The 112839-nt window shown below is 67.7% G+C and carries 114 protein-coding genes and 1 tRNA gene (2 of these 115 running past the window's edge); 74 read left to right on the forward strand and 41 right to left on the reverse strand.

Annotation, left to right across the window (positions count from 1 at the left end; genetic code table 11):
- From DX912_RS04025 to DX912_RS04040, 4 genes are all read right to left on the reverse strand, one after another.
- Positions 1-406 carry the 5' portion of a hypothetical protein gene (locus DX912_RS04025; RefSeq protein ID WP_115841192.1) on the reverse strand. It extends 89 nt beyond the left edge of the window, so only the first 406 of its 495 coding nucleotides appear in the window; its start codon is at positions 404-406; its stop codon lies beyond the left edge, outside the window.
- 4 nt (positions 407-410) lie between these two features.
- Positions 411-956, reverse strand: a complete 546-nt coding sequence (locus DX912_RS04030) for a phage holin family protein (RefSeq protein ID WP_115841193.1) — start codon at positions 954-956, stop codon at positions 411-413.
- A 12-nt stretch (positions 957-968) separates the two neighbouring features.
- Positions 969-1307, reverse strand: a complete 339-nt coding sequence (locus DX912_RS04035) for a hypothetical protein (RefSeq protein ID WP_115841483.1) — start codon at positions 1305-1307, stop codon at positions 969-971.
- A 193-nt stretch (positions 1308-1500) separates the two neighbouring features.
- Positions 1501-2934 carry a trypsin-like peptidase domain-containing protein gene (locus DX912_RS04040; RefSeq protein ID WP_115841194.1) on the reverse strand — a complete coding sequence of 478 codons (1434 nt, stop codon included), beginning with the start codon at positions 2932-2934 and terminating at the stop codon, positions 1501-1503.
- Positions 2935-3526: 592 nt separating this feature from the next.
- Between DX912_RS04040 and DX912_RS04045 the strand changes: the two genes are divergently transcribed.
- The 12 genes from DX912_RS04045 to DX912_RS04095 all read left to right on the forward strand — a co-directional run bounded on the left by DX912_RS04045 (position 3527) and on the right by DX912_RS04095 (position 14223).
- Positions 3527-5680 (forward strand): adenosylcobalamin-dependent ribonucleoside-diphosphate reductase, encoded by a 2154-nt coding sequence (locus tag DX912_RS04045; RefSeq protein WP_115841195.1) that lies wholly within the window; start codon positions 3527-3529, stop codon positions 5678-5680.
- Between the two features lie 204 nt (positions 5681-5884).
- Complete coding sequence (locus tag DX912_RS04050) at positions 5885-6496, forward strand: hypothetical protein (RefSeq protein ID WP_115841196.1); 612 nt, start codon at positions 5885-5887, stop codon at positions 6494-6496.
- 94 nt (positions 6497-6590) lie between these two features.
- A complete protein-coding gene (locus tag DX912_RS04055; RefSeq protein WP_115841197.1) occupies positions 6591-7382 on the forward strand; it encodes a TSCPD domain-containing protein in 792 nt (263 codons plus the stop codon).
- Positions 7383-7402: 20 nt separating this feature from the next.
- Complete coding sequence (locus DX912_RS18135) at positions 7403-7852, forward strand: hypothetical protein (RefSeq protein WP_147298559.1); 450 nt, start codon at positions 7403-7405, stop codon at positions 7850-7852.
- On the forward strand, positions 7849-8577 hold the full coding sequence (locus DX912_RS04060; RefSeq protein ID WP_115841198.1) for a hypothetical protein: 729 nt from the start codon (positions 7849-7851) through the stop codon (positions 8575-8577). Before DX912_RS18135 ends, DX912_RS04060 begins: the two co-directional genes overlap by 4 nt.
- A gap of 238 nt (positions 8578-8815) precedes the next feature.
- Positions 8816-9346: a cold shock domain-containing protein gene (locus DX912_RS04065; RefSeq protein ID WP_115841199.1), complete on the forward strand. Its 531-nt coding sequence runs from the start codon at positions 8816-8818 to the stop codon at positions 9344-9346.
- Positions 9347-9362: 16 nt separating this feature from the next.
- Positions 9363-9791: a hypothetical protein gene (locus DX912_RS04070; protein ID WP_115841200.1), complete on the forward strand. Its 429-nt coding sequence runs from the start codon at positions 9363-9365 to the stop codon at positions 9789-9791.
- Positions 9792-10457: 666 nt separating this feature from the next.
- Positions 10458-10727, forward strand: a complete 270-nt coding sequence (locus DX912_RS04075) for an XAC0095 family protein (RefSeq protein ID WP_115841201.1) — start codon at positions 10458-10460, stop codon at positions 10725-10727.
- A gap of 158 nt (positions 10728-10885) precedes the next feature.
- The gene (locus tag DX912_RS04080; RefSeq protein ID WP_115841202.1) at positions 10886-11278 is read left to right on the forward strand and encodes a hypothetical protein; all 393 of its coding nucleotides are present in this window, start codon (positions 10886-10888) and stop codon (positions 11276-11278) included.
- Positions 11279-11808: 530 nt separating this feature from the next.
- A complete protein-coding gene (locus DX912_RS04085) occupies positions 11809-12234 on the forward strand; it encodes a hypothetical protein (protein WP_220340759.1) in 426 nt (141 codons plus the stop codon).
- 110 nt (positions 12235-12344) lie between these two features.
- Positions 12345-12857, forward strand: a complete 513-nt coding sequence (locus tag DX912_RS04090) for an HIT family protein (RefSeq protein WP_115841204.1) — start codon at positions 12345-12347, stop codon at positions 12855-12857.
- Between the two features lie 112 nt (positions 12858-12969).
- Positions 12970-14223 carry a M24 family metallopeptidase gene (locus tag DX912_RS04095; RefSeq protein WP_115841205.1) on the forward strand — a complete coding sequence of 418 codons (1254 nt, stop codon included), beginning with the start codon at positions 12970-12972 and terminating at the stop codon, positions 14221-14223.
- 4 nt (positions 14224-14227) lie between these two features.
- Here the strand turns inward: DX912_RS04095 and DX912_RS04100 are convergent, their stop codons facing one another.
- Positions 14228-14722 carry a lipocalin-like domain-containing protein gene (locus DX912_RS04100; RefSeq protein WP_115841206.1) on the reverse strand — a complete coding sequence of 165 codons (495 nt, stop codon included), beginning with the start codon at positions 14720-14722 and terminating at the stop codon, positions 14228-14230.
- A gap of 104 nt (positions 14723-14826) precedes the next feature.
- Between DX912_RS04100 and DX912_RS04105 the strand changes: the two genes are divergently transcribed.
- The 3 genes from DX912_RS04105 to DX912_RS04115 all read left to right on the forward strand — a co-directional run bounded on the left by DX912_RS04105 (position 14827) and on the right by DX912_RS04115 (position 16490).
- Positions 14827-15672, forward strand: a complete 846-nt coding sequence (locus tag DX912_RS04105) for a LysR family transcriptional regulator (RefSeq protein WP_115841484.1) — start codon at positions 14827-14829, stop codon at positions 15670-15672.
- Between the two features lie 72 nt (positions 15673-15744).
- Positions 15745-16155, forward strand: a complete 411-nt coding sequence (locus tag DX912_RS04110; protein WP_115841207.1) for a hypothetical protein — start codon at positions 15745-15747, stop codon at positions 16153-16155.
- Positions 16152-16490 carry a YnfA family protein gene (locus DX912_RS04115; protein ID WP_115841208.1) on the forward strand — a complete coding sequence of 113 codons (339 nt, stop codon included), beginning with the start codon at positions 16152-16154 and terminating at the stop codon, positions 16488-16490. Before DX912_RS04110 ends, DX912_RS04115 begins: the two co-directional genes overlap by 4 nt.
- A 12-nt stretch (positions 16491-16502) precedes the next feature.
- Here the strand turns inward: DX912_RS04115 and DX912_RS04120 are convergent, their stop codons facing one another.
- Complete coding sequence (locus tag DX912_RS04120) at positions 16503-16781, reverse strand: hypothetical protein (RefSeq protein WP_115841209.1); 279 nt, start codon at positions 16779-16781, stop codon at positions 16503-16505.
- A gap of 172 nt (positions 16782-16953) precedes the next feature.
- On the opposite strand from DX912_RS04120, the gene DX912_RS04125 reads away from it, so the two are divergent.
- Positions 16954-17286 (forward strand): hypothetical protein, encoded by a 333-nt coding sequence (locus tag DX912_RS04125; RefSeq protein WP_115841210.1) that lies wholly within the window; start codon positions 16954-16956, stop codon positions 17284-17286.
- A 3-nt stretch (positions 17287-17289) separates the two neighbouring features.
- Here DX912_RS04125 and DX912_RS04130 read toward each other — a convergent pair whose 3' ends face one another.
- A complete protein-coding gene (locus tag DX912_RS04130) occupies positions 17290-17808 on the reverse strand; it encodes a cupin domain-containing protein (RefSeq protein ID WP_115841211.1) in 519 nt (172 codons plus the stop codon).
- Positions 17809-18036: 228 nt separating this feature from the next.
- Between DX912_RS04130 and DX912_RS04135 the strand changes: the two genes are divergently transcribed.
- The 4 genes from DX912_RS04135 (at position 18037) to xylA (ending at position 22292) form a co-directional block, all read left to right on the forward strand.
- Positions 18037-18879, forward strand: a complete 843-nt coding sequence (locus tag DX912_RS04135) for a peptidoglycan DD-metalloendopeptidase family protein (RefSeq protein ID WP_233433468.1) — start codon at positions 18037-18039, stop codon at positions 18877-18879.
- A 30-nt stretch (positions 18880-18909) separates the two neighbouring features.
- Positions 18910-19080: a hypothetical protein gene (locus tag DX912_RS18310; RefSeq protein WP_181902699.1), complete on the forward strand. Its 171-nt coding sequence runs from the start codon at positions 18910-18912 to the stop codon at positions 19078-19080.
- Between the two features lie 308 nt (positions 19081-19388).
- The gene (gene xylB, locus DX912_RS04140) at positions 19389-20912 is read left to right on the forward strand and encodes a xylulokinase (protein WP_115841213.1); all 1524 of its coding nucleotides are present in this window, start codon (positions 19389-19391) and stop codon (positions 20910-20912) included.
- A gap of 48 nt (positions 20913-20960) precedes the next feature.
- Positions 20961-22292: a xylose isomerase gene (xylA, locus tag DX912_RS04145; RefSeq protein ID WP_115841214.1), complete on the forward strand. Its 1332-nt coding sequence runs from the start codon at positions 20961-20963 to the stop codon at positions 22290-22292.
- 53 nt (positions 22293-22345) lie between these two features.
- Here the strand turns inward: xylA and DX912_RS18315 are convergent, their stop codons facing one another.
- Positions 22346-22639: a hypothetical protein gene (locus tag DX912_RS18315; RefSeq protein ID WP_181902721.1), complete on the reverse strand. Its 294-nt coding sequence runs from the start codon at positions 22637-22639 to the stop codon at positions 22346-22348.
- On the opposite strand from DX912_RS18315, the gene DX912_RS04150 reads away from it, so the two are divergent.
- A complete protein-coding gene (locus DX912_RS04150; RefSeq protein ID WP_115841215.1) occupies positions 22554-23984 on the forward strand; it encodes a sugar porter family MFS transporter in 1431 nt (476 codons plus the stop codon). The two genes, DX912_RS18315 and DX912_RS04150, sit on opposite strands and share 86 nt — an antisense overlap.
- Positions 23985-24059: 75 nt before the next feature.
- Here DX912_RS04150 and DX912_RS04155 read toward each other — a convergent pair whose 3' ends face one another.
- On the reverse strand, positions 24060-25136 hold the full coding sequence (locus DX912_RS04155; RefSeq protein ID WP_233433470.1) for a LacI family DNA-binding transcriptional regulator: 1077 nt from the start codon (positions 25134-25136) through the stop codon (positions 24060-24062).
- Positions 25137-25225: 89 nt separating this feature from the next.
- On the opposite strand from DX912_RS04155, the gene DX912_RS04160 reads away from it, so the two are divergent.
- The 6 genes from DX912_RS04160 to DX912_RS04185 all read left to right on the forward strand — a co-directional run bounded on the left by DX912_RS04160 (position 25226) and on the right by DX912_RS04185 (position 37082).
- Positions 25226-27448, forward strand: coding sequence for an alpha-glucuronidase family glycosyl hydrolase (locus DX912_RS04160; protein ID WP_115841217.1), 2223 nt, complete (start codon positions 25226-25228; stop codon positions 27446-27448).
- 3 nt (positions 27449-27451) lie between these two features.
- A complete protein-coding gene (locus DX912_RS04165; RefSeq protein WP_115841218.1) occupies positions 27452-29455 on the forward strand; it encodes a sialate O-acetylesterase in 2004 nt (667 codons plus the stop codon).
- Positions 29452-30705, forward strand: coding sequence for a D-mannonate dehydratase ManD (gene manD / locus DX912_RS04170; RefSeq protein WP_115841219.1), 1254 nt, complete (start codon positions 29452-29454; stop codon positions 30703-30705). Before DX912_RS04165 ends, manD begins: the two co-directional genes overlap by 4 nt.
- A 166-nt stretch (positions 30706-30871) precedes the next feature.
- The gene (locus tag DX912_RS04175; RefSeq protein WP_115841220.1) at positions 30872-32521 is read left to right on the forward strand and encodes a glycoside hydrolase family 43 protein; all 1650 of its coding nucleotides are present in this window, start codon (positions 30872-30874) and stop codon (positions 32519-32521) included.
- 21 nt (positions 32522-32542) lie between these two features.
- On the forward strand, positions 32543-35311 hold the full coding sequence (locus DX912_RS04180) for a glycoside hydrolase family 3 C-terminal domain-containing protein (protein ID WP_115841485.1): 2769 nt from the start codon (positions 32543-32545) through the stop codon (positions 35309-35311).
- A 304-nt stretch (positions 35312-35615) separates the two neighbouring features.
- Positions 35616-37082, forward strand: coding sequence for a mannitol dehydrogenase family protein (locus tag DX912_RS04185; RefSeq protein WP_115841221.1), 1467 nt, complete (start codon positions 35616-35618; stop codon positions 37080-37082).
- Between the two features lie 111 nt (positions 37083-37193).
- Here the strand turns inward: DX912_RS04185 and DX912_RS04190 are convergent, their stop codons facing one another.
- The 7 genes from DX912_RS04190 to DX912_RS04220 all read right to left on the reverse strand — a co-directional run bounded on the left by DX912_RS04190 (position 37194) and on the right by DX912_RS04220 (position 48899).
- Complete coding sequence (locus DX912_RS04190) at positions 37194-38237, reverse strand: SMP-30/gluconolactonase/LRE family protein (RefSeq protein WP_181902700.1); 1044 nt, start codon at positions 38235-38237, stop codon at positions 37194-37196.
- A gap of 19 nt (positions 38238-38256) precedes the next feature.
- Complete coding sequence (locus DX912_RS04195) at positions 38257-39432, reverse strand: endo-1,4-beta-xylanase (RefSeq protein ID WP_115841222.1); 1176 nt, start codon at positions 39430-39432, stop codon at positions 38257-38259.
- The gene (galB, locus tag DX912_RS04200; protein WP_425477900.1) at positions 39429-42179 is read right to left on the reverse strand and encodes a beta-galactosidase GalB; all 2751 of its coding nucleotides are present in this window, start codon (positions 42177-42179) and stop codon (positions 39429-39431) included. The genes DX912_RS04195 and galB overlap by 4 nt, the downstream gene beginning before the upstream one ends.
- Positions 42176-43591, reverse strand: a complete 1416-nt coding sequence (gene uxaC / locus DX912_RS04205) for a glucuronate isomerase (protein WP_115841223.1) — start codon at positions 43589-43591, stop codon at positions 42176-42178. The genes galB and uxaC overlap by 4 nt, the downstream gene beginning before the upstream one ends.
- Positions 43592-43703: 112 nt before the next feature.
- On the reverse strand, positions 43704-46565 hold the full coding sequence (locus DX912_RS04210) for a glycosyl hydrolase 115 family protein (protein ID WP_115841224.1): 2862 nt from the start codon (positions 46563-46565) through the stop codon (positions 43704-43706).
- Entirely contained in the window at positions 46562-47566 is a 1005-nt protein-coding gene (locus DX912_RS04215; protein ID WP_115841225.1) for an endo-1,4-beta-xylanase, read from the reverse strand. Before DX912_RS04215 ends, DX912_RS04210 begins: the two co-directional genes overlap by 4 nt.
- A gap of 31 nt (positions 47567-47597) precedes the next feature.
- Positions 47598-48899 (reverse strand): MFS transporter, encoded by a 1302-nt coding sequence (locus tag DX912_RS04220; protein WP_115841226.1) that lies wholly within the window; start codon positions 48897-48899, stop codon positions 47598-47600.
- A 447-nt stretch (positions 48900-49346) separates the two neighbouring features.
- Between DX912_RS04220 and DX912_RS04225 the strand changes: the two genes are divergently transcribed.
- From DX912_RS04225 to DX912_RS04260, 8 genes are all read left to right on the forward strand, one after another.
- Complete coding sequence (locus tag DX912_RS04225; protein WP_115841488.1) at positions 49347-52184, forward strand: TonB-dependent receptor; 2838 nt, start codon at positions 49347-49349, stop codon at positions 52182-52184.
- Between the two features lie 119 nt (positions 52185-52303).
- Positions 52304-53785: an MFS transporter gene (locus tag DX912_RS04230; RefSeq protein ID WP_115841227.1), complete on the forward strand. Its 1482-nt coding sequence runs from the start codon at positions 52304-52306 to the stop codon at positions 53783-53785.
- Positions 53786-53799: 14 nt separating this feature from the next.
- On the forward strand, positions 53800-54816 hold the full coding sequence (locus tag DX912_RS04235; RefSeq protein WP_115841228.1) for a glycoside hydrolase family 43 protein: 1017 nt from the start codon (positions 53800-53802) through the stop codon (positions 54814-54816).
- A complete protein-coding gene (locus tag DX912_RS04240; protein ID WP_115841229.1) occupies positions 54806-55621 on the forward strand; it encodes an aldose 1-epimerase in 816 nt (271 codons plus the stop codon). Before DX912_RS04235 ends, DX912_RS04240 begins: the two co-directional genes overlap by 11 nt.
- A 157-nt stretch (positions 55622-55778) precedes the next feature.
- Entirely contained in the window at positions 55779-56633 is an 855-nt protein-coding gene (motA, locus tag DX912_RS04245; protein WP_115841230.1) for a flagellar motor stator protein MotA, read from the forward strand.
- Between the two features lies 1 nt (position 56634).
- Positions 56635-57612: a flagellar motor protein MotB gene (gene motB, locus DX912_RS04250; RefSeq protein ID WP_115841231.1), complete on the forward strand. Its 978-nt coding sequence runs from the start codon at positions 56635-56637 to the stop codon at positions 57610-57612.
- 72 nt (positions 57613-57684) lie between these two features.
- A complete protein-coding gene (locus tag DX912_RS04255) occupies positions 57685-58173 on the forward strand; it encodes a hypothetical protein (RefSeq protein ID WP_115841232.1) in 489 nt (162 codons plus the stop codon).
- A 127-nt stretch (positions 58174-58300) separates the two neighbouring features.
- Positions 58301-58510, forward strand: coding sequence for a dodecin (locus tag DX912_RS04260; RefSeq protein ID WP_115841233.1), 210 nt, complete (start codon positions 58301-58303; stop codon positions 58508-58510).
- A gap of 442 nt (positions 58511-58952) precedes the next feature.
- Here the strand turns inward: DX912_RS04260 and DX912_RS04265 are convergent, their stop codons facing one another.
- Positions 58953-59723: a response regulator transcription factor gene (locus tag DX912_RS04265; protein WP_115841234.1), complete on the reverse strand. Its 771-nt coding sequence runs from the start codon at positions 59721-59723 to the stop codon at positions 58953-58955.
- 161 nt (positions 59724-59884) lie between these two features.
- Here DX912_RS04265 and DX912_RS04270 point away from each other — a divergent pair, with 161 nt between their 5' ends.
- The 9 genes from DX912_RS04270 to DX912_RS18715 all read left to right on the forward strand — a co-directional run bounded on the left by DX912_RS04270 (position 59885) and on the right by DX912_RS18715 (position 66738).
- The gene (locus DX912_RS04270) at positions 59885-60265 is read left to right on the forward strand and encodes a VOC family protein (RefSeq protein WP_115841235.1); all 381 of its coding nucleotides are present in this window, start codon (positions 59885-59887) and stop codon (positions 60263-60265) included.
- Positions 60266-60271: 6 nt separating this feature from the next.
- Positions 60272-61270 carry a ligase-associated DNA damage response exonuclease gene (locus DX912_RS04275; RefSeq protein ID WP_115841236.1) on the forward strand — a complete coding sequence of 333 codons (999 nt, stop codon included), beginning with the start codon at positions 60272-60274 and terminating at the stop codon, positions 61268-61270.
- A complete protein-coding gene (locus tag DX912_RS04280; protein WP_115841237.1) occupies positions 61267-62856 on the forward strand; it encodes an ATP-dependent DNA ligase in 1590 nt (529 codons plus the stop codon). Before DX912_RS04275 ends, DX912_RS04280 begins: the two co-directional genes overlap by 4 nt.
- Before the next feature lie 136 nt (positions 62857-62992).
- Positions 62993-63208, forward strand: coding sequence for a hypothetical protein (locus tag DX912_RS04285; RefSeq protein WP_115841238.1), 216 nt, complete (start codon positions 62993-62995; stop codon positions 63206-63208).
- Between the two features lie 109 nt (positions 63209-63317).
- A complete protein-coding gene (locus tag DX912_RS04290; protein ID WP_115841239.1) occupies positions 63318-63869 on the forward strand; it encodes a lipocalin family protein in 552 nt (183 codons plus the stop codon).
- An 81-nt stretch (positions 63870-63950) separates the two neighbouring features.
- On the forward strand, positions 63951-64367 hold the full coding sequence (locus DX912_RS04295) for a hypothetical protein (RefSeq protein ID WP_115841240.1): 417 nt from the start codon (positions 63951-63953) through the stop codon (positions 64365-64367).
- A gap of 76 nt (positions 64368-64443) precedes the next feature.
- Positions 64444-64857, forward strand: a complete 414-nt coding sequence (locus tag DX912_RS04300; protein WP_115841241.1) for a hypothetical protein — start codon at positions 64444-64446, stop codon at positions 64855-64857.
- A 70-nt stretch (positions 64858-64927) separates the two neighbouring features.
- A complete protein-coding gene (gene gnd, locus DX912_RS04305) occupies positions 64928-65887 on the forward strand; it encodes a phosphogluconate dehydrogenase (NAD(+)-dependent, decarboxylating) (RefSeq protein ID WP_425477901.1) in 960 nt (319 codons plus the stop codon).
- Positions 65884-66738, forward strand: a complete 855-nt coding sequence (locus DX912_RS18715) for an N-acetylmuramoyl-L-alanine amidase (RefSeq protein ID WP_483308166.1) — start codon at positions 65884-65886, stop codon at positions 66736-66738. The genes gnd and DX912_RS18715 overlap by 4 nt, the downstream gene beginning before the upstream one ends.
- A gap of 13 nt (positions 66739-66751) precedes the next feature.
- On the opposite strand, the gene DX912_RS04315 is transcribed toward DX912_RS18715, so the two are convergent.
- The gene (locus DX912_RS04315; protein WP_115841243.1) at positions 66752-68047 is read right to left on the reverse strand and encodes an APC family permease; all 1296 of its coding nucleotides are present in this window, start codon (positions 68045-68047) and stop codon (positions 66752-66754) included.
- Between the two features lie 139 nt (positions 68048-68186).
- Positions 68187-68720, reverse strand: coding sequence for an outer membrane beta-barrel protein (locus tag DX912_RS04320; protein WP_181902701.1), 534 nt, complete (start codon positions 68718-68720; stop codon positions 68187-68189).
- A 353-nt stretch (positions 68721-69073) separates the two neighbouring features.
- Between DX912_RS04320 and DX912_RS04325 the strand changes: the two genes are divergently transcribed.
- On the forward strand, positions 69074-69553 hold the full coding sequence (locus tag DX912_RS04325) for a hypothetical protein (RefSeq protein WP_115841245.1): 480 nt from the start codon (positions 69074-69076) through the stop codon (positions 69551-69553).
- Between the two features lie 294 nt (positions 69554-69847).
- On the forward strand, positions 69848-70612 hold the full coding sequence (fnr, locus tag DX912_RS04330) for a fumarate/nitrate reduction transcriptional regulator Fnr (RefSeq protein ID WP_181902702.1): 765 nt from the start codon (positions 69848-69850) through the stop codon (positions 70610-70612).
- Positions 70613-70620: 8 nt separating this feature from the next.
- Here the strand turns inward: fnr and DX912_RS04335 are convergent, their stop codons facing one another.
- From DX912_RS04335 to DX912_RS04390, 12 genes are all read right to left on the reverse strand, one after another.
- Complete coding sequence (locus DX912_RS04335; protein ID WP_115841247.1) at positions 70621-71364, reverse strand: sulfite exporter TauE/SafE family protein; 744 nt, start codon at positions 71362-71364, stop codon at positions 70621-70623.
- Positions 71354-71554: a cbb3-type cytochrome oxidase assembly protein CcoS gene (gene ccoS, locus DX912_RS04340; RefSeq protein ID WP_115841248.1), complete on the reverse strand. Its 201-nt coding sequence runs from the start codon at positions 71552-71554 to the stop codon at positions 71354-71356. The genes DX912_RS04335 and ccoS overlap by 11 nt, the downstream gene beginning before the upstream one ends.
- Positions 71551-73956 carry a heavy metal translocating P-type ATPase gene (locus DX912_RS04345; protein WP_115841249.1) on the reverse strand — a complete coding sequence of 802 codons (2406 nt, stop codon included), beginning with the start codon at positions 73954-73956 and terminating at the stop codon, positions 71551-71553. The genes ccoS and DX912_RS04345 overlap by 4 nt, the downstream gene beginning before the upstream one ends.
- 2 nt (positions 73957-73958) lie before the next feature.
- Complete coding sequence (locus tag DX912_RS04350; protein ID WP_115841250.1) at positions 73959-74468, reverse strand: FixH family protein; 510 nt, start codon at positions 74466-74468, stop codon at positions 73959-73961.
- Positions 74468-76021 (reverse strand): 4Fe-4S dicluster domain-containing protein, encoded by a 1554-nt coding sequence (locus DX912_RS04355; RefSeq protein WP_115841251.1) that lies wholly within the window; start codon positions 76019-76021, stop codon positions 74468-74470. Before DX912_RS04355 ends, DX912_RS04350 begins: the two co-directional genes overlap by 1 nt.
- A gap of 11 nt (positions 76022-76032) precedes the next feature.
- The gene (locus DX912_RS04360; protein ID WP_115841252.1) at positions 76033-76326 is read right to left on the reverse strand and encodes a hypothetical protein; all 294 of its coding nucleotides are present in this window, start codon (positions 76324-76326) and stop codon (positions 76033-76035) included.
- Between the two features lie 23 nt (positions 76327-76349).
- The gene (gene ccoP, locus DX912_RS04365) at positions 76350-77282 is read right to left on the reverse strand and encodes a cytochrome-c oxidase, cbb3-type subunit III (protein WP_115841253.1); all 933 of its coding nucleotides are present in this window, start codon (positions 77280-77282) and stop codon (positions 76350-76352) included.
- Positions 77279-77419 (reverse strand): cbb3-type cytochrome oxidase subunit 3, encoded by a 141-nt coding sequence (locus tag DX912_RS04370; RefSeq protein ID WP_115841254.1) that lies wholly within the window; start codon positions 77417-77419, stop codon positions 77279-77281. Before DX912_RS04370 ends, ccoP begins: the two co-directional genes overlap by 4 nt.
- Positions 77420-77421: 2 nt before the next feature.
- The gene (gene ccoO / locus DX912_RS04375) at positions 77422-78036 is read right to left on the reverse strand and encodes a cytochrome-c oxidase, cbb3-type subunit II (RefSeq protein ID WP_115841255.1); all 615 of its coding nucleotides are present in this window, start codon (positions 78034-78036) and stop codon (positions 77422-77424) included.
- A 10-nt stretch (positions 78037-78046) separates the two neighbouring features.
- A complete protein-coding gene (ccoN, locus tag DX912_RS04380; RefSeq protein WP_115841490.1) occupies positions 78047-79498 on the reverse strand; it encodes a cytochrome-c oxidase, cbb3-type subunit I in 1452 nt (483 codons plus the stop codon).
- Positions 79499-79673: 175 nt separating this feature from the next.
- Positions 79674-79880 (reverse strand): twin transmembrane helix small protein, encoded by a 207-nt coding sequence (locus DX912_RS04385; protein ID WP_115841256.1) that lies wholly within the window; start codon positions 79878-79880, stop codon positions 79674-79676.
- A 1-nt stretch (position 79881) separates the two neighbouring features.
- Positions 79882-80220 carry a hypothetical protein gene (locus tag DX912_RS04390; RefSeq protein ID WP_115841257.1) on the reverse strand — a complete coding sequence of 113 codons (339 nt, stop codon included), beginning with the start codon at positions 80218-80220 and terminating at the stop codon, positions 79882-79884.
- 111 nt (positions 80221-80331) lie between these two features.
- Here DX912_RS04390 and DX912_RS04395 point away from each other — a divergent pair, with 111 nt between their 5' ends.
- Positions 80332-81735, forward strand: a complete 1404-nt coding sequence (locus tag DX912_RS04395; RefSeq protein ID WP_115841258.1) for an aminotransferase-like domain-containing protein — start codon at positions 80332-80334, stop codon at positions 81733-81735.
- A gap of 88 nt (positions 81736-81823) precedes the next feature.
- On the opposite strand, the gene hemN is transcribed toward DX912_RS04395, so the two are convergent.
- Complete coding sequence (hemN, locus tag DX912_RS04400) at positions 81824-83218, reverse strand: oxygen-independent coproporphyrinogen III oxidase (protein WP_115841259.1); 1395 nt, start codon at positions 83216-83218, stop codon at positions 81824-81826.
- A gap of 155 nt (positions 83219-83373) precedes the next feature.
- On the opposite strand from hemN, the gene DX912_RS04405 reads away from it, so the two are divergent.
- The gene (locus DX912_RS04405) at positions 83374-84165 is read left to right on the forward strand and encodes a lytic transglycosylase domain-containing protein (protein ID WP_115841260.1); all 792 of its coding nucleotides are present in this window, start codon (positions 83374-83376) and stop codon (positions 84163-84165) included.
- Positions 84166-84168: 3 nt separating this feature from the next.
- On the opposite strand, the gene DX912_RS04410 is transcribed toward DX912_RS04405, so the two are convergent.
- Positions 84169-84666, reverse strand: a complete 498-nt coding sequence (locus DX912_RS04410) for a hypothetical protein (RefSeq protein WP_115841491.1) — start codon at positions 84664-84666, stop codon at positions 84169-84171.
- Positions 84667-84808: 142 nt separating this feature from the next.
- Here DX912_RS04410 and DX912_RS04415 point away from each other — a divergent pair, with 142 nt between their 5' ends.
- The 12 genes from DX912_RS04415 (at position 84809) to DX912_RS04470 (ending at position 93818) form a co-directional block, all read left to right on the forward strand.
- On the forward strand, positions 84809-85327 hold the full coding sequence (locus DX912_RS04415) for a hypothetical protein (RefSeq protein WP_147298560.1): 519 nt from the start codon (positions 84809-84811) through the stop codon (positions 85325-85327).
- A gap of 2 nt (positions 85328-85329) precedes the next feature.
- Positions 85330-85518, forward strand: coding sequence for a CPXCG motif-containing cysteine-rich protein (locus DX912_RS04420; protein WP_115841262.1), 189 nt, complete (start codon positions 85330-85332; stop codon positions 85516-85518).
- A 303-nt stretch (positions 85519-85821) separates the two neighbouring features.
- Positions 85822-86196 carry an EF-hand domain-containing protein gene (locus DX912_RS04425; protein ID WP_115841263.1) on the forward strand — a complete coding sequence of 125 codons (375 nt, stop codon included), beginning with the start codon at positions 85822-85824 and terminating at the stop codon, positions 86194-86196.
- 188 nt (positions 86197-86384) lie between these two features.
- Positions 86385-87101: an HAD family hydrolase gene (locus DX912_RS04430; protein WP_115841264.1), complete on the forward strand. Its 717-nt coding sequence runs from the start codon at positions 86385-86387 to the stop codon at positions 87099-87101.
- Between the two features lie 123 nt (positions 87102-87224).
- Positions 87225-87725 carry a hypothetical protein gene (locus DX912_RS04435; RefSeq protein ID WP_115841265.1) on the forward strand — a complete coding sequence of 167 codons (501 nt, stop codon included), beginning with the start codon at positions 87225-87227 and terminating at the stop codon, positions 87723-87725.
- Between the two features lie 65 nt (positions 87726-87790).
- Positions 87791-88507 (forward strand): hypothetical protein, encoded by a 717-nt coding sequence (locus tag DX912_RS04440; protein ID WP_147298561.1) that lies wholly within the window; start codon positions 87791-87793, stop codon positions 88505-88507.
- Between the two features lie 79 nt (positions 88508-88586).
- Positions 88587-89072 carry a GNAT family N-acetyltransferase gene (locus DX912_RS04445; RefSeq protein WP_181902703.1) on the forward strand — a complete coding sequence of 162 codons (486 nt, stop codon included), beginning with the start codon at positions 88587-88589 and terminating at the stop codon, positions 89070-89072.
- Positions 89073-89110: 38 nt separating this feature from the next.
- Positions 89111-90121 carry a tRNA dihydrouridine(20/20a) synthase DusA gene (dusA, locus tag DX912_RS04450; protein WP_115841268.1) on the forward strand — a complete coding sequence of 337 codons (1011 nt, stop codon included), beginning with the start codon at positions 89111-89113 and terminating at the stop codon, positions 90119-90121.
- Positions 90118-91029, forward strand: coding sequence for an arginine deiminase-related protein (locus DX912_RS04455; protein ID WP_115841269.1), 912 nt, complete (start codon positions 90118-90120; stop codon positions 91027-91029). Before dusA ends, DX912_RS04455 begins: the two co-directional genes overlap by 4 nt.
- 154 nt (positions 91030-91183) lie before the next feature.
- A complete protein-coding gene (locus DX912_RS04460; protein ID WP_325050558.1) occupies positions 91184-91528 on the forward strand; it encodes a hypothetical protein in 345 nt (114 codons plus the stop codon).
- A gap of 64 nt (positions 91529-91592) precedes the next feature.
- On the forward strand, positions 91593-92276 hold the full coding sequence (locus DX912_RS04465) for a response regulator transcription factor (RefSeq protein WP_115841270.1): 684 nt from the start codon (positions 91593-91595) through the stop codon (positions 92274-92276).
- A 120-nt stretch (positions 92277-92396) separates the two neighbouring features.
- Positions 92397-93818, forward strand: coding sequence for an ATP-binding protein (locus DX912_RS04470; RefSeq protein ID WP_115841271.1), 1422 nt, complete (start codon positions 92397-92399; stop codon positions 93816-93818).
- A 12-nt stretch (positions 93819-93830) separates the two neighbouring features.
- On the opposite strand, the gene DX912_RS04475 is transcribed toward DX912_RS04470, so the two are convergent.
- Together DX912_RS04475 and DX912_RS04480 are read right to left on the reverse strand one after the other, a co-directional pair.
- On the reverse strand, positions 93831-94580 hold the full coding sequence (locus tag DX912_RS04475) for a M90 family metallopeptidase (RefSeq protein ID WP_425477904.1): 750 nt from the start codon (positions 94578-94580) through the stop codon (positions 93831-93833).
- A 21-nt stretch (positions 94581-94601) separates the two neighbouring features.
- On the reverse strand, positions 94602-94868 hold the full coding sequence (locus tag DX912_RS04480; protein ID WP_115841272.1) for a hypothetical protein: 267 nt from the start codon (positions 94866-94868) through the stop codon (positions 94602-94604).
- 415 nt (positions 94869-95283) lie between these two features.
- Here DX912_RS04480 and birA point away from each other — a divergent pair, with 415 nt between their 5' ends.
- The 13 genes from birA to DX912_RS04545 all read left to right on the forward strand — a co-directional run bounded on the left by birA (position 95284) and on the right by DX912_RS04545 (position 104239).
- On the forward strand, positions 95284-96273 hold the full coding sequence (gene birA, locus DX912_RS04485) for a bifunctional biotin--[acetyl-CoA-carboxylase] ligase/biotin operon repressor BirA (RefSeq protein ID WP_115841273.1): 990 nt from the start codon (positions 95284-95286) through the stop codon (positions 96271-96273).
- A complete protein-coding gene (locus tag DX912_RS04490) occupies positions 96270-97010 on the forward strand; it encodes a type III pantothenate kinase (protein WP_115841274.1) in 741 nt (246 codons plus the stop codon). The genes birA and DX912_RS04490 overlap by 4 nt, the downstream gene beginning before the upstream one ends.
- A gap of 9 nt (positions 97011-97019) precedes the next feature.
- Positions 97020-97754: an SPOR domain-containing protein gene (locus DX912_RS04495; protein WP_115841275.1), complete on the forward strand. Its 735-nt coding sequence runs from the start codon at positions 97020-97022 to the stop codon at positions 97752-97754.
- 50 nt (positions 97755-97804) lie between these two features.
- Positions 97805-97880: transfer RNA gene (locus DX912_RS04500), tRNA-Thr, on the forward strand.
- A 17-nt stretch (positions 97881-97897) separates the two neighbouring features.
- A complete protein-coding gene (gene rocF, locus DX912_RS04505) occupies positions 97898-98821 on the forward strand; it encodes an arginase (RefSeq protein WP_115841276.1) in 924 nt (307 codons plus the stop codon).
- Positions 98822-98924: 103 nt separating this feature from the next.
- Positions 98925-99059 (forward strand): entericidin A/B family lipoprotein, encoded by a 135-nt coding sequence (locus DX912_RS04510; protein ID WP_115841277.1) that lies wholly within the window; start codon positions 98925-98927, stop codon positions 99057-99059.
- 183 nt (positions 99060-99242) lie between these two features.
- Positions 99243-99374 carry an entericidin A/B family lipoprotein gene (locus DX912_RS04515; RefSeq protein WP_115841278.1) on the forward strand — a complete coding sequence of 44 codons (132 nt, stop codon included), beginning with the start codon at positions 99243-99245 and terminating at the stop codon, positions 99372-99374.
- Positions 99375-99565: 191 nt separating this feature from the next.
- A complete protein-coding gene (locus tag DX912_RS04520; protein WP_115841279.1) occupies positions 99566-99718 on the forward strand; it encodes an entericidin A/B family lipoprotein in 153 nt (50 codons plus the stop codon).
- Between the two features lie 210 nt (positions 99719-99928).
- Complete coding sequence (locus tag DX912_RS04525; protein WP_115841280.1) at positions 99929-100129, forward strand: CsbD family protein; 201 nt, start codon at positions 99929-99931, stop codon at positions 100127-100129.
- A gap of 220 nt (positions 100130-100349) precedes the next feature.
- Positions 100350-101666: a tryptophan--tRNA ligase gene (locus tag DX912_RS04530; protein WP_115841281.1), complete on the forward strand. Its 1317-nt coding sequence runs from the start codon at positions 100350-100352 to the stop codon at positions 101664-101666.
- Positions 101663-101974: a hypothetical protein gene (locus tag DX912_RS04535; RefSeq protein ID WP_115841282.1), complete on the forward strand. Its 312-nt coding sequence runs from the start codon at positions 101663-101665 to the stop codon at positions 101972-101974. Before DX912_RS04530 ends, DX912_RS04535 begins: the two co-directional genes overlap by 4 nt.
- 91 nt (positions 101975-102065) lie before the next feature.
- A complete protein-coding gene (locus DX912_RS04540) occupies positions 102066-103043 on the forward strand; it encodes an MBL fold metallo-hydrolase (protein ID WP_115841283.1) in 978 nt (325 codons plus the stop codon).
- A 92-nt stretch (positions 103044-103135) separates the two neighbouring features.
- The gene (locus DX912_RS04545) at positions 103136-104239 is read left to right on the forward strand and encodes a GGDEF domain-containing protein (protein WP_115841284.1); all 1104 of its coding nucleotides are present in this window, start codon (positions 103136-103138) and stop codon (positions 104237-104239) included.
- A 112-nt stretch (positions 104240-104351) separates the two neighbouring features.
- On the opposite strand, the gene DX912_RS04550 is transcribed toward DX912_RS04545, so the two are convergent.
- The 6 genes from DX912_RS04550 to DX912_RS04575 all read right to left on the reverse strand — a co-directional run bounded on the left by DX912_RS04550 (position 104352) and on the right by DX912_RS04575 (position 112444).
- Positions 104352-104738 (reverse strand): VOC family protein, encoded by a 387-nt coding sequence (locus tag DX912_RS04550; protein ID WP_115841285.1) that lies wholly within the window; start codon positions 104736-104738, stop codon positions 104352-104354.
- 122 nt (positions 104739-104860) lie between these two features.
- On the reverse strand, positions 104861-106282 hold the full coding sequence (locus DX912_RS04555) for a dihydrolipoamide acetyltransferase family protein (RefSeq protein ID WP_115841286.1): 1422 nt from the start codon (positions 106280-106282) through the stop codon (positions 104861-104863).
- A 95-nt stretch (positions 106283-106377) separates the two neighbouring features.
- The gene (locus DX912_RS04560; protein WP_115841287.1) at positions 106378-106740 is read right to left on the reverse strand and encodes an SH3 domain-containing protein; all 363 of its coding nucleotides are present in this window, start codon (positions 106738-106740) and stop codon (positions 106378-106380) included.
- Between the two features lie 3 nt (positions 106741-106743).
- Positions 106744-107775, reverse strand: a complete 1032-nt coding sequence (locus DX912_RS04565; protein WP_115841288.1) for an alpha-ketoacid dehydrogenase subunit beta — start codon at positions 107773-107775, stop codon at positions 106744-106746.
- The gene (gene pdhA / locus DX912_RS04570; RefSeq protein ID WP_115841289.1) at positions 107775-108845 is read right to left on the reverse strand and encodes a pyruvate dehydrogenase (acetyl-transferring) E1 component subunit alpha; all 1071 of its coding nucleotides are present in this window, start codon (positions 108843-108845) and stop codon (positions 107775-107777) included. Before pdhA ends, DX912_RS04565 begins: the two co-directional genes overlap by 1 nt.
- 341 nt (positions 108846-109186) lie before the next feature.
- A complete protein-coding gene (locus tag DX912_RS04575) occupies positions 109187-112444 on the reverse strand; it encodes a lamin tail domain-containing protein (RefSeq protein WP_181902704.1) in 3258 nt (1085 codons plus the stop codon).
- Positions 112445-112653: 209 nt separating this feature from the next.
- Here DX912_RS04575 and DX912_RS04580 point away from each other — a divergent pair, with 209 nt between their 5' ends.
- Positions 112654-112839, forward strand: partial view of a tryptophan 2,3-dioxygenase gene (locus tag DX912_RS04580; protein WP_115841291.1) — the beginning only. Its footprint extends 699 nt past the window's final position; the window shows 186 of its 885 coding nt (coding positions 1-186); its start codon is at positions 112654-112656; its stop codon lies beyond the right edge, outside the window.

A 112839-nucleotide genomic window follows, 5' to 3' on the forward strand; every position in this document is an offset into this window, starting at 1 on the left:
CGTCGGCGACCGCATCGGGATGCACGCTCGCGACCGGCGTAGCCACGGGCTGCACCACCACGTCAGGCGTTGCGGCCTCTTCGGCGACCTGTTCCTTCGCTTCGGTCGCCTCGTCCGCCGCGACCTTCGCGCTGCTGCCGGCGAACAGGCTCGCCGCCATCGAGACGATCTGCATCAGCCCGCCGCTCTTGGCGACGGCGCGCATCGGTTCGGCTCGGCCGACGATGAAGCCTGCGGCGAGCCCCGCGATCACGATCCGCCACGGCGTCCACGCCGCCACCCAGGAGGCCTTGAGGTGGCGAACGTCGGCGATGGCTTCGCGCTCGCGCGCCTCCACCACGTCCTCGCACTGGTGGACCTTGGCGATGAGCTGCTTGAACGTCGGCTTTTTCTGCTTGAGGGCCATGGCGTCAGGGCGGAGTGATGTCGATGCCGTTGTTCTGTTTCTTCGCCGCGTCGCCGTTTTCGCGCAGTTCCTGCGCGACGGTGCGCGCGGATTCGGGCGAATCGGCGGTGGGCATCAGGTCGGCCAGTTCGCCGATGCCCAGCCGCGCCAGCTGCCGGCGCGTGGCCTGCATGCGCGTGTGGTCGAAGTAATGCATCGCGCGCAGGCCGGCGTAGGCGGTGACGACGAGACTGAGGCCGGCGGCGATCAGCATCGACATCAGCCACGACAGACCGAAGTTACGAAGCAGCGTGACCAGCGTGGCCATGAGGAACAGCCACGCCGATGCCCCGAAGACGACCGCGACGCCGGCAAATGCGAGCGCGCGTCCCATCGCGCTGCGTGCCAGCGACAGATCGGCCGCCATCAGCGAGCGCAGGGCGCGCGCCGAATCGGCGGCCGCGCCCAGGCTGGCCTTGGCGGTGTTGCCGATGTCGCGCAGCGACTCGGCGAGGTCCGGCGGTGGCTGGTCCGCCGGGTCGTGGTCGTAGCGCTCGTCCCCTTCGCTCACGTCAGCGCGCGCTTACTTGTCGCCGCTGCGGCCGAGCTTCGCGAGGATCCATCCCGCAGCGAAGGCGACGCCGAACGAAGCCAGCGGACGCTCGCGGATGAGCTCGGCGGCGCTGTCGACCAGGTCGCGGCCCTTGTCCATCAGCGCGTCCATCTGCTCGCGCGCGGCGCCACCGGCGTTCTCCGCAGCGGCGAGGCCGGCGAGCGCGCCATCGGCGAGGTCCGCCTTGACGTTCGCCTTGCCCACGCGCAGTTCCTCGCCCGCAGCGCTCGCCGCACCGCGCAGCGCGGAGCCGGCATCGCTGGCGGCCTGCTTCACGTGGCCGCCGGCCTGCGACAGGTTGCTGCGCACGCCATCGGTGTAGTTCGACGCCGTGCCGCTGCCGGCGTTGGTGCCGAGGCCGGAGCCAGTGCCCGTGCCGGTGTTGATGGCGCTGCCGCCGGGATTGGTCGGATCGGTGGGGGTATTCATCGAGCGGCTCCTGTATGTCGGAAGGACGTTCTGCTGAAAGACGTGGATCGAAGGCACTGCGCGGTGCGCGGCGTCACTGCATCAGCAGGTCGGCCCGGCGGTTGCCGCGAAGAATGCGCAGGACCAACTGTGCAGGACGCTGCGTGAAGCTCGCGCGGAAGCCCGGCAGATCCTCGAAGTTGCCCGCGTTGGACGCGATCACCACGTCGTCCTTGCGAAGCCCGTTGGCTTCGGCGCGGCTGCCGCGTGCCACCGAATCCACCATCACGCCCGAAAGACCCGCCTGGCGCAGGCGCTCGGGCAGGTCGGCGAAACTCGCACCGGTGAGACGCGGGTCCAGCTCGGTTCCCACGTACGAACGCGGCTGCTCACGCAGCGTTGTCGTCAGCGTCAACGGTTTGCCATCGCGACGCACGTCCAGCGCGATGCGGCTTCCCACCGACTGCAGGCCCTCGAAGTTGCGCAGCGCGTCGCGATCGTCGATGCGCTCGCCGTTCGCGGCGAGGATCACGTCGCCGACCTTGACGCCCGCCGCCGCCGCGGCGCCGCCGGAGAACACCTGCGTCACCACCGCGCCGCGCGCTTCGGGCAGTCCCAGCGCCTGCGCGAGGCGCGCATCGACGTCCTGCGATTCCAGCCCCATCGTGCCGCGGATCACCACGCCGTTGTTGGCGATCAGCTGGCCCATGATGTTGCGCGCCAGGCTGGTGGGGATTGCGAAGCCCAAGCCGATGTTGCCCGCCATCGAGCCGCGGGGGTTGAAGCTGGCGGTATTGATGCCGACGAGCTCGCCGTTGAGGTTCACCAGCGCGCCGCCGGAATTGCCGGGATTGATCGAGGCGTCGGTCTGGATGAAGTTCTGGAAACCCAGCCCGCGCAGGCCGCTGCGGCCCACCGCGGACACGATGCCGGACGTCACCGTCTGGCCGATGCCGAACGGATTGCCCACCGCCACCACGAAATCGCCCACGCGCAGCGCGCTGGAATCGGCCAGCGGCAGCGCCGTCAGGCCCTGCGCGGGAATGCGCATCAGCGCCACGTCGGTGTCGGGGTCGGATCCGACGAAATCGGCCTTCAGCGTCCGGCCGTCGGCGAGCGTCACCGACACTTCGTCGGCGCCTTCGATCACGTGGTGGTTGGTCAGCACGAAGCCCTGCTTCGCATCGACGATGACGCCCGAGCCGAGCGACTCGTTGATGCGCTCCTGGGTGAGCTCCGGGAACATCCGGCGGAACATCGGGTCGCTGCCGAACGGGCTCACGTTCACCCGCTGCTTGGTGTGCACGCTGACCACGGCCGGCGTCACCTTCGCCAGCATCGGCGCGAGCGAAGGCAGCGGCTGTCCGCCGACCACGGCCGGCAGGGTGGCGACGGTCGGCGTCGCGGCGACGGCGGACGCGGGCGCCGCCTGCGCCGGCGCTTCCAGGCCGTCGCGGATGGCGGTGGCGGCGAAGCCGCCGAAGGCGGCGGCGAGGGACAGGGTCAACAGGGTCGGCAGCGGGCGCATCGCGTCGGTCGCAGGCAAGGGTGAATGGGGTGTGCGCGGGGCCGATGCGGTGCGGCGAATCTCGCTTCGCCGTGCGCGCCAGGCCCCGCCGCGGAGGCGTTCAGTTTCACTGAACCGCATTAAATACGCGATGAAGTTTTTCGCCCGCGCGGCCGGTCGGCAGGGCGTTGCGTTGCCTCCTCGTGCACGTTCCCGCCGGCTTCGGCAAGCGCGTCGATGAAGGCGTTTGACCGCCATCACAGCTGTGTGACTGCCATCAAAAAACCGTTGACACATCCCGGGGGCGGGGGTAGCTTGAGTCCTCGCCTTCGCCCACTACATCTAGTGGTCACGATGTCGACGGAAACCCAAACTTGGGGTTTTCGGCTTGGTTTTGCTGACTACCGGCACCTTCGGGGGAGGGTCCGTGGCGGAGCAGGATGAGCGAAGGAATCCAGAAAAACCCATGCCGTCGCGACCGCTGAAAACGCGGTCGTGGGCATAGCCGTCGGCGGACGTCGTACACGACGCCGATGGTGCGGCAGCCAACATAAGAATCCACGGCGGCAAGGTTTCAGGGCCCGAACCGCCATTGAAAGGAGACAGGACAGGCATGAGCACAGTGCGCCTCGAGGCGGTCAAGACAGCCGCGGCCGAGCGGGAAATCCCGATGCAGCCCGCCTCCCAGGACATCTGGGACAAGAAGTACCGGCTGAAGACCAAGAACGGCACCGCGGTGGACGCCGACATCGACGCCACCTACCAGCGCGTCGCCAAGGCGCTGGCCGAAGCCGAGCCGTCCGCCGAGAAGCAGCAGTACTGGAACGAGCGTTTCGTCTGGGCGCTGCGCCGCGGGGCCATTCCCGCCGGCCGCATCACGTCCAACGCGGGCGCGCTCGAGCACAAGCCCGCCACCTCGACCATCAACTGCACCGTGTCCGGCACCATCGAGGATTCGATGGACGGCATCCTGGAGAAGGTGCATGAAGCCGGCCTCACGCTGAAGGCAGGCTGCGGCATCGGCTACGAGTTCTCGACGCTGCGTCCGCGCGGCGCGTTCGTCGCCGGCGCCGGCGCGTATACGTCGGGCCCGATGTCCTTCATGGATATCTACGACAAGATGTGCTTCACCGTGTCCTCCGCCGGCGGTCGCCGCGGCGCGCAGATGGGCACGTTCGACGTGTCGCATCCGGACGTGAAGGACTTCATCCGCGCCAAGCGCGAGGACGGTCGCCTTCGCCAGTTCAACCTGTCGCTGCTGATCACCGACGGCTTCATGCAGGCGGTGGAGAACGACGCCGAATGGCCGCTGGTGTTCCCGGTGAACATCAAGGAAAAGGGCGACCTCGACGTCAACGACGCCAACCAGGTCGTCTGGCGCGAATGGCCGACGCATCGCAACTACATCGTGCGCGACGACGGCCTGGTGGCCTGCAAGATCTACGGCCACATCCGTGCGCGCCACCTGTGGGACATGATCATGGTCTCGACGTACGACTACGCCGAGCCGGGTTTCATCCTCATCGACCGCGTCAACGAGATGAACAACAACTGGTGGTGCGAGAACATCCGCGCCACCAATCCGTGCGGCGAGCAGCCGCTGCCGGCGTACGGCGCGTGCCTGCTGGGCTCGGTCAACCTGACCAAGTTCGTGCGCGACCCGTTCACCGACAAGGCCTCCTTCGACTGGGAGGAATACAAGGAAGTCGTGCGCGTGTTCACCCGCATGCTCGACAACGTGGTCGAAGTAAACGGCCTGCCGCTGCCGCAGCAGCGTGACGAGATCATGCGCAAGCGCCGCCACGGCATGGGCTTCCTGGGCCTTGGCAGCACGGTGACCATGCTGCGCATGAAGTACGGTTCGAAGGAATCGTGCGAGTTCACCGAGCGCATCGCCCAGGAAATGGCCGTGGCCGGCTGGGAGATGGGCCTGGCGCTGGCGAAGGAAAAGGGCGCCGCGCCGATCATGGAAGAGCGCTTCGAAGTCACCGCCGAGATGCTGCGCAAGCGTCCGGAGATGAAGAAGGACGGCTGGAAGGTCGGCCAGGAGATCCCGGGCCGCGTCCTGCACGCCAAGTACAGCCGCTACATGCAGCGCATCGCCACCGTCGCGCCGGAACTGGTCGACGAACTGGCCGAGACCGGCGCGCGCTTCACGCACCACAGCTCCATCGCGCCGACCGGCACGATCTCGCTGTCGCTGGCCAACAACGCGTCCAACGGCATCGAGCCGTCGTTCGCGCACCACTACAGCCGCAACGTGATCCGCGAAGGCAAGAAGTCGAAGGAGAAGGTCGACGTCTATTCGTACGAACTGCTCGCCTACCGCGAGCTGGTGAACGCGAAGGCGATGCCGTTCTCCGAAGAGCCCGAAGCGCAGCTGCCTGACTACTTCATCGCCGCCGACGACATCACGCCGAAGGAACACGTCGACGTGCAGGCCGCCGCGCAGAAGTGGGTGGACAGCTCGATCTCCAAGACCGCGAACGTGCCCACGGACTACCCGTACGAGCAGTTCAAGGACATCTACCGCTACGCGCACCAGCAGGGCCTCAAGGGCTGCACCACCTTCCGCTTCAACCCGGCCGCCTTCCAGGGCGTGCTGGTGAAGGAAGCCGACCTCGAGAACACCACCTACCGCTTCGAACTGGAAGACGGCAGCGTGCTCGAAGTGAAGGGCAACGAGCAGATCGAATACGACGGCGAAATGCACACCGCCGCCAACCTGTTCGACGCGCTCAAGGAAGGCTATTACGGCAAGTTCTAAAACCTGCGTCCTCCCCGCGAAAGCGGGGATCCAGCGACGTTGCTTCCGCAGCGTCGCCGCAGGAAGGCAGACCGGAACCGCATTCATCCTCCGGCCCGCCATCGCGTTAGAGTCGCTTCGCAACACCGCGTTTCCAGCAGTTTTTTGCAAGGCCCCGGTTACCGCAACGCCTTACGAATGAGACGCCCGTCAGGAGGGCATTACATGAGCAATGGCAACGGAGTGACGGCGACCCTGTCGCAGGCCGCCGACAACGTGAAAGAGACCGTGACCACCTTCAGCAGCGCCGTCATGCAGCGCGCCGATGAAGCCGTGGAAGCCGCGCGCAAGAACGTGCGCAAGGCGACCAAGGCGGCGAAGAAGGCCGTCGGCAGCGCGAAGAAGAAGCTCGAGAAGGCCTCCGCCGACGCGAAGAAGGAAGCCGCCAACCTCCGCCGCGAAGCGACCGCGGCGCGCAAGAAGGCGGCCAAGAAGGTCAAGGCTGCACGCAAGGCGGGCAAGACCGACGTCGCCAAGGCCAAGGGCACCGCCAAGCGCGATGTCGCCGCTGCCAAGCGCAAGGTCGCCAAGAAGACGACCAAGGCGAAGAAGGCCTTGGCCGCCACGCGTGGCAAGACCGCCGCGAAGAAGGCCACGAAGAAGGCCGCAACGAAGAAGGCCGCGACCAAGCGCACCACCACGCGTGGCGCCGCGACCCGCAAGGCCGTGACGAAATCCGCCGCATCGACGGCGAAGAAGGCGCCGGCCCGCAAGGCCAGCGCGAAGAAGGCAGTCAAGCGACCCGCCAAGAAGGTTGCTAAGAAAGCTGCCACGTAACAGCAAGCCCCGATTGGTGGCCGCGCCCGCGCGGCGCGGCCACCGCATTAACACCGAAAACCAGATCAGCAACACCGCACCAGGAGCGGGTCACATGGCCGTCAAGATCGACAAGAAAATCAAGGGCTACAGCGTCGTCACCCCGGAAGACAAGGCAGCCGCGGCGAACAAGCCTGCCGCCGCGCCGGTCGCCGAGCTGCCCACGGCCGATGTCATCCAGATGCACGAGCGCATCGAGCGCCCGGAAATCCTGGTGGGCTCCACCTACAAGATCAAATCGCCGCTGTTCGAGCACGCGCTGTACGTAACCATCAACGACATCGTGCTCAACGCCGGTACCGAACACGAGCTGCGCCGTCCCTTCGAGATCTTCATCAACTCGAAGAACATGGACCACTTCCAGTGGATCGTCGCACTCACCCGCATCATGTCGGCCGTGTTCCGCAAGGGCGGCGACGTCACCTTCCTGGTCGACGAAATGAAGGCCGTGTTCGACCCGCGCGGCGGCTACTGGAAGCCGGGCGGCGTCTACATGCCCTCGCTGGTGGCCGAACTCGGCGCGATCGTCGAGGACCACCTCAAGTCGATCGGCCTGATCCACGACCCCGAAATGAGCGACGCCCAGCGCGCGCTGATCGCCGAGAAGCGCGCCGCCTACGCGCAGCTCTCAAAAAAAAACAGTGAAGTAAGCGGAAGCTCCGCCGGCGACCTGTTCCCCGACCCGCGCGTCTCCGACGAACCGCGCGTCGAAGACGTGGAAGTCACCGGCGAAGGCGCCGCCTTCCCGCCGTCGGCGACGATGTGCCACAAGTGCTCGACGAAGGCGGTCGTGATCATGGACGGCTGCGCGACTTGTTTGAACTGCGGTTACTCGAAATGCGGCTAGACCAAGGATGACCAAACGTCATGAACGCCAGCACGAAAGTAAAGTTCGGGGATGCCGAGTTCTCGGCTGAGGGAAGCCAAGAATGGGTGGCTGACCAATTAGACAAGTTCCTTTCCCACCTTCCTAGGCGGATTGAGCCAGCACATGGTGAAGCGGCTGCGCCGAGCCGCTCTAGTGGCGGTGGTGAAGCTGATGCCGGACAACGCGCGCTAGGTGCCTTCCTACGCGAAAAAAGCGCTACGGAAAGCCAGTCCAAGAAGTTCTTGGCCACAGCAGTCTGGCTTCATGCGAAGGGGAGGGGGCGTCTCAAGACGGGCGACGTCACGAATGCTCTTCGCGAGAACAACCAATCACGTCTTGGAAACGCATCGCAGTGTTTGGCTGGAAACATCACCCAAGGATATTGCGAGCGCGATGGCGACCAGTTTTTCGTGACCGACGACGGTGTCGCATCTCTTAACGCTTCATGAGTTCGCTGCAGGAATTTGCGCGTGAGGCTGATCTGGCCGCTCAGTCCGAGGTGGAGCGGGTTCGTAGGCTTACCTACTTCCTGAGCACTACTTCCCAGCAATCAGAAGTACAGTTCGCCGCCGTCATGGCAGCGCTCGGCACCCTACATTTGCCTCAGCCCAATGCATCACGTCTTCGAGGCAAGCTCACGCTCGCGAATGGTTTTGTCAAGGCGTCCGCGGTCGGCTACGTCAAGCTGCACTTCAAGAAGCTCCGAGAATACGAGGACCTTTATCCTGGCTTGAAGGAGCCTGATGGCATCAAGTACAAGGTTGGGACGGTCGACGGACGGTATGTGTCACGCTCTAGGATCGAAGAGCTCGCGGAGATTAATAGTGCAAGCTTCGACCTACAAAAGCTTGTCGCGCTACTGAAAGAGCTGAACATCTGCGCTGTGGCTGACTGCTATTTTTCGGTGGCCATGTTGGTGCGGTCTATTCTTGATCACGTTCCGCCGATTTTCGGACAAAGGACGTTCAACGAGGTCGCAAACAACGCTGCGGGCACGAAGTCCTTTAAGGACTCCATGAAGCACCTAAACGAGGGAGCGCGAAAGATCGCCGACGCGCATTTGCATATCCCGATTCGCTCTCATGAAGTTCTACCTAACGAGCGTCAGGTAGATTTTTCGCAAAGTCTCGATGTCCTGCTTGCAGAGATTGTTCGTCTCTTGCGTCAACGATAGCCGGCAAGCCGACGCGTACTCGCCCGTTACACAGCGCGTGACGTCATTGACACGCATCTCCGGCGCGGCCTTCGGCATTGCCCGCCTCAGCAAGTAGGGCGCAACAACGTTGCGCCGAAGTAACGCATGAGTAGGCGCATTGTCCGATGCGCCTACGCGCTCGTATCGATGCTCAAGTTCTAGCAGCGATAGGCGAAAACGCGCCGGGCATGTCTCCAACGAGGCGAAAGGGATTTCGATGCGCAAGCACGGCACGCTGGAATCGTGGAACGACGAGCGCGGCTTTGGCTTCATCGCTCCGGCGCAAGCGGGCGAGAAGATCTTCGTCCACATATCGGCATTCCCGCGTGATGGTCAGCGGCCGCGCGTCGGCGAGCTGATCTCGTTCGAAATCGAGACCGGGCCCGAAGGGAAATCACGGGCGACGCGTGTCATGCGACCGGGCGCGCGGCCGCGTAATCGCGAGCTTGCCGAGCGTCCAAAGCGGCCCGCTCGCGCTCTCTCGGTGATCCTTTCGATGCTCTCCCTCGGCGTGATTGGCGCTTACGCGTACGGACGATGGAGCAGCTCCGCGGCACCGGAATCCGCCGCAGCTGTCCCGATATCGACCCAGCCGCTATCGGCACCGGCCTTCCATTGCGACGGACGCACCACGTGCTCGCAGATGACCTCGTGCGCTGAAGCCAAATACTTCCTCCAGCATTGCCCGCACACCACCATGGATGGCAACCACGACGGCGTGCCGTGCGAGCAGCAGTGGTGCCAGTGAGCCGGCGGGCGCAGGCATGGACGAACTGATCACCACGCTCGTCACCGTCGCCTTCATGGCCGTCGCCCTGTTTGCGGCGCGGGCCCATAGTCGAAAGGCGAGGGACGAGGTGATGCGCAGCTTCAACGCGCAGGCGTTCGACACGCCCGTTGGGCGCGTCACGGGCGAAGCCCTGAAGGTCGTCAAGATCAGCAGGCAGCCGATGCAGCTCCGGGGTGACGACCTCTCCACGCTGGGGCAACAAGACCAGCCCTCCGATGCCTTCCTCTACTGCGTCGGGCCCGGCCCGTCGTACTTCGTTGCCATCGCGATCGCGCAGACCGGGATCGGCGCGGTGTCGGTGAAGTGGGTCGTCCGGCCGCTCACCGAGGAACGCATGCGAGGCGCGCTGGTGGGCGATCGCAAGGCGACTGCGCTGGCGTTCGGTCGCGCGACCGAGGCGTAGTCGTCGTCCCCTGTGGCGGCTCCCTCAAGCCGCGTCAGTGCCGGAGGCCGGCGCGCGAGTGATGAACACTGGAACGCGAGGCAAATTGGCTGGCGCGCCAGTGTTTGGGACTGGCGTTCGAGGCTCGGGAACTCGCGCGCCAGTAAATTTGCCTCGTGCGCCAGTGTCGGAGCCTGGCGCGCCAGGCAAAAACACTGGCGCGTCAGGCTCGAAGACTCGCGCGCCAGGCAAAATCACTCGTGCGCCACGTTCAAAGACTGGCGCACGAGTCTTTGGAACTGGCGCGTCACGCTTCAGCACTGGGCGCTGCGCCACGGCTCGACGTCCGGCTGTACAGGTTGCGTGCCCATCCCGCGCATCACGAATGTGAGACGCCGCTACCGTTCGCGACTTCGTCGCATTGATCGCGCTCTACGCGAGGAAGAACACTCGCCGCCGGAGCCTGAGAACTCCGTACGAAGCGGTAACCCACCTCCGTCAAGGTGGGTTTTTGTGCCCAGAACAGCGCGGGCGCAAACTCGACGCAGTCGCTCTGCGTCGGGAGGGCGGCAGCCATACAACACCCGAAAGGGAAAAGCTGTACGGCCGTTCTTCGTACGGTTTCTTAGCCTCCCGACACCCCTGCGGCATTCCGCCGCAGGGGCACCGCAGTCAAAGGAGCGACTCATGCCAACGAAGTCCCGTCCGGCGCCGGCCCGGACCCTCTGCTACGTCATCAGCGACCCCGCGCGCGACATCGTGTCGCGCACCCGCGACCAGCTGTCGCTACTCGCCCGCCTCACCGCCGCCCGCGTCCGCCACGACGACGCGGAACTCGAAATGCCCCAGCCCACGCTCTTCCACGTCCTGCAGACCCTGTGCAACGACCTGGATCACGCACTGCGCGACATGAAACTCCGCTGGCCGACCGGCGAGTCACCGCCGGAGCGGACGTAATCCGGCTATGCCGCGCACCGGCCTGCAGACGGTGCGCCGGCCAACATGCGGCGCAGACGTCGGCACGGAAGCCTGCGGATGCTAACGTCCGCTTTCGACCCAAAGCGGACATTGGCGTCGGACCAAACTGGTCATCTAATCAATGGTGGGCGTCAGGCATGAGCATCGTGGATGAGATTGGGCGGCGTCTCGGCGTTCTAGCTTCACGCGCCGCACAGGATCGGTACATGGTGAATGCGACGTCAGATCAATACCTCCTCCCGGTAGAGGCCATCAATGATGCGCAGGACGTGATCCGCGCACTCAGTGGTTCCGGTCCCATCTCTGCGCTTGAGGGTATGGAGTCAAAAGCCAGGGAAGCAGTGCAGAAGTTTGCGCTTGCTTGGCGGTCAGAAGAGAACCAGATTGACGCCATGCTCGAGCTGCCGTGGGATGAATTGGTCCTGCGCAATCAGCACTGGCACGCGCTTCGGGGAGCCGCACAGCTGTGCCTCGTCGAGATTGGGTTTGATCTGGCTCAGTGGGAGCGAGACGAAAGCTATGTGGCTTGAAACCTCGATCAAGCGGAATCAAACCTCCTCATCGCACGGCCCATGAATGTCCGCTTCTGGCCGATAGCGGACGTTCGACCGGGACGCCCGGCAGCCGGGCTGCTAATGTCCGCTTTCGACCCGAAGCGGACATCGGGCCGAAGTCCTGGGAGCTGCGCCATGGAAGATGGTGAAGTACTTACGAATTCGTTTCACGTTGAATTCGACGAGGCCACAAACTCATTCCTGATCTACACCATCCATGAGGGAGACAAGGCAAGGTGGCCGATCAGAATTTCGCTCTCAACGCTTATGTCTATGGAACGGCTTGAAGCGGAGGCCTTTCTTGGCTCACGCCTACTTCTCCTAGTGCCAAGCGCTCGGCGAGCCATTTACGATGCCTAGCGTTCTGCGCCGCATGTCCGCTTCTGGCCGATAGCGGACATCGGCCCCGCGGGCGCACGGCCGATGATAATCTCCACCTACGACTCGAAGCGGACATGCTCTTTCGGCTTCTGCTTCCCGCTATCCTCGAATATCCCGGGAAGATCATGGCCAGATTTTTCGCTCTTGAACCGGAAGTCGCCGGCGGCTGGGGCGATGACACCGAGGTCGACGTCACGGTTCACCCGCCTGTAGTGAAGTCACTTCACTACGCCTTCAACGGGTGGCTCGGTGACGAACTACTGGAATCGTTTCCGATCTTTCTGGTGTCGGAAGCGCTCGGCCACGCAATGAATGTGGCGAGCCTCACCGGATTCGTGTTGGCGCCCGTAAAGGTAAGCCTTACCGAGGAGTACCTGGAGATGCAGCCGGAAGTCGAGCTGCCGCCGTTCGTTTGGCTCCAGGTGACGGGCGTCGCTGGCGAGTCCGACATCGGCCTTTCGCCGAAACATCTGCTAGTGGCTTCCGAGCGCGCGATGGATGTCCTGAGAGCCCATGCCGTGAATCACTGCACCGTTGCGGCATGGCAATGATCGACCTGAGTGCGGTCCAGGACGCCGGCAGAGCTAGCGAGCTAATGTCCGCTCCTGGCCGATAGCGGCCCCTCGACCCTCACCCATCTCGACTCCACCGGAGACACCAGATGATCGAGCTCCCCGTCCGAGACCCATGCGACCTGTGCGAAGTGGCGGGGCGCGAAGACCGGTGGGCGATCATCGAGGAAGGCGAGCACACGCTGACGGTCATCAACCCGTGGCAGTTCGAAGTGGGGCAGTGCTGCGTCATCACGCGTCGGCACGTCGCGACGTTGCTGGATCTCTCGGCCGAGGAATGCGCGACGGTGCTGGGCGCGGCGAAGCGGGTCGCGGAGGCGCTCGTCCGGAGTTACCGGCCGCTTGGCATCCTCACGTTCCAGAACAACGGGGTGTACAGCGGACAGGAAACCCCGCACTTCCACTTCCACGTCGTGCCGCGGCAGAACGGCAGCGACTGGGGGATCGGTCCGCCGCAACTGGCGACGTTCGATGGCGCCGGACGCAAGGCAGGCACTGCGCATGATCCGAGCGGCGATGCGCGACGTCGCGAACGCGTCCAGGTATCGGCCGCCCAACTTGCCGCCACCGCGGCCCTCATCCGATCGAACCTGCCGAACTGACGGCGGCGAACCTGCTGGTCTGTCCGCGGCGAGGACTGCCTAACGCCGCACCGCTTCGCCTCGCCACCCGCGGCATACTTGCGAACATCGCCCAGCACCCACCGGAGGCTTCATGCGTCGTCGCGATTTCCTCAGTGCCGCGGTCGCCTCCTGCGGCGCGCTCATGCTTCCCGCCGGGTTGGCGCTGGCGGCGCCGGCGGGCGTGGCCGGCCTGACGTCGCTCACGGTCGGCACGAAGCCGATCCCGCCCGAAGAGCGCATCGCGCGCATCGCCAAGCTGCAGCGGCTGATGGTCGAGCAGGAGATCGGCGCGCTGATCGTCGAGTCGGGTTCGAGCCTGGATTACTTCACCGGCGTGCAGTGGCATCGCTCCGAACGCACGACGGCCGCGGTGATTCCGGCGCGTGGCGACGTTGTCATCGTGACGCCGGCGTTCGAGGAACCGTCGATTCGCGAGACGCTGGCCGTCAGCGGCGACGTGCGTCCATGGAACGAACACGAAAGCCCGTTCGACCTCATCGTCGGCGCGCTGCGCGACCGCGGGGTGAAATCGGGTGCGATCGCCTTCGAATCCACCACGCGCTTGTTCATCGTCGATGGCGTGCGCGAGGCGAGCGCCGGCGCTTACCGTATCGTGTCGGGCGACGCGCTGGTGAAGGCCGTGCGGCTCATCAAGTCGCCGGCCGAACTCGCGCTGATGCAGGCGGCCAACAACGTCACGCTCGCGGCGCTGCGCTACGTGCACGACAACGTGCGCATCGGCATGCGGCCGGAGGAGCTCGGCGCGATGATCGATGCCGCCACCGCGGCGCTCGGCGGCGAGCCGGGCTTCGCGCTCGTGCTGCTCAACGAGGCCAGTGCGTATCCGCACGGTTCCAAGCAACCGCAGACCGTGCGCGAGGGCTCGGTCATCCTGATGGACGTGGGCTGCACGGTGCACGGCTACCAGTCGGACATTTCGCGCACGTGGGTGATGGGCAAGCCGACGGCGAAGCAGCGCAAGGTCTGGGACACCGTCAAGCGCGGGCAGGAACTCGCCCTCGCCACCGCGAAGCCGGGCGTCCCGGTGGGCGCGATCGACGACGCCGTGCGCGCCATGTACGAAAAGGAAGGCTGGGGCCCCGGCTATCGCCTGCCGGGCCTGTCGCACCGCACCGGCCACGGCATCGGCCTGGACGGCCACGAGCCGCCGTACCTCGTGCACGGCGACGCCACGCCGCTCGCGCCCGGCATGTGCTTCTCCGACGAGCCGGGCGTCTATATCCCCGGCGAATTCGGCATCCGCATGGAAGACTGCTGGTACATGACCGAAACGGGGCCGAAGCTGTTCACGCAGTTGGCGAAGTCGATCGACGATCCGATCTGACGACTCAGTCGACGCGCCGCCACACCGACACGGGCACGCTGCCGTCCGGGCGCGGCGGCACCTTGTAGCGCAGCTCGGCGCCGTCGAGCGTGTATTCGCGTTTCTGCGTCGTGCCTTCCCAGTTCGGGAAGGACGAACCCTCGATCGAGAAAACGAGCAGCCCGGCCGATGGGTCGATCGAAATCGCGCCGTAATGCGTGCTGCTGCCCATCACGGCCGAGCGCATTTCGTCGACGCCGCCTTCGGCCTTGTTGTCGGTGGCGAAGCGCGCGCGCTCTGACTTGAAGATCTGCAGCGAATAGCGCCCCTGCGCGTCGACGATGAGCCTGCCTTTGGGCTTCTCGCCGTAATCGCGCGCGGTGGTGCCGTCCGGCAGGAGCTTGTCTGCGGCGACCAGTGTCCAGGTGCCTTGCAGCGGGAAGGCGAGCGGCGCCGGATGCGCATCGCGCGCAGCCAGTCCCGCGAGCATGGCGACGAGTGCGCCGGTGAGCAGTTTCATGACGATGTGACCTCGTGGTCGGGAGCGAACCCCCACGATCCTAGGCCGCTTGATGGATTCGAAAAATCCATCTAGAACGATATCTGCCATTACGGAATCGAATGATGCCCACCAAGGCGATGGACGTGGATGCCGTGCGTGCGTTTCTGCTGGCGGCCGACCTGCAGAGCTTCACGCGTGCGGCCGAAGTGCTGGACACCACGCAGTCCGCCGTGAGCCTCAAGCTGCGCAAGCTGGAGGAACAGCTTGGGCGTCGCCTGCTGGAACGCACGCCGCGCCACGTGCGCCTGTCGGCCGAAGGTGTGGCGTTCCTCGGCATGGCGCGCGAACTGGTGAACTCGCACGATCGCGCCGCCGCCGCGTTCAACACCGAACAGCGGCGACTGGCGATCGGCATCAACCAGCAGCTGGTCGGAAGCGAACTTCCGTCCCTGCTCAAGCGCATGCGCGATCACGATCCGAACCTGCAGGTCGAAATGCGCATCGGCGGCACGCAGGAGCTGATGCGCAGCCAGGCGCAGGGCGAACTCGATGCCGTGCTCGTGCTGCGCCCCGACGATCGCGGCAAGCGGGGCAGGGTGGTGTTCGCCGAGCCGTTCGCATGGTTCGCGGCGGTCGGCTGGGAGCCGCGCGCCGGACAGCCGTTGCCGCTGGCGACGCAGGGCGAATCGTGCCGCGTCCGCACGCAGGCCGTGCGCGCGCTCGATCGCGCCGGCATCGAATGGCGCGAAGTCTTCGTCGGGAAAGGCGCCGCGATCCTCGGCGCCGCTGCGGTCGCCGGGCTCGCGGTGGCGCTGCTGGCACGACGCGCCGCGCCGGCGGGGACGGTCGATGTCGGCGGCGTGCTGTCGCTGCCGTCGATCCGCGCGCAGGACGTGATGCTCTACACCAACCTCAGCGACCGCCGCACGCGCGAGGCGCTTCGCGTGCTGACGCTGGCGTTCCAGTGAGCGCCTTTCCCGCGGGGCCGGTCGCCGGGTAATCTCGCGAACACCTCAGCCAGCGCCGGGTGGCGGATCGACATGGAGTTCAATCCCTACCTTCCGCCGCGTGCGTCGGTCGATGGTCCGCCGCCCGTCAGCGCCAGGCTCGGCCGGCTGTACCGCGCGGTGAACAACGTCTATGCAGCCGTACTGATCGTCGCCACTGCCCTCCTGATCACGACTGGCCCTATCCCGCTGGATCGCCGGACCGCCAGCGTCGCGCTGTACTTCGGTGCCCCGGTTGCCTGCTACTTCGTGCTGCGATGGGCCACACCGGTCGTCGCGCGAAGGTGGCTCGCCGGTTACGGCGCGTACGCGGTGTATCTGACAGGCGTCTTCGTGTGGAACATGAGCTCATCCAATCCGGACGTGGGCATCGGCGCGCTGATACTGGGGATCAACCTGATCGCGCTGCTGGCGGCCCTCGTGCAGGTGTCGAGGTTCCGATGATCCGCACCACCGCCGTCTACATCGCCGCCGCCTTCGCCGAGATCGCCGGCTGCTTCGGTTTCTGGGCGTGGTTGCGCCTGGGGAAGACCGCTTGGCTGGTGCCTCTCGCGATGCTGTCGCTGGCGACGTTCGCGTGGCTGCTCACGCTGGTCGAAAGCAGCGCGGCGGGCCGTGCGTACGCGGCCTATGGCGGCGTCTACATCGCCGCGTCGCTGCTCTGGCTGTGGCAGGTGGAAGGCGTGAAGCCGGATCGCTGGGACGTCATCGGCAGCGTCGTGTGCCTGATCGGCGCGGCGATCATCGTGTTCGCGCCGCGTGCGCCCGCCGTCGCGTGATGCACGCGGCCGCTATTCGGCCGCGATCAGGTCCACCCACGTGATCCAGTCGTCGGTGCGCGAGTGGAACGGCTCGACGAGCGTACGCGCGCTGTCCACGGGCAGGCCGTTCTCGAAGCCCGCATCGGCCAGGCGCTGCTCGAGCTCGGCGGCGATGCGCTGGAACGCATCCTTCAGCTGGGCGCGATTGGGATGCGTGACGATCATCGCGCGCAGCAGGCATTCCATCGCCAGGATCTGCGCCGAATGCAGCACGACGGCGCTTTCCAGTGCTGTGATCTGTTTCTTCACGAGGTCTCCTCGGTCGTCGCGACGAACGTAGCGTTCTCGATGTGAATGGATCGCGAGAGAAACGATGCATTCGTGAAACGTGGAAGAGGTCGTCGCGTGCGTCGTTCATCGCTCACCGCGACATGACGCGCGTGCGGGTATCGCTTGCACGCCAATAGCGAATGCCTGCGCCATGCCCGTCCTGATCACGCCCGACCAGCGCTACATCGTCGTCCGCGGTCGCCTGTGGCGCGCGGCGAATCCGTCGCTCGAGCCCGCCGAACGCGATGCGCTGACGCGGCGCCTGATGAACGCGCGCCGCGAGGTCGCCGCTGCACGCCGCGTTGGCGACGATGAACGCCTGGCGCGGGCGCGCGGCGAGGTGGACGCGGCGAAGGTCGCGCTCGGTGAGCGCGGCGCGGTCTGGTGGACCGATGGCGCGCCGGATCTCAACCGCAAGCTGGTGAAGAACACGCCGTACGCGAAGTGGTTCGACGGCGTCGCCCAACCCGCTGCGGTGCGATGACGCTCAGGGCTCGTCTTCCCACGCCGTGGCCGAGTCGAACAGCGTCGGCTTAAGCGGCGTGTCGTCGGCGAACTTCAGGTTCAGGCGCGGCATGTCTTCGGCGGGGTCGAAGGCCGTCGTCGGGGACGATGCCGGCACCACCAGCGGCTTGCCTTTCTCGACGACGTACGTCGCCAGCTCCGCGCTGCGGCCGCTGCTGACGTTCACGACCTCGTGGTTCACGCCGTACGGGATGAACAACACGTCGCCCTGCTTCAATGTCACCGGCGCGCGGCCCTCCAGGCGGTATTCGAGCGCGCCTTCGGTCACGTAGATGATTTCCTCGCCGTGATGGTGATGGTTGGCGGCGACGACGCCGGGATCGAGCGCGACCAGCACCTGCACGACTTCTCGGCCGGGGACGGACAGTGTTTCGCGTTGCAGGTCGGTGCGGTGCACGCCCGACGCCTGCGCCTGCGCGAGGACGGGCAGGGCGGCGAGCGTGGCGAGCAGTGCGGCGGCGATGGGGCGGGACGGCTTCATGGCGGCTTCCTCGTGGGGGTGTGGCCATTCGAACGCCGTGGCGTATCGGCACTGTGTCGGCGCCCGCGGCCATTTGTATCGGCGTGTACGACGCGGGCTTCCCTGCCGATTCGCGACGTCGCCGCAACGCGAACATTGCGCGTACCGCGCCGCGCGACGGCTGGATAACCTCGCCGCCCCGCTCACGGGCGCCTCCGCGCCGGCATGGGCTTCTCCGGGCAGGTCGCCGTGCGTCGTTCCGCAATCCTCGTGGTGTCTTCGGGCGCATTCCTCTGCGCGTGCACGCCGGCGACGGTGAAGGTGTGGCCATCGTCGGGCTCGGCGATGTCGTCGAACGATGGCGCGTACGTGGTGCAGGCCGGCGATTCGCTGTACGGCATCGCCTCGCGCAACGGCGTGCGCGCGGTCGACCTGGCGCAGGCGAACGGCATCGCCGAGCCGTTCGTGATCCATCCGGGGGATCGATTGCGCCTGCCTTCGGCGACCTACTCGAATGCGCCGGCCGTGCGCGCGCCTTCCGTGCAGGCGGTGCGGACGGAACCGTTGCCGGAAGCCGGGCCCGTGACGAAACCCGTTTCGAAATCGACTGCACCGAACAACGTCGCGAAGACGACGGCATCGGCGGGGACGACTTCCACGGCGACGACATCGAAAGTGGCCGCGGCCAGCGCAGTCACGACAAAACCCACCAGCGCGGCGGCGACAAGCTGGCGATGGCCCGCCAGCGGCACGGTCGTCAACGCACCCGCGCGCAGCGATGCGACGCCGTACGCGCTCGACATCGCCGGCGCCGCCGGAAGTCCCGTGCGCGCGGCCGCGGCCGGCAAAGTCCTGTACTCGGGCGAGGGTTCGCCGGGTTACGAGCAGCTGATCGTGATCGAACACGCCGGCGGCTGGGTGTCGAGCTACGCGCACAACCGCAAGCGGCTGGTCGGCGAAGGACAGAGCGTCGCCGCCGGTGCGCAGATCGCGGAGATGGGCCACGTCGGCGCGGGCCGCGACATGGTGCATTTCGAACTCCGGCGCGGCGGGCAGCTCGTCGATCCGCGCACCGTCCTTCCCCCGCGCTGACATGGCGCATCAACCGAAAGGAACGATCCGATGGGCCTGACGCCCCCGAGTTTCCCGATGTTCTTCCTCGCCACGCTCGCCGGTGGCGCCGGACTGGCCGCGCGCCTGGGTTTCCTGGGCCTGCCGATGCCGTTCGCCTTCGTGCTGGTCGCGGTGGCTTTCGTGCTGCTGTGGATCGCCTGCGTTTTCCGCGGTTTGTGAGCCGCCATTGGTAGCGCTACCGGCGCAAGTCACGCCGGTGCGCTGCCCGCGCCGCCGGGGAGGGCGGTGACGGGGCAGACGACGAGCCGTCGCTGAACGGGGCGGCCGTCACACCTTTGCGGCTGGGCCGAATCGTTGCCGCGCAAGGCTTTCCGCAGTGCAGCAAGGCTTTTTTCTCATCGCTGTTAGAGTGCATCCCACCTACGGGATCCCTGCTTCAAGTCCATGCCACAGCTGGTCGTCGTTTCCAGTGCGGTTTTCTCCTGCCGCAAAATTGTTAGCGCTAACTTTTCTGGAGCCGGACGCGCATGAGCGCAGCAGCACCGCTGTTCATCGGTCTCGACGTCGGCACGCAGAGCGTCAAGCTCGTCGCGTACGACCCCGCCTCGCGCCGCATCGTCGCCACGCACGGCCAGCCGCTGGAGCTGATCGCCGGTAACGACGGCAGCCGCGAACAGCACGCGCAGTGGTGGATCGACGCCATTGCCGCCTGTTTCGGCAAACTCGATCCCGCCCAGCGCGCCGCCGTCGCCGCGATCGGCGTGTCCGGCCAGCAGCATGGCTTCGTGCCGCTGGATGCGGACGGCAACGTGCTCGCGCCGGCCAAGCTCTGGAACGACACCAGCACCAGCGGCGAGTGCGACGAGATCATGTCGGCCGCCGGCGGCGAGGCGAACTGCGTGACGCTGGCGGGCAATCCGATCCTCGCCGGCTACACCGCCTCGAAGCTGCCGTGGACGCGCAAGCATCGTCCCGAGGTCTACGCGAAGCTCGCGACGATCCTGCTGCCGCACGACTACGTGAACTTCTGGCTCACCGGCCAGCGCTGGATGGAATACGGCGATGCGTCGGGCACGGGCTGGCTCGACGTGCGCACGCGCACCTGGTCGCGCGAGATGCTCGCGGCGACCGACGCCGACACGAACCTGGCCGATTTCCTGCCGCCGCTGGTGCAGGCCGACGCGAGCTTCGCCATCGCCCCGGGCATCGCCGACCAGCTCGGCCTGCCGCGCGACGTGATCGTCGCGGCCGGTGGTGGCGACAACATGATGGCCGCCATCGGCACCGGCAACGTCGCGCCGGGCGTGCTGACGATGAGCCTGGGCACGTCGGGCACGCTGTTCGCGTGTTCGGACACGCCGGTCGTCGACGAGAACGCCGGCTGGGCCGCGTTCTGTTCGTCCACCGGCGGCTGGTTGCCGCTGATCTGCACGATGAACACCACCGTCGCCACCGAGAACGTGGCCAAGCTGTTCGGCTTTTCCAGCCGCGATGGCGAATCGGTGCTGGAAGGCACGAAGCCCGGCGCCGACGGCCTGGTGATGCTGCCGTTCTTCAACGGCGAGCGCACGCCGAACCTGCCCGACGCACGCGCGAGCCTGCACGGCATGGACATGGGCAACCTCACGCGCGGCAACGTCTATCGCGCCGCGATGGAAGGCGCGACCTACGCGCTGCGCAACGGCTTCGATGCGCTGCGTGCGGCCGGCATGAGCTTCGATTGGATCCGCCTCACCGGCGGCGGCAGCCACAGCGCGACGTGGCGGCAGATGGTCGCCGACGTGTTCGACCTGCCCGTGCAGGTGCCCGAACAGGCCGAAGGCGCGGCGTTCGGCGGCGCGTTGCAGGCGCTGTGGGCGTTCGAACGCGCCAACGGCCGCGATACGACAATCGCCGCCATCGCGCGCGACCACGTGCGCGTGGACGCCTCCACCGCGGCGCGCCCGAATCCCGACGCCGTCGCCGCGTATGCCACGCACTACCAGAGCTTCCTGACCTTCCTCGATTCGGCGCAAAGGCTTTATGCGCCGCATCCCGACCCCGCGCGCTGACCTCACTCACGCCGCGCACCCCTCCACCGACCAAAGCGACTCCCGAACATGAGCAACCATTTCATCGGCGCCAAGGAATATTTCCCCGGCATTGGCCGCATCCCGTTCGAGGGACGCGATTCCGACAACCCGCTGGCCTTCAAGGTCTATGACGCCAAGAAGAAGATCGGCGGCAAGACCATGGAAGAGCACCTGAAGTTCGCCGTCTGCTACTGGCACACCTTCACCAACGCCGGCCACGATCCGTTCGGCCCGGGCACGCGCAAATTCCCGTGGGAAGGCGCGACGCCCATGCAGACGGCCGAGAACAAGGTCGATGCCGCGTTCGAATTCATCACCAAGCTCGGCGTGCCGTACTACTGCTTCCACGACGTCGACCTGGCGCCGGATGCGGAGGACATCGGCGAGTACGAGAAGAACCTCAAGCACATGGTCGCGCTCGCCAAGCAGCGCCAGAACGACACCGGCGTGAAGCTGCTGTGGGGCACGGCGAACCTGTTCTCGCACCCGCGCTACATGAACGGTGCCTCGACCAACCCGGACTTCAACGTCGTCGCGCGCGCCGCGGTGCAGGTGAAGGCCGCGCTGGACGCCACCGTCGAGCTCGGCGGCGAGCACTACGTGTTCTGGGGCGGCCGCGAAGGCTACGCGAGCCTGGTCAACACCAACATGAAGCGCGAGGTCGAACACTTTGCCCGCTTCCTGACGATGGCGCGCGACTACGGCCGCAGCATCGGCTTCAAGGGCTACTACCTCATCGAGCCCAAGCCGATGGAGCCGATGAAGCACCAGTACGACTTCGACAGCGCCACCGTCGCCGGCTTCCTGCGCGAGCACGGCCTGCACAAGGACTTCAAGCTCAACATCGAGGCCAACCACGCCACGCTGTCTGGCCACACCTTCGAGCACGACCTGCAGGTGGCGTCCGACCACGACCTGCTCGGCAGCATCGACGCGAACCGCGGCAACGCGCAGAACGGCTGGGATACCGACCAGTTCCCGACCGATCTGTACGACACCGTCGGCGCGATGATGGTCGTGCTGCGCCAGGGCGGCCTGGTGGGCGGCCTGAACTTCGACGCCAAGGCGCGCCGCGAGTCGACCGACATGGAAGACCTGTTCATCGCGCACGTCGGCGGCATGGACGCATTCGCACGCGGCCTGGAAGTGGCGCACGCGCTGCTGAACGATTCGCCGTGGGAAACCTGGCGCAAGGAGCGTTACGCCAGCTTCGACGGCGGCGCGGGCCAGGACTTCGAACGCGGCAAGCTCGGCCTGGCCGACCTGCGCGAGCTGGCCGTGAAGAACGGCGAGCCCAGGCAGATCAGCGGCAAGCAGGAGCGCTACGAGAACCTGCTCAACCAGTACCTGCTGCGTTAACGGGGATTTGCGGATTCGGGAACCCGGGACCTGTCATTCGTCCCGGGTAAGCGTTACAAAGCCGTCATTCCCGCCACGGCGGGAATGCATGCGCCGGATGCATCACCGCTGCGCGACAGCGTGACGCATGCGAAAGGTGGTACGGCTCCAGACAAGGTGCAGCGCGTGAGGGGAAGCCCGCGTTCGTGCCGGTCGAGCGTCGATGCGTGACGGTTCCATCTTCCCGAACCCAAACCCGACTCCTTCAGACGAGATACGCGAATGAACAGCGCCACGCTCGAAGGTTCCAGATCCGCAAGCGCGGAAAACACCCGTTTCATCGTTCTTGTCAGTTGCGTGGCCACCATCGGTGGCTTCCTGTTCGGTTTCGACAGTGGCGTGATCAACGGCACCGTCGACGGCCTGCAGCAGGCGTTCCAGTCGACCAAGGCCGGCCTCGGCTTCGAAGTCGCCTCGATGCTGCTGGGCTGCGCGATCGGCGCCTTCTTCGCCGGCCGTCTCGCCGACCGCTGGGGACGCCGTTCGGTGCTCATCATTTCTGCCGTGCTGTTCCTGATTTCGGCGCTGGGTTCCGGCGCAGCCACGAGTTCGGTAATGTTCGTCATCGCGCGCGTGATCGGCGGCTTCGCCGTCGGCGCGGCCAGCGTGATGTCGCCGGCGTACATCGCCGAAGTGGCGTCCGCGCGCTATCGCGGGCGCCTGGCGACGGTGCAGCAGATCGCGATCATCGGCGGCCTGTTCTGCGCGTTCCTCAGCAACTTCCTGCTGGCCAAGACGGCCGGCGCATCCACGCAGCCGTTGTGGCTCGGCCACGAGGCGTGGCGCTGGATGTTCTGGATGATGGCGTTCCCGTCGGCGTTGTTCCTGGTGCTGCTGCTCACCATTCCGGAAAGCCCGCGCTACCTCGTGGTGAAGAAGCGCAAGGACGACGCGCTCGCCGTGCTCACCAAGCTCTATGGCGCCGGTGAAGCGCAGACCAAGCTTGCCGAGATCGATGCCTCGCTGTCGGTCGACCACCATCGCCCGCAGCTGTCGGACCTGATCAACAAGACCACCGGCAAGATCCGCCCGATCGTGTGGATCGGCATTGGCCTTGCGACCTTCCAGCAGCTGGTCGGCATCAACGTCGTGTTCTATTACGGCGCGGTGCTGTGGCAGGCGGTCGGCTTCTCCGAAAGCGACGCGCTGCTGATCAACGTGCTGTCCGGCGCGCTCAGCATCGGCGCATGCCTGGTGACGGTGCTGCTGATCGACAGGATCGGCCGCAAGCCGCTGCTGTGGATCGGCTCGGTCGGCATGGCGATATCGCTGGCGCTGATGACCTTCGCCTTCGCCACCGCGTCGCTCGACGCCGCCGGCAAGCTGGTGCTGTCCGACGGCATGGGCACGCTGGCGCTGATCGCGGCGAACGTCTACGTGATCTTCTTCAACGCCTCGTGGGGCCCGGTGATGTGGGTCATGCTCGGCGAGATGTTCCCGAACCAGATCCGCGGCTCGGGCCTGGCCGTGGCCGGCGCCGCGCAGTGGACCAGCAACTTCGCCATCACCGTGACCTTCCCGATCCTGCTGGCCGGCATCGGGCTGGCCGGCGCCTACGGCATCTACACCGTGGCGGCGATCGTGTCGGTGTTCTTTGTCCTGAAGTACGTCTACGAGACCAAGGGCAAGGAACTGGAGCAGATGGAAGGCTGACCGATGGCGCGCCCGGACGGCTCCCTTCGGAGGAGCTTCAATCGGAGGGTTCGGGCGCGCTTTCTTCCGTCGCTGCTATGCGTTCGTCGTGGCGCTGGCCGGCGAGGGCGGCGCCACCGAATCGCGCCTGCACAGCTGGTGCGCGACGACGTGGTCGACCACCACGCGCGTGGACTTGTCCTTGCGACGAATGCCGCGCAGCAGGATGTCGATGGCCGAATCGGCCATCGAGGCGATGGGCTGGTGGATCGTGGTGAGTTCCGGCCACACGGTCGTCGCGGCGGACGTATCGTCGAAACCGACCACCGACAGATCGCGCGGCACGTCGAGTCCGCGGCGATGCGCCACCGACACCACGGCGGCGGCCATGTCGTCGTTGCTGGCGAAGATCGCCGTCGGCGGCTTCTTGTGCGCGAGCAGTTTCTCGGCCGCTTCCAGGCCCGAGCGGTACGTGAAGTAACCCTGCTGCACGAGCGCGCTGTCGATCTCGAGCCCGGCCTGCGCGAACGCCGCCTGGAAACCTTCGTAACGACGCGCACTTGCCGTCTGGTTCGGATGGCCCTTGATGTAGCCGATGCGCGTGTGGCCGAGCGAGATCAGATGCGCGGTGATTTCCTCGCTCGCGCGGAAGTCGTCGATGCGTACGCAGGAGATTTCCTGGCTGAAGCGGCCCGACGCGATCGCGACCACCGGCACGCCGGCCGACAGGAATTCCGACACCACCGCCTTCGACTCGCACAGCGGCGGCGGCAGGATCACGCCGGCGACGGACTTGCTCATTTCGCGCGCGGCCGCGCGCTGCGCGTCGGCGTTGTAGGTGTCCCAGCTTTCGATCATCAGCTGCGCCGCGGTGCGCGCCGCGCCGCGCAGCGCGCCGACCAGCAGCTCGCGAAGGTACGCGGAGCTGGGGTTGGTGTAGATCATCGCCACGCGCGTGTGCTGCGCGGCAGCGAGCGAACTGGCGGCGAGGTTGGGCGTGTAGCCCAGTTCCTTCACCGCGCGCATCACGCGTTCGCGGGTGCTGTCACGAACCTTGCCCTGGCCGTTGACCACGCGCGAGACGGTCATCGGCGAGACGCTCGCCAGCACCGCCACTTCATCGATGGTCACGGCGGCGCCCTTGCGTCGCAGCGACTTCTTCGGCTTCTCCAACGTTCGTTCCTTCTGTCGGCCTGCGGTCGCACCGTGCGGCGAACGCCTTGTCTTTCGTTCAACCAGGATTGCGCATGAGAGCTTTGCACATGGTACGGGCATCCCGCACGCCCGGCGACAGCGTACACGCCGCCCGGCAGCAGACCGGTTTCCTCGCCCTTGCCTTGCTCCTGCTCGCAGCCCTGCTGCTCCCGCGCCCGGCGCTGGCCGAGGACGGCTACGACCTGTGGCTGCGCTATCGGCCGATTCCCGAATCCGAGGCCGCGCCGTATCGCGCCCGCATCGCGCAGCTGGTCGCGCCGGCCACCACGCCGAGCCAGCAGGCCACGCGTGACGAACTGGTGCGCGGCCTGGGCGGTCTGCTCGGCACGCCGCCGCCGCTCGCCGATGCGGCCGGCGTGGAAGGCGCGCTGATCGTCGGCACGCCCGCCTCGTCGAAACAGATCGCACGCTTGGGTCTGGCGACGAAGGACCTCGGCCGCGAGGGCTATCGCATCCGCAGTGTCGAGATCGACGGCCGCGACGCGACGGTGATCGCCGCCAACACCGATGCCGGCGCGATGCACGGCGCCTTCCATTTCCTGCGCCTGCTGCAGACGCGCCAGCCGATGGCATCGCTCGACATCCGCGAAGCCCCGCGCACGCAGCTGCGCATGCTCAACCACTGGGACAACCTCACGCGCCACGTCGAACGCGGCTATGCCGGCGAATCGATCTGGGACTGGCACAAGCTCCCCGACTACCTCAGTCCGCGCTACACCGACTACGCGCGCGCCAACGCGTCCATCGGCATCAACGCCACGGTGCTCAACAACGTCAACGCGAGCGCGCAGCAGCTCACGCCGATGTACATCGAGAAGGCCGCGGCGCTGGCGAACGTGTTCCGCCCCTACGGCATCCGCGTATTCCTGAGCGCGCGTTTCAGCGCACCGGTGGAGATCGGCGGTTTGAAGACGGCCGATCCGCTCGACCCGCAGGTGCGCGCGTGGTGGAAGGCGAAGGCCGACGACATCTACAAGGCGATTCCCGACTTCGGCGGCTTCCTGGTGAAGGCCAATTCCGAAGGCCAGCCCGGTCCGCAGGATTACGGCCGCACGCACGCCGACGGCGCGAACATGATGGCCGACGCGGTGAAGCCGCACGGCGGCATCGTGATCTGGCGCGCGTTCGTGTACTCGCACGAGACGCCCGACGATCGCGCCAAGCAGGCGTACAACGAATTCGTTCCGCTCGACGGCAAGTTCCGCGGCAACGTGATGGTGCAGGTGAAGAACGGCGCCATCGACTTCCAGCCGCGCGAGCCGTTCCATCCGCTGTTCGGCGCGATGCCGAAGACGCCGCTGATGATGGAATTCCAGATCACCAAGGAATACCTCGGCTTCGCGACGCATCTGGCGTACCTCGGCCCGATGTTCGAGGAAACGCTGCGCGCCGACACCTACGCGCGCGGCAAGGGCTCGACGGTGGCAAAGGTCATCGACGGCGAGCTGCATCGCGGCACGCTGTTCAAGAGCGGCCTCACCGGCATGGCGGGCGTCGCCAATATCGGCAGCGATCGCAACTGGAGCGGCTCGCACTTCGACCAGGCCAACTGGTACGTGTTCGGCCGCCTTGCATGGAATCCCGAGCTGTCCTCGCGCGATATCGCCGAGGAGTGGACGCGCATGACCTTCTCCAACGACGCCGCCGTCGTCCAGCCCATCGTCGCGATGATGATGGGCTCGCGAGAAGCCGTCGTGGACTACATGACGCCGCTCGGCCTGCATCACCTGATGGGCCGCAGCCATCACTACGGGCCGGGTCCGTGGGTCGAAGGCGGCCCGCGCGCGGACTGGACCAGCGTGTATTACCACCGCGCGACGAAGGACGGCATCGGCTTCGATCGCACCACGCGCGGCTCCGATGCGGTGTCGCAATACGCGAAGCCCGTCGCCGCGCAGTTCGACGATCCGGCGAAAACGCCGGAAGAGTTCCTGCTTTGGTTCCACCATCTGCCCTGGGATTACACGACGAAGTCGGGCCGTACGCTGTGGGATGAACTCGTCGTGCATTACTCGCGCGGCGTCGATGCCGTCGCGGACATGCGCAGGACCTGGGACGGGCTGTCGGGAAAGATCGACCCGGAGCGCCACGCGCAGGTCGCGACGTTCCTGTCGATCCAGCAGAAGGAAGCGCAGTGGTGGCGCGACGCCAGCATCGCGTACTTCCAGACGTTCTCGCAGCGGCCGCTGCCCGAAGGCTACGCGCCGCCGGCGCATCCGCTGGACTACTACGAGTCGCTCGAATTTCCGTTCGCCCCGGGGAATGGCTGAACCATGCTGACCTGCACGCCTCGCATCCGAAATCTCTCGCGCGCGCTGCTCGGCGCCGCCGCGCTGTCTGCTGCCTTCATCGCGAACGCCGCCGACGGCACGCTGCTGCACACGATGTTCCAGGACCATGCCGTACTCCAGCGCGAGCAGCCGATCCGCGTCTTCGGCCGCGCGAACGCCGGCGAGCAGGTGAAGCTCAGCTTCGCCGGCAAGCGCGCCACAGCGCGTGCCGATGGCGACGGCAACTGGAGCACGACGCTGCCGGCGATGAAGGCCGGTGGCCCCTACACGCTCGTCGCGACAGCGGGCAGCACGACGCAGAACGTCGCCGACGTGATGGTTGGCGACGTGTGGCTGTGTTCCGGGCAGTCGAACATGGAGCTGCAGGTGTGGCGTGCGCTCGACGCGCGCGCGGAGATCGCCGGCGCGAACAACGACCGCATCCGCCTGCTCACCGTGCCGCAGAACGGCGCGGTCACGCCGCAGGCGACCTTCGCCACGCCGGTGAAGTGGACGACCACGACGCCTGACACCATCCGCGATTTCTCCGCCGCCTGTTACTACTTCGCGCGCGAACTGCAGAAGACCGTCGACGTGCCGATGGGGCTGGTCAACGCGGCATGGGGCGGTTCGCGCATCCAAGCCTGGACCAGCGGCGACGCGTTGCGCGCGACGAAGCTCTACGACGCCGAACTCGATGTGCTCGCGCAGTACGCGAACGACGAGGCCGGCGGCCTCGCGAGCTGGGGCGACGTGTGGGCGCGCTGGTGGAATGCGCGCGCCGACGCCAAGCCCGGCGACGAACCGTGGCGCCGCGATTTCACGCCGGGCAAGGACTGGCGCACCGCACCGCGCGAGCTCGGCGCATGGGAGCGCTGGGGCGTGCCGGAACTGGCCGCGTTCGACGGCATGCTGTGGTATCGCACGACGGTCAAGCTCACCGCACAGCAGGCCGCGCAGGGCGCGACGCTCGCGCTCGCACCCGCCGATGAAGTCGACATGACGTGGGTCAACGGCGTCGCCGTCGGCAGCACCTACGGCGCCGGCAGCGGTCGCGAGTACGCGCTGCCGAGCGGACTGCTGAAGGAAGGCGAGAACGTCGTCGTCGTCAACGTGCTCGATACGTACCGCGAAGGCGGCTTGTCGGGCCCGGCGTCGGCGAATGCATTGCGTTTCAAGGATGGCTCCACCGTCGTCCTGTCGAATCCGTGGAAGTACCGCAAGGTCGACGGAAACGACACGCCGCCGCGCGCGCCGTGGCAGACGGCCGCGGGGCTTTCCACGCTCTACAACGGCATGATCGCGCCGCTGGGCCGCTACAACGTGCGCGGCATGCTCTGGTACCAGGGCGAGTCGAACACGTTCGAAGGCGCGCGCTATCGCGACCTGCTGCGCACGCTGCGCGAGGACTGGCGTTCGCGCTTCGGCGCGAAAACGCCGCTGCTGATCGTGCAGTTGGCGAACTACGGCATGCCGAAGGCGCAGCCGGCCGAGAGTGGCTGGGCCGAACTGCGCGAATCGCAACGCCAGGTCGCCAACGATGATGCAAACAGCGGGCTCGCCGTCGCCATCGATATCGGCGACCACTACGACATCCATCCGTCGAACAAGCAGGAACTCGGCCGGCGCCTCGCGCGCGTCGCGCGCCATGTCGTGTACGGCGAGGCGCTGCCGCCGTCCGGCCCCGTGCCGCGCTCGGCGCGCCGCGTTGCCGACGGCGTCGTCGTGACCTTCGCCGACAACACCGGCGAACTCGTCGGCATCGGCGCGAACGGCCCCATCGGCTTCGAGCTGTGCGGCGCGCAGAAGGACAGCTGCCGCTACGCCGACGCGAAGGCATCCGGCAACACCGTTACCTTGCGCGCGCCGAACGCGCACGAGGCCACGCGCGTCCGCTACTGCTGGGCCGACGGCCCGACCTGCACGCTCTTCGACGGCGCGAACCTTCCCGCCGGTCCCTTCGAACTCGCCCTTCCCACCGCCTCCACCGACGATCACGCACGATGAACACCGCAACTATCGAAACCCGCCACGGCTCCACGCGCGATCGCGAGATCGTCGACGCGAAGGTCATCGTGACCTGCCCGGGCCGCAACTTCGTCACGCTCAAGATCACCACGCGTTCGGGCCTTACCGGCCTGGGCGATGCCACGCTCAACGGTCGCGAACTCGCGGTCGCTTCGTACCTCACCGACCACGTCGTGCCGAACCTCATCGGCCGCGACGCCGGCCGCATCGAGGACATGTGGCAGTTCCTGCATCGCGGCGCGTACTGGCGCCGCGGCCCCGTCACGATGACCGCCATCGCCGCGGTGGACGTCGCGCTGTGGGACATCCTCGGCAAGATGGCCGGCCTGCCGCTGTACCAGCTGCTCGGCGGCCGCTCGCGCGAAGGCGCGCTGGTGTACGGCCACGCGAACGGTCGCGACATCGAGGAAGCGACCGACGAAGTCGGCAAGTACATCGAGAAAGGCTTCCTCGCCGTGCGCGCGCAATGCGGCGTGCCGGGCGTGAAGAAGGCGTACGGCATCTCCGTCGGCGGCAAGCCGTACGAACCGGCCGAAAGCGAACTACCGGCGGAAACCGTCTGGAACACGCCGAAGTACCTCAACATCGTGCCGAAGCTGTTCGAGCGCCTGCGCGCCGACCACGGTCCCGACGTCGAACTGCTGCACGACGTGCACCATCGCCTGACGCCCATCGAAGCGGCGCGACTGGCGCGCGACCTCGAACCGTTCCGCCTGTTCTGGCTGGAAGACGCGACGCCCGCGGAAAACCAGAAGGGCTTCGAACTGATCCGCAAGCATTCGGTCACCGCGCTCGCGGTGGGCGAGGTGTTCAACTCGATCTGGGACTGCAAGCACCTCATCGAGAACCAGCTGATCGACTACATCCGCACCACCATCGTGCACGGCGGCGGCATCACGCACGTGCGCCGCATCGCCGACTTCGCCGCGCTGCACGCGGTGCGGACCGGCTTCCATGGCGCGACGGATCTTTCGCCGGTGTGCATGGGCGCCGCGCTGCACTTCGACACGTGGGTGCCGAACTTCGGCATCCAGGAGTGGATGTTCCATTCGGATGAAACCAACGAGGTCTTCCCGCATGACTACGTCTTCCGCAACGGACGCCTGCACGTCGGCGACACCCCTGGCCACGGCGTCGACATCGACGAGAAGCTTGCCGCCAGATTCCCCTATGCGCCCAAGCAGCTGCCGATCGCGCGGCTGGAAGATGGCGCGATGTGGGATTGGTGATGGCATGAACACCTGCCGCCGCATCCTCGCGAAGCTGTCATCCCCGCGCAGGCGGGGATCCAACGTTGCTCGCGTCACGGCCTTCGAAGGACGGAGTGTCGTCGGACAGTTGGGTTCCCGCCTCCGCGGGAACGACAGCTCGGGACGTGGCGGCGGCACGGCATGGATGGTGGCGCTGCTGCTGGCCCTCGCCGGGGCGAGCAGCGCCCACGCCGCCGAACCCGTCCTCTTCGACTGGTTCGAATACAAAGGCCATGACGCACCGTTCGATGCGCCGCTGAAGCCCGGGCAGTACCGCAACCCGATCCTCGCCGGCTTCTATCCCGACCCGAGCATCGTGCGCGCGAACGACCGCTATTACCTGGTCAATTCGACGTTCACGTACTTTCCCGGCATCCCGGTGTTCGAAAGCCGCGACCTCGTGCACTGGACGCAGGTCGGCAACGTGATCGACCGGCCGACGCAGCTCGACTTCGACGGACTGAACATGTCGCGCGGCGTGTTCGCGCCGACCATCGAGTACCACGACGGCACGTTCTACGTGCTCAACACGTCGGTGGACGCAGGCGGAAACTTCATCGCGACGGCGAAGAACCCCGCCGGCCCGTGGTCCGATCCGATCTGGCTCAAGACCATCGACGGCATCGACCCGTCGCTGTTTTTCGACGGGGACAAGGTCTACCTCATCAACAACGACGCGCCCGAAGGCAAGCCGCTGTACGAAGGCCATCGCGCGATCTGGATGCAGCAGCTCGACGCGAAGACGCTGCAGCCGTTCGGCCCGCGCAAGGTGCTGATCAACGGCGGCATGGACCTGTCGCAGAAGCCGATCTGGATCGAAGGCCCGCACATCTACAAGCGCGACGGCTGGTACTACCTTGTCTGCGCCGAGGGCGGCACCAGCCTGCAGCACTCGCAGGTGGTGGCGCGAAGTCGCGACATCTGGGGCCCGTATACGCCGTACGAACACAATCCCATCCTGACGCAGCGCGACCTCCCCGAAGATCGTGTCGATGCGATCGGCAACGCGGGCCACGCCGACCTCGTGGAAGCCACCGACGGCACGTGGTGGGCGGTGTTCCTCGCCAGTCGCATGTACGACCGCGTGCACTACAACACCGGGCGCGAGACCTTCCTGCTGCCGGTGGAGTGGAAGGATGGCTGGCCGACGATCCTCGCCCACGGCAAGCGCATTCCGCAGGTCGCCGATGGTCCGTCGTTCATGCAGCGGGGCGCGACGCAGGCGCCGCTGAGCGGCAATTTCACCTGGCGCGACGATTTCGACAAACCGGCGCTCGACACGACGTGGCTGTTCGCGCGCGTGCCGAAGACGCAGTGGGCCGACCTGCGCACGCACGCGGGCAAGCTGGCGATCGCGCCGGGCGAAGGGCTCGACACGCTGCGCAATCCGACCTTCCTCGCGCGGCGGCAGCAGCATCTTTCGTTCGAGGCGAGTACCGCGATGACGGTGCCGGCCGACACCGGTACCGAAGCGGGCATCGCCGCGTTCCAGAACGAGAGCTACTGGTACTCAATTGGCGCGCAACGCGTCGGCAACGGCGTGACGCTGACGCTGCGCAAGCGGCAGAAGGACGCGACCGAAACGCTCGCGACCGCCACGCTGCCGGCGGGCACGAAGGCGCTGAAGCTGAAGATCGAAGGCGATGCGGGCGACTACGCGTTCGGCTACGACGCGGGCCAGGGCTGGAAGTGGTTGAAGCAGGACGTGGACGGCACGGTGCTCAGCACCGATGTCGCGGGTGGCTTCATCGGAGTGACGGTGGGGCCGTATGCACATGACACGCAAGGCCACTGAGGGGTGATCGGAATGGACGTCATGAACTTCGCGATTGATCCGCGGACCGGTTCGCGTAGCGCCCGCGAAAGCGGTAACCCGGCGACTTCCACTCCGCGGCGCGTCCGATCCGGGCGCCGTGTACTGGCAGCAGCCCTGCTGCTCGCGGCATGCGCGCAGGCCTTCTGCGTGCAGGCGGCGGGGCAGGCGAAGGCCGACACCACCGACCGCCCCTGGCTCGACACCAGTCGCAGCTTCGAACAGCGCGCCGCCGACCTCGTCTCGCGCATGACGCTGGACGAGAAGGCCGCGCAGATGCAGAACGCCGCACCGGCGATCCATCGCCTCGGCGTGCCGGCGTACGACTGGTGGAACGAAGCGCTGCACGGCGTCGCGCGCGCGGGCGGCGCGACGGTGTTTCCGCAGGCCATCGGCATGGCGGCGACGTTCGACGTGCCGCTGATGGCGCAGATCAGCGACGCCATCAGCGACGAAGCGCGCGCCAAGCACCACGAGTTCGCGCGCCAGAACCAGCGCGGGCGCTACCAGGGCCTCACGTTCTGGTCGCCGAACATCAACATCTTCCGCGATCCCCGCTGGGGCCGTGGGCAGGAAACCTACGGCGAGGATCCGTACCTGACCTCGCGCATGGGCGTGACGTTCGTGAGGGGCCTGCAGGGCGACGACCCGAAATACCGCAAGCTCGACGCCACCGCCAAGCATTTCGCCGTGCACAGCGGCCCGGAAGCCGATCGCCACACCTTCGACGCGAAACCCACTGAGCGCGATCTTCGCGAGACCTACCTGCCCGCATTCGAAGCGCTGGTGAAGGAAGGCGACGTCGATGCGGTGATGGGCGCGTACAACCGCGTCTACGGCGAATCGGCGAGCGCCAGCAAGTTCCTGCTGCAGGACATCCTGCGTGGCGAGTGGGGCTTCAAGGGTTACGTCGTGTCCGATTGCTGGGCGATCGTCGACATCTGGAAGAATCACAAGATCGTGGCGACGCCGGAGGAAGCCGCGGCGCTCGCGGTGAAGAACGGCACGCAGCTCGACTGCGGCGACACGTACCTGCCATCGCTGCCCGTCGCGGTGCGCAAGGGCCTGATTCCCGAAGCCGAGGTCGATGCCGCGCTCACGAAGCTTTACACCGCGCGCATGCGGCTGGGCATGTTCGATCCGCCGTCGCAGGTGCGCTGGGCAGGCATTCCGTATTCGGTGAACCAGTCGCCCGAGCACGACGCGCTCTCGCGCAAGGTCGCGCAGGAATCGATCGTGCTGCTGAAGAACGACGGCGTGCTGCCGCTGTCGCGCGAGGTGAAGCGCATCGCCGTGGTTGGCCCGACCGCTGACGACACGATGGCGTTGCTCGGCAACTACTACGGCACGCCGAAGGCGCCGGTGACCATCCTGCAGGGCATCCGCGAAGCCGCGCCGAACGCGACGATCGTGCATGCGCGCGGCGTCGACCTGGTGGAAGGCCGCGACGATCCAGCGGCCAATCCGCTGATCGAACCGCAGTACCTGCGCCCCGAAGCCGGTTCGACCGAACGCGGCCTGCGCGGCGAGTATTTCCGCAATCGCGAATTGAAGGGCAAGCCGACGCTGGTGCGCGTGGACCCGCAGATTGGCTTCCGCTGGGATCGCGGCTCGCCGACCGACAACCTGATGGCGCGCGGCGAGGCGCAGGGCGGCCAGGACGTGCCGGCCGACGATTTCAGCATCCGCTGGAGCGGCCAGCTGCTTCCGCCGGTGTCGGGCACGTATCAGCTCGAAGCGGCCGGCAATGATGGCGTGCGTCTGTACATCGACGACAAGCTCGTCATCGACCATTGGCAGAACACCGATCGCCTGCATGCCGAACACGCCGACGTGCAGCTTGAAGCCGGACGTGCGTACGCCATTCGCCTGGAGTATTACGAGCGCGAACGCGACGCCGGCGTGCGTCTGGCGTGGCGCATGCCGGGCGCGAAGCCGCCGTTCGAGGAAGCGGTGCAGGCCGCGCGCGATTCGGACGTCGTCATCTTCGTCGGCGGTTTGACCGGCGACGTGGAAGGCGAGGAGATGACGGTCAACTACCCGGGTTTCGCCGGCGGCGACCGCACCGACATCCAGTTGCCGGCGACGCAGCGCAAGCTGCTCGAAGCGCTGCACGCCACGGGCAAGCCGGTCGTGATGGTGTTGACCGCGGGCTCGGCGATCGCGGTGGACTGGGCGAAGCAGAACCTGCCGGCGATCGTGATGGCGTGGTATCCCGGCCAGCGCGGCGGCAATGCGGTCGCCGGCGTGCTGTTCGGCGACGCGAATCCCGCCGGTCGCCTGCCCGTCACCTTCTACAAGGCCGACGAGAAGCTGCCCCCGTTCGACGACTACGCGATGCGCAATCGCACGTACCGCTACTTCACCGGCGAGCCGCTGTACCCGTTCGGCCATGGACTGTCGTACACAACGTTCGCGTACTCGGGCCTCAAGCTCGACCGCGCGAGCGCGACGGCCATGCAGCCGGTGAAGGCGACGGTGCAGGTGAAGAACACCGGCAAGCGCGCGGGTGACGAGGTGGTGCAGCTCTACCTGCATCCGCTCGATCCCAAGCGCGAGCGGGCGTCGAAGGAACTGCGCGGCTTCCAGCGCGTGCACCTGCAGCCGGGCGAATCGCGCGAGGTGAGCTTCACGATCACGCCCGCGAACGACCTGCGCACCTGGGACGAAACGCGCGACGCGTACTCGGTCGATCCGGGGAAGTATGAAGTGCAGGTGGGTGCGTCGAGCTCGGACGTGCGGGTGAGGAAGACGTTGAGCGTGACGAAGTAGACGACCTGATGATCTGACCGGATGAGCAGCTGGAGGATGCCTTGCGGTCATCCGCTGTTCTGCCGTCATCCCCGCGGAGGCGGGGATCCATCGACCCGACACGGTTCCGTTTTTCGGAAGGCGTGATGCGTCGGATGGATGGATCCCCGCCTTCGCGGGGATGACAGCTGAAGGGCGAAAGCAGGACAGCAGCAACGCACCAGCAAACGCGACAGAAGACACATAAGCAAACGCACAAGCACACGCACAAGCACACGCACAAGCACACGCACACGCACAAGCACACGCAACGAACCGCCACTCCATGACCGAACAAGCTGCCAAGCGCCTCGACACCGAGGCGCTGCACCACCTTCCCGCATACATCCAGCGTCCGGCCTACGATCGCGCCGATACGCGCATCGGCATCGTCCACCTCGGCGTCGGCGCCTTCCATCGCGCGCATCAGGCGGTCTACATCGAAGATGCGCTCGCGCTCGATCCGGATTGGGCCATCAGCGGCGTGTCGCTCAACAGCCGGGACGTGCGCGACGCGCTGGCGCCGCAGGACGGGCTCTACACGCTGGCGTTGCTCGGCGAGACGCCGCAGCTGCGCGTGATCGGCGCGCTTCGCGAAGTGCTCGCTGCGCGCGACGAAGGTGCCCGCGTGCTCGACCGTCTCGCGGACGCGGACGTTCGCCTCGTCACGCTGACGATCACCGAGAAGGGCTACTGCCTGTCGGCGGGCGAACTCGACTTCGCGCATCCGGACATCGCCCACGACGTGCTGTATCCGACCACGCCGGTCAGCGCGATCGGTTACCTCGTCGAAGGCCTGCGCCGCCGCAAGGAGCAGCGCCTGCCGCCGTTCACCGTGCTCAGCTGCGACAACCTGCCCGACAACGGCGGCAAGCTGCGTCGTGCCGTCGTCGCGTTCGCGCAGCGGCTCGATCACGACCTCGCCTGCTGGATCGCCGAGAACGGCGCGTTTCCGCGCTCGATGGTCGACAGCATCACGCCGGCGACCGACGACGCGCTTCGTGCGCGCGTCGCAGACGAACTCGGCTTCGTCGACGCATGGCCGGTGCAGCGCGAGGCGTACACGCAGTGGGTGGTCGAAGACGCGTTCTGCAACGGGCGGCCGCCGCTGGAGCGCGTCGGCGTGGCGATGAGCAACGACATCGCCGGCTACGACCGCGCGAAGCTGCGCCTGCTCAACGCGCCGCATTCGGCGCTCGCGTACCTGGGTTCGCTGATGGGCATCGAGACGGTCGCGCAGGCCATGGCGACGCCGGAACTCGCGCGCTTCGTCGAACGCCTGATGCGCGAGGCGATCGTGCCGAACGTCGCGGCGCCGCAGGGGTTCGATGCCCCGCGTTACGTCGAGGCGATCCTGGCGAGGTTCCGCAATCCGGCGATCCAGCATCGCTTGTCGCAGATCGCGTGGGACGGTTCGCAGAAGATTCCGGTGCGGCTGCTCGGCACGATCGGCGATGCGCTCGCGGCGGGCCGTCCCATCGACGTGCTGTGCCTGCCGGTCGCGGGGTGGCTGCAGTTCGTGCGCCGCCAGGCACGCAACGGCGTCTCGCTGGTGGATCCAATGAACGACGTGCTCTCGCAGATCGGCCGGCGCACGACGGGCGACGCCACGCACGACGTCGATGCATTCCTTGCCCTCGACGCCGTGTTCGGCTCGCTGGCCGGCGACGGGCGCTTCGCCACGGCGTTGCGAGACGCGTATGCGGCGCTGGGCGATGGCTCGCCTGAAGCGGTGAGCGCTGCGTTGGCCTAGTCGGCCATGCGCTTGTGTAGCCCGGGTAAGCGAAGCGCACCCGGGGTAGCGTGCCGTACACTCCCGGGTGCGCTGCGCTTACCCGGGCTACAACGGCGTCGGATCAGGCGCTTATGGCGCGAACCCCAGCCCCGTCGCATTCACGCGAACACGCGCGACGAACGCGTGCGAGGTGAGGAACAGCGTGCGTCCGTCCTCGCCGAAGGCGCAGTTCGACACGCGTGCGCCGGTTTCGATCATGCCCAGCCGCTTGCCCGTCGCGTCCATCACGAGCAGGCCACCCGGCGCGCTCGCGAAGAGATGGCCATCGCTCGACACGCATAGACCATCCGGCGCACCTTCGGCCTTGGCAGCGAGATCCGTCGCGTCGGCCAGCACGCGGCGATCAAGTACGTTGCCGCGTTCGTCGAGGCGATAGGCGATCCACACCGGCTGGTCGCGATCGGAGTTGCCGACGTAGAGCGTGCGCTGGTCGGGCGAGAGCGCCACGCCGTTGGGGAACTTCAACGCGCCGTCGATGAGGTGCACCGAACCATCGGTATCGAGGCGATAGACGCCGTTCACCGGCTGCTCCTTGAGCGGCGATTCGTCGATGCCCTTCAGCCCGTACGGCGGATCGGTGAAGAACACCACGCCGTCGTTGCGACGCGCGATGTCGTTGGGGCTGTTGAAGCGCTTGCCTTCGTACGTCGCCGCGAGCGTGGTCTTCTGCTTCGTCACCGGATCGAAGCGCGCGATCAGCCGCGAGCCCGAATCAGCCAGCAGCACCGTGCCGGATGCTTCGGCTTCCAGCCCGTTCGCGCCGGCTTCGCGCAGGCCTGCCGTATCGGCTCCCGCATAGCCGGACGGCTTGAGGAACACCGACGCGCCGTCGCGCGGCGACCAGCGATGCATGGTGTTTCCGGGCACGTCGTTGAAGAGCAGGTAACCGCCCTTGGCCACCCACGCCGGACCTTCCGACCATTCGAATCCTTCGGCGATCTTCTCGATGCGCGCGTCCTTCGGCACGAGCGCGTGGAAGGCCGGATCGAACGCGACCACGCGGCCGATCGATTTGCCGCCAGGCGCATTCGCGTCCGGCGGCGACGACGCGCAGGCCGAGAGGAACATGCCCGACATCAGGACTGCGGCGATGACACGACTTCCCTTCGACATGGTGGATTCCCCGTGGAGTTCAGCGGCCCGGCGCGCAGGCGTTGCCGCAGGGTACACGCAGGACGGCGTCCAGCGCAGGCCTGGGCTGGCGGTCGCGGTCGAACAGCAGCGGATAGTTGATGCGGCCCGGCACCGGATAGTCGTTCTTCCACGACATCCCGTCGTGCACGCCCCACAGGCTCACGCGGTCGATCACGTCACGCTTGCGATGGAACAGCGCGAACAGCTCGGCGTAGCGATCGCTCAGCTGTTGCTGCACGTCGGGCGGAAGTCCGTCGCGATACGGATCCAGGTAGCGCTTGAACTCCGGCAGCTGGAACTGCGGATGCGCCATCACCGTGCCGATGACCTGGCCTTCGCGCGTAAGCGGCAGCACGTCCACGTCGAGCTCGGTGATCATCACTTTCAGCCCGAGCGCGGCGTAGGCGTCGATCGCCGCTTCGATGTCGGCGAGCGACGGGTAGTTCAGGCCCCAGTGACCCTGCATGCCGATGCCGTCGATGCGCACGCCTTCGGCCTGCAGCTTCTTCACCATGCGAACGATGCCGTCGCGCTTCTCGGGCCGCCACGTGTTGAAGTCGTTGTAGTAAAGCTGCGCGTCCGGCGCGTAGCGATGCGCGAACTGGAACGCGTGCTTCACCAGGTCGTCGCCGTCGCCGACGCTGCGCACCCACGTCGTATCGCGATAGCCGCCATTCTCGTCGATGACTTCGTTGACGACATCCCACGCATCGACGCGCCCCTTGTAGCGCCCGGCCACCTTCTCGATGTAGGCGCGCATGCGCTCGATCTGCGCCTCGCGCGTGTTCGGCTTGCCGTCCGCATCCTTGAAGAACCAGTCCGGCGTCTGGTTGTGCCACACCAGCGTGTGGCCGATCACGTACATGCCGTGCTTGCGGCCGAAGTCGACGAACGCGTCGGCCGCGGCAAAGTCGTACGCGCCGGGCTTCGGATTCACGACTTCCGCCTTCATCACGTTCTCGGCGGTGATCGCGTTGAAGTGCCTGACGGTCAGCGCCTGCGAGGCGGCATCCCGGCCGGACACGATGTCGTCGTTCACCGCGACGCCGAGCTTGAAGTCGTCGGCGTAGGCGGCCTTAAGCGTCGCGGCGGGCTGCTTCGCCATAGCGATGGAAGCGGCCGCAAGCGCGGTCGCGGCAAGAAGCGCCCGCAGGGCGGGGCGTCGTGTCGTCATGGCTGTTCCTGTGCGCGGCTTTCGAGGGTAATGCTCGTGCCCTGCAGCGCATCGCTTTCCGCGCGCAGGGTGATGGTTCCGGTCGAACCCGGCACGGCGCGCACGATCGCGAGCGCCAGGCCACTGAACAGGCGACGTTCGTGCGAACCGAACGCCTCCATGTCGGTCGGGTCGCCGTTGTCGGTGGCGACGATCTCGCCGGGTCCTTCGAGCGTAAAGCGGATGCGGTTGCCCGCGTTCGGCACCGCAATGCCGTTGCGATCGACCACGCGCACGGTGACGAAGGACAGGTCGCGCCCGTCGTTCGCGATCACGCGACGATCCGCCACCGCGTCGATTCGCACCGGCGCATCGGCCGTACGCGTCGACGCGCTCGCCCACGGTTTGCCGTCCTTGTACGCCTGCACGCGGAGCTCGCCGGGCCGGTAAACGACATCGTCCCAGCGCAGCCGGTACTCGAACGGCGCCTTCTTCTTGCGGCCCTGCGACACGCCGTTGACGAACAGCTCCGCTTCGTCGCCCGAGGTGAACACGTGTACCGGCGTGACCTGGCCCTCGCGACCCCACCACGTCCAGTGGGGCAGCAGGTGCGCCATCGGCAGGTCGGGACGCCAGCGCGACTGGTACAGGTAGTAGCGATCCTTCGGGAAACCGGCGAGATCGACGATGCCCGAATACGAACTGCGCGAGTCGTAGTACGGCGTCGGCTCGCCCAGGTAATCGAAGCCGGTCCACACGAACTCGCCCGCGACGAACGGGTGGCGGTCCAGGCTCGCGAACACCTTGTCGGCGCTGGAGCCGAAATCCACCGCGTGCAGCTCGTACGCGCTGACCTGTCGGATTTTCGAATCGCCGCCGCTGCCATTGCGCACTGGCGCGCTCGTCTTGCCCGTCACCGGGAACAGGTACACGCCGCGACTGCTGAGCGCCGACGCGGTTTCGGTGCTGACGATCGCCTTGCCGGGGAACGCCGCATGGAAGGCGTCGTACTGCGGCGGCGTGCGGATGCGATCGGTGCCCTCGAATTCGGGTTCCTGGCGGATGCCTTCGCCCTGGTAATTGAGGCCGATCACATCGAGCTCGCGCGGTAGCGGCATGTCGGGCTTGGCCCAGTTCATCGCGTTGATCGTCGGGCGCGTCGGGTCTTCCTCGCGCACGATCGCATGCAGCTTGCGCGCGATTGCGGCGCCCGCTTCGCCCGTGTACTGCTCGCCGACCTCGTTGCCGACGCCCCACAAAACGACGGATGGATGATTGCGGTCGCGCCGCAGCATCGCGCGCAGGTCGGGTTCATGCCAATCGGGGAAAACAAGGTGGAAGTCGAGCGGCGTCTTCTTGCGTTCCCAGGAATCGAACACCTCGTCGACGACGAGAAAGCCCATGCGATCGGCAAGTTCGAGCAGCTCGGGCGCCGGTGGGTTGTGCGCCATGCGCACGGCGTTGGCGCCCATCTCGCGCAGGATTTCCAGTTGCCGCTGCGCGGCGCGCACGTTGAACGCCGCGCCGAGCGCGCCGAGGTCGTGGTGGTTGTTCACGCCGCGGATCGCGATGCGCTCGCCGTTGACGAAGAGGCCTTCGTTCGCGTCGAAGCGGATCGTGCGGATGCCGAACGGCGTCTCGACGCGGTCGATCCCGCGGCCGCCGCGCGACACGGTCGTGACGGCGACATAGCGGTTCGGTTGCTGCGTCGGCGGCGGACCCCACAGGCGCGGGTTCGCGAGTGTCGTGGAGGCGGCGAGCGTCGCGCTGGAGGTCTTCGGGATGCGCGCGCGACCGTGATCGATGCGCGCCACCGCGCTACCGCGGCGTTCGCCGCTCGCATCGAGTTCGAAGATGTCGGTGCTTGCGGTGACGTCGGCGTCGCGCGGGGAATCGTTGTCGATCGACACCTCCAGCGCGATCGTTGCTGCGTCCTTCGACACCTGCGGCGTGGTGACGCGCGTGCCCCAGTTCGCGACGTGCACCGGATCGGACTTCACCAGCCATACGTTGCGATACAGGCCGGCGCCGGGATACCAGCGCGCCGATTCGGGCGGATTGTCGAGGCGGATCGCGAGCTGGTTCGCTCGGCCGGGCTTCACGTAGGGAGTGAGATCCACGCGCCATCCGTTGTAGCCGTACGGCCAGCCGCCGACGAGCTGGCCGTTGAGCCACACCGTCGCGTATGACATCGCGCCGTCGACGTTGAGGAGGATCGAGCGCCCAGCATCGCGCGTCGGGATGTCGAGCATGCGGCGGTACCACGCGGGGCCCCACGTCTGCAGGCGGCCCATGCCGCCGTACGGCCCGTCCTTGAGGAACGGACCGGCGATGGCCCAGTCGTGCGGCAGCGTGACGCGCTGCCAGCCGCTGTCGTCGAAACCGGCTTGCACGAAGGACACGTCGCCGCCGGGATTGCCTGCCGGGCGCACGTGATGCTTCGCCGGGTCGCGGATCAGCGGATTGGCGGTCGGCAGGATCCACGGCTTGAGCACGCGTGTGCCGTCCGTTGCCGTGACTTTGGCCGCTTCGTCGGGACGCGCATCGGCGTCCTTTCCGTCGGCGCTCTGTGCGACGTCGGGGCGGACGTCGTAATCCAGTCCCGTCGCGCCTGCGGGATCCCCTTTGTGGAAGCGCCAATCGGTGTCGAGGAGGATGCGTTCGCGGAGAGGCGGATCGGGCGACGCCGCATTCGCGCAGAGCGGTGCTGCAAGCGCGAAGCCAAGGCAGAACAGCGCAAGCACGACGCGCGAGCCCGCGACCCTCACAACCGATACGCCTTCTTCGGCAGCCGGTAGGCGAGGTCGATCGCGACGTCCACGGCTTCGTCCTCGTCCATGCGATGTTCCGCGACAAGCTTGCCAAGGAAGGCGCAATCGATGCGGCGCGCCACGTCGTGCCGCGCCGGGATCGACAGGAACGCGCGCGTGTCGTCGTTGAAGCCGATGGTGTTGTAGAACCCGCCGCTGGCGAGCGTCTGCTCGCGGAAACGCCACATGCCCTCGGGCGCATCGTGGAACCACCATGCCGGACCGAGGAACAGCGTGGGGTAGTGGCCCGCGAGCGGCGCGAGTTCGCGGCTGTACGTGCTCTCGTCCAGCGTGAAGAGGATGACGTTCAGGCGCGGGTCGTTGCCGAAGCGGTCCAGCAGCGGCTTCAATGCGTGCACGTACTCGGTGCGCAGCGGGATGTCGGCGCCCTTGTCGCGACCGTAGCGATCGAACAGGCCGGCGTTGTGGTTGCGGAAGCAGCCCGGATGAATCTGCATGACCAGGCCATCGTCCAGGCTCATCGCCGCCATTTCCGTGAGGATCTGCGCGCGGAACAGCTCGGCCTGCGCCGGCGTCGCGCCGCCGCGCACGACCGTGTCGAACAGCTTGCGTGCTTCATCCGGCGGCAGATTCGCCGTCGCCGCAGACGGATGGCCGTGGTCGGTCGACGTCGCGCCCATGCGCTTGAAGAACTCGCGACGCTGGCGATGCGCGCGCAGGTAGCCGTCCCAGGTATAGACGTTCTCGCCGGTGATCTCGCCGAAGCGCTGCAGCGCCGACGGGAACTGCTCGTGCTCGGGATCCACTACCGGATCCGGGCGATACGCGGTGATGACGCGGCCCTTCCAGCCGCTGTCGACGATCGACTGGTGATGCTCCAGCGACTCCAGCGGCGATTCAGTGGTGGCGATGACTTCGATGTTGAAGCGCTCGAACAACGCGCGCGGCGTGAACTGCGCCGTCTGCAACGCCTCTGTGATGCGGTTGTAGTAGGTATCGGCCGTGCTTTCGTCGAGCCGCTGGCGCAGTCCGAACACCTCGTAGAAAACGTGGTTAAGCCACATCGACGACGGCGTGCCGCGGAAAAGGTGAAAGTGGCGCGCGAACACGCGCCACGCCGCGCGCGGATCGACATTCGCGCGCGAGCCGTCCGCACGCGGGATGCCCAGCTCGTCGAGCGACACGCCCTGGCTGTAGAGCATGCGGAAGACGTAGTGATCCGGCACCAGCAGCAGTTCGGTCGCGTTGGCGAAGGGTGCGTTGGTCGCGAACCACGACGGATCGGTATGGCCGTGCGGGCTCACGATCGGCAGCGCCGCCACTTCGCGATACAGGCGGCGCGCGATGTCGCGCGTGGTCGCGTCGCTGGGAAACAGGCGGTCTTCGTGGAGATGGAGGGCGGTGCTCATGATGGACTCGTCTGTTGTGTTCTGAGCTGCGTTGCGTTGGTTTCGTTATTCCCGCGCAGGCGGGAATCCATAAGTGTCGACTGCGTTTACGGCGTTGTGGAGCAAGCTGGCTTCAAAGTTTCGGGCTCTCCACGGGGCCAAGATAGCTCTGCCGCGCTCCGTCCCGTGCGATCTCCACGCGCTGCAGAACCACGCCCGGATCGACGCGCCAGATGCGCAGCGTGCGATTGCCCGCCTTCGCATCGTGGCGCGAGGTGCCGACGTACACACTGTCGCTCACCGCGCGTTCCCAGCCCCTGAAATCCGCATGGCCGGGCGTCGGGTCGCTCTTCACGGTGACGATCTTCGGCGCTTCATCGTCGATGGACACCGCGTAGCGCAGGCCGCCGCGATGCTGGAAATCCAGCGTCGGCGACATGACCACGCGCACGTTGATGACGCCGTCGCGCGACAGATGAATCGGGTATTCGAGCCACGACCCGCGTTCGTCGGTGGTGCCGGCCGGTGCCGTCACCGGGAACGAGGTTACGCCCGACAGCGTGCGGCCCAAGTTGGGAATCGTGCGCCACTGCACGCCGTCACTGGCGACGACGCGTGCATGGTGCTCGGCCTCGATGGCGATTCGACCGTCGCTTTCGACGAAGCCGCGGATCGTGTCGGCATTCGCGCGTTGCTCGATCGGGACATCGATCGATACGCGCGTGCCTTCATCGCCGCGTAGCGTGACGCGTGCAGTGCGTGCGTTCGCGGGAACCGCGTTCCAGTCGATCTCGACACGCAGCGCGAGTTCGTCATCGACCTCACCCGTGGCCGGCGACACGCGCAGCCACGGTTGTGAGGCGGAGGCTTCGAAGCGGAACGGCTTCATGCCACGGTTGAACACCGTGACCTCGCGCGATCGATGGGCGAGGGCATCCAGCGGCGGCAGTGCAGCAGTGGATTTCGTGCCCGGCCACGCCGCCGCGTCGCCTTCGATCGCGACGCCCATCGACGCGGCGGTCTTCGGCGTCACCGTCTCCAGCGTCGGCACGATGTTGCGGTCGGGCTGCTGCCAGCCCGTGTAGCCGATGCGGGGCTGCGACATCATGTGGACCCACTTGCCGCCGGCGATGTCGTGCTCGTAGACACGTGCGAGTTCGGCATCGCGCGCGAACAGCGAGCGCGCGAGCTCGCCCTGCGCGTTCGCCGAGACACGTCCCTGGTTCGCATACAGCCGGTTGCGGCCGGTCGCCACGTACATCGCGGTGAGGTTCGCGCTGGCGGCGATAGGGTATTCGACGAGCTGGTAGTACGCATCCCGATACTGCGGGCCAAGCGCGGCCCCGATCGCGCGCGTGCGCTCGACCAGCGCGTTCCAGTCGGCGTTGATGCGATCGGCCTCGTCGTCGTTCACCAGGCTGAAGGTCTCCGGCGACAGCAGTTCCGGCTTGCGGCGCGCGTTGTACTGCGTGTAGCGCGTGAGCAGTTCGCCGATCTCCCGCGCGTGCTGCGGGCCGAACTGCTCGGCCGCCCAATGCGCGGGATAGCGCGCGAGCTCGTCGATTCCGAGTGCTTCCGGCTTCCACGCGTAGTCGAGGAAGAACGAAATCGGGAACTCCATCGGCTTCAGGTCGCCGACGTTGACGATCCACAGCTGTCGCGCGCCGTACTCGTACGCCAGGTGCATCTGCTCCCACGTGCGCTCGATCTGCGTCGTGTTGAGCCATTTGTAGTTGCGCGGCCCACCGACGTAATCGAAGTGGTAATACACGCCATAGCCACCGCCGCGCGTTTCGCCGGGCTTCGGCAGGCGTCGGAGGTTGCCCCAGTTGTCGTCGGCGAACAGCAGCGTGACGTCGTCCGGAACCTTCATGCCCGCGTCGAAGTAGTCCTGCACTTCCTTGTAGAGCGCCCACACCTGCGGTGTCTGCTCCGGCGGCTTGCCGGTAAGGTCGGCCAGGATGTTGCGCTGGTCGGCGACGATGGTCTGCAGCAGGTCGATGGCGGTGTCTTGCGCCATCGGTTCGTCGCCGTCGCCGCGCATGCCCAGCGTCACCACGCTTTCGTGCGAGCCCATGCGCGCGATGCCGTCGCGCCAGAAGGCGCGCAGGTTGTCGGCATTCTTCGTGTAGTCCCATGCGCCCTGGCCGTGGCGTTTCCACTCCACGTGCGCGCGCATCATCGGTTCGTGGTGGCTGGTGCCGATGACGATGCCGTATTCGTCGGCGAGCTGCGGATTGCGCGGGTCGTCGTCGGCGAACGCGCGGCCCCACATCGCCGGCCACAGGTAATTGCCCTTCAGGCGCAGCACGAGTTCGAACACGCGCTCGTAGAACTGGTGGTTCGGCCCGCCGTAGGTGGCCTTCATCCAGCCGCCGAGCGCGGGATCCTCGTCGTTGAGGAAGATGCCGCGATAGCGCACCTGCGGTGCATCGATGAAGCGACCCGGTGCGATGTAGCGCGTGCTGCGCGCCTGCACCGGCACATCGGCCCACCAGTTCCACGGCGACACGCCGATCCGGCGCGAGACTTCGTACAGGCCGAAGATCGTGCCGCGCTTGTCGGCGCCGGCGACGATCAACGCGCGATCGATGCCGGGCTCGGGACGCTCCACGACCTGCAGCAGGTAGCCTTCCCAGGTGTTCGCGACGCCGCGCGTGTCGAGCGCGTGCTTCGCGACGATGCGATCGATGCGCGGACTGTGGCCGAGCGTGCCGGCGATGATCGCGGTCTTCGTCGTTTTTGGATTCGTGTGCGCACCGGCGACTTTTGCAAGGTCGCCCGCGACGTCGCGCGCCGCACGCAGAACGCCGGGGAAATCCGCGTCGTCGACGATCACGCGCGCGACGCGGCCGTTGTCGACCAGCGCGAGCGCGCCGGCCACCGCGTCGTCGCAAATCGCGGCAGGCTGCGTGCAGTTGTCCGCCGCGCGCGACACGACGGGCGAGAAGGACAGCACGAGCGCCGCGATGGCGGCCGACGCGGACGACCTCATTGCGCGGGCTTCGCCGCCGTGCCGCGCACGTACTCGCGCAGCCACTGCAACGCGGGCCGCTCGCTGCCGTCCTTGCGCACGAGGTAGGCCTTTTCCTTCTGGCGCCACAGGCCCGGGCGGAAACCCCACAGCGTCACGCCCTTCACGGCCGGATGCTCCCAGAACACCGGGAAGATGCGCTGGTAATCCTTCAGCTGCTGCTCGTCGGTCGGGCCGTCGATGTCCAGTTCGGTGACGTAGATCGGCAGGCCGCTTTCGGCGAGCAGGTCGAGGTTCGCCTTGTGCACCGACATCGGCACGTCGGGCGTCGTCGCGAACGCGTGGCCCTGCACGCCGATGCCGTCGAGCAGGTTGTCGCGCCGCAGGATGTCGATGATCTCGCGGTAGCGCTTCGTCGCGTCGGGCTTGTTGGTGATGTTGTAGTCGTTGATGAGCAGCTTGGCATTCGGGAAGTGCTTGCGCGCGAGGCGATAGGACTCGACGATCCAGTCCCAGCCGGTCGCGCCGCTGCCGCCGAGCGCTTCGATGTAGTTGCCGCCGCCCTTGTCGTCCTTGTTCGGCGGATCGTTGAGCGGCTCGTTGACGACTTCGACGTAATCGAGGTCGGGATAACGCTCCGCCACGGCGGCGAACCACTCCTCGATTTCCTCACGCTGTTCGGCGACGGGGAGCTTCTCGATCCACTCCGGCTGCTGGTTGCCCCACACCATCACGTGCATCTGGAAGGGCAGGTGGTGGTCCTTCGCGACGCGGTACGCCTCGTCTAGCCCGCGCCAGTCCATGCGGTCGCGACGTTTTTCGACTTCGCCCCACTTGCCGGCGTTTTCCGGCGTGACCTTGTTCCAGTAGACCGTGAAGTCCTTCGCCTGCGGTTTGCCGTAGGCGCTGCCCAGGAACTTCGCGTTGCCGGCGGCGAGCTGCGTCGGGGCCGCCTGCTGTGCGAACGCGGGCGACAGCGCGGTGGCGAGCAGTGCGAACAGGATCGTGTGGCGGTGTTTCATTCGATTCCCCTGTGGAGATGGAGGCGGCGCGTCACGCGGCCGGCGCGCGTTCGAACGCGGCCGGCTGCAACTTCGGAACGAGCAGGTGCACGACTGCGAGCGCGACCAGGTACGCGCAGCCGGCGATGAGGAAGATGCGCGCGTAGCTGCCGGTGGATTCCAGCTGCGCGCCGGTGAAGACCGACATCAGCATGCCGCCGACCGCGCCGGCGAAACCGCCGATGCCGACCACGGACGCGACCGCGTGGCGCGGGAACATGTCCGAAGGCAGGGTGAACACGTTCGCCGACCAGCCCTGATGGCCGGCCATGGCGAGGCCGATCAGCGCCACGGCGATCCACAGGCTGTCGACCTGCGTGACCAGCACGATCGGCGCCACGCACAGCGCGCAGGTGAGCATCGCGCCCTTGCGCGCGCGGTTCACGTCCCAGCCCATGCGCATGAAGCGCCCCGCGAGCCAGCCGCCGGCGATGCTGCCCACGTCGGCCATCAGGTACACCACGATCATCGGCAGGCCAATCGTGCTGAGCGAGAGCTTGTATTCCGACGCGAGGAACTTGCCGAGCCAGAACAGGAACAGCCACCACACCGGATCGGTGATGAACTTCGCCGCGACGAACGCCCACGCCTGGCGATGACGCAGCAGCTGCAGCCACGGCACCTTCACCGTCGGCTCGGGCGGATCGCTGCGGATGTAGTCGAGTTCGGCCTTCGTCAGCTTCGGCTGGTCGTCGGGCGTGCGATACGTGAGAAGCCATCCGGCGAGCCACGTGGCGCTGAGCACGCCGGTGAACAGGAACGCCGCCTGCCAGCCCCACGTCGCGGCGATGACCGGAACCAGCAGTGGCGCGAGCACCGCGCCGACGTTGGAGCCCGCGTTGAACACGCCGACCGCGAGCGCGCGTTCGCGACGCGGGAACCATTCGGCGACGGTTTTGATGGCCGCGGGAAAGTTGCCGGCTTCGCCCAGCCCCAGCGCGAAACGCGCGGCTGCGAAACCGACGACGCTGCCGGCCAGCGAGTGCGCCATCGCGGCGAGGCTCCATACGCTGATGGCGATGGCGTAACCGATGCGCGTGCCGAAGCGGTCGATGATCGCGCCGGTGCACAGCAGGCCGATCGCGTACGCCGCCTGGAACGAGGTGACGATGTAGCCGTACTCGATCTCGTTCCAACCGATCTCGGTCTGCAGGAACGGCGCGAGCACGCCGAGCACCTGGCGGTCGACGTAGTTGATCGTCGTGGCCGCCAGCAGCATCGCGCAGACGCGCCAGCGGTACTTGCCGACTCTGGCGGTTCGCGTGGCGACCCCTTGGGAGGCGGTGTCATTCATGGAAATGCGCCCGTTCTGCGCGCATGCGGGGAGGGACGTGGGGCATCGGCGCGAGGTCCTCCTGCACGCATGGCAGGTGTGGAATGACGGGGAAAGTGGTAGCGCTATCACCGCCGGGCAGGGAATCGGTGCCCGGCAATACGCGCCACCCCCATATCCAACCTGCTTTCAGGGCGAAACGTCATGCTGCGTTGCGACAAATCCGCGTAGACACGTCCCGGAATTCCATGTCGCACCGCAGCGTGCGGCCGGATAAATGGTAGCGCTACCATCCGGACCACTTGTCCGACCCACTGGAAACCGGGGTCATTGCGTCAAACAGGTTTCTACACAAAACGAGTGCGGCGAATCCTCGAGATCGCCGCGTACCAGAAACGGGAGGGGAGTACGGTGCAGAAGTTCGCAAGAAACACGCTGTCGCGCGCGTTGGGCCTGGCGCTGTTGGGTATGGCCAGCTCGACGGCTTTCGCGCAGCAGCAGGCCGCCACGCCGGCGGCCGACACGCAATCCACGCAGGCGCAGGCCGAGCAAGCGCAATCCACGCAGGACCAGGTGACCGAACTCGACCGCGTCGTCGCGAGCGGTTTTCGCCAGAGCCTGGAGTATTCGACGATGGCCAAGCGCGAGGCCAGCGGCTTCGTCGACGCCATCTACGCCGAGGACATCGGCAAGTTCCCGGACGTCAACATCGCCGAGTCGCTCGCGCGCATCCCGGGCATCCAGCTCAACCGCGACGTCAACGGCGAAGGCCTCAACGTCGCCATCCGCGGCCTGCCCAGCAGCTTCACCAAGACGACCATCAACGGCCAGTCGGTCGCGACGGCGTCGATTGGCCTGGACGCGCAGAACGCGAACCGCGAAGTCGACCTGAACCTGTTCCCGACCGAATTCTTCACGCAGCTGAAGGTGTACAAGTCGCCGACGGCGGCGCTCACCGAAGGCGGCGCGTCCGGCGTGGTCGACATGCGCAACGTGCGCCCGTTCGACAACCCCGAATCGCAGGTCACCTATTCGCTGCAGGCCGACTACAACGACGTCAGCGAGAAGACGAGCCCGCGCGGCACCGTGATCGGCAGCTGGCTCAACGACGACAAGACCTTCGGCGTGCTGGTGGGCGTGACCTCGCAGCGCGGCCACATCGGCGTGGACGGCTACGAGACCGTCGGCTGGACCAATCCGAACCTGACCAATGCGCAGTGCGGCAACGGCGCGGCGAACGGCGGCGGCTTCCCGGCGCTGGGCCAGCCCTGCAACGTCACCGGCGGCAACGGCTGGCGCATTCCGGACAGCATCGCCAGCCGTCCGGGCGAGACCATCGACGCGCAGTGGCTGCGCGACCACAACCCGGGCCTGACCACGCAGCAGATCGGCGAAGCGCTGATCCCGCGCCTTGGCCGTCCGGTGCACATGTCCGGCGATCGCGACCGCGATGCGTTCCTGGGCTCGGTGCAGTGGCGCCCGAACGAGAACCTCGAGGTGTATGCCGACGTGCTGTACACCGAGGCGCACCGCACCAACGACCGCATCGACATCAACCTGATCGGCCGCAACGGCGCGATGGTGCCGACGAACATGCAGCTGGACGCCAACAACGTCGTCACCAGCGCCACGTTCGAGAACGCGCAGTACTTCCTGGAAGCCCGGCCGTACGTCGAAGACGTCAAGTACTGGCAGTTCACGCCGGGCGCGACGTTCTGGTTCGACGAGGACATCAAGCTCGACGTGCAGGCCAGCGTCAGCCGCAGCTGGATGTACCGCGAGTCGCCGACCATCCTGTTCAACTCGCCGGTCACCACCGTGCAGTACACGAACAACGGCGATATCCCGACCGCGCAGAGCGGCCTGGACCTGAACGATCCGAACATCGGCTGGACCTGGACCGGCGGCCGCGTGTGGGCGCAGAACGAGAAGCGCGTGACCGAGACCGGCGGCCTCAACGCCAGCCTGCAGTTCGGCGACGACCGCAACAACGTCACCATGGGCATCGCCTACGACGAGAACTCGCGCACCATCGTCGGCTTCGGCGACACGGGCACGAACTGGCAGCCGTACGCGTTCTCGCAGGTTCCGAGCTCCGCGCTTCCGAACTACCTCAGCCCGGGCCCGGCCGGCTTCGTGACGGTCGACTTCGACCGCTTCATGGCCGACACGAACTACGCCTTCTACCGCGATTCTGCGGCCGAGGCGAACAACGCCAACACCAGCGCCCCGACGGGCGGTTTCGATGAAGCCAACACGGCGGCCTTCATCATGGTCAACGGCGAGTCGGAGATCTGGCACCGCAACCTGCGCTTCAACATGGGCGTGCGTTACGCGATGACCGACCAGGACATCAGCGGCCCGGTCACCATCGGCGGCGTGCGCCAGTGGCAGACGCTGAGCAGCGACTACAACGAATGGCTGCCGTCGTTCAGCGCGGCGTGGGACGTGGCCGAAGACGTGGTGCTGCGCACCTCGGCCTCGCGCACGATGACGCGTCCGAACCCGAGCTCGATGCTGCCGGCGACGACCTTCAGCGACATCTCCGCGCAGGTCGCCACGCAGGGCAACCCGGACCTGACCCCGTACACCTCGACCAACTTCGACATCGGCGGCGAGTGGTACACCGGCGGTGAAGGCTTCGTCGGCCTGACGCTGTTCAACAAGCGCATCAAGGGCTACACCTACCAGGGCGTGGTCACCCGTCCGTTCACCGACCTCGGCATCCCGTTCGAAAGCCTGGTCGATGCGCAGCAGCAGGCGATCAACTCGCGTGGCGGCCCGAGCGTGGCGACGGTCAACGTGCAGCAGCAGGTCAACGCCGACGCCGAGCTGGAGATCAACGGCTGGGAAGCGATCTGGGTGCAGCCGCTGAGCATCGTGCTCGACGGCCTGGGCTTCATGGCCAACTACTCGAAGATCGATATCTCCACCATCGGCAAGGACGCGGCCGCGCTGTCGAGCAACGTCTACGGCCTGTCGCCGAGCCTGTGGAACGCGACCATCTACTGGGAGAACGACGTCGCCCAGGCGCGCCTGTCGTACAACTGGCAGGAAGGCTCCGCCGCCAGCGGTTCCAACCAGCAGGGCATTCCGTTCGCGCAGCTGTACGGCGAGGACCGCGGCCAGCTCGACCTGTCCAGCAGCTACACGCTGGTCAACGTCAAGTCCAAGCCGCAGATCTTCTTCAACGTGACCAACATCCTGGGCGAGGAGCGCCGTTCCTTCTTCGCCTTCGAGAACGCAGTCAACGACATGTACGATTTCGGCACCACGTACACGGTCGGCGTCCGCGGCACGTTCTGATGCGGTAAGCCTCCCCCGCGCCCGCGGGGGAGAGGGGAAAACGCGGCCCGTCCAGTGCAGCGCACCGGGCGGGCCGTGGTGTATATGAAGCGGCGGCACAACGCACACGACAGGTGATCATGAACAGCACTTCCGAACCGTTGTCGGTCACCGAAAAGATCGGCTACAGCCTCGGCGACCTCGCCGCGAACCTCATCTTCCAGACGCTGGTGACGTTCCTGGCGTTCTTCTACACCGACGTGTACCGCATCCCGGCGGCCACGGCGGCCACCATCATCTTCATCGGCGGCATCCTCGGCGCGTTCGTGTTCACGCCGATCGTGGGCATCGCAGCCGACCGCACCAACACGCGCTGGGGCAAGTTCCGCCCGTGGATCCTGTGGACGGCGATTCCCTTCGGCGTGTTCTCGCTGCTGGCCTTCAGCACGCCCGATCTCGCGCCCGGCGCGAAGGTCGCCTACGCGATGGGCACCTACACGCTGCTGGTGATGATCTACGCCGCCAACAACCTGCCGTACTCGGCGCTGAGCGGCGTGCTCACCGGCTCGATGGCGCAGCGCAACAGCCTGTCGGCGTACCGCTTCGTCGCGGTGATGGTCGCGCAGTTCATCATCCAGGCGCTGCTGCTGCCGCTGGTGCTGATCCTCGGCGACGGCGACAAGGTGCGCGGCTTCCACAACACGATGATGCTGTTCGCCATCGTCGGCACGGTGTTCTTCCTGATCACCTTCTTCACCACGAAGGAGCGCATCGTTCCCGCGCCGGAGCAGAAGTCGAGCGTGAAGCAGGACCTGTCGGACCTGGCGCGCAACCGCCCGTGGGTGGTGATGCTGATGCTGACCATCCTGGTGTTCGTGACGCTTGCGCTGAAGGGCGGCATGTACGTGTACTACTTCAAGTACTACCTCAGCGAGCCGCACCTGGCGGGGTTCCTCGACGAAGTCGGCTTCAACGGCTTCATCGCCGAACTCAACTCGGTGCTCACCGGCATGGGCCTGACGGAGTTCCAGTGGCCCAAGGACGCGCCGACGTCCGCGCTGAGCCTGTTCAACGCCGGCGGCATCATCTTCATGATCCTCGGCATCGGCTTCTCGAAGAAGCTCGCCGACCGTTTCGGCAAGCGCGACGTGTTCGGCGGCGCGCTGCTGGTGTCCACGCTGTTCATGCTGGTGTTCCTGCTGTTCCCGCCGCAGGCCACGTGGGTGGTGTTCGGCGCGCAGATCCTGCACGGCTTCTTCTACGGCATCACCATTCCGCTGCTGTGGGCGATGATCGCCGACGTCGCGGACTACTCCGAATGGAAGAACCACCGCCGTGCGACCGCGATCATCTTCTCGGCGATGCTGTGCGGGCTGAAGATCGGTCTGAGCGTCGGCGGCGCATCCGTCGCCGGCATCCTCGCGTACTACGGTTACAACGCCGATGCCGCGATGCAGTCGCCGCAGACCGTCGACGGCATCCGCCTGGCGGTGAGCCTGTACGCATCGATTCCGTTCCTGCTGTGCGTGGTGCTGCTGTTCCTGTACGAGATCAACAAGCCGATGGAATCGCGCATCGAACAGGAACTTACCGCCCGCCGCCTGCAGGCCGCTTCGGCCTGATCCGGAGATTCCCCATGTCCGACCTCTCCCAGAACCAGGACCTCAGCGCCATCGCCGCCAAGGCGATCTCGCAGCCGCTGGTCACGCACATCTACACCGCCGATCCGTCCGCGCACGTGTTCGAAGGCAAGCTGTACGTCTACCCCTCGCACGACATCGACGCCGGTATTCCGTTCGACGATGAAGGCTCGCACTTCGGCATGGAGGACTACCACGTCCTGCGCATGGACTCGCCCGACGGCGAGGCCGTGGACTGCGGCGTCGCGCTGCACGTGCGCGACGTGAAGTGGGCGCAGCGCCAGATGTGGGCGCCGGACGCGGCGACGAAGGACGGCAAGTACTACCTGTATTTCCCGGCCAAGCGCGCCGATGGCGTGTTCCAGATCGGCGTCGCCGTCGGCGATCGTCCGGAAGGTCCGTTCGTTCCGCAGCCCGAGGCCATCGCCGGCAGTTATTCGATCGATCCGGCGGTGTTCACCGACGAAGACGGCGAGAGCTACATGTACTTCGGCGGCCTCTGGGGCGGTCAGCTGCAGAAGTACCGCGACAACGTGCGCGACGAGGCGCACGTCGAACCGGGCGACGACGAGCCCGCGCTCGGCCCGAAGGTCGCGCGCCTGCGCGGCGACATGCTGGAATTCGCAGAGGCGCCGCGCGAGGTCGTGATCCTCGACGAAAACGGTAAACCGCTGAAGGCCGGCGACCACGAGCGCCGTTTCTTCGAGGCGTCGTGGCTGCACCGGTTCGGCGGGAAGTACTACTTCTCGTATTCGACCGGCAACACGCACCTGCTGTGCTACGCGGTCGGCGACAGCCCGTACGGACCGTTCACCTACCAGGGCCCGATCCTGACGCCGGTCGTGGGCTGGACCACGCATCACTCCATCGTCGAGTTCGACGGGCAGTGGTTCCTGTTCTATCACGACAGCATCCTGTCGGGCGGCGTGACGCACCTGCGTTCGATCAAGGTCGCGCCGCTGCAGCACGACGCGAACGGCCGCATCGTCACCATCGACCCGTATGGCGCGTGACGCCGCAACGGCGCGGCTCGAACCGGGCCCGCTGCTGACGCTCTCGCATGGCGCGATGTCGGTCGACGTCGCGCCCCAGGCCGGCGGGCGCATCGCGCAGATCCGCGTCGACGGCATCGATCAACTCGCGGGTTTCAGCGACGACAACGACGCGACGATCGGCTGGGGTTCGTACCCGATGGTGCCGTGGGCGGGGCGCGTGCGTCGCGGCGAATTCGCGTTCGAAGGCGCCTCGCACCGGTTGCCGGCGAACCTCGGCGTGCACGCGATCCACGGCGTCGGCTTCGCGCTGCCGTGGCAGGTCGATTCGCAATCGACGCACCACGTCGAGTTGTCGCTGGCGCTGCCGGCCGACGAGCGCTGGCCGTTTGGCGGCATCGCGCGGCAACGCATCGAGCTCGAAGCACGCGGCCTGCACATGACGCTGTCGGCGACCGCCGGCGAACGCGCGATGCCGGCGGAACTGGGCTGGCATCCGTGGTTCCTCAAGCCCGACCGCATCGAGTTCGCCCCGACCGCGTGGTATCCGCGCGACGACGACGGCATGGCGACGCGTCCGCTCGCGCCGCCGCCACCCGGCCCTTGGGACGACTGCTTCATGAATGACGCGCCGGTCGTCCTGCATCGTGGCGCACAGCGCATCACGCTGACCTCCGACTGCACGCACTGGGTCGTGTTCGACATGCCCGAGCGCACGACGTGCGTGGAGCCGCAGAGCGGCCCGCCGGATGCCTTCAACCTCGAACCGCGCGTGCTCGCGCCGGGGCAGACGCTGGAGCGCTGGTTCCGTTTGTCCTTCGAGTGACCTGAAGCCCCTCTCCCGCACGCGGGAGAGGGGTTGGGGTGAGGGCAGGCGCCCTCACGGCCAAAGCGCCCTCACCGCCACGAGCAGGGGCGCGCGGATATCCCCCTCAAACTTTGCTGCACTGCGCCGTTAACCCAATCGTGTCCTGGGGCGGCTCATGTTCATCATCATCGGTTTCATCGTCGTAATCGGCAGCGTGCTGGGCGGTTTCGTGCTGTCGCACGGCCAGCTGGGCGCGTTGTGGCAGCCCTATGAGTTGCTCATCATCGGCGGCGCCGCGGCCGGCGCGTTCCTCGTCGCCAATCCGCTGAAGGTCGTCAAGGCGTGCCTGGGCGGCATTCCGCGCCTGCTCAAGGGCTCGCACTACAAGAAGTCCGACTACGTCGACATCCTCGCCATGCTCTACGACGTGCTGATGAAAGCGCGCCGCGAAGGCATGATGGCCATCGAGCGCGACGTGGACGAACCGCAGACGAGCGAGCTGTTCCAGAAGTACCCGAAGCTGCTCGCCGACAAGCCGCTGATGGAGTTCACCACCGACTGCCTGCGCCTGATGGTCAGCGGCAACTTCGAGGCGCACGAACTCGAACAGGTGCTCGACATCGAGCTGGAAACGCATTCGAAGGAAGCCGACGAGCCCGCGCACGCGCTGCAGGTGCTGGCCGACTCGCTGCCGGGCTTCGGCATCGTCGCGGCGGTGCTGGGCATCGTGATCACGATGGCGTCCATCGGCGGCGAAGCGTCCGAGATCGGTCACCACGTCGCAGCCGCGCTGGTCGGCACCTTCCTCGGCATCCTGCTGGGTTACGGCTTCGTCGGCCCGCTCGCGGCGGCGATGCACCACCACGCGCAGGAAGAAGCCAAGGCGTTCGAGGTCATCAAGATGGCGCTGGTGTCGAGCGTGCGCGGCTACGCGCCGAGCGTGGCGGTGGAATTCGCGCGCAAGCTGCTGTTCTCCGACATGCGCCCGGCCTTCGCCGATTTGGACGCGCACCTGCGCGGCAAGCGCTGACATGGCCGCCAACCGCGAACGGCCGGTCATCATCCTCCGGCCGATCAAGCGCGTGGCCGGCGGGCATCACGGCGGCGCGTGGAAGGTCGCCTACGCGGACTTCGTGACCGCGATGATGGCGTTCTTCCTGGTGATGTGGATCGTCGGCATCACCGACAAGCAGCAGCGCGCCGCGATTTCCGAATACTTCAAGAACCCCAGCGCCGTGGTCGGCAAATCGCTCAAGCCTGCGCCGGGCGCGAACGGCCCCGGCGGCGCCGCGGACCGCCTGATCCCCACCACGAGCGCGGTCGCCGTCGCAGGCGGGCATGGCGCCGAGTTCGGCGCACGCGAGCCGATGAAGCTCTCGCCGCAGCAGGCCCGGGACATCGCGCGCGAGGAAGAAAAGCGCCGGCTCGACGCGCTCAAGCGGACGCTGGAAGAGGCGGTCGAACGCAGCCAGGCGTTGGCGCCGTTCAAGGACCAGCTGTTGATCGACCTCACGCCGGAAGGCCTGCGCATCCAGATCGTCGACAAGCAGAACCGGCCGATGTTCGACAACGCGAGTGCGCGCCTGAAGGACTACGCGCACGCGCTGCTCGGCGAGATGGGCGGCCTGCTCAACGATGCCCACCACCGCATCGCGCTCAGCGGCCACACCGACGAGGTGCCGTACCACTCGGCGGGCGGCTACGGGAACTGGGAACTGTCCGCCGAACGCGCTAACGCCGCGCGCCGCGCGCTGGTCGAAGGCGGGCTGGAAGAAGACCGCATCTCGCGCGTGGTCGGACTGGCGGCGTCGGTGCCGTTCGACAAGCGCGATCCGCGCTCGCCGTTGAACCGTCGCATCAGCATCGTCGTGCAGAACCCGGAAGCCGACGTCATGACGCCGGCCGACAGCCTGCCCGGCAGCGGCGCACCGGCGCCGGGCGCGCTGCCGGAAGTGGGGCCGAACCGCGTCGCAGGCGCGCCGGACGAATCGGACCACGGGCACGGCTGACGTCCCGGTTTGCACTGGACGGTGCCTCGCCTTGCCGGTACGGTCGGCAGACTTTCGACCGGGGAACAGGGAATGCTCAGGTACTTCGCAAGGCAGGCCGTCTTTACGCTGGCGCTGGCGATCTCCGCCGCCGTGCCGGCCGCGGCCAACGAAATCCATCCGAACATGGATGCTACGGCGATCCTCGACCAGCAGCGGCAGCTCCGCGTCGAGGTGGAACAGCGCAGCGGCCGGTACAAGGACATGCCCGCCACCGAGCGCGCCACGCTGCTGCGCGAGCAGGACAAGGTCTTCACCTTGCTGCGAGACCGCAGCGCGATCACGGAGCTGCCCGAGGCCGATCGCATCGTCGTGTTCAACTCGCTCGAATCGATCTCCGCCATCGTCAACCGCGCGCCGGAAGAGAAGCTCGTGTGCGAGCGCACGCGCAAGATCGGAAGCAACCGCACCGAGACCGTCTGCATGACCGCCGCCGAACGCCGCGCGCGTCGCGAAGCCGACGCCAAGGCGCTGGGCGATCGCAACGCCGCCTGCCTGAAAGGCGGCGCGGATTGCCTCTAGCGCGTTCGTCGACGACCGGCGCGCATCACGGGCGTGGGGGCGGGCAGGGACTATGATCGGGCGGCGCGCGCCACGCGCGCTGCAGGCATCCGCGTAGTCCGTCCGAACCCCCACCCGGAGAGCGACCATGAGCGAACACGTCTACAAGCACCTCGAACTGACCGGCTCGTCGAAGACGAGCACCGACGATGCGATCCGCCGCGCGATCGAGCGCGCGTCGGAGACGGTGCGCAACATCAAGTGGTTCTGCGTGCAGGACGTCCGCGGCCACGTCGAGGACGGCAAGGTCGCCCACTGGCAGGTGACGATCAAGGTGGGGTTCACGCTGGAGGAGTGAGGGGCGCGCTTGGGCTTCTGTTGCCCTGATGGGCCGCGGCCGTCATCCCGGCGAAAGCCGGGATCCAGGCCCGCAGCGCAGGGGCACTCCGTCGCCGGTGAACCATCTCACCGTCATTCCAGCGAAAGCTGGAATCCATGTGGATTAGCGCGAGCAGGGGTTGAGGTTCTCGAACAGGCATCGAGGATCCGTCGCGATGGGAAGCAATGCGCAGCGCTGTACGGACCCGGTCGTTCGCCCGTATCGCTTCGTTACCCCTCACCCCAACCCCTCTCCCGGTGGGAGAGGGGCTAAACCGTCATTCCGGCGAAAGCTGGAATCCATGTGGATTCGCGCGAGCAGGGTCGAGGTTCTCGAACAGGCTTCGCGGGTGCGAGCGTTGATGCTCTGCCGACCCTCACCCCAACCCCTCTCCCGGTCGGAGAGGGGCTAAAGCACGCACTCAGTGCGCGCTGACCGCCGCCTCGGCATAACGCGGCGTCGCCGCCAGCGCCGGTGCACTGTCACGCACGGTCTTCGAGCCGGACAGGTCGGCGACCTTGTAGCCGGCGGTCTGCATCGTGTGCAGCAGCGGGTTGTCGAAGGGACGGTCGATCGTCTTGCGCAGGTTGTAGAGGTGGCTGCGCAGCGTGTCGGAGTCGGGCGATTCGCCCTTCCAGATCTCGCGCTCGATTTCCTGGCGCGACACCACGCGCGGCGATTCGCGCATGAGGATGCTCAGCAGCTGGAAGCCCGTCGGCGACAGGTGCAGTTCCATGCCGTCGCGGTGGACGGTCATCGCTTCCGGATCCAGCACCAGGTCGGCCACGCGCAGGACGCCGCCGCCCATCGCCTTGCGGCCGCGGCGGATGAGCACGGCGATGCGCGCCTCCAGTTCCTGGATCGCAAAGGGCTTGGTCAGGTAATCGTCGGCGCCGGCTTCAAGGCCGGTGACCTTGTCGTCGAGCGTGTCGCGCGCGGTGAGCATCAGCACCGGCGTCGAACGACGCTGCTCGGCGCGGATGCGACGGCACACGTCCAGCCCGTCCAGGCGCGGCAGCGTGCGGTCGAGGATGATCGCGTCGTAGGTGTTTTCCGCGGTGAGTCGCAGTGCGTCGGCGCCGTCGCGCGCGAAGTCGACTTCATAGCCGCGCGCTTCGAGGAATTCACCGACCATCTCTGCGATCGCCATGTGATCCTCGACGATGAGGATGAGTCCGCCGGCCGCCTTCATGGTGTCTCCTTAAGGAATGTGGGAACGCTGTGCGTGAAGGCTGCGAATCCGGTCGTGAAATTGATGTGAGCGGTAACGCGATCGCGACGCGGCGGGCGGGTGAATGCGACTTCGTGCACGGTTCACCGCTCGCTGATCGCCCCGCCGATACAGTCCCGCGCATGCATCGCAGCCGCCTGGGACAGATCATCATCGACTGCAGCGGCGACCTGGAGCGCGCCGCGGCGTTCTGGGCGGCGGCGCTCGGCCATCGCGCTTCCACGCTGTCGGATCCGCAGGACGCGCATTACCGGCAGCTCGACGTCGAAACCGACCAGCCGCGCATCCTGCTGCAACGCGTCGAGCATCCCAGCCGCGTTCATCTGGACATCGAAACCGACGACGTCGAGGCCGAAGTCCGCCGCCTGGAAGCGCTCGGCGCGCGTCGCATCGCGCAGGTGCGCACCTGGTGGGTGATGGAGGCGCCGACCGGCCACCGCTTCTGCGTCCTGCCGCCGCAGCGGCCGGATTTTGCCGAGCGTGGCGGCTTGCGGGGCCATTGAGCAGCGATGCCGCAGGCAAGCGATCTCATCCAGCTGCGACCCGAAGGGCTGTACTGCCCCGCCGGCGATTTCCACATCGATCCCTGGCTGCCAGTGTCGCGCGCGGTGATCACGCACGGCCACGGCGACCACGCGCGCGAGGGCATGGGCGAGTACCACTGCACGCCGGGCACGGCGCCGATCCTGCGCTGGCGGCTCGGCGATCAGCGGATCGTCGAGCACGCGCACGGCGAGCCGTTCGACATGAACGGGGCGCGCGTGTCGCTGCATCCGGCGGGCCACGTGCTGGGCTCGGCGCAGGTCCGTGTGGAGGTCGATGGCGAGGTCTGGGTCGCGTCGGGCGACTACAAGCGCCAGCCCGATCCGACCTGCGCGCCGTTCGAAGTCGTGCCGTGCGACGCATTCATCACCGAGGCGACCTTCGCGCTGCCGGTCTACCGCTGGCCGGACACGCGCGACGCCGTCGCGGAGATCGTGCAATGGCGCCGCACCTGCGAGGCGCGCGGCGAAACGGCCGTGCTGTTCTGCTACGCGCTGGGAAAGGCGCAGCGCGTGCTGGCCGAACTGGCGGCCTTCGACGAGCCGCCGCCGCTGCTCCACGGCGCCATCGCCGCGGGCGTGGAGGTGTATCGCGCGGCGGGCATCGCGATGGCGGCGACGGAACTGGTCTCCGAACAGGGAGCGCGTGCCGACCACGCGGGGCGCCTCGTGCTTGCGCCGCCGTCTGCGGCGGGAAGTCCGTGGCTGCGACGGTTCCGTCGCGCGCAGCAGGGGTTCGCGTCGGGCTGGATGCGCCTTCGCGGCAATCGTCGTCGTCGTAATTACGACCGCGGCTTCGTGATTTCCGATCACGCTGACTGGCCCGACCTGCTGCGCACGATCGAACAGACCGGCGCGCGTCGCGTGTTCGCCACGCACGGCACGACGGACGCGCTGGTGCGCACGCTGTGCGAGCAGGGCGTCGATGCGAAGACGCTGCGGACCAGCTTCGGCGACGACGCATGAAGCGCTTCGCCGATCTCTATCGCGAACTGGACCAGAGCACCGCGACCAGCGACAAGCGGGCGGCGTTGATCGCCTATTTCCGCGACGCGCCGCCGGCCGATGCGGCGTGGGCGCTGTGGCTGCTGTCGGGCGGCAAGCTGTCGCGCATCGCCAACACGCGCGAGCTGCACGAGTGGATCGTCGCGGAGAGCGGCCTGCCGTCGTGGCTGGTCGAGGAAAGCCACGGACACGTTGGCGACCTGGCCGAAACGCTGGCGCTGCTGCTCGACGATCCTGACGAGGCCGCGCCCGAGCGCACGCTGTCGCAGTGGATCGAACTGCACCTGCTGCCCGTTGCGAACCAGGCGCCTGAGTTGCGCCACGCCGCGGTCGTCGAAGGCTGGCGCACGCTGCCGACCGACCAGCGCCTGCTGTTCAACAAGCTGCTCACCGGCGCGCTACGCGTGGGCGTCTCGCAGCGGCTGGTGCAGCAGGCGCTCGCCGAACTGTCGGGGCTCGACATCGCGCTGATCGCCCAGCGCATGCTCGGCGCGTGGACGCCGACACCGCAGTTCCTCGAGGACCTGCTGTCGGCGGGCGTGCTGGAAAGCGACCGCCGCCAGCCGTATCCGTTTTTCCTCGCCTCGCCGCTGGAAGTCGAACCCGACGCGCTCGGGCCCGTCGACGACTGGTTGCTGGAGTGGAAGTGGGACGGCATCCGCCTGCAGCTGATCCGGCGCGAACGCGAGATCGCGCTGTGGTCGCGCGGCGAGGAGCGGCTGGACGGGCGCTTCCCCGAGATCGAGGCGGCCGCGACGCGCCTGCCCGACGACGCGGTGATCGACGGCGAACTGCTGGGCTGGCGCGAAGGCGACCGCCCGCTGCCGTTCACCGCGTTGCAGACACGCATCCAGCGCCGCAAGCCCGGTGCGAAGACGCTGAGCGACACGCCCGCGCGCGTGCTCGCCTACGACCTGCTCGAACTGCACGGCGAAGACCTGCGCGAACGCCCGCTGCACGAGCGGCGCGCGCTGCTCGACGAGCTGCTGTCGCGCTTCGACAGTCGCGTGATCGTCGCCTCGCCGCGCGTGGAAGCACGCGACTGGAGCGAGGCCGCAATACTTCGCGAAAGCGCGCGCGAACGCGGCGTCGAAGGGCTGATGCTCAAGCGGCTCGATTCGCCCTATCGCACCGGGCGCCGGCGCGGCGACTGGTGGAAGTGGAAGATCGATCCGCTCACCATCGATGCGGTGCTGCTGTACGCGCAGCCGGGATCGGGGCGTCGCAGCACGCTGTTCACCGACTACACCTTCGGCCTGTGGGACGGCGATGCGCTGGTGCCGGTGGCGAAGGCATATTCGGGCCTGAGCGACGAGGAAATCCTCACGCTGGACCGCTGGATCCGCGCGAACACGATCGAGCGCTTCGGCCCCGTGCGTGCGGTCACGCCGCAGCACGTGTTCGAGCTCGGATTCGAAGCGGTGAACGTGAGCACGCGGCACAAGTCGGGCATCGCCGTGCGTTTCCCGCGCATCCTGCGCTGGCGCCACGACAAGCCGGCGCCGGAAGCGGACCGGCTCGACACCTTGCGTGCGCTGGCACGCTGAAAGCGCATTTCCATCGGGAAATCCGGCGTTTTCCGAGCCTTGAATCCCATTCAAGAAAGCGTTCCGAAATGCTCGCTTTTTCGGTCGTAGGCGCAGGCGCAGCATGGTCGCACCCCGAAAGACATGGAGTCGCGACATGAACCTCTTCACCGGTTTGCTGTTCAACCAGGGCCATATCCATGACCCCGAGCTGGCGCTGTCGCTGGCCGGCGTCGAAACCGACACGACGCAGGACGAAGCGCGCAGGCGTGAACGCGATGCAAGGCTCGAGCGTCGCCGTCGTCGCGCGAGCTTCCACAACCACGCCGTCTCCTCGGTGTGCGGCACCACGGCGCTGTCGCCGTTCCGTTGAGCTCGCGGTCGAAGCCGGGCGCTGAAGCGCGCGTGAAGCGCGCTTCACCGCTCACGTAAAAACGACGTTGTCGCGGCGAATCTGCAGGTCCGACCAACGAGGGCCTGCCATGCCGCGTTTCGCGCACCTGATGGTGTCGTCCATCGCCGTTCTCGTCGCGCTGTCGATGCCGGCGCGTGCGCAGGAACAGGTGAACGTGCCCGTGGAACAGCTCGACCTGCAGCGCTATGCGGGCCAATGGCACGAGATCGCGCACCTGCCGATGTTCTGGCAGCGCGATTGCGTCGGCGACATCACCGCGACCTACACGCCCAACCCCGACGGCACCGTCGGGGTGCGCAATGCGTGCCGCGTCAAGGACGGCACGACCGATGTGTCCGAGGGCGTGGCCCGCCCCGTCGACGGCAAGCCCGGCGCACTGGAAGTGCGCTTCGCGCCGGAATGGCTGGCGTGGCTGCCGATGACCTGGGCCGATTACTGGGTGGTCGATCTCGACCCCGAATACCAGTGGGCCATCGTCGGCGGGCCCGAGCGCGAGAACCTCTGGATCCTGTCCCGTCAGCCGGAGATGAACCGCGCGCTGTTCGAGCGGCTGAAGGCGTCGGCCGCGATGAAGGGTTACAACCTGCGCGAGCTGAAGGTGATGGCGCCGCTGCGCTGAGCGGCCCGCCGATCGCATCGCCGCGCCGCCGGCGACGCGATCGGCCTAGAATGCGCGGCTAGAACGCGATCGCGAGCCCTCATGTCACGCAATTCCAAGGCCAAGCGCGACGCGCGCAAGAAGAAGGAACCGAGCCGGCCGATCCGCCGCCTCGGGGATGCGCTGCAGCCGCATGCGCAGCTCCTGGATTCGGACGACACCGCGATCGGCGGCGTGGGCTGGCGCGATGGCGAATGGCTGCTGGTGCTCGGCAGCCAGGTCGCCGCGCGCAGCGACAGCGCCGCGATGGCGCTGGCGATGCTGCGCCACGTGGTCGCCGTGCAGGAACGCAATGGCCGTGAGCTGCGCCTGGAGGCTTCCGCGCCGCTGTTGAACGCCGCCGGCCGCGAAGCCGCCGCGCTCGGTCGGACACTGGAGGAACACCTGGCCGCGCTGGAGCAGGAACGCGTCGAGCGCGAGCCGCTCGCGCCGGTCGTCACACCGTCCCTGCCGCACTGACGCCGAGGCGGCCGGGCTGGCCGCCATCCCGCATGCGCCGCGTTGGTCCGGTCACCGGAGCCGGAGGATCGACGCCATGCGCCACTCATGCCTCGCCATCGCGCTCGCGTGCGTCGCCGCGCAATCGGTATTCGCGCAGGACCTGCGCCCGGAGTCGCTGAAACTCTACGGCGGTACGTACTCGCCCGACTGCGGCAACGCCGCGGCGCCGCGCGTGCGCATCGCGGCCGACGGGCTGGAAATCGCCAGCGGTGCGCGCACGCTGCGCACGCGCGCGACGATGGACTCGTACACCAGCTTCGGCGCCGCGCCGACCTCGCCGGTGCCGGAGGGCTATCGCGTCGAGTTCCTCGGCGACGACTTTTCGCTGTACGTCTTCGAGGACGCGAAGGGGCTGCACGTGCCGCTGCGCGATTACGTGCCCACAGCCGAGCCCATCGTCGGCGCGAAGGGCATGGGCCTGCGGTACGGGCGCTGCGACGCGCGCTGACGGCGCGACGTTCACGCGTTCTTAGCATTGGCGAGGCGATGTGCCCGCCGGGGATGAACTGCGCGCGCGCATGCGCCATCCTTGTCGCCATCGCGGCGAAAGCCGCCTCGCATCGGAGTCGCGGATGGAACTGGGCATGATCGGATTGGGCCGCATGGGCGCGAACATGGCGCAGCGGCTCGTGCAACGCGGGCATCGCGTGGTCGGCTTCGATCCCGGCGCGCAGGCGCGCGAACGCGCGGCGCAGGGCGGCATCGAGCCGGTGGAATCGCTCGCCGACATGATCGAACGCCTGCCCGCACCGCGCGTGGTGTGGATGATGGTGCCGGCGGGCGATCCGGTGGATCGCACCATCGCCGACCTGCTGCCGCAGCTGGCGCGTGGCGACACGATCATCGACGGCGGAAATTCGTTCTACAAGGACACGGTGCGTCGCGGAACGATGCTCGCCGAACACGGCATCGCCTACGTCGACAGCGGCACCAGCGGCGGCGTGTGGGGGTTGAGCGAGGGCTACAGCCTGATGGTCGGCGGCGATGAAGCGGTCGTTGATCGCCTGCGTCCGATCTTCGAGGCGCTTGCGCCTGCAGCCGATCGCGGCTGGGGCCGCGTCGGCCCGACGGGCGCGGGCCATTTCACCAAGATGGTCCACAACGGCATCGAGTACGGAATGATGCAGGCCTACGCCGAAGGCTTCGCGATCATGCAGAAGCGCGCGGATTTCGCGCTGGACCTGGGGCAGATCGCGCAGATATGGCGACACGGCAGCGTCGTGCGTTCGTGGCTGCTGGACCTGAGCGCGAACGCGCTGGAAGAAAACCCGACCATGGCCGGCATCGCGCCGTACGTATCCGATTCGGGCGAAGGCCGCTGGACGGTGGCCGAGGCGATCGAACTGGATGTGTCGGCGCCGGTGATCACGCTGTCGCTGCTCGAACGCCTGCGTTCGCGCGAGGACGATTCCTTCGCCGACAAGCTGCTCGCCGCGATGCGCGCGCAGTTCGGCGGGCACGCGATCCGCAAGGAGTGAGCTTGCCCGACGTCCTGCGCATGAAACCGCATCGCATCGCGCCTGTCCTCGTCGCGCTGGCATTGGCCGCATGCGCGGCGTCGCCACCGCCGAAGCCACAACCGCTGCCGACGCCGCAGCCTCTGCCACCGCCCAAGCCGCTGCACAATCCGCTCGCCCAGTGGCGACCTTCGCCGAACCACGATCCACGCAATGCGGTGATGATCGTGCTGCACCAGACGGAGATGGAAAGCGCGGAAGCGGCGCTGCTCACGCTGCAGACGCGGAACCTGGGTGGTCGCGTCAGCGCGCATTACCTGATCGGCGACAATGGCGTGCTGTACCAGCTGGTCGACGAGACGGAACGCGCCTGGCACGCGGGCGCATCGCGCTGGGGAGGCGTGAGCGACCTCAATTCCGCGTCCATCGGCATCGAGATCGACAACGACGGCGTGGAGCCCTTCACCGAGGCGCAGATCGCCACACTGCTGCGATTGCTCGGCGACATTACCTGGCGGCTCGATATCCCTAAGCACCTGGTGATCGGCCATGGCGACATCGCGCCGGCGCGCAAGCGCGACCCCAGCGCGTTGTTCCCCTGGAAGCGCCTGGCCGACGCCGGGTATGGCCTGTGGCCGCGCGCGCCGCTGGCGCCGCCTCCGCCGGGCTTCGATGCATGGGCGGCGATGCGGCTGGTGGGGTACGACCTGCGTGATCCGGAAGCGGCGGTGCGCGCGTTCCATCGCCACTATCGCGGCAACGAGGCGTCGCAGTGGCTGCCGGGCGATGCGGAGATCCTGTTCGATCTGCAGAAGCAGTTGATGGACATGCCGGAGCCCGCAGTCGTTCCGATAACGACACCGTCATCATGACGGCGAAGGCGATTCACCTCCGCCGGAACGCGTAGACCACCGCGCCGATTACCAGCGCGATAGCCGCGGCGATGAGGTTCGCCACCTGCGCGCTCGCCAGCAGCGCGAGGCTGAGCACGATCGCCGCGATCGGGATCAACGGCCCGCCGGGCAGTCGCAGTGCGCCTTCGCGATCGCCGTGTTTGTGCCGCAGCACGAGCACCGATCCCGCGGTGCCGAGGTAGGTGCACAGTCGCGACACCACCGACAACAGCGCCAGCTGCACGAACGATCCCGACAGCGCCAGCGCGAGCGACACCGCGCCGATCAGCACGATCGAAACGGCCGGCGTGCGGAAGCGCGGATGGATCGCGCCGAGCCAGCGCGGCCCGTAGCCGTCCTGCGACAACGCCAGCAGGTAACGCGGCGCCATCAGCACCGTGTTGCTGCTGGTGCCCAGGATCGAGATGCTCGCGCCGACCGTCATCACCAGCGCGAGCCCTTCGCCAGAGAAGCGCGAAGCGGCTTCGGCAAGCGGCGTCGACGAATGCGCGAGATCCGGCAGCGTTCCCAGCGCGACCCACTGCACGCTGACGTACACGAACGTCACCGTGGCGATCATCGTCAGCAACGCGAAGGGCACGTCACGGCGCGGATTGCGGTATTCGCCCGCGGCGGCGGGCAGGTTCTCAAAGCCGGCGTAGGCGAACAGCAGCAACAGCGCCGCCTCGGCGAGTGGGCGCGCGGTGAGCGGTGCGGTGGACGATGCGGCGAGCGAGGTGTCGACGAAGAAGACGCCGATCGCGACGAACAACGCGAGCGGCACGAGCTTTCCGATCGCGAGCAACACGCCCGCGTTCGCGGCCGCGCGCACGCCGACGACGTTGATCGCCACCAGCAACGCGATCGAGCCGCTCACGATCGACACGCGCGCCCAGCCGGCGTCGGCGGCGGGCCAGAAATGCGTGACCGCTTCGGCCAGGCCGTTGGCGAGCGCGGCGGCGGTGGCCACGCGCGTGAGCAGCAGCATCCAGCCGACTTCGAAGCCGATGAAGGGACCGAACGCTTCGCGCGCGTAGAGATAACCGCCGCCGGGTGCATCGAAATAGCTCGCCGCCTGCGCGTAGCACAGCACCAGTAGGCTCACGGCGAGCCCCGCGAGCAGCACCGCCCACAGGCTCGCCGGCCCGAGCAGCGCCGCGGCTGCGGCCGGCAGCAGGTAGATGCCGCTGCCGACGACGTCGTTGATCGACAGGCCGACGATCTGCCATCGGCTCACGGCGCGCAGCGTTCCGGGCGTGGTGCGTGGATCCGTGGGCGTGCTGTCCAACGCGGTGTTTCCCCGTGGTCGGCTGGCGCCCAGAGTGCCCGTCGCATCGGCGCACCGCCAGCTGCAGCGCGTCACAAACGCGAAAGGCCGCCGGTTCGCACCGGCGGCCTTCGCGGTTCGTGCTGTCAGCGCGTTCGACTCAGAAGTCGTAACGCAGCTGGATCTGCGCCAGGTCCAGGTCGGTGTCCTCGACCTCGAAGCGGCTGTATTCGCCGCGCAGCGCGACGTTGTCGGTGAAGCGGTACTGCACGCCCACGCCGTAGGTCGGATCGGTGCCGTTGTCGTCCGTGTTGCCGACGATGGACGGGATCGCGCGGTCCAGGTCCCAGCGCTGCACGCCGGCCTTGCCGTAGATCGAGAAGTGGTCGGTGACCGGAACGGTGCCGACGGCGGTCAGGTAGACCGAGCTGGCTTCCAGCGGCGTGCCGGTGCCGCGAGGCTCGAGCTTGCCGAAGTCGGCGTAGCCGCCTTCAAGCCCGAAATAGCGGTTGAACTGGTAGCCGCCGAAGACCGAGTACGCGGTGTCCTCGTCGTCGTACGCGCCTTCGTCCACATAGGACTGGCCGACACCCGCGCCGGCGTAGAAGCCCTTGTCGGCGGCCTGCGCGCCGAAGGCGGCGGCGCTGGCGATGACGGCGACCAGGGCGGTGGAGAGCACTTTGTTCTTCTTCATTGCGAATCGACTCCTGCATGCGCGCCGCCATCGGGGGGGGGAGCGGCGCTTCATCGCGACGGGTCCTGGCGGAATGCCTGGGCGGCCATCGCTGCACGAAGGAGATGGGCGTTGCGTGCGCGGAACAAAGGCCGGACTTCGGGGAAACACTGTCCCGTGACTGGAACTGTTCGCGCGAACGTGGGGGTGTTTGCGCAATCGGGCGGGATGGTCATGGTGCGCGATGCGACACGCCACCGCGGCTAGGATCGGGTGCGCCGGGCCGGAATCCGCCCGCGTGGGGAAATTCCTCCTTCCTCCAACGTGCGCCGCAACGTCGGCGCGCGCTCATCCCACTGCAATGGAGTCATGCGATGAACATCAAGGGCCTGCTGCTTGCCGCAGCGTTGTCGATTCCCCTTCTGGCGATGGCGAGCGAGGCCTTCGACGTGCAGGAGGTGATCGTCAAGCAGGAACGCCTGCGCCGCGCGGTCGACAGTGGCGCCGCAGGTTTCAGCGAAGTGCCTTCCGCAAAAAAGCAGGAAGTGCTGCAGCGGCAGGACGAGCTGCTCGCCCTCATCCGCGGCCGCAGCTATGCCGAACTGTCCGAAGCCGAGCGCACGCAGGCGAACGAGCAGATCACGTGGCTCGACAGGACCGCGACGCAGGTCGCGGACGAACGCCTGGTGTGCGAGCGCACGAAGGTCGCCGGAACCAATCGCGTCACGCGCGTATGCATGACGGCTCGCCGCAAGCGCGAAGCGTTGGAAGCGGCGCAGAAGTCCATGACGGGGCCGAAGATCTCGCCGCAGTACGATCTGACGACGCCGGGTGGTCGCCCGCCCGGCGGCTGATCGCCAACGCGATCACACTCCGCGCACCTCGAACAGAAAACGCACGCGGTGGGGTTAAGTCCGCGTGCACGAGGCGATCGGGGGCACGCGCACGTTCACGCATCGGCGCGCACAGTAGCGCGGCGAATCGGCTCGGGCCGGATCGCGAGGCCCCGCAGAGGGCCGGGTACTTCGGGCGTGTGGCGCGAAAGGCGGCTGCGGCCGCCTTTCGCTTTCCTGGAGGCCTGCCATGGACAATTCGCCCCGCGGTTCCAACCGGCGGCTGCACTGCGCCGCATGCGACAATGGCACACGATGAACAGTCCCCTGGATCTTGCGCACCTTCGCCGCAGCTGTTCGCAATGCTCGCTCCAGCAGCTCTGCCTGCCGGCCGGCATCAGCGGGCCTGAACTCGATCGCCTGGACGACATCGTCCGCCGCCGCCGCACCATCTCGCGCGGCGAACGCCTGTTCCGCATCGGCGACTCGCTGGCTTCGGTCTACGTCGCCCGCGACGGCGCGTTCAAGACGGTCACGCTGAGCGAGGACGGCGACGAGCAGGTGCTCGGCTTCCACCTGCCGGGTGAACTCATCGGACTCGACGCGCTCGGCGGCGGTTCGCATCGCTGCGAAGCGGTGGCGCTGGGCGATGCGAACGTGTGCGAAGTACCGTTCGACCAGCTCACCGAAGTCGCGGCGCAATTGCCGGGCTTGCAGCAGCAGCTGCTGCGCGTCATCGGCCACAGCCTCAATCGCGACCACGACCACATGGGCATGCTGGTGCGGCGCCAGGCGAACGAACGCATCGCGCTGTTCCTGCATGGCCTGGGCGAACGTTTCCGCCAGATTGGCCAGTCGGCGACGCAGTTCAGGCTGCCGATGAGCCGCGAGGACGTTGCGCGTTACCTCGGCCTTGCGCTGGAAACGGTGAGCCGCGGCTTCACGCGGTTGCAGGAGGACGGCGTGATCGACGTGCATGGGCGTCGCGTGGACATCGTCGACCTCGAGGAACTCACGCGACTGGCCCACGGCGCGGAAGACCAAACTCCGCGCGCACGCCGCACGCGCAACGCGACGTAATCGACCCCTCACGCCGATGGCGTGACGCATCCCAGCGCGGACAACACCGCGTGCAGTTCCGGCACCTGCATCAGCCACGGGGCCGACAGCGTCAGCAGTCCCGCGACCATCACCAATCCCGCGCCCGCATTGCGCCAGCGCGTCTGCAACCAGCGGCCAAGGCGCGCGCCGCTCCACGTCAGTGGCAGCATCACCGGCAACGTGCCGACGCCGAAGGCGAGCATCGTCAGCGCGCCGTGCAGTGCGCTCGCCTGCAGCCACGCGGCGGCGAGCAGCGTGGTGCTCAGCCCGCACGGCAGCCAGCCCCACAACATCGCCAGGCCAATGCGCTTGGCGCGCGAATCCGCCGGCAGCATCCGCTGCTGCAGCGGGCGCAACCACGCCCACATGCGCGCACCTGCGCCGCCCAGCGCCGAGAAACGCCCGCGTCGATCGAACAGACGCAGCGCGACGGCGATCAACACCAGTCCGACGAGCATGCGAAGCGCGGTCGCCAGCCCGTCCATCCGCGCGACACCGACGATGCCGTGGCCGAGGCCACCGGCGATCGCACCGGCGATGACGTAGCCGCCGATGCGCGCGAGGTTCGCTTCGAGCGCCGGTGCGATCGAGCGTCGAACCGTCGTGGCTCCAGCGCGCTGCGCGCTCACGGAAAAGCCCGTCGCAATGCCGCCGCACATCGCCGCGCAGTGCGCGCCGCCCAGCAAGCCGCTGAGCGATGCCGCGCCGAGCGTCAGCCAGTCAATCGGCATGCTGATCGACCTCAGTGGATTCGCTCGCCGGATCGCGAACCGGCGCCGGCAGCGGGTCCTCGCGAAGGATGTCGATGGCCGGCGTGTCGAGGTCGTCGAACTGTCCGCGGCGCACCGCCCAGACGAACGAAGCGAGCGCGATGCCCAGCAGCACCAGGCTGATCGGCACGAGCAGCAGCAGGATGTTCATGCGGCTCTCCTTTCGTTGCGTTGGCCGCGGCTCAGCCGCAGCGCGTTCAGCGTGACCAGCAGCGACGAGCCTGCCATGCCGAGCGCCGCGATCCACGGCGTCACGTGTCCCGTCGCAGCCAGCGGAATCGCCAGCACGTTGTAGCCCAGCGCCCACGCGAGGTTCTGCCGGATGATGCGCTGCGTGCGCCGCGCCAGCGCGATCGCCTGCGGCACGCGCAGCAGCGACGGGCTGGTCACGACGAAATCAGCCGCGCGCTGCGCGAGGGCGGCGCCTTCGGCCATCGCGAGCGAGACATCGGCGCCGGCGAGGACGGGCGCGTCGTTGATCCCATCGCCAACCATCGCGACGACGTCGCCGCGCGCCTGCGCCTCGCGCACGCGGGCGAGTTTTTGCTCGGGCGATTGCCGCGCCAGGACGTCGTCGATGCCGACCTGTCGTGCGAAGCTCGCGACCGCCTCGGTGGCATCGCCGCTGCACAGTTCCACCGCGATGCCGGCCTCGCGCAGTGCAGTGATGGCCTGACGCGCGCCATCGCGCATGGTTTCGCGGACGGTGATGCGCGCGAACGCACGCGTCCCGTCGCCGAGCCACAGCGCGCCATCGTCCGCCTGTCTGGCGGCAAAGTCCGCGCGCCCAAGGCGCCAGCGCACGCCTTCGATATCGCCTTCGATGCCGCAGCCGGCCACGGCCTGCACGTCGTGCGCCGTGCGATTGGCCGCGATGTGCGCGAATGCCTGCGCGAGCGGATGCGCGCTGCCGCGCTCGAGCGCCGATGCAATCGACAGCGCATCGAGCGCGTCGAGGTTCCCCAATGTCGCGACGCTGTCGAGTTCCGGATGCCCGTTGCTGAGCGTGCCGGTCTTGTCGAGCACGACGCGATCCACGCGGGCCAGCGTCGACAGCGCATCCTCGCGTACGCCCAGCACGCCGATGCGGGCGAGGGCGCCATTCGCCGTCGTCAGCGCGGTGGGAATCGCCAGCGACAGCGCGCACGGGCAGCTCACGACCAGCAGCGCGAGCGTGACTTCGAGCGCGCGTGCGGGCTCGTGCACGTGCCACCACGCAAACGTCGCGACGGCCCACAGCAGCAGCGCGACGACGAACCCGCCGGCCACGCGTTCGGCTGCTCGCGCCAGACGCGGCCGTGCAGACTGCGCCTGCTCGACCAGGCGCGTGAGCTGCGAAAGACGCGTGTCGGCGCCGGTGCGCACGACGCGCAGGCGCGCCGCGTGTTCGCGGCAGACGCTGCCGGCGAGCGCGGCGTCGCCGGCTTCGCGTCGGGCCGGCGTAGATTCGCCGGTGATGAGTGCTTCGTCGAAGGACGCGGCGCGATCGAGCAGCACGCCGTCCGCCGGTACCGCTTCACCTGCCGCCACGCGCAGCACGTCGCCGATGGCGATTTCGCCCAGCGGAACCTGCTCGGTCGAGCCATCCTTGCGTTCGCGCAGCGCGAGTGCCGGACGCGCCCGCGCGAGCGCATCGACCTGCGCACTGGCGATGCCCCGCGCGCGCTGTTCGAACATGCGCGCCACCAGCAACAGCAGCACGAACATCACCGCCGCGTCGTACCAGACGTGCGTGCCGCCGCGCAGCGTTTCGACGAGGCTGGCGACGTACGCCAGCAGGGTCGAGCCGGCGATAAGCGTGTCCATGCCGACACGGCGGCCGCGCAGTTCGCGCCACATGCCTTCCAGGAACGGCCAGCCGGAATAGAACACGACCGGTGTGGAGACGAGGAAGGTGATCCAGCGGAAGAAATCGCGCGTGGCGACCGGCATCTGCTGCGCGGTGTCCAGATACAGCGCTTCGGCGAACATCATCGCCTGGATCGCGCCGAGTCCCGCTACGCCCAGTCGCAGCAGCCAGCGGCGGCGTTCGCGGCGCTGTGCCTGCTCGCGTGCGTCCCCGGTCGCCAGCCACGGGCGATAACCTAGCGCGGCGAGGCGTTGCATCAGCGTCGACAGCGCGACGCGCTGCGGATCCCACGCGACCACGACGCGGCCGGTCACCGCGTTGGCGCCCGCGTCGAGCACGCCGGGATGCCGGCGCAGTGCGCGATCGATCAGCCACGCGCAGGCGGCGCAGCGCATCGCGTCGGTGAGCACGGTGATCTCGCGCCCGCCGGGGACGACGCGTGTGTGTTCGGCGAGCACGACGTCGCGATCCCACGCGCCGAAATCGGACGCATCGACCTGCACGCGGCCGGCGGGTGAGGTGCGCAGCGCGTAGTAGTCGCCGAGCGCGGCTTCGCGGATCCACGTCGACGCGGCCGCACACCCGTTGCAGCAGAACGCGCGGTCGCCGTCGCGAACGGCATCCGCCGCAAGCGTCTCGCCGCAGTGGTGGCAGACGCCGATGTCGGCGGTGCGGGTGTCGCGCAGTGGCAGCGCCGCATCCATTGCTATTCGCCGGTAAACGCTGGGGCCAGATGCGCTGCACCCTGGCCGGCGACGAGGCGGCCCCGCAGGCGCCATTGCGCGTCGGCGGGCGTGAGTTGAAGCAGCCAGTCATGACCGGTTTCGAGTGCGAGATCCGCGTGCCAGCCGAGTTCGCTGGGCTTCAACTCGACACGCACATCGCGCGACGCATCGCTCGGATGCGAGAGCGTAAGCGACAGCGGTACATCGCGCGGCACGTCGCCATTCGCGAACCCGCCGCCGACGGGCAATAGATCGACCCCTTTCGCGTCCACGTGCAGCACGGCCGACAGTTTCATCGACCGTGCGCGCTCGTCGGGGCCGAGTTCGGTCGTCTGGATCTGCGCCGTGCGCTGCACGGTGTCGATCACCGCATCGTCGCCACCGCTGCGCAGCGCGACGACGACGAGCCCGACGCCGGCCACGATCGACAGCAACGGAAGGCCGATGACCATCCACATCACGGGATTGCGGAATTTCACGGCCAGACTCATCACATCGGTCCGAAGAAGGTCGAGGCCACGTCGGCATTCGCGGTGCCGTCGACGCGTTCGACATGGAAGGTCACCGCCTGCTTGCCGCGGACGCCCTCGGGCGCGGACAGCACCAGCGGAAGGTTGAGCACCTGCTCGGCGTCGGCATTCACCGTCTGCGGCCCGCCGCGTAGTTCGATGCCGGCCGGCGCCTGCACCCGGATGCGGAACGCATGTGGCGCGACATCCTTGTTGACGAGCTTGAGCGTGTAGGTGTTCTCGATGCGATCGTCCGCGGCTTCGCGATAGAGCGCGTTGCGATCGCGCAGCACCTCGGCGATCAGCGGGCTGCGATGGCCCACGCCCCACGCCCACGCCACGCACAGCGCCAGCAGCAACAGGCCGTAGAGCAGCACGCGGGGACGCGCCACGCGCGTGGGCTTTCCGTCGATGGCGTTCTGCGTGGAATAGCGGATCAGGCCCTTCGGATAGCCCATCTTGTCCATCACCGAGTCGCAGGCGTCGATGCAGGCGCCGCATGCGATGCACTCGTATTGCAGGCCGTTGCGGATGTCGATGCCGGTCGGGCAGACCTGCACGCAGATCGTGCAGTCGATGCAGTCGCCAAGTTGTTCGGGTTCGAACTTCGGCAACGGCTGCGCAACGAGGCCGACGTCGGTGACGGCTGTCGTGCCCGCGGCACCGAGCGTGACCGCGTTGCCTTGCCGTGCCGCGCGGAACACGAAGTCGTAGGCGGTGGCGGGATCGAGCAGGCCGCGGGCGCGTTCGAGCACGCTGCCCAGGCCGCGCTTGCGCGGGCCGCGCGGTTCGCCGCGCATGGGGTCGTAGGCGATGATCAGCGTGTTGCGGTCGAACATCGCGCTCTGGAAACGCGCGTACGGGCACATGTACTTGCAGACCTGTTCGCGCAGGAAGCCCGCATTGCCCCACGTCGCCAGCGCGTAGAACAGCACCCAGAACGTCTCCCAGCCGCCCCAGCCCGGCGCGTTGCCGAAGAACGGCGCGCGTGCGGCGAGGTCGGTGATGGGCGTGAAGAAGCCGACGAAGGTGAAGCCGGTCCAAAGCGCGAACACCAGCCACAGCACGTGCTTTCCGCCTTTGCGCAGCAGCTTGTGGGCGGTCCACGGCGCGGCGTCGAGCTTCATGCGCGCGTTGCGGTCGCCTTCGGTCCAGCGCTCCATCCACAGGAACACTTCCGTCCACACCGTCTGCGGGCAGGCGTAGCCGCACCACAGGCGCCCGGCAATGGCGGTGAAGAAGAACAGCGACAGGCCGGCGATGATCATCAGCACCGCGAGCAGGAAGAAATCCTGCGGCCAGAAGTTCAGGCCGAACACGTAGAACTTGCGCGCCGGAAGATCGAACAGCACCGCCTGGCGGCCGTCCCAGCGCAACCACGGGAACACGTAGAACATGCCCAGCAGCACGACGACCGCGACGTTGCGCCAGGTCTGGAACACGCCGCTCACGCTGCGCGGGTAGATCTTCCGCTCGCTGACGTACAGCGCGTTGCCGCCGTCGTCGAGGAGGTCGATCGAGATCTTCTTGTTCATCGCGGTATCGACTACTCGGGCCGCAGTGGCCCGTTGAAACGGCTGGCCGGGCGTAGGAGCACCCAGGTGAAGGCGCTGGATGCGCCGGTGGCGATCCAGAACATGAAAAAGCCCAGGCTGTACCCGAGCGTGCGTGTCATCGGCAGGTGCGGGAAGGTCATGTCGCGCAACGCGAGCGGATCGACGTATGCGAAGAACACCATCGTCGCGACGCACGCGGCGAAGAAGCTGGGCCACAGGATCGCCCCGAGCCGCTGCGAGAGCGGTCGGGGCGGGTGGTCGAATCGCGGTGCTGGCTGGCTCATGGCAGCGTGCTCGCCTCAGGAGTTCAACGTGTCGCGGTCACCGTCGACTGGGTGGGATGCGACAGCGACCAGACATACGCCGCGGCCAGGCGCGAGCGCGTCTCGCCGAGCGTGTTGCGCCATGCGGGCATCACGCCGTGGCGGCCGTTCTCGATCGTGTGGCGCAGGCTCTCGCTGCTGTTGCCGTAGAGCCAGTAGTCGTCGGTAAGGTCGGGCGCACCCATCGCGGTATTGCCTTTGCCGTCCACGCCGTGGCACGCGATGCACACGCCGTTGTAGAGCGCCTTGCCCTGCGCGGCCATGTAGTTGTTCTGCATGGTGTCCGGGTTCGACAGCGTGCGGACGTAGGCGACCACGTAGTCGACCGCGTTGTCGCCGCCCATGCCGGTGAGCACCTTGCCCCATTCGGGCATCACGCCTTCGCGGCCTTCCAGCACCGAGTGCAGCACGTCGTCCGGGCTGCCACCCCAATGCCAGATCTGGTCGGTGAGGTTCGGGTATCCGACGGCACCCTGCGCCGTGGAGCCGTGGCAGGTCGCGCAGGTGTTGTTGAAGATCGAACGGCCCAGCGCGACGGCGTTGGGATCGCGTGCGATGACGTCGATCGACTTGCCCGCGTACGGCGCGAAGGTCTGTTCGAGCTTCGCATCGTCGCGCGCCTTGTCGGCGGCCTGTTCGCGTGCGGAGGTCCACTTCGCCACGCCCGCGAACGCGCCCAGTCCCGGATACCAGACCAGGTACACGATCGCGAAGACGATCGTGATGTAGAACAGGTTCACCCACCAGCGCGGCATGGGCTTGTTGTATTCGGTGAGGTTGCCGTCCCACACGTGGCTGGTGTCGGTGGGGGCGGGATCGCCCGGCCGGCGCTTGCCGGTCCACCAGATCAGCCAGACGCAACCGAGGATGTTGATCGCGACGATCGCGATGACATAGATCGACCAGCCGGTGGTCATTGCCGTTTCTCCCGGTCTTCATCGAGCGGCAGCTGCGCGGCCGCGTCGAATTCGTTCTTGCGCTTCGGGCTCCAGGCCCACACCCAGCCGGCCACGAACAGCACCAGCAGGATCGTCGTGACGATTCCGGACAGCATGGTCAGCCTCCCCTCGGAGCGTGGCGGCCCAGGCCCTGCAGGTAGGCGACGACCGCATCGAGCTCGGTCTTGCCGTCCACCGCGGCCGGCGCGCCGGCGATGTCATCGGCGGTGTACGGATCGCCGATGGTCTTGAGCGCCTTCATGCGCTGCTGCACCTGTTCGCCGTCGACCTTCGCCTCGGCGAGCCACGGGAAGCCGGGCATGTTGGACTCGGGCACGACGTCGCGCGGGTTGTGCAGGTGCACGCGATGCCAGTCGTCGGAATAGCGGCCGCCGACGCGCGCCAGGTCCGGCCCGGTGCGCTTGGAGCCCCACTGGAACGGGCGGTCGTACACCGATTCGCCCGCGAGCGAGTAATGGCCGTAACGCTCGGTCTCGAAGCGCAGCGTGCGCACCATCTGCGAATGGCAGTTGTAGCAACCCTCGCGGACGTAGACGTCGCGGCCGGCGAGTTCGAGCGCGGGATACGGCTTCACGCCGGGCAGGGGCGTGATGGCTTCGGCCTGGTGCATCAGCGGGACGATTTCCGCCAAGCCGCCGAAGGACACGGCCACGGCGATCAGCACCGCCATGAGGCCGACGTTGGTTTCGACTTTCTCGTGTGAATGGCTCATGTCGTCGGCCTCAGGAGATCGTGCTGGCGTGTGCGCTGGCCGCATCCGGCGGCATCACCGGCGTGGGCACGAGGTCGCGCGCCTGCTGCCAGGTGCGGATCACGTTCCAGGCCATCACGAACATGCCGGACAACACGATCAGGCCGCCGAGCAACCGGCCGAGGTAGTAGGGATACGTGGCGTTGAGCGCCTCGACGAAGCTGTAGGTGAGCGTGCCGTCGGGGTTGGTGGCGCGCCACATCAGGCCCTGCATCACGCCGGCGATCCACATCGACACGATGTAGAACACGACGCCGACCGTGTGCAGCCAGAAGTGCAGGTCGATGGCCTTCACCGAATACATCCGCGTCTGGCCGAGCAGTCGCGGCAGCATCGAATAGACCGCGCCGACGGAGATCATCGCGACCCAGCCCAGTGCGCCGGCATGCACGTGGCCGACGGTCCAGTCGGTGTAGTGCGACAGCGAGTTGACGGTCTTGATCGACATCATCGGACCTTCGAAGGTCGCGATCATGTAGAACGACACCGCCACGATGAGGAACTTCAGGATCGGATCGGTGCGCAGCTTGTCCCACGCGCCCGAGAGCGTGAGGATGCCGTTGATCGCGCCGCCCCAGCTGGGCGCCAGCAGCACCAGCGAGAACACCATGCCCAGCGACTGCGCCCAGTCCGGCAGCGCGGTGTACTGCAGGTGGTGCGGGCCGGCCCACATGTACACGGCGATCAGCGCCCAGAAGTGCACGATCGACAGCCGGTACGAATACACCGGGCGGTTGGCCTGCTTCGGGACGAAGTAGTACATCATCCCGAGGAAGCCGGCGGTCAGGAAGAAACCGACCGCGTTGTGCCCGTACCACCATTGCGCCATCGCATCGACCGCGCCGGTGTAGAGCGAATACGACTTGCCCAGGCCCACCGGCATCGCCATGTTGTTGACGATGTGCAGCAGCGCGACGGTGATGATGAAGGCGCCGTAGAACCAGTTGGCGACGTAGATGTGCTTCACGCGCCGCTTGACGATGGTGCCGAAGAACACGATCGCGTACGACACCCAGACGATGGTGATCAGGATGTCGATCGGCCATTCGAGCTCGGCGTATTCCTTGCCCTGCGTGAGGCCCAGCGGCAGCGTGATCGCCGCGGCGACGATGACCGCCTGCCAGCCCCAGAAGGTGAACGCGGCCAGCTTGTCGAACGCCAGCCGTACGTGGCAGGTGCGCTGCACCACGTGGTAGCTGGTGGCGAACAGCGCGCAGCCGCCGAAGGCGAAGATGACCGCGTTGGTGTGCAGTGGCCGCAGGCGGCCATAGCTCAGCCACGGTACGTCGAAGTTGAGGGCCGGCCAGTACAGCTGGGCGGCGATCAGGACGCCGACCGCCATGCCGACGATGCCCCAGACCACCGTCATCGCGGTGAACTGGCGCACGATCTTGTCGTTATAGGTTTCTGGTTGGGTATGCATGATGGACACTCCCGAGCGGCAGGGCCGGGGTCGGCGGCATGTTAGGAACCCGTTCATGCGCCGCGCTTGATTTCGATCAAAGCGTCGGCTACGCGATTCAAACGCAAACGGATGAGCCCGGCGGACCGTTCGGCGGCTGCCGGTGCGGTCCTGTCATGCAGCGGGGGTGTGTCGGTCAGGCGCCCACGGCGTGCGGCTGGATGACACCCGTGGCAATGCCGACGGCCACCAGCGCGATCAGGGCGACCGACAGGGCGATGCGGCGGGTCAGTGCATTGACGGCGCGCTTGCTCTCGCCGCGGTCGGTGAGCATGTAGTACAGCGCCGCGCCGAGGTTGTAGACGATCAGCGCGAGGAAGCCGACGACGAGCAGGGTCTTCATGTCAGCTCCGGGCTGCGGTGGTCGAAAGGGCACTCAGCCGCCCGAACCAGCGCATGCGCACCAGCAGCGCCGCGGCCATGACGCCCAGGTAGAGCCCGTACGCCAGCGAGGTCGCGAATACCTGCTTCCACATCGGGCCGAAGCCGGCATCGGCGTGTGCCATGCCCCAGTACATGCCGGCGAAGGCCGCCGCCGTGGCGGCCGTCAGCGCGATCGAATCGAACGCGAACCGCGCCGGCCCGCGCGGCTGCCGCGGGTAGCGCCAGAACAGCACCGACAGCACCGCGAACCACGGCGCGAACAGGATCAGGGCGAGATGCAGCTGTACGCCGGTGGACATCGGGCACTCGGAGGGAGCTCGGACGGTGCGCGCAGTCTAGGGTGACCGTATCAGTTCCAGTAGAATCAGAAAGCCGCTCGAAAAACCGTATCAGTTGCCCGAGGACGCCCGGTGAAGCGCTACGAGGCCCTGGCCGAGGATCTGGCCCGCTCCATCCAGTCCGGCGCGTTCCGTCCGGGCGAACGCCTGCCATCGGTGCGGCAGACCACCACCGCGCGGCGCATCAGCCCGTCCACCGTGTTCCAGGCGTACTACCTGCTGGAAGCACGCGGCCTGATCGAATCGCGCGCGCGTTCGGGTTATTACGTGGCGGCGCGGCCGTCGCGACTTCCGCCGGAGCCCGAGACCTCATCGCGTCCCGACGGCGACTCGCGGCCGGTCGACGTGAGCGAACTGGTGTTCGATGTCCTGCAGTCGGCGATGCATCGCGACCTCGTCCCGTTCGGCTCGGCGTTCCCGAGTCCGCTGCTGTTTCCGCTGCCGAAACTCGGCCGCGCGATTGCCGCCGCCGCGCAGGATCTCGACCCGTGGAGCACCGTCGACGACCTCACTCCCGGACAGGCCGAACTGCGCCGGCAGATCGGCCTGCGTTACCTGATCGACGGCATCGACGTGCCCGCCGACGAAATCATCGTCACCAACGGCGCGCTGGAGGCGCTGAACCTCGGCATCGCCGCGGTGACGCGACCGGGCGATGCGGTGCTGGTCGAATCGCCGTGCTTCTACGCGGTGCTGCAGTCGCTGGAGCGCAACGGCCTGCGCGCGATCGAAGTCCCGACGCATCCGCGCGACGGCGTCGATCTGGACGCATTGGAACAAGCCATCGCGCGCCATTCGCCGCGTGCATGCTGGCTGATGCCGACCTTCCACAATCCCCTCGGCGCGACGATGCCCGACGACGCCAAGCGCGACCTCGTCGCCCTGCTCGCGCGTCATGGGATTCCGCTGATCGAGGACGACGTCTACGCCGAACTGCATTACGGCGCGCGCCGTCCGTTGCCCGCGAAGGCATTCGATCGCGACGGTGGCGTGATCCACTGCTCGTCGTTCTCGAAGTGCCTGGCGCCGGGTTATCGCATCGGATGGGTGGCGGCGGGGCGCTTTCGCGACACCATCGCGCGGAACAAACTCACCACCACGCTCAACACCAACGTGCCCGCGCAACGCGCGATCGGCCGTTACCTGCAGGGCGGTGGATACGACCGGCACCTGCGTCGCCTGCGCGCGACGCTCGCCGAGCAGCAGGCGAAGTACATCGAAGCGATCGCGACGCACTTCCCGGAAGGCACGAAGGTCACGCGCGCCTCCGGCGGCTACTTCGCCTGGATCGAGCTGCCGGAAGGCCGCGATGCGCTGGCACTGCATCGCCGCGCGCTGGACGCGGGCATCAGCATCGCGCCCGGGCCGATCTTCTCGGCGAGCCGGAGTTTCCGCAACTGCGTGCGCATCAACTACGGGCACCCGTTCGATGCGCGGACGGAGCAGGGGTTGAAGACGCTGGGCGCGTTGGCGTAGTTCTTAGCCCCTCTCCCGCGAGCGGGAGAGGGGCTGGGGTGAGGGCAGCTTTCGCGGCGCCGCACGTCCAGGTCGTTCTGGCAGACGCCTATACGACGCGCGAATACTTGGCGCTCGTAGCATGCGGCTGCCGCAGATACGCGTCGAAGCACATTGCGATGACGCGCAACAGCAGCCGCCCCTCGCGCGTGGCGACGATACGATCCGGCTCGATCCACACCAGCCCGTCGTCCTGCAGCAGCTGCAGGCGCGCCAACGTATCGGCGAAGTAGTGCGTGAAGTCGATGCCGTGCGCGCGCTCGATCGCGCCCATCGACACTTCGCCCTGGCACATCAGGCGCTGGATGACGTCGGCACGAAGCTGATCGTCCGGGCTCAGGCGCAATCCGCGCCATACGGGAAGACGCGGCGCGTCGATCGCTTCCTCCCATGCGGGAAGATCGCGTGGATTCTGGCTGTAGCTGTCGCCGATGCGGCTGATCGCGCTGACGCCGAAACCGATCAGGTCGCAATCGGCGTGCGTCGTGTAACCCATGAAGTTGCGGTGCAGTCCGCCGCGCGCCTGCGCGAGCGCGAGCTCGTCGTCGGGCAGCGCGAAGTGGTCCATACCGATGTAGACGTAACCCGCTGAGGTCAGCCGCTCGATCGCAAGGCGCAACAGGTCGAGCTTGAGTTCGTTCGACGGCAGGTCTTCGGCGCGGATCTGCCGCTGCGGTTTGAAGAGCTCTGGCAGGTGCGCGTAGCTGTACACGGCGAGCCGATGCGGGCGCGCGGCGATCACGATGTCGAGCGTGCGCGAGAAGCCGTCCAGTGTCTGCAAGGGCAGCCCGTAGATCAGGTCGACGTTGACCGAGCGCATGCCGTGCGTGCGGCACGCGTCGATGATCGCCAGCGTCGCGCCGACATCCTGCTCGCGATTCACCGCGCGCTGCACGTCCGGATCGAAATCCTGAACGCCCAGGCTCGCGCGGTTGAAGCCCGCGTCGGCCAGCTCGGCGATGTCGTCCGGCGTTAGTTCGCGCGGATCGAGCTCGATGGAGATGTCGCGTTGGATGTCGTCGCTGAAGCGGAAGTGGTCGCGCAGGTCCTGAACGGTCGCGCGCAGCTGCGCAGGCGTGAAGAAGTTCGGCGTGCCACCGCCGAAGTGCAGCTGCACCACTTCGCGATCCGGATCGAACAGCCCGGCCATCATGCCGATCTCGCGCGCGAGCCGCGTGCGGTACGGCTCGCTGCGCGCGCGGTCGCGCGTGATGACGCGGTTGCAGCCACAGTAGAAGCACGGGTTCGTGCAGAACGGGACGTGGACGTAGAGCGACAGGCGGCTCGGGATCGGATCGCCGTTGCTGGCCTGCGCCGCGTCACGCAGCTGCGCGATGTCGAAGTCGGAGCTGAACTGGGGCGCGGTGGGATAAGAGGTATAGCGCGGCCCCGGCCGGTCGTAGCGGCGCAGGAGTTCCGTGGGAAAAGTCGGCGCAGTGGACATGCGCGGAGCCTATCGACGGCCATCCGCCGGGGTTTGACCTCGATCAATTCATCGCGGCGCCCAGCCGGCAACCCTACGGACACGGGTTTCCGGCCGACAAGCGGCCGCCATCCGTTGCGTCCTCGTTCCAGCGCGGTGCCTAGAATCCGCGGGATATGAACCGGTCCCGCGCCGTCGCCGTCGCGCTGATCGCGCTGTCGTTCGCGACTGTGGCGAATGCACGCACGGTCTACCGCTGCGTGCGCGACGGCACGGTCAGCCTGTCCACCGCGCCCGAGCCCGGTTCGCGCTGCACCGCCAGGCAGGTCGACGACAACGCCGCGAGCGTGCCGAACCTCTTCGGCACCGGCGAAGCGGTGAGCGGCGTGCTGTACGAACGCGTGCAGGACGGGAAGACGGTGTACGGGACGCGCAAGCTGCCCGGCTCGGTGAAGGTGCTTTCCTTTACCTTGCCCGCGCCGCCGGGCGAGCCGGCGCACGAAGGTCTGGGGCGCGTGAGCCCGCCGCGTCTGGACCGATATCCGAAGCAGTTCCGCGCGGCGTCGAAAGCGACCGGCGTCGATGAAGCATGGTTGCGCGCCATCGCGCACGCCGAGAGCGATTACGACGCCATGGCAGTTTCGGCGAAAGGCGCGCAGGGCGTGATGCAGCTGATGCCCGACACGAGCCGCGAATACGGCGTCGTCGATCCGTTCTCGCAGGACGAATCCATCATGGCCGGCGCGCGTCACCTGCGCGCACTGATGCGCCGCTATCGCAACGACATGACGCTGGTGGCCGCCGCGTACAACGCCGGCATCGGTACCGTCACGCGCTATGGCGGCGTCCCGCCATATGCGGAAACGCAGGCCTATGTCGCCAAGGTGCAGGCGCTGTACGGCAACTATCGCGCCGCGCTCGACAAGCCGGTGGCGAAGTCGCGCGCGAAGGCACTGACCTCGCCGTAGTCCTCACGCCATCGCCTTGCTCGATTCATACGGCAGATGCGTGCCGCCCGCGCCGGTGATGATGTTCTCCGTGCGATCTAGGAAGTCCTTGTCGCCGTCGAGCACGACCAGGATCCGGCCCGCCTGGATTTCATCGTCGAACTTGCGGCGGATCGGATCGGGCAACGACGAGCCCACCAGCGCCGACGCCCACGAGCCCACCAGTGCGCCTGCCACCGCTGCCGCGGCTGCGCCGGCGAGCGTGAGACCGATCGGCGTGATGACGATCGCCGCCAGGCCCGCGAGCAGACCCGCCGCGCCGCCGTATCCGGCACCGCGCATGGCGGCGGGAATGAGGTCGGTGTCGGCTTCCTTGTACTCGTTGGGAATGGCGTCCAGTTCGATATCCGAACGCGCGACGAGCAGGATGTCGTCGTCGTGCACGCCGGCGCCGCGCGCGGCGTTCATCACCGCCTGCGCGGTGGCCAGGTCGGGCGTGCTGAAAACATGGCGGACCTTCATTTCTGCCTCCGTCATCCGTGGCGCCGGCATGCGGCGTCGATGGCCGCAGCTTTGCCGCGCCGCAGTTACTGGGACGTGATGAACGCGGGGTTCGCGCGGGCGGTGCTAAGGTGCGCGCACCTTCCAATACGGGATGCTGGTCATGCGTGGATCCATGCGTTTTTCGGTGCTCGCCTGCGTGATCGCCGCGTGCACGTTGACGGCGTGCAACGCGCCCGCGCCACCCGCGTCCGAGCAGGCGCAAGCGCAGGCCGCCGATACGCCGCAGGTCACCGCCGACACCTCGTCGCAGCCCGCGCGCTCGACCGACCAGCCGGCGCCGGGCGAAGCCGCCGCACCTGCCGCACCCGAGGTCACGCCGGCCGCATTCGTCGACAAGGTGTGGCGCGTGAAGTCGTCCAGCGCGGTGGAAGCGGACACGGTGTATGCATTCCTCGCCGACGGCACACTCGTCATCGATTCGCCCAACGGCACGCCAATGCACGGCCAGTGGCGCTTCGAGGGCGGCAAGCTGACGATGGTCGAGGAAGGCCAGTCGTATCCCACCGACATCCTTCGCCTCGATGCGAGCGAACTGCACCTGCGCAGCCACAATCCCGGCACGCCGGTGGACATCGTGCTGACGCTCGCGCCGAACGAACCGCTGCCGAAGGCGAAGTGACGATGCTGCCGGCGATCGACGTCCAGTGCCCGTATTGCGGCGAACCGCTGACGTTGTTCGTCGACGATTCGGCCGGCGCGCAGTCGTACGTCGAGGACTGCCACGTGTGTTGCCGACCGATGCTCGTGCGCGTGCGGATCGATGAGGATGGCGGGCTCGACGTCGACGTCGCCCGCGAGAACGAGGATTGAAGGACGCGGTCAACGCGGCAATGGCCACCGCGTTGACCGCGTGCCCGATGAAGGTTGTGTTGCGTTCAGCGAAATCGCACTCGTCGCAACCGCGATAACTTCAGCGCAGGTCGCATTCGCGCGCGTCGCGCGTCACCGATCAACCTGCTTCCTAGCCCCCTCGCGCGCCCGAATGGTTAAGGGAACGTTCCCTTAACTCCCGCCGAAGCGGAGTCGTTCATCACCTCCCGTGCAAGGTCGAAATCGTGCGGCACGCCTTGGGCAAGCACGCGCAGAACTTCCTTCATTCCAGGAGACATCCGCATGACCCTCAAGAACCGCAAGCCGCTCATCGCCGCCGCCCTGGTCGCCATGCTGTCGGCGCCGCTGGCGTTCGCGCAGAGCACCACGCCGCAGTCGTCGCAGGATCCGGCCGCCGCGTCGGCCGACCAGGCCGGTGCGAGCGGTGCCAGCGCCACGCAGGGCTCGGCGAACACGTCGGGCAAGAAGAGCTGGTCGGACGTGGACACCGACAAGAACGGTTCGCTGAGCAAGTCCGAGGCGTCCAGCGTTCCGGCGCTCGGCCAGGTGTTCGATCAGGCCGATGCGGACGCCGATGGCGCGCTGACCGCCGACGAATACAAGGCCTACGTCGCCAAGGCGCAGGGCGGCCCGGCCGGCAACAGCGGCGGCAAGTAAGCGCTGCAGTCAGGGCACCACGTCCAACTCGCGCATTGTTGGACTCCGGCAAGGGCGGCTTCGGCCGCCCTTGCTTTTTCAGTACGTCGCGGCTCCGGCCGCCTTTGTTTTTTTGCCAGTACATCGTGGCGCCGGCCGCTGCTTCGTCTGCCCCTCGGCGCTGCGCCGTGCTCGTTTAAACTGCGCGCATGACCGCAATCCAGCTGATCGGCTTCGACGCCGACGACACCCTCTGGCGCAGCCAGGACTACTTCGACGAAGCCCAGCTCGAGTTCGAGCGCATCGTCGGCACTTACGTGGACCTGCGCGACGCACGCGTGCAGGAGCGCCTGTACGAGGTCGAGAAGCGCAACATCGCGCTGTTCGGCTACGGGGTGAAGGGCATGGTGCTGTCGATGATCGAGGCGGCGGTGGACATCACCGCGCAGCGCATCGAAGCGCGCGACGTGCATCGCATCGTCGAACTCGGCAAGTCGCTGCTGCGGCATCCGGTGGAACTGCTCCCGGGCGTGCGTGAAGCGGTGGAGGCGATCGCCGCGGACTTCGACGTCGTGCTCATCACCAAGGGCGACCTCTTCCATCAGGAAGCCAAGGTGCGCCAGTGCGGTTTCGCCGACCTCTTCCGCCGCATCGAGATCGTCAGCGAGAAGGACACGGCGACGTACGCGCGATTGCTGGAAGAGTTCCAGCTGCCGGCCGAACGCTTCGTCATGGTCGGCAACTCGCTGCGTTCCGACATTGCGCCGGTGCTGGAACTGGGCGGGTGGGGCATCCACGTGCCGTACCACACGACCTGGAGCCACGAGACGGAGGCCGAGGTCGCCGACGACGCGCCACGCCTGCGCCGCATCGCCAGCGCGCACGAGTTGCCTGACGCCGTGCGCGCCCTGGCTTCCAACGCCTGAACACGTTCCCCAACGGCTGCTGAGCGTCCCCGGAGTACCCCGGCCGGATTAAAAATGCGTTCACCGCGGTAGTCGCATCTTGGCCGCAAGGCTCGCAGGGTGCGGGCAACCAGGAGCGCAGACATGTCCACCGTCCTGACCCGTTGGGTCGCCCCCGTGGTGCTGGCCGCAGGTTTCGGTGCAGTCGCCGCGACGGCGCCCGCACCGGCGCGCGCTGACGACCTGACCCGCGTGATCGTCGACGTCGCCGACGTGATCTACCACGCGGGCAACCCGTACTACCGCTACGACCGCGGCTATCGCGACCGCCTGGTCGTCGTCCACGACTATCGCGGCCGCCCGACCTACTACCGCAATGTCTACCGCGCCGGTCCGCCGTACGGCAACGCCTACGGGTACTGGAACAACGCGCCGCGCGGCAACTGCAACAAGCACGGCAAGTGCACCACGCACTACTACGATGCGCGCTACGACCATCGCCATGATCGTCGTTACGACCGCGCCTACTATCGCAACGGTTATTCGAACTACGGCTACTACGACCGTCGCCATGACGATCGCCGTTATGATCGCCGCGACCGCCATGACCACGACCGCGATCGCCGCTGGCGCGACGACGACTGATCATGGCTGCGGACCACAACCGAATGCCCGACTGGCATTCCTTCGATGACGAAAGGAACTGGACGATGGCGATGACCTGGAAGGCACGGCTGGGCGCGATGCTCGTCGCTGCGGCGGCGACGCTGGGCCTGGGTGGAACGGCGTCTGCGCAGGACTACACGTTCGGCTGGAATCCCCGCTCGGGCGACGTGTGGGTCGACACGTGGCTGACCGACGTGAACCGCTACGGCGCGCGCTATCGCGATCCCTTCGTCGACGAGATGGTGCGTTACTACGGCGCGCCGCGCGAACTCGTCAACGAGCTGCTCGGCGAGCGCCGCTGGGCGCCGGGCGACGTGTATTTCGCCTGTTCGATCGCGTCCGCGCTCGGTCGCCCATGTCGCTATGTTGCCGACATGTGGGAGCGCGACCATGCGCTGGGGTGGGGCGAAGTCGCGAAGAACCTGGGCATCAAGCCCGGTTCGACGGAGTTCCACCAGCTGAAGAAGGGCTTCGTCCCCAGCTACGACCGATGGGGCCGCGACATCACCATCGATGCCGATCTCGCGCGCGATTTCCCGGGGCGTCCGCGCGATCCGGGCAAGGTGAAGGCGGCGCAGGCGAACAAGCACCACGCGGACAACGGCAAGGCCGCGACGCACGGCAACGCGAAGAACGGCAGTGCCGGAAAAGCCAAAGGCAACGCAGGATCCAAGGGTGCTGCCGGCAAAAGCGACGCGCAGCCCAAGGGGCAGGGCAACGGAAACCAGGACGCGAAGGGCCAGGGCAAGGGCAAGGGCTGATCCGCGACTCCGTTCGATGCGACCTGCGGCGGCTTCGGCCGCCGCATGCGTTTGTACGACGCGCCACTATCATGGCCGCATGAACGACAACGTCCGCATCGTCGGTTACGCCCCGCGCTGGCGCGCGGACTTCGCACGTCTCAATATCGAATGGCTCGAACGCTGGTTCACGGTAGAGCCCATCGACCGCGATGTGCTCGGCGATCCGGAGACGCACATCCTCGCCCCCGGCGGTCGCGTGCTGTTCGCCATCGACGAACACGACCGAGCCGTCGGCACCGTCGCGCTCAAGTACGAATCCGATGGCGTCTACGAACTCACCAAGATGGCGGTGGCACCCGAAGCGCGAGGAATGGGTGTCGGGCGCGCGCTGATGCTCGGCGCGCTGGACGCATTCGGCGAGTTGCAAGGTCGCGAACTGTTCCTGGAGTCCAGCAGCAAGCTGGGCCCCGCGCTGGCGCTGTACGAAAGCGTCGGCTTCCGCCATTACCCCGCACCGCGGCCGGGATCCCACTACGCGCGCGCCGACGTGTACATGGTGTGGGAGCCTGATCGGGCGGGCTAGCCGGGCGTTGGCGGCGGAAATCGGCGAAAATCGCGCCAATGAGCCATTCGCCTGCCATTTCGCCGGACGCACTCCGCCTCTCCGTCGCCCCGATGATGGACTGGACCGACACGCACTGCCGTGTCTTCCACCGCCTGCTGGCGCCGCATGCGCGGCTGTATACGGAAATGGTGCATGCCAACGCGGTGATCCATGGCGATCGCGCGCGGTTGCTGGCGATGGATCCGGTGGAGCATCCGGTCGCGCTGCAGCTGGGCGGCAGCGAGCCGGAACTACTGGGCGCGGCGGCGAAGATCGGCGCCGACCATGGCTTCGACGAGATCAACCTCAACTGCGGTTGCCCGTCCGATCGCGTGCAGGCCGGGCGTTTCGGTGCGTGCCTGATGCGCGAGCCGCAGCTCGTTGCAGACAGCGTCGCGGCGATGGTCGAGAACTGCGACGTGCCGGTGACGGTGAAGTGCCGGCTTGGCGTCGATGACGACCACGACTGGGATCGCTTCCTCGCCTTCATCGATACGGTCGCCAACGCGGGCTGCGGCATGTTCGTGATCCACGCGCGCAATGCGTGGCTGCAGGGACTTTCTCCGAAGGAGAACCGCGAAGTGCCGCCGCTTCGCTACGACTGGGCGTACCGCCTCAAGCACGAGCGGCCGCAGCTGCAGATCGTCGTCAACGGCGGCATTGCCACGCAGGACGAGGCGACCTCGCACCTGGCGCACACCGATGGCGCCATGCTCGGTCGCGCGGCGTATCACGATCCATATCTCCTGCACCGGCTGGACGTCGCATGGTTCGGCGGCGAGCTGCGCACGCGCGGCGAGCTGCTGCGTGCGCTGCGGCCCTATGTCGAGGATCAGCTCGCGCGAGGCGTGTACCTGAAGCACATCACGCGCCACCTGCTCGGGCTGTTCGCCGGTGAACGTGGCGGCCGCGCGTTTCGCCAGGTGCTCAGCGAAGGCGCGCACAAACCCGGCGCGGACTGGTCGCTGGTCGAACAGGCCATCGAGATCACCGAATCCTTCGCGGGCGAACGCGTGGACGCCGCATGATCACGCGTGATGCCGCCGCGTTCTTCGCGCACGCCCGCACGCTGCGGCCCGATTTCGGCCCGGCGACCGCGCAGGCCGCGTTCCTCGTCGCGCCCGAAGGCTTCAGCCTTGCCGAGCAGTCGGCGCAGGACAATCGCTACATGGCGCAGGCGTCGGGTTTCGACGCCGAATGCGCGATGACGCAGCACCGCGCGTTGCATCGGGCGATGTCGCAGGTGTTGCCGACGGTGTGTTTCGCCGGCGATGCCGACACGCCCGACGCGGTGTTTCCGAACAACGTCTTCGCCACGGCCGCGGGACGATACGTCGTCGGGCGCATGCGCCATCCGGTTCGCCAGCGCGAAGCCGCACGTGCCGACATCCGCAACTTCCTCGGTGGCGTGATGGATTACGCGGAGATCGACCTCTCCACGCAGCCGCACGCGTGCGAGCTGACCGGCTCGCTGGTGATCGACCGCGCGCGCGGCCTTGGACTGTGCGGGCTGTCGGAGCGATGCGACGAGGAGGGCGCCCGGCTCATGCACGAGGCGTTCGGCCTGCGCGCGACGCTGACGTTCGACCTCGCGCCGGGCGAATACCACGCCAACGTCGTCCTGGCCGTGCTGGCGGGGCGGGCGGCGATCGTCAGCCCGCGCGGCTTCGCCGACACCGGCGTGGCCCGGGCCATTGCCGACTTCTACGCCCCCAACGCGATCGTGCTGTCGGAGGCCGAGCACTCCGCCTTCGCCGGCAACGCCATCGCGCTGTCGGTCGACACCGTCTGGATGAGCGCCCGGGCCGACGCGGCGCTCGACCCGCGCAACCGGCAGCTGCTGGCGGCGGCGGGCTTCCAGGTGCGGGCCGTCGAGCTGGACGCCATCGAGGCCGGCGGCGGTTCGCTGCGGTGCTGCATCGCCGAGATTTTCTAGGCCGGGACGCGCTGGAATCGAGCCGACTGACGCCAGGGTCTGAATGCCGACCGCCCGCAATCAGAAAAGTTCAGACCGGATTCACCGCTTCGTTTCGAGAATGCACACTGTCGCACGGCCGTGCGATATTGCCCCGTTCGCGTGCCCAGTCTCGATGAAGATGCCGTCTTCTTTCCGCTCCATTCCGCTCCTCCTGTGCGCCGCGCTGCTTGCGTCGGCTGGGAGTGCATGGGCGCAGGATCGTGGCGGTCCCCCGGAGCGTGGCGACCGGGGGCACGGCCGAGGCAACGACCGGCAGGCCCTGTCCGACTCGGTGCGCCGGGTCGAACGCCGCACCGGCGGGCAGGTCCTCAGCGCCGAGCGTGTTCCCTACGACGGCCGCGACGTCAACCGCGTGAAGGTGGTCGATTCCAGCGGCCGAGTCCGCATCTACATGGACGACCCGCAGGTGCGAGAGCGCCAGCAGCAGGAAAACCGTACACGCCGCGACGACGACTGACCCGCCACGCTCTCGGAGGCCCTCCGATAGCGGCCTAGACAGAACGACAGACATTGGAGTCCACATGCGAATTCTGCTGGTCGAAGACGAAGCTCCGCTGCGCGAAACCCTCGCCGCCCGCCTGAAGCGGGAAGGGTTCGCAGTGGATGCCGCCCAGGACGGCGAAGAAGGCCTCTACATGGGCCGCGAAGTACCGTTCGACCTGGGCATCATCGACCTGGGCCTGCCGAAGATGTCGGGCATGGAGCTGATCAAGGCCCTGCGCGACGAAGGCAAGAAATTCCCCGTGCTGATCCTCACCGCCCGCTCCAGCTGGCAGGACAAGGTCGAGGGTCTGAAGCAGGGCGCCGACGACTATCTCGTCAAGCCGTTCCATATCGAAGAGCTGCTGGCGCGCCTCAACGCGCTGGTCCGCCGCGCCGCCGGCTGGAGCAAGCCGACGCTGGAATGCGGCCCGGTCGTGCTCGACCTCGCCGCGCAGACGGTGAGCGTCAACGGCAGCAACGTCGACCTGACCAGCTACGAGTACAAGGTGCTCGAGTACCTGATGATGCACGCCGGCGAACTGGTCTCGAAGGCGGACCTCACCGAGCACATCTACCAGCAGGACTTCGATCGCGACTCCAACGTGCTGGAAGTCTTCATCGGCCGTCTTCGCAAGAAGCTCGATCCGGATGGCTCGCTCAAGCCGATCGAGACCGTACGCGGCCGCGGCTACCGCTTCGCCATCGCGCGCAGCGGAGACTAAGCACCAGCGCACGGATTCGATGTTCCAGCAGCGCCGGGCGTCGGCGGGTCATCGTCAACGCGCGGCGCGCTGGTTACCCTTGGCGGCGATGCCGTCGCCCGTTCCTTCCGACCTGTCCCCATGCCACGCCGATCGCCACAGGTGAGCTGGGGCCAGCCGCGTTCGCTCCAGGCGCGCCAGCTGCTGGCCGCGAGCCTGGGGCTGGTGGCATTCCTCGCGCTGGCCGGCTACGCGCTCGACCGCGCGTTCCTGGAAACGGCCGAAAGCAACATGCGCCAGCGCCTGCGCAGCCTCGCGCTGGCGTACGTCGCGGGCGGCGAGTTCGCCCGCAACGGCGAGTTCATTCCGCCGTACGAAACGGTCGACCCGCGTCTCGAACGACCTGGCAGCGGCCTGTACGCGGAAGTGGTGCTGCCGAACGGGCACTGGGATTCGACGTCGGCGCAGGGCCCGATCCTGCCCGCCGGCAAGATGCTCGAACCCAACGAGGAAACCTTCGAGCGCGCGCTGCCGATCACCGAGATCAGTGGCGAAGCGGGCGAGGCCTACCGGTATGGCCGCGGGCTGATCTGGAGCGCTGGCAGCGACGATGCGCGATCGGAGTTCCCGTACACGATCTACGTGCTTGAAGACACGACCGCGTTGAGCCGCCAGGTCAGCGTGTTCCGCCAGGCGCTGTGGCGTTACCTCGGCGGCGCAGGGTTGATCCTGCTGCTGTTGCAGGCGGTGATCCTTCGCTGGAGCCTGCGCCCGCTCAAGCGCGTGGTCGACGAACTCAAGCGCGTGCAGCGCGGCCTCGCCTCGCGCATGAGCGGTCGCCATCCGCGCGAACTCGAACCGCTCACCGAAAGCATCAACGCCTTCATCGAAAGCGAGCGCGAAAACCTCGACCGCCAGCGCAACACGCTGGCCGACCTGGCGCACAGCCTGAAAACGCCGCTGGCCGTGCTGCGCGCGCGCAGCGGCGAAGACGTGCCCGTGCAGGAGCTGCGCGAGGAAATCGACCTGCAGGTGCGCCGCATGAGCGACCTGGTGTCGTACCAGCTCGCACGCGCCGCGCGTTCGGGCCACGTGCTGTTCGCCGCGCCGCTGGAAATCGAGCCATACGCCGACCAGATCGTGCGCAGCCTGGAAAAGATCTACGCATCGAAGGGCGTGATCTGCGAATTCGACATCGACGCCGGCGCGCGTTTCTACGGCGAGCCCGGCGACCTGCAGGAAGTGCTCGGAAACCTCATCGAGAACGCCTTCAAGTGGGCGCGCTCGCGCGTGCTGCTGACGGTGAAGGAAGGCGAGCTCGCACCGAACCGGCGCCCCGGCCTGCTGATGGCGGTCGACGACGACGGCCCCGGCGTGCCGGAAGACAAGATCGACCTCGTGCTGCAGCGTGGCGTGCGCGGCGACGAGCGCGTGCAGGGCCACGGCATTGGCCTCGCCACCGTGCAGGATGTGGTGCGCAGCTATCGCGGCACGCTGGACGTCAGCCGTTCGAGCGAATTGGGCGGTGCGCACTTCGAAGTCGTGATCCCGCCGGGCCTTTGACCGGCACGACGATCACGCGAACGGCGACGGTCCGTAGAAGCGTTCCAGATGCGCCGCGACCTGCGGCATTTCTGCCCGCAATGTCTGCGGATCGCTGAAGTGGTACTCGGTGACGACGGCGAAGAATTCCTCGGGCGCTTCGGCGGCGTAGCCGTCGATGGCCGTGTCGCGGCCGCGATCCACCTGCTTCGCAAGCTTGTCGTACGCCGTCTGGAAATCGCGCGCCCACTCCTTCTGCCACGGGCGGGGCAGGGGAGGCGTGCCATCGAGCGCGCCGTCGAGCGCGTCGATCTTGTGCGCCATCTCATGCGCGGCCACGCAGAAACCGGCATTGGGATCTTCGCAGTCGGCGACGATGTCGGCCCACGAGAGGATCATCGGCCCCGTTTCCCACGCTTCGCCGATCAGTTCGTCTTCCCACTCGTGCAGCACGCCGGCCGCATCGACGTGCGTGCGGTTCACGCGGAACGCGTCGGGATAGACGATCAGCTGCGACCAGCCGCGCAGGCCTTCGGCGCCGAATTCCAGCAGCGGCAGGCAGCACAGTGCGGCCAGGCTCACGCGCTGTTCGTCGTCCAGCGTGAGTTCGCCGATGGGCGTGATCGTCTTCTCGTGCAGGAAGCGAACGGCGAGTTGGCGCAGGCGTGCGTCGCGGGACGTATCGAGCGCGCGCAGCCACGGCACGCGCACGTGCGCGGCGTGCCACAACTCGTCGGGAATGGGCGCGGGCGAAAGCCGCAGGCGCCGGAAGAAGCTCAGCAAATCACCACGCCCGCGAACGGATCAGCGGAACATGCCCGGCAGGAAGCTGTGCCAGCGCGGCGACTGCATGCGGCCGGCGCTGCCGGCGGCATCGCTGTGGACGCTCGGGCGGGCCGGCTTGACGTCACGAACGGGGGCGGTCGCGCGCGGGGTCGCACGTGCGCTGTCGCGTGCGATCGAGGACGCTTCCGGGCAGCTGCCGCTGTTCGCGGAGCTGAGCTTGATCTCGCGCGCAGCCACGGTCGAGCTGGCGACCACGATCAGCAGGCACAGGCAGATCCGGAGCATGGCGGAATCCTCGGACGGACCCGGGGTAGACCCCGGGTAATGCTGGACTATAGCGCGAAAAAAGGGCGTCGACCGGGCGGGCGGATGGTGCATGGCAACAACTCTCCGTGTTCAGGCGGGTGCCGCCGGTGCCGGCGGTGTCGTCGATCCGGACGACGCCTTTCCGACGCCATCATCTCCTATCGATGCGCCCGTGGCGCAAAGCGTTGCAACGCTTCATCGCGCCCGGCCATCGTCCCGCCGAATCGCCGCCCGTGGTGTCCCCGGACCGGCATTCCAACCCGCCTTCGGCATGCCAGAACGCCGTTCGTCGGCCGGGACCCGCTCCCGCATAATCCCCGCCCATGACGCCCGCCCGCCCCGACTTCGCCGCCCATTCCTGCGCCGGCCCGACCGCGATCCGGCCGGCCCGCTGATGGACGACCGTCACCTGCTCCAGCGGCTGATCGCCGGCCCGGTGTCGGGCGACGCCTTGGCGCGCGACGCCGGGCAGACCCGCGCCGCCGTGTGGAAGCGCATCGAGGCCCTGCGCGAGGCAGGCGTGCCGATCGAAGCGCGGGCGGGGCGCGGATACGCGCTTGCGACCCCCATGGACCTGCTCGACGCCGAAGCGATCCGCGCCGGGTTGCCCTCCGCGGTGCAGGGATCGCTGGCCTCGCTTGAGACCGCGTGGTCCATCGATTCGACCAATACGGAACTGCTCCGCCGGGCGTCGCCCGAGCGTGGCGCGCAGGTGCTGCTGGCCGAGCGCCAGACCGGCGGCCGCGGCCGTCGTGGGCGCCAGTGGGCGTCGCCGCTGGCCGCGCACCTGTACCTGTCGGTATCGCGCCAGTTCGGCGGGGGGCTCGCGAGGCTGGGCGGGCTGAGCCTGGTCGCCGGGGTCGCTGCGGCGGAGGCGCTGCGTTCCGAGGGATTCGCCGTGCAACTGAAGTGGCCGAACGACCTCGTCGTGCCCGCCGCGGACGGCACGCTGCGCAAGCTGGGCGGCATCCTCGTCGAGGGCGGCGGCGAACACGCCGGGCCCGTGCGCGCGGTGATCGGCATGGGCATCAACGTGCGCATGCCGGCCGCTGTCGCCGCCGGCATCGACCAGCCGTGGAGCGACTTGGCGGGATTGTCCGACGCATTGCCGGATCGGAATCGGGTCGCCGCGGCCGTGCTCGCCGGGTTGCTGCCGGCACTGGACGAATTCGATGCGGACGGCCTCGCGCCCTTCCGCGAGCGCTACGCCGCGCTCGATGCATTGGCCGAACGTGCGGTCACCTTGCACACCACGACCGGCGAACTGCACGGCGCCGCCCTCGGCCTCGCCGACGATGGCGCGCTGCGCGTGCGTCTGGACGACGGCGAAGAACGCAGTTTCCATTCCGGCGAAGTCAGCGTCCGCAGCGGGGCATCGGCATGAGCGCGTGGTTGTTCGACCTCGGCAACACGCGCCTGAAATGCGCGCCGCTGCGTGCGGACGGTTCCATCGGCGACGCGATCGCGCTGCCGCATCGCGAAGAGGATGTCGCTGCCGCGATGGCGCAGCACCTGCCCGCGCGCATCGACGTCGCCTATCTCGCGAGCGTCGCGCAACCGACGTTGCGCGTGGCGGTGCTCGATGCGCTGGCGTCGCGTTGCGGCAGGATCTCCATTGCACGCACGCAGCCGCGTTTCGACGAACTGCGCATCGCCTATGCCGATCCGCGAAAGCTCGGCGTCGACCGCTTCCTTGCGCTGCTTGGCACCCGCACGCGCGTCCGCGGGCCGGCGCTGGTGTGCGGCGTCGGCACGGCGCTGACGATCGACCTGGTCGACGCGGACGGCCTCCATCTCGGCGGTCGCATCGCGCCGTCGCCCACGCTGATGCGCGAAGCGCTGCATGCACGCGCGCCGCAGTTGCCGGAGGTGGGCGGCGTTTACGAGTACTTCGCGTCCGATACCGAAGACGCGCTTGCGTCCGGTTGCGAAGGCGCGGGCGTCGCGCTGATCGAGCACAGCATCGCGGCCGCGACGGCGCGCCTCGGCACCGCGCCGACCGTCCTGTTGCACGGCGGTGGGTCGGAGGCGCTGGCCCGCCACCTGCCGAACGCGACCGAGGTCGCAACGCTGGTGCTGGAAGGCCTGGCCCGCTGGGCCTGCGTCGAAACGGCCGCTTAGAATCGCCCCATGCTCGCTCGCGCCCTGGTCGTCCTGCTGCTGGTGCTCAATCTCGGTGTCGCCGCGTGGTGGACGCTGCGCGCGCCGCCGGCGGCCGCGCCCGACTTCGTGCCGCCCGCCGACGTCGCACGGCTGCAACTGGTGAGCGAAACGAAGAAGGCCGCGAACGCACCTGCGCCCGGCGTCGCGCCCATGACCGCTCCGGCCGCGCCAGCGTTCGCACCGCCTGCCGCGCCTTCGACCCCGGTCGCCAGCGCGGTTCCGGCCAGTGCTGCATCGAACGCGCGCTGCTACAGCATCGGTCCCTTCGCCAATGGCGCCGCCGCGGCGAACGCGCGCGAGGTGCTGATGGCCGTGGCGACCCGCGTCGTGCCGCGCGAGCAACGCAGCGGCAGCAGCGCACGCGGCTGGCGCGTGTACCTGCCGCCGATGGCCAGCCTGCCCGAGGCGCAGGCCGCCGCGCAGCGCATCACCGCCGCGGGTTTCAACGATTACTTCATCGTCCGCCAGGGTGCCGAGGCGAATTCCATCGCACTGGGTCGCTACCGTAACGAGGATTCCGCGCGCCGCCGCGCCGACAGCCTCACCGCCGCCGGTTTCGCCGTGCGCGCCGAGCCGCTGGGCGAGGGCGGGCCGTCGACGGTGTGGCTGGACCTGATCGCCAAACCCGAGTTCGACCCCGCGCGCGCCGAAGCCGCGGTGCAGGTGCCGGCCCGCGAACTCGACTGCGCGCGCATCCGCTGACGCATCGACACCAACCTGCGCGGCTGCGCAGGCTAGAATGGCCCTTCTTCGCCGGCATAGCTCAGTTGGTAGAGCAACCGCCTTGTAAGCGGTAGGTCGTCAGTTCGATTCTGACTGCCGGCACCAGACGAGGACGCCGTTCGATGAGTCGCACCTATCCTCCCGTTTCGCTGATCGGCGCGCCGACGGACGTTGGCGCAGGCCACCGCGGCTCGCGCATGGGCCCCGAAGCACTGCGCATCGCGGGCCTGGGCGAGGCGCTCATCAAGCGCGGCGTGGACGTGATCGATCGCGGCAATCTCGACGGTCCGCGCAATCCCTGGCAGAAGCCCGTCGAAGGCTACCGCCACCTGCCCGAAGTGGTCGCGTGGAACCGCGCGGTGATGGATGCCGTCAGCACGGAGCTCGACGAAGGCCGCATGCCGATCCTGCTCGGCGGCGATCACTGCCTCGGGCTGGGATCGATCACCGCCGTCGCGCGCCATTGCCGCACCACCGGCAAGCAGCTGCGCGTGCTGTGGCTGGACGCGCATGCCGACTTCAACACGCACCAGGTCACGCCGTCGGGCAACGTGCACGGCATGCCCGTGGCCTGCCTGTGCGGTCTGGGTCCGGATGCGTTGACCAAACTCGGCGGCGAAGCCCCGGCGGTGCGGCCGGACGAAATCCGCCAGATCGGCATCCGTTCGGTCGACGAGGGCGAAAAGCGCCTCGTGCAGGAGTACGGACTGGACGTGTACGACATGCGCTACATCGACGAGATCGGCATGAAGCGCGTGATGGAAGAAGCGCTGGAAGGCGTGGACGACAACACGCACCTGCATGTCAGTTTCGACGTGGATTTCCTCGACCCCAGCATCGCGCCGGGCGTGGGCACCACGGTGCCGGGCGGGCCGAACTACCGCGAGGCGCAGCTGGTGATGGAGATGATCGCCGACACCGGCCGCATGGCCTCGCTGGACATCGTCGAACTCAATCCGATCATCGACAAGCGCAACCGCACCGCGCGGCTGGCGGTGGACCTGGTGGAAAGCCTGTTCGGCAAGTCCACGCTGATGCGCGACTGAACCGTCGGCACGCCCGCCGCAGGACCGGCCCGGCCGGCAGGTGCGGCGCCCGCGCGGGCATGCGATCCTTCGGCCCCAATCGATCACGTCTCCCGGAGAGACCATGAAGCGCTCCATCGCCACGCTGCTGCTCGTCGCCCTGTCGCTCGTCCTGCTCAACGGCTGCAACACCATGGAAGGCCTGGGCAAGGATGTCGAAAAGCTCGGCCAGAAGATCGACCAGAAGGCGAGCAACTGATCGGCGCATCGCGGCGCCCGACATCATGATCGCGACAAAGGCCGGCACCCGCCGGCCTTTGTTTTTCAGGGCGGTCATCGCCCGTTGGGGTGGCATCCACCCCGCTTTCACGGCACCTCGCGTCAGATGCACGCGCACGCTCCAAGCGTGACCATGCAGTCCCAACGAATCGAGGTGAATCCCATGAAGCGTCTGATGGCCCTTTTGCTGCTCGCCCTGTTCTCCGTCGGCACGCTGACCGCGTGCAACACCGTTGCCGGTGCCGGCAAGGATGTGCAGAAGGCGGGCGAGAAGGTCGAAGACGCGGCGAAGTAATCGCCGCGCTCGCACCGAACGCAGGAAAGGCCGGGCATCGCCCGGCCTTTCTTTTTGCGAAACGCGAAGCCGTCAGTCTGGCCGAGCGCTGAATGCACGCTGCAGAATCCACTTCGCTTTCACGGTGGCGCGCGTCAGATGGATTCACCGCACGGAACCACGTGCCTGGTTCACGAGTCGAGGAGACTTTCATGAAGCGTTTGATGGCTCTGCTGCTGCTGGCGATGTTCTCGATGAGCTTCCTGAGCGCCTGCAACACCGTCGCTGGCGCCGGCAAGGACATTCAAGGCGCGGGCGAAAAAGTTGAAGACACGGCGAAGGATTGCAAGGACGGCAAGTGCTGATCCGCACGCATTCGATCGAGGGTGGTGGGCGAGGGGCCGGAGCGATCCGGCCCCTTGTTTTTCAGCGTTGTGGACGTCGCGGTTTGCGCGCGTTCACCGATATCAAACCCTCTCTAACGCAACGACGACTTCCTGCGAATGAGCTCGCTGCGATCCTGTGCGTGCGGTGCGATGACGCACCCGCCTCCCACGACAAGAGGAATGCAACGGATGAACAAAGACATCATCGCCGGCAAGTGGACCCAGCTGAAGGGCAAGGCGCAGGCGCGCTGGGGTGATCTCACCGACGACGACTTCGACGTCGCCGAAGGCAACGCCGAATACCTCGCCGGCAAGCTGCAGGAGCGCTATGGCTGGGAACGCGATCGCGCCCAGCAGGAAGTCCGCGACTTCGAGAAGTCGCTGAACTGATGCAGTGAACGCGGCGCGCGCGCCGGCACCGGGGCGACCAACGCCACCGGCGCGCGCAACCGAAAAGCGATATCGGAAAGGCGGTCGCGAGAGCGGCCGCCTTTCTCTTGCCTGACCGGGCGACGGGCCGTGCGCGACAGCGGCCCTGGGCGTCGCGCGGGGCACGGGCTGGCCCGCCCGGCAGGTACACTGTCAAGCCGTTTCCCGCAGTCAGCGTTCCATGAGCCCCACGCGCGTCCTCACCGGCATCACCACTTCGGGCACCCCGCACTTGGGCAATTACGTCGGGGCGATCCGCCCCGCCGTCGCCGCCAGCCGCGCGCCCGACGTGGAGAGCTTCTACTTCCTGGCCGACTACCACGCCCTGATCAAGGTGCAGGACCCGGCGCGCGTGCAGCGTTCGACCCTGGAAATCGCCGCGACCTGGCTCGCCTGCGGGCTGGAGCCGGACAAGGTGTGGTTCTACCGCCAGAGCGACGTGCCGGAGGTCCAGGAGTTGACGTGGTTCCTGACCTGCGTCGCCGGCAAGGGCCTGCTCAATCGCGCGCACGCCTACAAGGCCGCGGTGGACAAGAACCGCGAGGCGGGCGAGGACGATGACGCCGGCGTCAGCGCCGGTCTTTTCATGTACCCGGTGCTGATGGCCGCCGACATCCTGCTGTTCAACGCCAACCAGGTGCCAGTCGGTCGCGACCAGATCCAGCACATCGAGATGGCGCGCGATTTCGGCCAGCGCTTCAACCACCTCTACGGCGACCACTTCGTGATGCCCGAGGCGGTGATCGACGAGAACGTGGCGACGCTGCCCGGCCTCGACGGCCGCAAGATGAGCAAGAGCTACGACAACACGATCCCGCTCTTCGCTCCGCGCGAGACGCTGAAGAAGCTGATCTACTCGATCGTCACCGATTCGCGCGCGCCGGGCGAGGCGAAGGACGCGGACAACTCCAACGTCTTCCAGCTGTACCAGGCGTTCGCGTCGAACGAGGAAACCGCCGCGATGCGCCGTGCGTTCGCCGACGGGATCGCGTGGGGCGAGGCGAAGCAGGCGCTGTTCGAGCGCATCGACCGCGAGATTTCGCCGCTGCGCGAGAAGTACGACGCGCTGATCGCACAGCCGGCCCACATCGAAGCCATCCTGCGCGACGGCGCACAGCGCCTCCGCACGCGTTACGCGCGGCCCACGCTGGACACGCTGCGCAGCGCGGTCGGCCTTCGCGACCTCTCCCAGGCGCAGGTCGATGGAAAGGCAAAGATCACGAAGGCGACGGCGCCGGCGTTCAAGCAGTACCGCGAAGCCGACGGCCGCTTCTACTTCAAGTTCGTCGATGGCGACCGCCTGCTGGCGCAGAGCCGCGCCTTCGATTCCGCGCGCGACGCGGGCACGCTGATTGCGGGCCTCAAGTCCGGTGCGAGCGGCGTGGATGCGCTGTTCGAAGCGTCGACATCCGCCGACGGCGTCACGCAGGACGACGTGCGCGACGCGCTCGCCGCCGTGGTCGAGGCCGAGCAGGAAAAGAGCGCGCAGAAGGCATGAATCCGTTCGTCGAGCTCAACCTCGCGCTGATCCTGTTCCTGCCGTGGTTCGCGATCCTCGGAACGCTGTACTGGATGTTCCCGCGGCAGCCGCGGACGGCGCATCGCAAGCTCTTCGACGGCGTCGCGCTGCTGCTGGCATTCACCGCATTCCTGCTGAGCCTGTACTGGTCGCATGCGAATGCCGATCCGGTGTACGGGAAGATGTGGCAGCAGATCCTCGCGACCGCTGTCGGATACGGTGTCTTCCTGGCGGTGCTGACGGTGGCGTTCTTCGTGCGCCGTCGCTGGCTGCGTCGCACGCGCTGAGCTAAGCGGCGCGGCGTTCCGACCAAAGCCGCATCGTCGCGTCACGTCGCGCGCCCTAGACTGCGGGGACGCCCACGAGGAGCCGCACGGCATGAACGACGCGCACGGCATCGTCACCATCGACACCGGATTCCAGCGGCCGAATTTCGACGCCGCCTACCTCATCGTCGAACACGGACGCGGCGCGTACATCGATTGCGGCACGCAGCACTCGGTGCCGGCGATGCTCGATGCGCTGTCGTGGCAGGGCCTGCAACCGCAGGACGTCGACTGGCTGATCCTCACGCACGTGCACCTGGACCACGCGGGCGGCGCCGGCGCGCTGATGCGCGCGCTGCCGAACGCGACGCTCGCCGTGCATCCGCGCGGCGCGCCGCACATGATCGATCCCGAACGCCTCGTCGCCGGCGCCACCGCGGTGTACGGCGAGGAGGAAATCGCGCGCAGCTACGGAGAAATCGCCCCTGTCGACGCCGCGCGCGTGCGTGAAGTGCGTGACGGCGAGACGCTCGACCTGGCCGGGCGTCCGCTGCTGTGCATCGATACGCCCGGCCATGCGCGCCATCACCTGTGCGTGTGGGACGAGCGCAGCCGCAGCTGGTTCACCGGCGACACGTTCGGCCTGTCGTATCGCGAGTTTGACAACGCGCACGGCGAGCCGTTCGTGATCCCGACTACCTCGCCGGTGCAGTTCGAGCCCGAGCCGCTGAAGGCGTCGATCCGCACGATGCTCGCGCGCGATCCGGTGGCGATGCACCTGACCCACTACGGGCGCGTCGGCGACGTGGCGCGCCTGGGCAGCGACCTCATTGCGCAGATCGACGCCATGGTCGCGCTCGCCCGTGAGGCCGACGGCCACGCCGACCGGCACGAGCGGCTGGTCGAGGCGCTGGCGGTGCTATATATCGACCGCGCCCGCGTGCACGGCTCGCCGCTGGCGCCGGAGGAGGTCCGAGCGCTGCTGGCCATCGACATCGAGCTCAACGTGCAGGGGCTGGAAATCTGGCTGGCCCGCGAGAACGCGGCGGCGCGCCCTGTTCAGGTTCGCAGCAGTACGCCGGGCGGCTGAACGATGCGGCGGCAGCCGCGCAGGTTGTGGGCTCGATCACGGGTCCGCAGGCGGGCCGGGAGTAGCCTTAGCGACCTTTTTGGCAATGCGCCATGCCCGCTCCGCGACCCCTTCTTCCACCACCGTCCGACGAGGCGCGCCGACAGGCCGCGCTGGATGCGTATGCGGTCGTGGGTTCGGTGGCGGAGCAGCCGTACGACGACATCGTCCGGCTGGCGGTCACGCTGTGCGACGTGCCGGCCGCCGCGATCTCGCTGATCGACCACGATCGCCAGTGGTTCAAGGCGCAGATCGGACTGGACGTGCGCGAGACCGCGCGCAGCGAGGCGATCTGCGACCGCGCGATCCGCCAGCCCGACCGCATGCTCGTCGTCGAGGACCTCTACGACCATCCCGACCTGCCGCGCCCGACGATGCGCGTGGAGGGCGATCCGCTGCGCTTCTACGCCGGCGTGCCGCTGCTGAGCCCCGACGGACAGCCGCTCGGCGTGGTGTGCGTGCTCGACAACAAACCGCGCACGCTCACCGATGCGCAGCGCGAGGGACTGGAGGTGCTCGCGCGACAGACGCAGCACCTTCTGGAGCTTCGCCGCTACGCCATGGAGCAGCGCCGGCTGCTCAGCGAGCGCGAGGCCTTCGCGCAACGGCTGGAAGATGCGCGCGCCGACCTGCAGCGTCGCCACGACCTGCTCGAACATCGCGCGACGCACGATGCGCTCACCGGGCTGCTCAACCGTTCCGCGCTCGCGCAGCTGCGCGACAACGCCGAGGCGATGCGGCTGCTGCAGCAGTCGCCGTACACGCTGATGCTGCTGGACGTGGACCACTTCAAGGACGTCAACGACCGCCACGGGCATCTGCTGGGCGATCGCGCGCTGCGCGCCGTCGCCGATGCGGTCAACGCGTCGATCCGCGAGGGCGACATCGCCGTGCGTTATGGCGGCGAGGAGTTCCTGATCCTGCTTCCCGATACGCACCTCGCGCAGGCCGCGCAGGTCGCCGAACGGATCCGCCAGCGCATCGCCGTCGCGCCGCTGCCGTTCGCGCTCACCGTGTCGATGGGAATCGCGGCAGGCGAGCCGACGCGCGACTGGTCGGAGCAGGTGTTCGACCGCGCCGACCAGGCGCTGTATCGCGCGAAGGCCACGGGCCGCAATCGCGTGGTGGTGGACGATACGCCGCTGCATCATGCGTGAAGCAGGCGTCGCATCCCGTTGGGCCGGTGCCTCAGCGATCTGCCGTCATCCCGGCTTCCGCCGGGATGACGGCTTCGTTTGCCGCGGCTTGTCGCTGATCGCCAGGCGCCGCTCACGGCCACTCATTCGGCACCGACCGCTTCTCCGGCTCCTTCATCTTCACCACGCAGAAGCGCTGGCCCGTCGGCGCTTCCATCACCCACCAGCGCTTCACGAACGCGACCTTCTTCGCGCCGAGCTTCTCCAGCCGTTCGGCTTCGGCATCGATGTCGTCGGCTTCGATGTCCAGGTGCACGCGCGAGGGGTGGTCGACTTTCTGCACTTCGATGTACAGATCGCCCGGCGTGTTTCCGAAGTTCTGGTATTCGGCGGTGTCGTCGCCCGCGTGGCGGTCGGCGATGGTCACGCCGAGCGCCTGGCTCCAGAAATCGGCGGCGGCGTCGAGGTCGTCGGTCTTGCAGTCGATGATGAAACCGGCAAGACGGCTGCGGTGCGCCATGGCAGGACTCCCGTTGGATGATGGGAGCAGGTTGTACCGCAGCTGCTGACAACCTCCTGTCAGCAGCTTGTCCAGCGAGGTAAACCCGGGCTGGGCTTCGCCTTGCCCGGGCTACGGGTGCGTTACTGGGGCAGGGCCATGTCGTCCAGCAGCGCCTTGAGGAAGCGCGCCGCTTCGCCGCCGGTGCAGGCGCGGTGGTCGAAGGTCAGCGAGATCGGCATGCGGCGGTGCACTTCGATGCCGCCCATCACGGCGACCACGTCATGGCTGAGCTTACCGGCGCCGATGATCGCCACGCACGGCGGCACGACGACCGGCGTCGCGTAGCGGCCGGCGAACATGCCGAAGTTCGACAGCGAGATCGTGTAGCCGCTCAGTTCGGTCGCGGGGATCGTGCGGTCCTCGACCTGCGCGCGCAGGCGCTGGATCGCGCCGCGAACGCCGGTGCCGTCGAGCATGTCGGCGTTGCGCAGCGCCGGCACGAACAGGCCGTCCTCGGTATCCACGGCGATGCCGATGTCCACATGCGGATGCAGCGTGCGCGTCAGCGTCTCGCCGTCGAACCATGCGTTGAGCGCCGGCACCGTCTTGCAGGCGGCGACGATCGCGCGCACCAGACGCGCGGTGATGTCCTGCTTGCCGAGCCACGCGTGCAGGTCGGCGTCGTCGCACAGCGTGGTCGGCACGACCTTCGCGTGCGCGTCGGCCATCACGCGCGCCATGTTGCGGCGCACGCCCTTGAGCTGTTCCGGCTGGCCGCTGGCGGCTACGCCCGGCGGCTGCGTGCGCATCGGCTTGCCGCCCTGCGACAGCGTGCTGCGCGCCGGCGCCGTCGTCGACGGTGCCGCTTGCGGGGCAGGGCTGGGGTGCGGGCGGGATGCGGGCAGTTCGGCACCGCCGGTGCCTTTCACCCGGGCGGACGGCGCGATGCCCGAGGCCGAACCGTCGGCGGCCGCGCGCTTCACGTCGTCCATCGTCACCACGCCATCGGCGCCGGACGCACGGACACGCGCGATGTCGACGCCGAGCTTGCGCGCCATTGCGCGCACGGCGGGCATCGCCTTGACGCCGCCCACCGCGACGGCCTGTTCGCTGCGCACCGCATCGGAGCTCTGCATCGCACCGACGACCGTGCCCGAATCCGCGCGCGCCTCGCCTTTCGGTGCTTCCTCGCCGGCATCGCTGATCACGCCGCCTTCGTCGGACGCGACGACCTTGTCGCCGTCTTCCGGCGCGTGGCTGCCGGCGCCGTGGTGGTGCCCGGTGTCTTGGCCTTCGGCGCGCTGCGGCATCGACGGATCGATCTCGAACTCGGCCAGCATCTTGCCGGTGACGATCACGTCGCCCGCCGCGCCGGCGAGCCGGACGACCGTGCCCGAGACGGGCGAGGGCACGTCGACGACGGCCTTCGCCGTTTCCATCGACACCAGGTTGTCGTCGAGGCGGATCGTGTCGCCTTCCTTCACGTACCACTCGACGATCGTCGCGTCGGGCAGGCCCTCGCCGAGGTCGGGGAGCAGGAAGGTCTTCTTCGTGTTGGCCATACGGTCGTTGTCTCGTTGGAGTGCGGTGGTGCCCTCGCGCGGTGCGCGGCGGGCGGGTATTCAGTGCCGGAACGTGGAAACCGCCGGCGTCGCGGTCACGCGTCCTCGCCGTCGTTGTCGTCGAGCAGTTCGAGCGAACGCGCCGGGATCCAGCCCTGGTGGCCGAGCGCGTTGCGCGCCCACCACCAGCCGGCGAGTTCGTACTGCAGCGTCACCACTTCGTCGGCCTGCGTGTCGAGCTCGCGCGTGTCGTAATCGTCGAGCGCGGTGGCCGGGCCCTGTTCGCGATCGAACAGCTTCGCCGGCACCCAGCCCTCATGGCCTTCGGCGATCGTGGTCCACACGAACTCGGGCCAGCCGGTGTCGCGATCGCCCAGCTGCACGGCGTCGCCGCGCGCGAGCCGGATCGGCGGGCGATCCGGCGCGTTGTGCGAGACGACGACGCGTGCGTGGCGCATGGCTCAGCTAGCCGCCAGCGTGCGCTTGGCGGCCGCGACGATGCGGTCGACGCTCGGCAGGTACTTCATTTCCAGGCGGAACAGCGGGATGTGCGTGTCGTAGCCGGTCACGCGTTCCACCGGTGCGAGCAGGTCGAACATCGATTCCTCGGCCAGGCGCGCTGCGATTTCCGCACCGAAACCGGCGGTCTTCGGTGCTTCGTGCACGATCACGCAACGGCCGGTGCGGCTGACCGATTCGGCGATGGTGTCGAAGTCGAGCGGACGCAGCGTGGCGACGTCGATGACCTCGGCGCTGATGCCTTCGCCGGCGAGCTTTTCGGCCGCTTCCAGCGCTTCCTTGACCTGCGCGCCCCACGTCACCAGCGTCACGTCGGTGCCGTCGCGCAGCACGTAGCACACGTCCAGAGGCAGCGCTTCGCCGTCGTCGGGCACGACTTCCTTGTACTGGCGGTAGATGCGCTTGGGTTCCATGAAGATCACCGGATCCGGATCGCGGATCGCAGCGAGCAGCAGGCCGTAGGCGCGCGCGGGCGAGGACGGCATCACCACGCGCAGGCCCGGCACGTTGGTGAAGATGGCTTCGTTCGCTTCGCTGTGGTGTTCCGGTGCGCGGATGCCGCCGCCCCACGGCACGCGAAGCACCATCGGGCAGCTGAGGCGACCGCGCGTGCGGTAACGGAAGCGCGCGGCGTGGCAGATGATGTGGTCGACCATCGGGTACACGAAGCCGTCGAACTGCGATTCGGCTACCGGCTTCATGCCCTGCGAGGCGAGGCCGACGGTGAGGCCGGCGATGGTGGTTTCGTCCAGCGGCGTATCGAGCACGCGCTCCGGACCGAACTGCTGCTGCAGGCCGGCGGTGGCGCGGAACACGCCGCCGTTGACCCCGACGTCCTCGCCGAGCACCAGCACCTTGTCGTCGGCGCGCATTTCATACGCGAGCGCCTGCGTGATGGCCTCGATCAGCGTGATCGCCGCCGGCGCGCCGACGGACTTGGCCGATTCGATCTTCTTCTTGTCTTCGGCGTTCATCAGCGGCCCTCCTGTGCGAGCGCGAAGGCGCGTTGCGCCAGCAGGTCCGGCGGCGGATCGGCGTAGAGGTAATCGAACATCGCCTCGACCGGCTGCACCGGCGTTTCGAGGTAGGCGTTGATCTCGACGTCAACCTTCTTGCCGCATTCCTCGGCCCAGGCCTTCTCTTCGTCCTCGCTCCACACGCCCTGCGCGGTGAGGTAGGCACGCAGGCGCGCGATCGGCTCGCGCGTCCAGGCGTCCTTCACTTCGCTTTCGTCGCGATAACGGCGTGCGTCGTCGGCGGTGGTGTGGTCGTGCAGGCGATAGGTCATGAACTCGATCACGCTGCCGCCCTCGCCGCTGCGCGCGCGTTCGCTCGCGCGGCGCATGCCTTCGAGCACGGCGATGAGGTCGTTGCCGTCCACCTGCAGGCAATGCAGGCCGCCGGCGAGGCCCTTCTGGGCGAGTGTCTTCGCGCCGGTCTGCGCCGAACGCGGGACGGAGATCGCCCAGCCGTTGTTCACCACGCACAGGATCAGCGGCAGCTGGTACGCACCGGCCGAATTGAGCGCGGCGTAGAAGTCGGTCTTCGACGAACCGCCGTCGCCGCAGCACGCCACGGCGAGCTGCTTCTGTTTCATCAGCTTGAACTTCAGCGCGGCGCCGGCGGCGTGCAGGCACTGCGTGGAAATCGGCACGCACCAGGCGTAATCCTGCTTGGGGCCGGAGAAGTCGTTGCCGCGTTCGTCGCCACCCCAGTACAGCAGCACTTCGCGCGGCAGCACGCCGCGCATGAACTGCGCGCCGTATTCGCGATAGCTCGGCGCGAACACGTCGTCGGGCTGCATCGACGCGCCGATGCCCACGTGCGTGGCCTCGTGGCCGAGGCAGCTGGCGTACGTGCCGAGCTTGCCGGTGCGCTGCAGCGCGATGGCCTTCGCGTCGAACGTGCGCACGAACAGCATCTGCTTGAACAGCGGCAGCAGCGCCTTGGGATCGCGGAACGCGGCGGGGAGCTCGGCGACGGGCTTGCCGTCGGCGCCGAGGTATTGCAGGTATTCGATTTCGAAGGTCGCGGCGACCGTCATCGCGGAAGTCCTGACTGGGTGTCGGTGACAGGGAGCCGAAGCGGCCGCGTCCCGGATCCAGTGCCGGCGCAGGACCGTTCGGAGGGCTGGGCCGGGGCATGCCCGACCTGGCTCCGAGGCGCGCCGGCGGCCTTGGAAAAACCGGGCCGTAGCGACGCGCTGTAGCCCGGGATGATACCCAAGGGCGCGTAAAGGCCCGTTGCGCGGTGCGGCATGCAACTTTGCGGAAAAGACGCTAGACGACGCCGGACGCGGCGGTATGGAACGCAGCTGAATGCGCGGCTCGGAAACGGAAAGGGCGCGGGTTCGCCGCGCCCTTCCTTGTGGTCACCTGTCGCCGATCAGCGGCGGATCGCCACCGTCAGCGTGTCGGTGTTGTCGGACGCGTCGGGATCGGGTGTGGCCGATTCGACACGTGCGTTGAACTCCAGCTGCGTGCCGGTGCGCGGGCGCTCCGGCACGACGATCGCGAAGGCGAACCACTGCACGTTCGTGCCGAGCGAAGCGTTCCGCGTGCACTGCGCGCGGAAGCCCGAGGTCGTCGCGACGCGCGCGCAACTCCAGCCGGCCGGCGCGGCGACGGCCGCGGCCGACACCGCGACGTTGCCGTCGATCGTCAGCGTCGGTTGCACCGCGGCATCCGGACCGGCGTTGCGTACCGGCACCAGGAACGTGGCGATCGCGCCCTTGCGCACCGGCAGCGCGCCGCCTTCAATGCGCACCGACAGGTCGGCGGCAGTGACCACCGTGACCTGCGCGACGGCGTCGTTGTCGGCGTTGGACGGATCGCGCGTCTGCGAGCGCGCGGCGACCGCCATGCGCACCACGCTGCCGTTCGCCAGCGCCAGCATCGTCGTGCGCAGCGTGAACGTCGCGTTCTGTTGCGAGGCGAGCGAGGCGAGCGTGCAGGCGACGGTCGTCGTGCCGGCGTCGTGCACGGGCGCGTCGCAGGTCCAGCCGGCGGGCACGTCGATGGCCGGCGTCACGTTCGCATCGAACGCGAACGCTACCGCGGCGCCATCGGCGGCGTCGGGGCCGGCGTTGTGCACGGTTGCGGTCCACGTCGCCACTTCACCGGCGCGCAGCGTCGCGGGCGACGCCGAAGCCGTGGTCGACAGGTTCGCGCTGCGGAACTGCGGCACGCGGATCGCCACCCGCACCGGATCGTGGTCGGACACGCGCAGCGGCACCGAGGTATCGCCGAAGTGATCCACCGCGAAGCCGGCGTTGATGCGCGCATGTTTGACGGAGACCGCGGAAGCGCCCATCACCACCGCTTCGTTCACCAGCACGTGGTCGAGCGTCTGCGCGTTGCCGGCGAAAACGTACGAGTAACGCTCGGCGGGATCGGCGATCAGTTCCGAGCCGTCGATCAGCGGCGTCGTTACCGGGCTGTCGACGTAGGTCAGCACCTGGTCTTCCGCGGCTTCGGTGCCCTTGATGACGCCGAGCACGTCGACGTAGCCGTCGTTGAACTCGAACGCGTTGAAGTCGCCGACCAGCACGATCTTCTCGTCCGGATTCGCGGTCTGCATCTGCTGCACCAGGCCGGCAAGGTACGCCGCCTGCGCGCCGCGCTTGGCCCGCACGCGTGCGCCGTCGGTGCTCCAGCCGTTGCTGCCCGGCGCGGTCGAATCGATGTCGCCGAGCGAACGCAGGTGGTTCACCACGACCGTCACCGGATACGTCGCGCCGTTGTCGTGATGCACGGTGGCGCGCAGCAGGAGCGGCGGGCGGTCGTTGAGCAGGCTGGTGCTGCCGTCGGGATTGGCGAGCGTCGCGTCCTTGCCGAACTGCACGACCTCACGGACCTCCACGCGCGAGACGCCTGCGCCAACGCTGCGCGTTGCCACGAGGAAGCCGACGTTGATGCCGCCCACGTCGTTGCCCTGCGACAGGTACGGCACGTACTGCGGTGCGCTCGCGCAACTTGCGTTGATGCGGTCGGCGAGCATGCCGAGCACGCGCAGGTTCTCCACTTCGACCACGCCGAGGACATCGGGCGTCTTGAGGTAATCGCAGATGACGCCCGCGGTCTTCGTCAGGCGCCTGTCGAGCGCTTCGGGCTTGATCGTCGGCGCGCCGTTGTTGTCGTCGACCTCGTCGAAGAAGCGCAGCAGGTTGAAGCCGCCGACGGTGACCTCGTCGCGCTGCGCATCGTTCACGGCCTGCGGCAGGCGGCCGCCGGTGACGGTCGGCGGCGTTGCCGTGTCGGGCAGCAGTGCCCACGTTCCGCCGAAGTAGTCGAGCACGCCAAGCAGCCCGGCCGCCTGCGCGCCGGCATCGGCCGACAGTGCGAACGCGCCGACCTGGCCGCGGCTGCGGACCATCAGGCGCTCGGGGTTGGTGTCGAACAGCGGCGGGTTCTTGCCGGGCGGCAGCGTCGCCAGCGCGGCGTCCATCACGCCGATGCCGGGTTCGCGGAACGGCGTCGGCACGTCGGGCAACGTCACGTAAAACACGCCGTCGCTGCTGGCGGTGGCGTCGTCCTCGTCGATGCGGCCTTCCGACGGGCCGACCACTACCGCGCTCGCCACGCTGACGCGCATACCTTCGAGGCGTTCGAGCGTGGCCGGCGTGGCAGCGGGCGACAGCTCTGCGGCGGTGAGTTCGACCGGTGCTGGCAGCCCGACGCCCGTTTCGAGCAGTTCCACCGTCGCGCCGGTGATCTCGGTGATCGTGAGCTGGTTGACGTTGGACGCCGGGACGAACTCCTCGACCTTGCCCGTCACCCGCACGCGGTTGCCCACCGCGGCCGAGGCCGGCGGCGCCGCGCTGGTGAAGACGAACACGCCGTCTGAGGTGGACGGATCGCCGTCGTCGTTCGCGGCCTGCAGGAAGAAGCCGTTGTTGAACTTCAGTGCGGTGACGATGCCTTCGGTCACCACGCGCTCGCCTTCCTCCGGCGAACGCAGCCCACTGCCCTGGATCTGCGCGATGGTGCGCGGCTTCGCGGGCTCCGGCTCCGTCGGCGTCGAGCCGCTGTTGCGCGGCGCCGGCGTGCCGGCGGTGAAGTCGGCATTGTTGTTGTCGGTGTCGGTCGCGCCGTTGTTGTTTCGCAGCGCGGCCGTGGCGGCGCTGAGCGTCGGCGCGGCGCCGGCCCCTTCGAAGAAGTTGGCGTTGCCGTAGCCGACCAGATCGGCGATCAGTGCGCGTTGTTCGGCCGAACACGGCGTGCTTGCGCCGTTGCAGGCGAGCGCGGCCGCCTGCCGGACGAGTGCGACCTTGCCGGCGCCGGCGGCCATCGCCGCGGGGCCGGTGGCGTCGGGCGTCGGCAGCGGCGCGCCGGCCGTGCCGCCGCTCATCGCGACCAGGAAATACTTGCCCGGCTGCACGGTCGCGGCCGGCAACACGGCGACGCCGCTGAAGTTGCCGGTGCCGGTCGCGCTGGCGTACTGCACCGACATGCCGGCCAGCGACACTGGCGTGGTGCCGCGGTTGTAGAGCTCCACGAAGTCGTTCGCGAAGACGGCCGTGCCGCCACCGCCGCCGCCGTAGACCTGGCTGATGACCACCTGCGCCTGCGCGCCGCCGGCCAGCGCCAGCAGCGATGCGAAGGAGAACAACGCGGCCGCGACGCGGCCCCTGACCCTGTCCATAAGTCTTTCCCCGTTGGTGGGCGGGCCCGTCGGGCCGCCCGAGTGAGCGTTCCTCGCTTGCCCACGCCCCTGTTCGCGGACCGGCCGAGTCTGCCGCATCGTCCGTCGCGGGTATTTCACGCGGGTGACCGTCCGTCCGGGCGAACGGCGTCGATGCGCTACCCTTTTCATCCCCTGGCCGGAACCTTCCGGCGTCACCCGAGCCTGCAATGACGGTCGAGAAGAACGAGCGCGAACTGGAATCGAGCATCCACACCGATTTCGAAGGGCGGATGAGCTATTCCGGTTACCTGCAGCTCGACACGCTGCTGTCGGCGCAGCAGCGGCTGTCCAACCCGCCGCAGCACGACGAACTGCTGTTCATCGTGCAGCACCAGGTCGCCGAGTTGTGGATG

Origin of the sequence: Lysobacter soli (genome assembly GCF_003382285.1) — a bacterium.
Classification (GTDB): Bacteria; Pseudomonadota; Gammaproteobacteria; order Xanthomonadales; family Xanthomonadaceae; genus Lysobacter_J; species Lysobacter_J soli.

Bases quoted from the DNA above. Each gene is read 5' to 3' on its own strand.
- DX912_RS04545 (WP_115841284.1), top strand. From the start codon at position 103,136: ATGCCCGCTCCGCGACCCCTTCTTCCACCACCGTCCGACGAGGCGCGC.
- DX912_RS04070 (WP_115841200.1), top strand. From the start codon at position 9,363: ATGGACGAACTGATCACCACGCTCGTCACCGTCGCCTTCATGGCCGTC.
- DX912_RS04055 (WP_115841197.1), top strand. From the start codon at position 6,591: ATGGCCGTCAAGATCGACAAGAAAATCAAGGGCTACAGCGTCGTCACC.
- DX912_RS04360 (WP_115841252.1), bottom strand. From the start codon at position 76,326: ATGAGCCAGCCAGCACCGCGATTCGACCACCCGCCCCGACCGCTCTCG.
- birA (WP_115841273.1), top strand. From the start codon at position 95,284: ATGGACGACCGTCACCTGCTCCAGCGGCTGATCGCCGGCCCGGTGTCG.
- DX912_RS04285 (WP_115841238.1), top strand. From the start codon at position 62,993: ATGAACCTCTTCACCGGTTTGCTGTTCAACCAGGGCCATATCCATGAC.
- DX912_RS04320 (WP_181902701.1), bottom strand. From the start codon at position 68,720: ATGAAGAAGAACAAAGTGCTCTCCACCGCCCTGGTCGCCGTCATCGCC.
- DX912_RS04410 (WP_115841491.1), bottom strand. From the start codon at position 84,666: ATGAAGGTCCGCCATGTTTTCAGCACGCCCGACCTGGCCACCGCGCAG.
- DX912_RS04065 (WP_115841199.1), top strand. From the start codon at position 8,816: ATGCGCAAGCACGGCACGCTGGAATCGTGGAACGACGAGCGCGGCTTT.
- DX912_RS04165 (WP_115841218.1), top strand. From the start codon at position 27,452: ATGCTGACCTGCACGCCTCGCATCCGAAATCTCTCGCGCGCGCTGCTC.
- DX912_RS04090 (WP_115841204.1), top strand. From the start codon at position 12,345: ATGATCGAGCTCCCCGTCCGAGACCCATGCGACCTGTGCGAAGTGGCG.
- DX912_RS04415 (WP_147298560.1), top strand. From the start codon at position 84,809: ATGCGTGGATCCATGCGTTTTTCGGTGCTCGCCTGCGTGATCGCCGCG.
- ccoN (WP_115841490.1), bottom strand. From the start codon at position 79,498: ATGCATACCCAACCAGAAACCTATAACGACAAGATCGTGCGCCAGTTC.
- DX912_RS04195 (WP_115841222.1), bottom strand. From the start codon at position 39,432: ATGACGACACGACGCCCCGCCCTGCGGGCGCTTCTTGCCGCGACCGCG.
- DX912_RS18310 (WP_181902699.1), top strand. From the start codon at position 18,910: ATGGGCCTGACGCCCCCGAGTTTCCCGATGTTCTTCCTCGCCACGCTC.
- DX912_RS04175 (WP_115841220.1), top strand. From the start codon at position 30,872: ATGGTGGCGCTGCTGCTGGCCCTCGCCGGGGCGAGCAGCGCCCACGCC.
- DX912_RS04240 (WP_115841229.1), top strand. From the start codon at position 54,806: ATGGCGCGTGACGCCGCAACGGCGCGGCTCGAACCGGGCCCGCTGCTG.
- DX912_RS04115 (WP_115841208.1), top strand. From the start codon at position 16,152: ATGATCCGCACCACCGCCGTCTACATCGCCGCCGCCTTCGCCGAGATC.
- DX912_RS04225 (WP_115841488.1), top strand. From the start codon at position 49,347: ATGGCCAGCTCGACGGCTTTCGCGCAGCAGCAGGCCGCCACGCCGGCG.
- DX912_RS04100 (WP_115841206.1), bottom strand. From the start codon at position 14,722: ATGAAACTGCTCACCGGCGCACTCGTCGCCATGCTCGCGGGACTGGCT.
- DX912_RS04430 (WP_115841264.1), top strand. From the start codon at position 86,385: ATGACCGCAATCCAGCTGATCGGCTTCGACGCCGACGACACCCTCTGG.
- DX912_RS04230 (WP_115841227.1), top strand. From the start codon at position 52,304: ATGAACAGCACTTCCGAACCGTTGTCGGTCACCGAAAAGATCGGCTAC.
- DX912_RS04280 (WP_115841237.1), top strand. From the start codon at position 61,267: ATGAAGCGCTTCGCCGATCTCTATCGCGAACTGGACCAGAGCACCGCG.
- xylB (WP_115841213.1), top strand. From the start codon at position 19,389: ATGAGCGCAGCAGCACCGCTGTTCATCGGTCTCGACGTCGGCACGCAG.
- DX912_RS04490 (WP_115841274.1), top strand. From the start codon at position 96,270: ATGAGCGCGTGGTTGTTCGACCTCGGCAACACGCGCCTGAAATGCGCG.
- DX912_RS04445 (WP_181902703.1), top strand. From the start codon at position 88,587: ATGAACGACAACGTCCGCATCGTCGGTTACGCCCCGCGCTGGCGCGCG.
- DX912_RS04125 (WP_115841210.1), top strand. From the start codon at position 16,954: ATGCCCGTCCTGATCACGCCCGACCAGCGCTACATCGTCGTCCGCGGT.
- DX912_RS04575 (WP_181902704.1), bottom strand. From the start codon at position 112,444: ATGGACAGGGTCAGGGGCCGCGTCGCGGCCGCGTTGTTCTCCTTCGCA.
- DX912_RS04420 (WP_115841262.1), top strand. From the start codon at position 85,330: ATGCTGCCGGCGATCGACGTCCAGTGCCCGTATTGCGGCGAACCGCTG.
- hemN (WP_115841259.1), bottom strand. From the start codon at position 83,218: ATGTCCACTGCGCCGACTTTTCCCACGGAACTCCTGCGCCGCTACGAC.
- DX912_RS04300 (WP_115841241.1), top strand. From the start codon at position 64,444: ATGCGCCACTCATGCCTCGCCATCGCGCTCGCGTGCGTCGCCGCGCAA.
- DX912_RS04550 (WP_115841285.1), bottom strand. From the start codon at position 104,738: ATGGCGCACCGCAGCCGTCTTGCCGGTTTCATCATCGACTGCAAGACC.
- DX912_RS04405 (WP_115841260.1), top strand. From the start codon at position 83,374: ATGAACCGGTCCCGCGCCGTCGCCGTCGCGCTGATCGCGCTGTCGTTC.
- DX912_RS04095 (WP_115841205.1), top strand. From the start codon at position 12,970: ATGCGTCGTCGCGATTTCCTCAGTGCCGCGGTCGCCTCCTGCGGCGCG.
- DX912_RS04455 (WP_115841269.1), top strand. From the start codon at position 90,118: ATGATCACGCGTGATGCCGCCGCGTTCTTCGCGCACGCCCGCACGCTG.
- DX912_RS04345 (WP_115841249.1), bottom strand. From the start codon at position 73,956: ATGGATGCGGCGCTGCCACTGCGCGACACCCGCACCGCCGACATCGGC.
- motA (WP_115841230.1), top strand. From the start codon at position 55,779: ATGTTCATCATCATCGGTTTCATCGTCGTAATCGGCAGCGTGCTGGGC.
- DX912_RS04160 (WP_115841217.1), top strand. From the start codon at position 25,226: ATGGTACGGGCATCCCGCACGCCCGGCGACAGCGTACACGCCGCCCGG.
- DX912_RS04270 (WP_115841235.1), top strand. From the start codon at position 59,885: ATGCATCGCAGCCGCCTGGGACAGATCATCATCGACTGCAGCGGCGAC.
- motB (WP_115841231.1), top strand. From the start codon at position 56,635: ATGGCCGCCAACCGCGAACGGCCGGTCATCATCCTCCGGCCGATCAAG.
- DX912_RS04050 (WP_115841196.1), top strand. From the start codon at position 5,885: ATGAGCAATGGCAACGGAGTGACGGCGACCCTGTCGCAGGCCGCCGAC.
- DX912_RS04265 (WP_115841234.1), bottom strand. From the start codon at position 59,723: ATGAAGGCGGCCGGCGGACTCATCCTCATCGTCGAGGATCACATGGCG.
- DX912_RS04190 (WP_181902700.1), bottom strand. From the start codon at position 38,237: ATGTCGAAGGGAAGTCGTGTCATCGCCGCAGTCCTGATGTCGGGCATG.
- DX912_RS04290 (WP_115841239.1), top strand. From the start codon at position 63,318: ATGCCGCGTTTCGCGCACCTGATGGTGTCGTCCATCGCCGTTCTCGTC.
- DX912_RS04235 (WP_115841228.1), top strand. From the start codon at position 53,800: ATGTCCGACCTCTCCCAGAACCAGGACCTCAGCGCCATCGCCGCCAAG.
- DX912_RS04390 (WP_115841257.1), bottom strand. From the start codon at position 80,220: ATGTCCACCGGCGTACAGCTGCATCTCGCCCTGATCCTGTTCGCGCCG.
- DX912_RS04075 (WP_115841201.1), top strand. From the start codon at position 10,458: ATGCCAACGAAGTCCCGTCCGGCGCCGGCCCGGACCCTCTGCTACGTC.
- DX912_RS04045 (WP_115841195.1), top strand. From the start codon at position 3,527: ATGAGCACAGTGCGCCTCGAGGCGGTCAAGACAGCCGCGGCCGAGCGG.
- DX912_RS04560 (WP_115841287.1), bottom strand. From the start codon at position 106,740: ATGCGCCACGCACGCGTCGTCGTCTCGCACAACGCGCCGGATCGCCCG.
- fnr (WP_181902702.1), top strand. From the start codon at position 69,848: ATGAACAGTCCCCTGGATCTTGCGCACCTTCGCCGCAGCTGTTCGCAA.
- DX912_RS04510 (WP_115841277.1), top strand. From the start codon at position 98,925: ATGAAGCGCTCCATCGCCACGCTGCTGCTCGTCGCCCTGTCGCTCGTC.
- ccoS (WP_115841248.1), bottom strand. From the start codon at position 71,554: ATGAACATCCTGCTGCTGCTCGTGCCGATCAGCCTGGTGCTGCTGGGC.
- DX912_RS04425 (WP_115841263.1), top strand. From the start codon at position 85,822: ATGACCCTCAAGAACCGCAAGCCGCTCATCGCCGCCGCCCTGGTCGCC.
- DX912_RS04130 (WP_115841211.1), bottom strand. From the start codon at position 17,808: ATGAAGCCGTCCCGCCCCATCGCCGCCGCACTGCTCGCCACGCTCGCC.
- DX912_RS04110 (WP_115841207.1), top strand. From the start codon at position 15,745: ATGGAGTTCAATCCCTACCTTCCGCCGCGTGCGTCGGTCGATGGTCCG.
- DX912_RS04255 (WP_115841232.1), top strand. From the start codon at position 57,685: ATGCTCAGGTACTTCGCAAGGCAGGCCGTCTTTACGCTGGCGCTGGCG.
- xylA (WP_115841214.1), top strand. From the start codon at position 20,961: ATGAGCAACCATTTCATCGGCGCCAAGGAATATTTCCCCGGCATTGGC.
- DX912_RS04350 (WP_115841250.1), bottom strand. From the start codon at position 74,468: ATGAGTCTGGCCGTGAAATTCCGCAATCCCGTGATGTGGATGGTCATC.
- DX912_RS04220 (WP_115841226.1), bottom strand. From the start codon at position 48,899: ATGAATGACACCGCCTCCCAAGGGGTCGCCACGCGAACCGCCAGAGTC.
- uxaC (WP_115841223.1), bottom strand. From the start codon at position 43,591: ATGAGCACCGCCCTCCATCTCCACGAAGACCGCCTGTTTCCCAGCGAC.
- DX912_RS04385 (WP_115841256.1), bottom strand. From the start codon at position 79,880: ATGAAGACCCTGCTCGTCGTCGGCTTCCTCGCGCTGATCGTCTACAAC.
- DX912_RS04275 (WP_115841236.1), top strand. From the start codon at position 60,272: ATGCCGCAGGCAAGCGATCTCATCCAGCTGCGACCCGAAGGGCTGTAC.
- DX912_RS04260 (WP_115841233.1), top strand. From the start codon at position 58,301: ATGAGCGAACACGTCTACAAGCACCTCGAACTGACCGGCTCGTCGAAG.
- DX912_RS18315 (WP_181902721.1), bottom strand. From the start codon at position 22,639: ATGGTGGCCACGCAACTGACAAGAACGATGAAACGGGTGTTTTCCGCG.
- DX912_RS04520 (WP_115841279.1), top strand. From the start codon at position 99,566: ATGAAGCGTTTGATGGCTCTGCTGCTGCTGGCGATGTTCTCGATGAGC.
- DX912_RS04355 (WP_115841251.1), bottom strand. From the start codon at position 76,021: ATGAACAAGAAGATCTCGATCGACCTCCTCGACGACGGCGGCAACGCG.
- DX912_RS04465 (WP_115841270.1), top strand. From the start codon at position 91,593: ATGCGAATTCTGCTGGTCGAAGACGAAGCTCCGCTGCGCGAAACCCTC.
- DX912_RS04150 (WP_115841215.1), top strand. From the start codon at position 22,554: ATGAACAGCGCCACGCTCGAAGGTTCCAGATCCGCAAGCGCGGAAAAC.
- pdhA (WP_115841289.1), bottom strand. From the start codon at position 108,845: ATGACGGTCGCCGCGACCTTCGAAATCGAATACCTGCAATACCTCGGC.
- DX912_RS04540 (WP_115841283.1), top strand. From the start codon at position 102,066: ATGAACGACGCGCACGGCATCGTCACCATCGACACCGGATTCCAGCGG.
- DX912_RS04080 (WP_115841202.1), top strand. From the start codon at position 10,886: ATGAGCATCGTGGATGAGATTGGGCGGCGTCTCGGCGTTCTAGCTTCA.
- manD (WP_115841219.1), top strand. From the start codon at position 29,452: ATGAACACCGCAACTATCGAAACCCGCCACGGCTCCACGCGCGATCGC.
- DX912_RS04325 (WP_115841245.1), top strand. From the start codon at position 69,074: ATGAACATCAAGGGCCTGCTGCTTGCCGCAGCGTTGTCGATTCCCCTT.
- DX912_RS04555 (WP_115841286.1), bottom strand. From the start codon at position 106,282: ATGGCCAACACGAAGAAGACCTTCCTGCTCCCCGACCTCGGCGAGGGC.
- DX912_RS04440 (WP_147298561.1), top strand. From the start codon at position 87,791: ATGGCGATGACCTGGAAGGCACGGCTGGGCGCGATGCTCGTCGCTGCG.
- DX912_RS04085 (WP_220340759.1), top strand. From the start codon at position 11,809: ATGGCCAGATTTTTCGCTCTTGAACCGGAAGTCGCCGGCGGCTGGGGC.
- DX912_RS04530 (WP_115841281.1), top strand. From the start codon at position 100,350: ATGAGCCCCACGCGCGTCCTCACCGGCATCACCACTTCGGGCACCCCG.
- DX912_RS04105 (WP_115841484.1), top strand. From the start codon at position 14,827: ATGCCCACCAAGGCGATGGACGTGGATGCCGTGCGTGCGTTTCTGCTG.
- DX912_RS04460 (WP_325050558.1), top strand. From the start codon at position 91,184: ATGAAGATGCCGTCTTCTTTCCGCTCCATTCCGCTCCTCCTGTGCGCC.
- DX912_RS04535 (WP_115841282.1), top strand. From the start codon at position 101,663: ATGAATCCGTTCGTCGAGCTCAACCTCGCGCTGATCCTGTTCCTGCCG.
- DX912_RS04480 (WP_115841272.1), bottom strand. From the start codon at position 94,868: ATGCTCCGGATCTGCCTGTGCCTGCTGATCGTGGTCGCCAGCTCGACC.
- DX912_RS04470 (WP_115841271.1), top strand. From the start codon at position 92,397: ATGCCACGCCGATCGCCACAGGTGAGCTGGGGCCAGCCGCGTTCGCTC.
- DX912_RS04515 (WP_115841278.1), top strand. From the start codon at position 99,243: ATGAAGCGTCTGATGGCCCTTTTGCTGCTCGCCCTGTTCTCCGTCGGC.
- DX912_RS04185 (WP_115841221.1), top strand. From the start codon at position 35,616: ATGACCGAACAAGCTGCCAAGCGCCTCGACACCGAGGCGCTGCACCAC.
- DX912_RS04215 (WP_115841225.1), bottom strand. From the start codon at position 47,566: ATGAAACACCGCCACACGATCCTGTTCGCACTGCTCGCCACCGCGCTG.
- DX912_RS04370 (WP_115841254.1), bottom strand. From the start codon at position 77,419: ATGCTGTCCGGAATCGTCACGACGATCCTGCTGGTGCTGTTCGTGGCC.
- DX912_RS04295 (WP_115841240.1), top strand. From the start codon at position 63,951: ATGTCACGCAATTCCAAGGCCAAGCGCGACGCGCGCAAGAAGAAGGAA.
- rocF (WP_115841276.1), top strand. From the start codon at position 97,898: ATGAGTCGCACCTATCCTCCCGTTTCGCTGATCGGCGCGCCGACGGAC.
- ccoP (WP_115841253.1), bottom strand. From the start codon at position 77,282: ATGACCACCGGCTGGTCGATCTATGTCATCGCGATCGTCGCGATCAAC.
- DX912_RS04495 (WP_115841275.1), top strand. From the start codon at position 97,020: ATGCTCGCTCGCGCCCTGGTCGTCCTGCTGCTGGTGCTCAATCTCGGT.
- DX912_RS04040 (WP_115841194.1), bottom strand. From the start codon at position 2,934: ATGCGCCCGCTGCCGACCCTGTTGACCCTGTCCCTCGCCGCCGCCTTC.
- DX912_RS18135 (WP_147298559.1), top strand. From the start codon at position 7,403: ATGAACGCCAGCACGAAAGTAAAGTTCGGGGATGCCGAGTTCTCGGCT.
- gnd (WP_425477901.1), top strand. From the start codon at position 64,928: ATGCGCCATCCTTGTCGCCATCGCGGCGAAAGCCGCCTCGCATCGGAG.
- DX912_RS04180 (WP_115841485.1), top strand. From the start codon at position 32,543: ATGAACTTCGCGATTGATCCGCGGACCGGTTCGCGTAGCGCCCGCGAA.
- DX912_RS04525 (WP_115841280.1), top strand. From the start codon at position 99,929: ATGAACAAAGACATCATCGCCGGCAAGTGGACCCAGCTGAAGGGCAAG.
- DX912_RS04435 (WP_115841265.1), top strand. From the start codon at position 87,225: ATGTCCACCGTCCTGACCCGTTGGGTCGCCCCCGTGGTGCTGGCCGCA.
- ccoO (WP_115841255.1), bottom strand. From the start codon at position 78,036: ATGAGCCATTCACACGAGAAAGTCGAAACCAACGTCGGCCTCATGGCG.
- DX912_RS04335 (WP_115841247.1), bottom strand. From the start codon at position 71,364: ATGCCGATTGACTGGCTGACGCTCGGCGCGGCATCGCTCAGCGGCTTG.
- DX912_RS04060 (WP_115841198.1), top strand. From the start codon at position 7,849: ATGAGTTCGCTGCAGGAATTTGCGCGTGAGGCTGATCTGGCCGCTCAG.
- DX912_RS04210 (WP_115841224.1), bottom strand. From the start codon at position 46,565: ATGAGGTCGTCCGCGTCGGCCGCCATCGCGGCGCTCGTGCTGTCCTTC.
- dusA (WP_115841268.1), top strand. From the start codon at position 89,111: ATGAGCCATTCGCCTGCCATTTCGCCGGACGCACTCCGCCTCTCCGTC.
- DX912_RS04565 (WP_115841288.1), bottom strand. From the start codon at position 107,775: ATGAACGCCGAAGACAAGAAGAAGATCGAATCGGCCAAGTCCGTCGGC.